Consider the following 115,343-nt stretch of genomic DNA (forward strand, 5'->3'; position numbering starts at 1 on the left):
GCGCCAACAGTACGGCCGCCTTCACGGATTGCGAAACGCAGACCGTCGTCCATCGCGATCGGGTGGATCAGGGTAACAACCATTTTGATGTTGTCGCCCGGCATTACCATCTCTACGCCTTCCGGCAGTTCGATGGTGCCAGTCACGTCAGTTGTACGGAAGTAGAACTGCGGACGGTAGCCTTTGAAGAACGGAGTATGACGGCCGCCTTCATCTTTGGACAGAATGTACACTTCAGATTCGAACTTGGTGTGCGGCTTGATGGAACCCGGCTTAGCCAGTACCTGACCACGTTCGATTTCTTCACGTTTGATACCACGCAGCAGAACACCTACGTTCTCACCAGCACGGCCTTCGTCCAGCAGTTTGCGGAACATTTCAACGCCAGTACAGGTAGACTTCGCAGTCTCTTTGATACCAACGATTTCAACTTCTTCGCCCACTTTGATGATACCGCGCTCTACACGACCGGTAACAACGGTACCACGACCGGAGATGGAGAATACGTCTTCGATCGGCAGCAGGAAAGGCTTGTCAATCGCACGCTCTGGTTCCGGGATGTAAGAATCCAGGTAGCCAGCCAGTTCGATGATTTTCGCTTCCCACTCTGCGTCGCCTTCCAGCGCCTTCAGAGCAGAACCACGAACGATCGGCGTGTCGTCGCCCGGGAAATCGTACTGAGACAGCAGTTCACGCACTTCCATCTCAACCAGTTCCAGCAGCTCTTCGTCATCAACCATGTCGCATTTGTTCAGGAACACGATGATGTACGGAACGCCTACCTGACGACCCAGCAGGATGTGCTCACGGGTCTGCGGCATCGGGCCGTCAGTCGCAGCAACAACCAGGATCGCGCCGTCCATCTGCGCAGCACCGGTGATCATGTTTTTAACATAGTCGGCGTGGCCCGGGCAGTCTACGTGCGCGTAGTGGCGAGTCGGGGTGTCGTATTCAACGTGAGAAGTGTTGATGGTGATACCACGAGCTTTTTCTTCCGGCGCGTTATCGATCTGGTCGAATGCACGAGCAGCACCGCCGTAGGTTTTAGCCAGTACGGTAGTGATTGCAGCAGTCAGAGTAGTTTTACCATGGTCAACGTGGCCGATGGTGCCGACGTTAACGTGCGGTTTTGTACGTTCAAATTTTTCTTTAGACACGGCTATATTCCTTACTATAGTGCTCTCCCCTTCAGGAGAGAGCACGGGACTTAGGTTTTAATCCTGTGGATTATTTACCACGGGCTTCAATAACGGCCTGAGCAACGTTGCTCGGTGCATCATCATACTTCAGGAATTCCATAGTGTATGATGCGCGACCTTTGGTCAGAGAACGCAGCTGAGTTGCATATCCGAACATTTCAGACAGCGGTACTTCAGCGTGGATCTTAACGCCAGTAACTTCGGATTCCTGACCGCGCAGCATACCGCGACGACGGCTCAAGTCACCAATTACGTCACCGGTGTTCTCTTCCGGCGTTTCTACCTCAACCTTCATGATCGGCTCAAGCAGAACAGGTTTCGCTTTCTTAAAGCCTTCTTTAAAGGCAATAGACGCAGCCAGTTTAAACGCCAGTTCAGAGGAGTCAACGTCATGGTAAGAACCGAAGTGCAGACGGATACCGATGTCAACAACCGGATAGCCAGCCAGCGGGCCTGCTTTCAGCTGCTCCTGGATACCTTTATCAACGGCCGGGATGTATTCGCCAGGGATTACACCACCCTTGATGTCGTTGATGAACTCGTAGCCTTTCGGGTTGGAACCCGGCTCCAGCGGGTACATGTCGATAACAACATGACCGTACTGACCGCGACCACCAGACTGCTTGGCGTGTTTACCTTCGATATCGGTAACTTTCGAGCGAATCGCTTCGCGGTAAGCAACCTGAGGTTTACCGACGTTCGCTTCAACGTTGAATTCACGCTTCATACGGTCAACGATGATGTCGAGGTGCAGCTCACCCATACCGGCGATAATGGTCTGGTTAGATTCTTCGTCAGTCCATACGCGGAAAGACGGGTCTTCTTTAGCCAGACGGCCCAGAGCCAGACCCATTTTTTCCTGGTCAGCTTTGGTTTTCGGTTCTACTGCGATGGAGATTACCGGCTCAGGGAATTCCATACGTTCCAGAATGATCGGCGCGTCCGGGTCACACAGGGTGTCACCCGTAGTTACGTCTTTCAGACCGATAGCAGCAGCGATGTCGCCCGCGCGAACTTCTTTGATCTCTTCACGTTTGTTAGCGTGCATCTGAACGATACGACCGAAACGCTCACGTGCGGATTTCACGGAGTTCAGTACGGTATCACCAGAGTTAACCACACCAGAGTACACACGGAAGAAGGTCAGGTTACCCACGAACGGGTCGGTAGCGATTTTGAATGCCAGTGCAGAGAAAGGCTCATCATCGCTAGCATGACGCTCAGCCGGAGTATCTTTACCGTCGTCCAGGATACCGTTGATCGCAGGTACGTCAACCGGGGATGGCAGGTAATCAATTACCGCATCCAGCATCGCCTGAACACCTTTGTTCTTAAATGCAGAACCACAGGTTACCAGGATGATTTCGTTGCTCAGAACACGCTGACGCAGAGCTTTTTTGATCTCTTCTTCAGTCAGTTCTTCGCCACCCAGGTATTTTTCCATCAGCTCTTCAGAAGCTTCCGCAGCGGACTCGATCAGGTTCTGGTGCCATTCTTCAGCCAGTTCCTGCATGTCAGCCGGGATATCTTCGTAAGTGAAGGTAACGCCTGCATCTGCTTCGTTCCAGTTGATGGCTTTCATTTTCACCAGGTCAACAACACCGGTGAACGCTTCTTCAGCGCCAATCGCCAGTTGCAGCGGAACAGGGTTCGCGCCCAGACGGCTTTTGATCTGACCAACAACTTTCAGGAAGTTCGCACCCATACGGTCCATTTTGTTAACGAACGCAATGCGCGGAACTTTATATTTGTTTGCCTGACGCCATACGGTTTCAGACTGCGGCTGAACACCACCAACTGCGCAGTAAACCATTACTGCACCATCAAGAACACGCATGGAACGTTCTACTTCGATAGTGAAGTCAACGTGCCCCGGGGTGTCGATGATGTTTACGCGATGCGGTTCATACTGCTTAGCCATACCAGACCAGAATGCAGTAGTCGCTGCGGAGGTGATGGTAATACCACGCTCCTGCTCCTGCTCCATCCAGTCCATGGTAGCTGCGCCGTCATGAACTTCACCGATTTTATGGTTTACACCGGTGTAGAACAGAATACGTTCGGTAGTAGTGGTTTTACCGGCGTCGATGTGCGCACTGATACCGATGTTACGGTAGCGTGCGATGGGTGTTGTACGAGCCATTTGATTCCTCGTTTTATCTTCTAGGCGTTCAATTTAAGTAGCCCAAAGCGGGCTGCTTGCTGGAAGCGCCCGCCTGGTGACTAAAATTCCGAAGGGATTACCAACGGTAGTGTGCGAACGCCTTGTTGGCTTCTGCCATACGGTGAACGTCTTCACGTTTCTTAACTGCAGTACCTTTGTTGTCTGCAGCATCAGTGAGTTCGTTCGCCAGGCGCAGAGCCATGGATTTATCACCGCGTTTACGAGCAGCTTCAACGATCCAACGCATTGCCAGAGCATTACGACGAACCGGACGGACTTCAACTGGTACCTGATAAGTAGAACCACCAACGCGGCGAGACTTAACTTCGACAGTCGGGCGCACGTTTTCGAGAGCTACTTCGAAAGCTTCCAGTTCAGATTTACCAGAACGCTGAGCCAGGGTCTCCAGCGCGCTGTATACGATAGTTTCGGCAGTAGATTTTTTACCATCTACCATCAGGATATTTACAAATTTAGCCAGCAGTTCTGATCCGAACTTCGGATCCGGAAGAATTTTACGCTGACCAATGACGCGACGACGTGGCATGGAAATACTCCGTTGTTAATTCAGGATTGTCCAAAACTCTACGAGTTTAGTTTGACATTTAAGTTAAAACGTTTGGCCTTACTTAACGGAGAACCATTAAGCCTTAGGACGCTTCACGCCATACTTGGAGCGAGCTTGCTTACGGTCTTTAACGCCGGAGCAGTCAAGCGCACCACGTACGGTGTGGTAACGAACACCCGGGAGGTCTTTTACACGACCGCCACGGATCAGGATCACGGAGTGCTCCTGCAGGTTGTGACCTTCACCACCGATGTAGGAAGTCACTTCAAAACCGTTAGTCAGACGAACACGGCATACTTTACGCAGCGCGGAGTTCGGTTTTTTAGGGGTGGTAGTATATACACGAGTACATACGCCACGTTTTTGCGGGCATGCTTCCAGCGCAGGCACGTTGCTTTTCGCAACTTTGCGAGCACGTGGTTTGCGTACCAGCTGGTTAACTGTTGCCATTAAATAGCTCCTGGTTTTAGCTTTTGCTTCGTAAACACGTAATAAAACGGCCTCACACAATATGAGGACGCCGAATTTTAGGGCGGTGTCGAAAAGGTGTCAAGAAATATACAACGATCCCACAATCACCAGGCCATCTGGCTGGGATGCTTAACCGCAAGTCTGACGAAGTCAGTATAGTCAACCCTGACGACACTGTCTGAAATTTGACCGCTCAAACCGCGAGCATCGATATCTTCTTTCAGTGCGTAAACCGTTATGGGGGCGTTACGCAAACTTTCAAGGAAACGGCTACCTTCGATGGCCGCCGTAACGCCATCCTGTAGCAATAAAAGCGCATCGCCTTCTTTGCACACGCGAAGAAGCGCGGAAACGTCACTGAGCCATGCGGAACGATGTAATGTATGCAGGATAGTCACGTCAGAACCTCAGGATAACATCATAATTGTCCAGTTCACCGCGCAACGCTTCAGGTTCAAGCGGCGTCGCATCCACGATGAAACTCGCCCCCGTCTCCAGACCGCGCTCACGCAACGAGGCGGCACACAGCCAGCATTGCTCGATATCGTACAGCCCCAGCAGTTTGAAGGTGGCGATATAATCCCGCGCCAGCACGACGTCAGGCGTTTGTCCCGAAAGAATCTGAAAAACGCCGTCGCCGATAAAAAAGACGCCAGTCTCTTCCGTCAGCGCCGACGTCGCCAGTAACGCATCCAGTCCTTCGCGGCCCGACGCGCTGCCGTGCGGCGTGGTGGAAAATACAAAAGCAATACGTTTCATCAAAACTGCACCACGCGATCGCAGGTCAGGGAGGCTTCCGCCAGTGCGCCAAGCCCGCTCAACGAAAACCCTGGCTGTAAGTTGGCTGATGCCAGCGCCAGCCTTTTTGCTTCGGTCTCATCCACAATGCCGCGACGCAGCGCCGCCGCAACGCAGATATTCAACGCGACGCCATGCTGCGCGCCCAACTGCTGCCATGCGCGCACCAGGTCGAATTCATCGCTGGCCGGAGAGGTCAACTGGTTGGCGTTATACACGCCTTCCCGGTAGAAAAAGACGCTGCTCAACTCATGCCCTTCGTTAACTAAGGCATGTGCAAACTGCAACGCGCTACTCGCTTGCTGCGTTCCGTACGCTGGCCCCGTCACCACAATGGCAAAACGCATTACTTATCTTGCCCCTGGAAGTCGCCGCTTTTGAACTGACGAATATAGAGGTAGACCGTATGTTTGGAGATGTTCAGGCGGTCAGCCACCTGGTTAATCGCATCTTTAATATCGAAGATCCCCTTCTCATACAGATTCAGCACAATCTGACGATTCTTCGCGTTATTCGAGACATTGCGATCGGCATTCACCTCTTCAATGGTGAATTCCAGCGTCTGAGTGACCAGATCCTCCACCGAGGAGGCAAAGTTCACGGCGGAACCCACTTCCGGCGTTTCCGGCGGAATAAAGGTATTCATAATCTGCGAGAACGGCACATCAAGGTTCATGTTGATGCACAGCAGACCAATTACGCGATGCTCGCGGTTGCGAATGGCAATCGTCACTGACTTCATCAGGACACCGCTTTTCGCGCGTGTGAAGTAACACTTCGATACGCTGCTATCCGCACCCGTCATATCATGCAGCATGCGCAATGCAAGGTCAGTGATCGGCGAGCCAATTTTGCGCCCCGTGTGTTCACCGTTGGCAATGCGAATGGCTGAGCATTTCAAATCCTGCAAAGAGTGCAATACGATTTCACAATGGGAACCAATGAGCATCGCTAACCCGTCCACCACCGCTTCGTAGGATTTCAGAATATCAAAGTCGGTTTGATCGAAAGGACGTTGATCCAGTAAGTCAAGCTCACTGGTTTCGTTGGTTAAAAGCGACCTGGTCATGAAAAAAAACACTCCTTTTCAGGAGCCTGTCGTTATGTTTTCAGGGCAGGCTCATTATTTACGCGGATGATTAAATTAATACAGCGGGGGTTCCGCTTTCCAGTATTAATTATATCCGGCCTGCAATAAAAAAACCGCCGCCATGACAGGCGGCGGTTCTCAGTTTTTATTTTTTAGCAGCATCTGCCGATTTGGCATCGGCCGCTGCGTCTGGTTTCGCATCGGCTTTCGGCGCCGGTTTGATGTCCAGCAGCTCTACATCGAATACCAGCGTGGAGTTAGCCGGAATACCCGGAACGCCCGTTTTACCGTAGGCCAGATCCGGTGGGATAACCATCTGGATCTTACCGCCTTTCTTAATGTTCTTCAGGCCTTCAGTCCAGCCCGGGATCACGCCGTCCAGACGGAAAGAGAGCGGTTCGCCACGGGTGTAGGAGTTATCGAACTCTTTACCGTCGATCAGCGTACCTTTGTAGTTAACCACAACGGTGTCGCTGTCTTTTGGCGCTTCGCCAGTACCGGCTTTCTCTACTTTATAAACCAGACCTGTTGAAGAGGTTTTCGCCCCTTTCTCTTTAGCAAATTTCTCGCGGAACGCTTTACCTTTCGCTTCGTTGTCAGCGGCGTCTTTTTCCATCTTCGCCTGAGCGGAGGTCTTCACGCGCGCTTCAAATGCCTGCAAAGTCTGCTCGATTTCCTGGTCAGACAGTTTGCTCTTGTCTGCAAATGCATCCTGGACACCCGCGATCAGCTGATCTTTATCCAGTTTGATCCCCAGTTTTTCTTGTTCCTTCAGGGAGTTTTCCATGTAACGACCCAGCGAAGCGCCCAGCGCATAAGCAGATTTCTGGTCGTCATTCTTGAACGCGGCTTTGCTGTCAGCAGTTGCAGCTGGTTTCGCGGCGTCCGCAGCGAAAGTGAGCGGTGCATGCAGAGCAACGGCCATCGTGGTCGCCAGCAGCGTTACTTTAAACAGTGATTTCATCCATATCTCCAGGGCCGGGGCATCTCACCCCAAGGTTAACTTACATGAGAAGCGTACTATAAAACGTTGTAGAACAAATCAACATACGGACACGCCCTATTATCACCCCTTTTCAGACTCTTTTTGTTTAAATTAGTTTCGTAGAGGGCGAATGAGTGCTGTGTAATCCGATAAAGTTCAGTAGAATCCGCCGCGACCCAAGAAGTGCCGGAGACAACAAGAGAGGTGAATCATGCAAGATATAACGATGGAAGCTCGCCTGGCTGAACTGGAGAGCCGTCTGGCGTTTCAGGAGATCACCATTGAAGAACTCAACGTAACGGTGACCGCGCACGAGATGGAGATGGCGAAACTACGCGATCATCTGCGCCTGCTGACGGAGAAGCTTAAAGCCAGCCAACCGTCGAATATCGCCTCGCAGGCCGAAGAGACGCCGCCACCGCATTATTGAGACGTAAAAAAAGCGGGATATTCCCGCTTTTTTGTGCCAGATGGCGGCGTAAACGCCTTATCCGGTCTACTGTAGCCCTGATAAGCGCAGCGCCATCAGGCATTACAGACGATTAATGGCAACCACAGCCGCCGTTACCGCCACAACCACCTTTGCCATGCTCATGACCGTGGTCATGATCGTGGCCGTGGCCGCCGCAGCAACCGTCGTGACCGTGGTCGTGGTCGTGACCGTGCGCGCCGTGAACGTGGCCATGAGCCAGTTCTTCTTCGGTCGCTTCGCGGATCGCCACAACTTCCACGTTAAATTTCAGGTTCTGGCCAGCCAGCATGTGGTTACCGTCAACCACAACGTGGTCGTCTTCCACTTCGGTAATTTCTACCGGTACCGGGCCCTGGTCAGTTTCCGCCAGGAAACGCATGCCAACCTGCAACTCGTCAACGCCCATGAAGACGTCTTTAGGCACGCGCTGCACCAGGTTTTCGTCATACTGACCGTAAGCGTCGTTCGCGCCAACAGCCACATCGAATTTATCGCCAACGTCGTGACCTTCCAGCGCTGTTTCCAGGCCAGAGATCAGGGAACCGTGACCATGCAGGTAGTCCAGCGGCGCACTCACCGGAGACTCATCAACCAACACACCGTCTTCTGTACGTACCTGATAGGCCAGGCTAACCACCAGGTCTTTTGCTACTTTCATGATATCTCCTGAGCATGGGAAGAATAGTGGCGCAGATTGTAGCGGAATTCTGCACCCGTGTACCCACTAGCTTAAAAAAACCTGCGGCATATCGCTAGTCTGGATGAAAAATCCCGATCACTTGCTCTTCTTTGCGAACGTGCTCGCGAGCCGCTTTATCGGCTTCACGCATCTGATGACCGCACTTAACACACTCAACAATATCGACATTATTTTCGCGCCACATCGCCATTGAATCCTGCGCCTGGCAGGCCGGACACGTCGCCCCTGCAATAAAACGTTTACGAATCGCCATACCTACCCTCTACTCAAACTCATCCCAGCCATCCAACTGGCGCCGCTCTTGCTGCATCTCTCGCTGGAAAATCTCCTCCAGTTCGCGTCTGGCCTCTCTGGCACGAGAAATTTGCACCATGTCGGTATGCATCGGAATAAGCTCCCTTAGCATACGCATATCCAGCCGACGGAAATGCAGTTGCGCACGCTGCGCCTGGTGTGGGTGCATCCCTAACGACACCAGCGTCTTACGCCCCAGTTCCAGCGCGCTGGAAAACGTCTCGCGGGAAAACTGCGTGACACCCGCCTGTAATAACTCATGCGCTTCCACACGTCCGCGCGCTCGCGCAAGAATATGCAAATGCGGGAAATGCTGCCGGCATATCTCCACCAGCTTCATGGTGTCTTCCGGCTCATTACAGGTAATGACGATAGACTCCGCCGCTTCCGCTCCCGCCGAACGCAGTAGCTCCACCTGAGTCGCATCGCCGTAATACACTTTGTAGCCGTATTTTCGCATCAGGTTAACGGCGCTGATATCGCGCTCCAGTACGGTGATGCGCATTTTATTCGCCATCAACAAACGGCCAATTACCTGACCAAAACGCCCGAATCCCACGACAATCACCTGCGGTTTATCATCATCCACCCAGGGCTTTTCCTCTTCCTCTTCCGGGCCGTTAAGCTGTCTGGAGAGCCATTTATCGACGAGCTTCATCAGCAGCGGCGTGGTCATCATCGACAGCGTTACGGTGACCAGCAGCAGCGACATCTGGTCGCCCTGAAACAGCCGCTGGGACGAGGCGGTGGAAAAGAGCACAAACGCGAACTCGCCCCCCTGACTCAGCACGCCCGCAAACTGCATCCGCTCCGAACTCCGAATCCCGTACAGACGCGCCAGCAGATAAAGCACCAACGTTTTCACCGCCACCAGCACGATGACGCTCACCGCCACCCACAGCAGGTGGGTATAGAGCACGCCAAGGTTTAACGACATCCCTACGGAGATAAAGAACAACCCCAGCAGCAGCCCTTTGAACGGATCGATGGCCGTTTCCAGCTCATGACGGTATTCGCTTTCCGCCAGCAGTACGCCTGCGATAAACGTGCCGAGCGCCATCGACAGCCCCAGCGCATCCATAAATAAAGCAGACCCCAGCACCAGCAACAGCGTGGCGGCGGTAAACACCTCGCGCACGCCGGAATCGGCGATAAAGCGGAACACCGGGCGCAGCAAATAGCGACCGCCAATCAGCATCCCGGCAAAGGCCAGCACCTTCATGCCGACTTTAATCCAGTCAAAATGTTCATCTGCCGAGCCAGCCAGCAGCGGCACCAGCGCCAGCGCGGGGATCACCGCCAGATCCTGGAACAGCAGCACCGAAAAACCCAACTGGCCGGATTCGCTGCGGTTCATCCCCTTTTCCCGCATCAGTTGCAGCGCCATCGCGGTCGATGACATCGCCAGACCAATCCCGCCGATCACCGCCGCCTGCCACGAGAAATCGGTAAGCATCAGCAGCCCGGCCAGCACAACAGCGCTCAGCATCACCTGGGCCGCCCCGACGCCAAAGATAGAGCGACGCAGTTGCCAGAGTTTGGAAGGGTTGAGTTCCAGGCCGATGATAAACATCAGAAAGACAACGCCCAGCTCAGAAAAGTGGAGGATTTCATCAACGTCGCTGATAAATCCCAGCCCCCAGGGGCCAATCGCAATCCCTGCCAGCAAATATCCCAGTACCGCACCAATACCCAGCCGCGATGCCAGTGGCACCGCAGCGACCGCCGCGAAGAGGAACATCACCCCCGCTGTCAATAAATCGGAACCTTCCATTAGCGACCTCCCGCCAGAACAGGGTTTGCCAGCCATTCGCCGTAGGCTTTCGCGTGGCTGGCCAGTTCCTGCTCACTTTGTCGCCTGGCCCAGTAGATAATAATCGGACTCATCCAGTGCATCCGGCACATCGCCGCCGTCAGCTCAAACGGCCGCAGCACATCGGTCATCGGATAGCGGTTCAGCGCATCGTAACGATACGCGCTTTCCGGCTCGCCGGTGGTAATCACGCTCCGCCAGTACTTTCCCGCCAGTTGGTTCCCCCCTGGGCCACTGGCGAAACCACGGCTGAGCACGCGGTCTAACCACTCTTTAAGCAGCGCCGGACAGCTATAGGTATACAGCGGATGCTGGAAAACAATCACGTCATGTTCACGCAATAGCGCCTGCTCATACGCGATATCGATAAAAAAATCAGGGTAGTGCGCGTAGAGATCGTGCACCGTCACATTACTGAGTTGCATGGCCGGTTTAAGCAGCACCCGGTTCGCGACCGAGTCCTGAGATTCTGGATGGGCATACAGCAGCAGTACCTTTGCTGGCTGGGACATCATCCCCCTCCCGGTTATTTTGTGTATCGTTATTGTTTTGGGCTACCATTGCGCTCCGGCGCGGCAGAATGCCCGCATATTACATTATCATAATGATAAATTAACATAGTCTGAACATACGGCGCCTTATGATTGTTTTCTCCTCGTTACAAATTCGTCGCGGCGTGCGCGTCTTGCTGGACAATGCCACCGCCACCATCAACCCAGGACAGAAGGTCGGCCTGGTGGGTAAGAATGGCTGCGGTAAATCTACCCTGCTGGCATTGCTGAAAAATGAAATCAGCGCCGATGCAGGCGGCGTGACCTTTCCCGGTAACTGGCAGCTGGCGTGGGTGAATCAGGAAACACCCGCGCTTGCACAACCTGCGCTGGAGTACGTGATTGATGGCGACCGCGAATACCGCCAGCTGGAAGCGCAGTTGCACGACGCCAACGAACGTAACGACGGGCACGCCATCGCCACCGTACACGGCAAGCTCGACGCCATCGACGCCTGGACCGTGCGCTCACGCGCCGCCAGCCTGCTCCACGGCCTCGGTTTTAGCAACGAACAGCTTGAACGTCCGGTCAGCGACTTCTCCGGTGGCTGGCGCATGCGCCTTAACTTGGCCCAGGCGCTGATTTGCCGTTCTGACCTGCTGCTGCTCGATGAACCGACCAACCACCTCGATCTTGATGCCGTTATCTGGCTGGAAAAATGGCTGAAGAGCTATCAGGGCACTCTGATTCTGATTTCGCACGACCGCGACTTCCTCGATCCGGTGGTAGACAAAATCATTCATATCGAACAGCAAACCCTGTTCGAATACACCGGCAACTACAGCGCATTTGAAGTGCAGCGCGCGACCCGGCTGGCCCAGCAGCAGGCGATGTACGAGAGCCAGCAGGAGCGTGTGGCGCATTTGCAAAGTTATATCGACCGTTTCCGCGCCAAAGCGACAAAAGCGAAGCAGGCGCAGAGCCGTATCAAAATGCTGGAGCGTATGGAGCTTATCGCCCCCGCGCATGTCGATAACCCGTTCCACTTCAGCTTCCGCGCGCCGGAAAGCCTGCCCAACCCGCTGCTGAAAATGGAGAAAGTGAGCGCCGGGTATGGCGATCGCATCATTCTGGACTCCATTAAGCTGAATCTGGTGCCCGGTTCACGCATCGGGTTGCTGGGGCGCAACGGCGCCGGTAAATCAACGCTTATCAAGCTGCTGGCGGGCGAGCTTGCGCCTGCCAGCGGTGAAATCGGTCTGGCGAAGGGCATTAAACTCGGTTACTTCGCTCAGCATCAGTTGGAGTATTTGCGAGCGGATGAATCGCCGCTGCAACATCTGGCGCGGCTGGCGCCGCAGGAACTGGAGCAGAAGCTGCGCGATTACCTCGGCGGGTTTGGCTTCCAGGGCGATAAGGTCAGCGAAGAGACCCGTCGCTTCTCCGGTGGTGAAAAAGCGCGTCTGGTGCTGGCATTGATCGTCTGGCAGCGCCCTAATCTGCTGCTGCTTGATGAACCAACCAACCACCTTGACCTCGATATGCGTCAGGCGCTGACCGAAGCGCTCATCGAATTTGAAGGCGCGCTGGTGGTCGTCTCGCACGACCGTCACCTGCTACGCTCCACCACCGACGATCTCTATCTGGTTCACGACCATAAAGTCGAGCCGTTCGATGGCGATCTGGAAGACTATCAGCAGTGGCTGAGCGACGTGCAGAAACAGGAAAGCCAGCCTGATGACGCCCCGAAAGAGAACGCCAACAGCGCCCAGGCGCGTAAGGATCAGAAGCGTCGCGAAGCCGAACTGCGTGCCCAGACCCAGCCGCTGCGTAAAGAGATCGCCCGTCTGGAAAAAGAGATGGAGAAGCTGAACGCGAAACTGGCGCAAGCGGAAGAAAAACTGGGCGACAGCGAACTGTACGACCAGAGCCGCAAAGCGGAACTGACGGAATGCCTGCAACAGCAGGCCAGCGCCAAATCCGGGCTGGAAGAGTGCGAGATGGCCTGGCTGGAAGCCCAGGAACAGCTTGAGCAGATGCTGGCCGACTAACTTCGGGAATATGACGATGAATCCGCTGATAACCAACGATATCACCTTTCGCAAGTTAAGCATCTTCATGACGTTTATGGAGAAAGGCAATATTTCCCGGACGGCGGAGGCGCTGGATATCAGCGGGGTCAGCGTTCATCGCGCGCTGCATACGCTGGAAGAGAATGTTCGCTGTCCGCTGTTTGTGCATAAAGGACGTAATCTGATCCCGCAACCGGCGGCGTGGACGCTGCTGGAGTATTGCCAGGAGGTCAGCCAGTTGATGGCGCGCGGGCTGGAAGAGGCGCGCAAAACGGCAGGGATCGGCCAGGGGCGTCTGCGCGTGGGTACGCTCTACTCTCTGACGCTGGAAACCGTCCCGCATCTGATCATGGGGATGAAACTGCGCCGACCGGACCTCGAACTGGATCTGACAATGGGCTCCAACGAAGCGCTGCTGAGAATGCTGGAAGACGGGATGCTGGATGCGATCCTGATCTCCATTTCGGAAAGCGCTATCGATCGCAACAGTCTGGAAGTGCTGCCGCTGTTTCATGACGATATTTATCTCGCCGCACCGGCGACGGCGACGCTTGACACCTCCTCGCCCGCCGATCTGCGTGATTACCGGGATCAGAAGTTTGTCTCACTGGCGGAAGGCTTTGCCACCTATGCGGGCTTCCAGGAAGCCTTTCATATTGCCGGGTTTGAACCAGAGATTGTCACCCGTGTGAACGACATCTTTTCGATGCTCAGTCTGGTGCAGGCAGGCGTCGGTTTCACTCTGATGCCGGGACGCATGAAGAAGATGTACGAGAATTCCGTACAGTTACTGAAGCTGTCGCAGCCGTACCAGATGCAGCAGCTCATCGCCATTGTCTTCGCCCGCAACCGCGAGCGCGACCCTAATCTGCTGGCGCTGGCCGCCGAAGGGCGCATGTACGCGCGTAGCCTTAATCCGGGCGCCTGATCGCCGGATGGCGACGCTGCGCGCCTTATCCGGCCTACGGGGTTGCGTGTTGACCGGGATCGCCGGATGGCGACGCTACGCGCCTTATCCGGCCTACAACGGGTGCGAGCCGTAGGCCCGATAAGCGCAGCGCCATCGGGCAACCGCACTAGCCTCTAAGCCGTTTTGCCAGATGCACCGCGACATCCACCCCGCTGCGCTCCAGCGAAACAGACTCACCTTCCCACTCCGCCTGTCGCGTTAAGCAGGTCAACACGCCGCCGGGCGGCATTTCAATCGCCAGCCGCGCCTCGCGCTCGTTGGCGGAGATCGCCGCGTCCTGCCAGCGCACCGTCCGCGCCATGTTCATCGCCAGATCGTCAGCAATACGTTCCGGCTGCCACAGCACGCGCCCGGTACTACCGCTGAGGTATGCACAGCGCGGACGGGAGAGCGTCACATGACGGAACGCCTCCACCAGCCGCTGCGCCGGTTCCGCCAGCAGAGCGCAGTGCGACGGCACGCTCACCGCCAGACGGTGGGCTTTACTCGCGCCTTTATCCAGCGCCCGCTTCGCAACATCCGCCATCGCCTCATCGCTACCGGCAATCACAATCTGGGTTTCCGCATTCAGGTTAGCGATAAAGGTTCCACTGCCTGCAACCAGCGACTCCACCTGCGGCAAGGTCAGCCCCATAATCGCCGTCAGGCCGTAACCGTGCGGATACGCCTGCTCCATCAAATCACCGCGCAGGGCCACCAGCGTCAGCGCGTCGGTAAACTCCAGCGCTCCGGCGATCACCGCCGCTGGATACGCGCCGATGGACAGGCCGCTGACAATATCCGCCGCGACGCCGCGACGTTCCAGCTCGCGCGCCCACGCCACCCCGGCAATCAGCAGAGCAAGCTGTACCGCCCGGGTGTGTTGCAGCGCGTCCGGGGTATCAAGCGTATTCGCCTCCGCCCCCAGCACCTCACGCGCCAGCGCTAACTCCGTTCCCGGAAGGTTTTGCAGCATACCTGCATGCTGCGTCCCCTGTCCCGGAAAGGTAAACAGGATTTTCATTTACTCCTCCCTGCGCCACGGGTCGCTGACCAGCCGCGGCCCCTGCGGCGTTTTTAACAGCGCTTTGCCATCGCGCAGCCATTCGTTCAGCGCAAACGCGCCGTACGGCGTTTCCACCTGGGTATCCGCACGGCAAAGCCCGCCCGTCAGTTGCTGCCGCCATTTCTCCAGCAGCTCGCGAGAGAGCGGCTGCCGGGCGCGAATCAGCAAATCCAGATCGCTTGCGGCGTGGATCACCGGGAGCCCGGTCGCCAGCGCGTAACCGGTACTGCCGGTAATCCCCCACGTCCACGGCCATGCCTGTTGCGTCAGTAATAAAGCCACCTGAACCGGTGGCTGCGAGATAAAGGGCGAGCGCAGCAGCGTCTGTGGGTCAACCAGCGATTCCGGCGTACAGACGCGGGTAATGGCGTCCGGTTGAGCCCAGCCCGCCGCGCGCTGGTCGCGCTTTATGCCGCGAACGCCGACGGGAATGCGCCCCTGCGCATCAACATCACGCCGTACCACCACCGGCAGGCGGGTATGCCAGACGTCATCCACCCAGGATTCCGTGACACCTTCCAGCGCGTTCCGCGCGTTAAGCCAGATAAGATCGTGGGGGCGTAATGTTGTGTTCATGCTTTAGAGTCCTGAAGTCAACGAGATAAACAACGGCAGCGACAGGATACACAGGACCGAGCTTAACAGCAGCACGGCTTCTGCATCCGGCGACTGCACGCCGAAGCGGTTACCGAACACCACGCCGAAGAAACCGGCAGACAGCGCAATCATCAGGATAGCGGTGATCGCCACCGAGCCATGCAGGCCGAAAATCAGCACGATCCCCCAGGCAATCGCTGGTTGAATCAGCAGCTTGGCAATGGTGGAGGTAATAACCATCGTGTTGATCTGCAACTTACGCGCAGAAAGAATCACCCCGGTCAGGAACAGCGCCGCCGCAGTGGCGGACAGGCCCAGCGGTTTGATCGCCGCCAGCACCAGCTCCGGCATCTTGATACCGACAGCGGAGAGAATAACCCCCAGCAGCGGCCCCATCACGATCGGTTTCTTGATTGAACGCCACATCAGCACCGGCAGCATCGACAGGGTAGAACCCGAGTTGCCGCCTTCCGCACGCGCTTTCTCACGCTCCAGAATCAGCAGGCAGAACGGCGTCATCAGCACGGAACCGCAGGCGATGGAAACCGCGACGGAGAGCGACGTTGACGGCCCTTCGCCCAGCACGCTACCGAGAATCGGCAGGCCAAGCGCGGCATAGTTTGGCAGAGCGACGGTCAGGGTCAGCACGGCCGCATCCTGCGGTGATTTTTTAAATACCTTCGTTGCCAGAAAATAGATAGCGGCGTAGGTGATCCACATCGCCAGCGTCAGCACCAGAATCAGCGGCGACTGCGCGACAATACCCGTCCAGGGCGTTTGTACCGTGGCGCTAAACAGCGCAGCGGGGAGTGCAAAATCCATGACGAAAATGTTGAGCAGGGAAACATTCTTGTTATCAACCATTTTGGCCTTCCCGGCCCAGAACCCCAGCAACATGATGACAAAAATCGGTGCAAGAGCATGAACAATCACGTAAGTCATAAATCACCTGTAATGAATAAAAGAGTTAGCACGGACGCGATGATTATTATTTTCAGGATGCAGGTCGCCTCACGGACGCAACGGGCGCGCCCGTGGGGTTATGCATCTGGCAGGTCTCTTTTACTTACCAGCTCGCCCGCATGCGTTCGCGTACAAGAGCAGAACTACGACGATTGTCAGCACCCAGACGGTTTTTCAGCGTCGGCTCCTGACGAGCATCGCTGATGGCCTGTTGCAGAGTGGCCGTCACCAACGTCAGATCGTTTGCCGAAGGGGCATCTGGATTACTGATATCCAGCAGACTGGAGAGCAGTCCCAGCGTGGCGTAGTTACTGATGTCGTACGCCATCGGCGGAATAGTGGCCGCCAGTTTTTCCAGCGACTCGACGGTACGCAGGGTGATACGTGCCGCAGACTCTTTGCCCATCGCGTGGATCAGCACGCCTTTGTCGTTGAAGGCAATCAGACGGTTGGCCTGATAACCGTGCGCCAGAAACGCGCCGGACATCGCTTTGCCGACAATAAGGCCAATCACCGGATGTCCTGCCAGACGCGCATTGGCATACGCCGCTGCCGCACCGGCCAGCGCCTGGTGAATACCAAAGCCTTCTTCACGGCGACCGTAGGCCTGGCTGGGCACATCAATCACCGCCACGATCGGGCGCTTAACAGCGTTGTCAGCATCGGCAGCCACGGTTTCGCTGACTACTTTTGCAAGCGTCCAGCCTTCCAGCAGACCAACCTCGCCTTTTGCGGCGCGTGGGTAATGGTTGTTAGCATCCGGCACTACCGCGATAAAGCGCGCCGTTTCACCGTTCAGTTCACCGTCTGCGGCCTGCACGGAGGGGCACAGCCCTTCGAGCCGTCTGGCGTTCGGTACGAGGGCTTGCAGCCATAACTCGCCACGGCTTATTACGTTACTCATCATTTCACCTCCCGGGCAAAGAGCGCGTTAATCTGTTCTGAATCGGCCTGTTTGCGGGTGTCGAAATGGCTCAGACGGTTCAGATAATCGTCGTAGTTATCGGTGCGGTGTTTTGCCGGAACGCCTTTCGCCAGCGCATCGTTCATCGCCGCTTTCACCGCGTTGACGCCATCGCCAACCAGCGCATCCACCAGCCCGCTTTGATAGCGCACTTCGCCACCGGTCATGCTCCAGATAAACGGGCGGTCACGGGAGTCATACTCTTCAATCCCGGCTTCCTGTTCGATAACCTGCGGGCCGTTCAGACCCAGACGCGCTTCGCGGGTGACAATCAGATAGCTACACAGCGCAGCGGCGATAGACATCCCGCCGAAGCAGCCGACAGTCCCGGCCACAATGCCGACCACCGGGGTGTAACGACGCAGGTCAACAATCGCCGCGTGGATGTCGGCAATCGCCGCCAGGCCGAGGTTGGCTTCCTGCAAACGCACGCCGCCGGTTTCCAGGCTCAACACCGCCTGCGTCGGAATGCCGTTACGGTTATCTTCCGCCGCCAGCTCCAGCGCCGCCGCCATTTTAGCGCCGGACACTTCGCCCATGCTGCCGCCCTGGAATGCGCCCTCAATCGCCACAACCACCGCCGGTTTGCCGTTAATAGTGCCTTTCGCCACGACCATGCCGTCATCGGCCTGCGGCACGATGCCCTGCGCGCCCAGCCACGGCGACATCACGCCTTCAAACGGGTCGAGCAGTTCGCGGTAGCTGCCTTCATCCAGCAGCGCATGGGCGCGCTGACGCGCTTTTAATTCGATAAAACTGCGGTCATCACGCATAGCTCACCTCTTCAAATACCTGTTCGATACGAATGCGCGCTACGCCCGGCGTCGCGCCGAAGTCGTGGATGGTCAGTTTGCCTGCCGGCAGGCTGCTGACCGTTTGCAGACGGGTAAACAGCGCTTCCCAGCGGCTGCGGCTGTTATCGACGGAAGTGGTGATATCAATGGTTAACGTCTGGCCCTGGTCGGCGGTGAATAACACCTCCATATCCCCGGAGCCGACAACCCCTGCCAGCGCCCTGCCGCGTAACGCGCGGCTGGCTGGCACGGTCAATGTGATTTTTTCCATAACATCCTCTTAATGCTTTGAATAAGACGTTTCGACGCGATCGAGAAACAGGGTGGCGGCGAGCAAGTCCGCCGCGCCGCCCGGCGAGGCGTTCAGCGCCAGCATCTGACGGTCTAAACGGGCCAGCGCCTGCGCCCCTGCCGGGTGCGCGCTGCCGCCCGCATGGAGAACGGCGCGCGCGCCATGCTGCATGGCATCCAGCCCCTCCATCCCGGCGCGAGAAAGTACGCAGGTGTCGGTCAGTGAGGTCATGATGGCCATCAGCGCATCCAGCCGGGCGTGCATTTCGCTGCTGCCGTTCTGTCGGCTTAGCCGAAGCTGCGGCAGCGCACGCTGCATAATGTGTGGAAACGCCTGCTGTGCCTCTTCTCTGGCGCCCGGTACGCGATAACGATGGGTGGCGCGCAGCCCTTTACTGAAGACTTTCGGCGCGGCGTCATCCGGCAGTTTTGCCAGTTCGGCGGCGGTTGCCGTCACCTGCTGCGCCCTGCCCGCGCCGCCATGCATCGCCACGGCGCTCACCAACAGCCCCAGCGCCCAAATCGCGCCACGGTGGGTGTTCACGCCGCCCGTTGCCGCCATCATCTGCTGCTCGCCTTCGCGACCAAGTCGCCCTATGGTTTGTCTGAGCGCAATATCAGCCGGACGCCGCCAGCTTTGTTGCGCCAGCGCCTGAAACGTGGAGGTCAGGCTGTGCGCCGAGCGCTCCATCAGCGCAAGCGATAAATCGTGGTGCGCGCCGTTCCCCCGACTGTCCACCAGACCGGGCTTCGGGCTTAATCGTGCTTCGTCGATCAGACACTGCGTGGCGGTTCGCGCCAGCCATTCGGCACCGCCTTCAACCTGAATCCGGGGCAGAAGTTTCATTACCAGCTCCGAAATTTCGCAGGTGGGTTGTAGAGACCCCCGGACCATTCCACCAGGTCGGCAACGCTGCCGGCCGCCAGCAGAGAACGGGTGGCGTCGGTACGTCGAATGCCCATATCTTCCGGGTAAACCACCTTGCCGCTCTGACGCAGTTCGGCGACGCGCCGGGCGTCTACGCCCAGACCGATGTCGGTGATACCAGCCACCGCCGCAACCATCGCGCGGCGCTCTTCCAGACTTTCCGCCCGGTAGAGATAAGCGATACCTTCTTCGGTCAGAACGTGGGTCACGTCGTCGCCGTAGATCATCACCGGCGCCAGTGGCATACCGGAGGCTTTCGCCACGTCAACCGCATCCAGTTTTTCCACGAAGGTCGGTTTCACGCCCGCCTGGAAAGTTTCCACCATTTGCACCACCAGCTTTTTACCGCGCTGCATAGGGTCAGGTTCGGTGATCATGTTCAGCCAGGCCGGGGTAGCATGACGGCGACCGTGCGGGTCGTGGCCCATGTTTGGCGCACCGCCGAAGCCGGACAGACGACCACGAGTCACCGTTGAGGAGTTAGCCAGGCCATCAACCTGCAACGTGGAGCCGATAAACATATCGACCGCGTACTGACCCGCCAGCTGACAGAAGGCGCGGTTAGAACGCATGGAGCCGTCGGCGCCGGTAAAGAACACGTCAGGACGGGCGCGGATGTACTCCTCCATCCCCAGCTCGCCGCCGAAGCAGTGCACGCTTTCCACCCAGCCGCTTTCAATCGCCGGGATCAGCGTCGGATGCGGGTTCAGCGTCCAGTGTTTACAGATTTTGCCGCGCAGACCGAGTTGCTCGCCCCAGGTCGGCAGCAGCAGTTCAATAGCGGCGGTGTTGAAGCCGATACCGTGGTTCAGCGACTGCACCTGGTGCTCTGCGTAGATGCCTTTAATGGCCATCATCGCCATCAGGATATGTTCCTGTTTGATCAAGCGTGGGTCGCGAGTGAACAGCGGTTCGATAAAGAACGGTTTGTCGGCAACCACCACGTAGTCGATCCACGAGCCCGGAATATCGACGCGCGGCAAGTCGCACTCGTCGTCCACCAGTTCATTCACCTGTGCGATAACGATGCCATCGTGGAATGCGGCGGCTTCCACCAGCGCCGGGGTATCTTCGGTACTCGGCCCGGTGTAGAGGTTGCCTTTGCGGTCAGCTTTGTAACCGGCAATCAGCGCCACGTTTGGCGCCAGGTCGACGTAAAGACGGGAATAAAGCTCAATGTAGGTGTGGATGGCGCCAATTTCCAGCAGGCCATCTTCCAGCAGTTGCGAGATGCGCAGGCTTTGGGTGCCGGAAAAAGAGAAGTCCAGCTTGCGGGCGATACCCTTTTCGAAGATATCGAGATGCTCGCTGCGCCCAACGCTTGGCATGATCATATGCAGGTCATGCACTATCTGCGGGTTGACCTCCGCCAGCATGCGGGACAGGAAATCTGCCTGCTTCTGGTTATTCCCTTCTAATACCACGCGGTCACCCGGCGCGATCAGTTTTTCCAGCATTGCGGTCAGGTCTGCGGTTGGCAGCACCTTGCCCTGTACCGGAACGGAAGCCAGACGCCGCTGCTTCTCGGTGCGGCGCGTGTTCCAGACTCGTGCTGGCGTTTGCCCAGATAACATTATTAACCTCCTGATTCAGCTAATCATTTTGATTGCTTAACACTGGAAAGAGTGTGCGCCCTGGTGAGAAAGTCATCAATTAAGCGTAGAGAGGAATCATTAGCCTGAGAGTAATAATTTGAGTAATGAATTGTGATTAAGATCAGCGTCAGGAAGGTGTAAATCCGCTCCCCTTGCCTCATTTTCATAAACACCGGGGGAAAGTGACGGTATAGTAGGCGGCAGATTTAAAAAAACATCGCATAATTTATGACTCAAATAACCTCCCCCGACCTTGATATCACCGGTCACGATAGTGCGGAGTTCGTGCCAATGCGCGGTATCCGCAACCGTCACCTGCAAACCATGCTGCCGCGACTCATCCGCCGCAAGGTGAAGTTCGATGCGCACTGGCAACGTCTGGAATTACCGGACGGCGATTTTATCGATCTGGCCTGGAGTGAAGATCCACAGCACGCGAAGCACAAACCGCGTCTGGTGGTTTTTCACGGCCTGGAAGGCAGCCTGAACAGCCCGTACGCTCACGGGCTGATTGAAGCGGCGCAAAAGCGTGGCTGGCTGGGCGTGGTCATGCACTTTCGCGGCTGTAGCGGCGAACCGAACCGGCTGAACCGCATTTATCACTCCGGCGAAACGGAAGACGGCACCTGGTTTTTACACTGGCTACAGCGCGAGTTTGGCGCCGTCCCCACCGCCGCCGTCGGCTATTCGCTCGGCGGAAATATGCTGGCGTGTCTGCTGGCGAAAGAAGGCCGCGAGATCCCGATTGACGCGGCGGTCATCGTTTCCGCCCCCTTCGTGCTGGAAGCGTGCAGCTATCATATGGAAAAAGGGTTTTCCCGCGTTTATCAGCGCTATCTGCTCAATCTGCTGAAGGCCAACGCCGCGCGCAAGCTGGCGGCATACCCCGGCACACTGCCGATTAATCTGGCGCAACTCAAATCCGTGCGCCGGCTCCGTGAATTTGACGATCTGATCACCGCGAAAATTCACGGCTTTGCCGACGCGATAGACTATTATCGTCAATGTAGCGCCATGCCGATGCTCAACCAGATCGCCAAACCGACGCTCATCATCCACGCGAAAGACGATCCGTTTATGGATCATCATGTGATCCCGAAACCGGAAAATCTGCCGCCGCTGGTGGAGTATCAGCTCACCGAGCATGGCGGGCATGTTGGATTTATCGGCGGGACGCTGCGTCGCCCGGAAATGTGGCTGGAGTCGCGGATTCCCGACTGGCTGACAACGTATCTGGAGGCGTCATCATGATGATCCCCTGGCAAGAGCTGTCTTCTGAGACGCTGGACAATTTGATCGAAAGCTTTGTGTTGCGTGAAGGCACCGATTATGGTGAACATGAACGTTCGCTTGAGCAAAAGGTCGCCGACGTCAAACGACAGCTACAGTGCGGAGAGGCTGTTCTGGTGTGGTCTGAACTGCACGAGACGGTCAATATTATGCCGCGTGGACAGTTTCGCGAATAATCCGCCGCTGACGGCCGACTATACTAAAACTTTTGTTGATTCATGGAGTTGTTATGTCTGCCAAACATCCGGTGATTGCGGTAACAGGGTCCAGCGGCGCGGGAACCACGACCACCAGCCTCGCGTTTCGAAAAATTTTCGCGCAGTTAAATCTGCGCGCAGCCGAGGTGGAAGGCGACAGTTTTCATCGTTACACACGCCCCGAAATGGACATGGCGATCCGCAAAGCGCGCGACGCCGGGCGGCATATCAGCTATTTCGGCCCTGAAGCCAACGACTTCAGCCTGCTGGAACAAACCTTTATTGAATACGGACAGACGGGCAAAGGCCAGGCGCGTAAGTATCTTCATACCTACGATGAGGCCGTGCCGTGGAATCAGGTGCCAGGGACGTTTACCCCGTGGCAGCCGCTGCCGGAACCCACCGATGTGCTGTTTTACGAAGGGCTGCACGGCGGCGTGGTAACACCGCAGCATGATGTCGCGCGTCATGTCGATCTGCTGGTCGGCGTGGTGCCGATCGTCAACCTGGAGTGGATTCAAAAACTGATTCGCGATACCAGCGAGCGCGGCCACTCCCGCGAGGCGGTGATGGATTCCGTTGTCCGCTCAATGGATGACTACATTAATTTCATTACGCCGCAGTTTTCCCGCACCCACATTAACTTCCAGCGCGTGCCCACCGTTGACACTTCCAATCCCTTCGCCGCGAAAGGCATTCCTTCGCTGGACGAAAGTTTTGTGGTCATTCATTTCAGAAATCTGGAAGGGATTGATTTCCCGTGGCTGCTGGCGATGTTGCAGGGGTCGTTTATTTCCCATATCAATACGCTCGTGGTGCCGGGCGGCAAAATGGGGCTGGCGATGGAGCTGATCATGTTGCCGCTGGTTCAGCGACTGATGGAAGGGAAGAAAATCGAATAATCTGTTCGCTGTTTGCCGGATGGCGGCTGGCGCCTTATCCGGCCTACAGAGTGCGAATTCGTAGGCCTGATAAACGTAGCGCCATCAGGCAACCGGCATCACGCCGCAATCACTTCATACGAATGGGTAATATTCACCGCTTTTTCCAGCATCAGCGCCACTGAGCAATATTTCTCAGCCGAAAGATCGACCGCCCGCGCAACCGCCGCGTCTTTCAGGTCATTGCCGGTCACAATGAAATGCAGATTGATATGCGTAAACAGGCGCGGCGCTTCTTCACGACGTTCGGACGTCAGCTTCACTTCGCAATTCGTCACATCCTGACGCCCTTTCTGCAAAATAGAAACCACGTCGATTGCGCTACAACCGCCTGCGGCCATCAGCACCATTTCCATCGGGCTTGGCGCTTTATCACCGGAGTTGCCATCCATTAAAACCTGGTGGCCGGAGGCAGACTCTCCCAGAAAGGTTAACCCTTCAACCCACTTTACACGCGCTTGCATATTCGGAACTCCAATGTGTCAATTTTCCTGACAGATTACGCGCACATAACAAATCTCGCAACGGAAGGCGACCTGCGTCATGCTGAAGCGAGACACCAGGAGACACACGGCGAAAGCTATGCTAAAACAGTCGGGATGCTACAGTAATACATTGACGTACTGCATGTATGCAGAGGACATCACATTCAGGCTGCAGTACATTTTCGACAGCCCCCTTCCCAGGAATTCGGGAAACCTATTTTTGCAAACCCAGAGGCAGTGTCGTGTTCTGGCTCTGGAGACAGCTTATAACAGAGGATAACCGCGCATGGTGCTTGGCAAACCGCAAACAGACCCGACTCTCGAATGGTTCTTGTCTCATTGCCACATTCATAAGTACCCATCGAAGAGCACGCTGATTCACCAGGGTGAAAAAGCGGAAACGTTGTACTACATCGTTAAAGGCTCAGTGGCAGTGTTGATCAAAGATGAAGAAGGGAAAGAAATGATCCTTTCTTATCTGAATCAGGGCGATTTTATTGGCGAACTGGGCCTGTTTGAAGAAGGTCAGGAACGCAGTGCCTGGGTACGTGCCAAAACGGCCTGTGAAGTCGCTGAAATTTCTTACAAGAAATTCCGTCAGTTGATCCAGGTAAACCCGGATATTCTGATGCGCCTGTCTTCCCAGATGGCTCGCCGTCTGCAAGTGACATCTGAGAAAGTCGGTAACCTCGCCTTCCTCGACGTAACGGGCCGTATCGCTCAGACCCTGCTGAACCTGGCGAAACAACCTGACGCGATGACTCACCCGGATGGCATGCAGATCAAAATCACCCGTCAGGAGATCGGCCAGATCGTTGGCTGCTCCCGTGAAACCGTGGGGCGTATTCTGAAAATGCTCGAAGATCAGAATCTGATCTCCGCTCACGGTAAGACCATCGTCGTCTACGGCACACGTTAATCCCGTCGGAATGGCGCATTACCGGGTAATGCGCCATTTTTGTTTGCACCGATGTGGCGAAGACTGATTTACCATCCTGAGATCAACTACGCACTACGGCAAACGCTGGTGCTGTGCCTGCCTGTGGCTATCGGCCTGATCATCGGCCAGTTGCACCTGGGACTGCTGTTCTCGCTCGTTCCCGCCTGCTGCAACATTGCCGGTCTTGATACCCCGCATAAACGCTTTTTCAAACGCTTAATCATCGGCGGATCGCTGTTTGCCGGATGCAGCCTGATTACACAACTGCTGCTGGCGCGCGACATCCCCCTGCCGCTGATCCTCACTGGGCTGACGCTGCTGCTCGGCGTCACGGCAGAAATCAGCCCGCTGCATGCAAGGCTGCTGCCCGCTTCACTGATTGCCGCCATTTTCACGCTAAGCCTGGCGGGGAACATGCCGGTCTGGGAGCCGCTGCTCATCTACGCGCTCGGCACGCTATGGTATGGGCTGTTTAACTGGTTCTGGTTCTGGCTGTGGCGCGAACAGCCGCTGCGCGAGTCGCTCAGCCTGCTGTATCGCGAGCTGGCCGACTACTGCGAGGCCAAATACAGCCTGCTCACGCAGCATATCGATCCAGAAAAAGCGCTGCCGCCTCTGCTGGTGCGCCAGCAGAAAGCGGTAGATCTCATTACCCAGTGTTACCAGCAGATGCACATGCTGTCGGCCCAGCACAATAATGACTACAAGCGCCTGCTGCGCGCCTTCCAGGAAGCGCTGGACTTACAGGAGCATATCTCCGTCAGTTTGCATCAGCCGGAGGAGGTTCAGAAGCTGGTGGAGCGCAGTCACGCAGAACAGGTTATTCGCTGGAATGCGCAAACCGTCGCCGCCCGCCTGCGCATCATCGCGGATGACATCCTGTATCACCGTCTGCCCAGCCGTTTTTCGATGGAGAAGCAGACTGGCGCGCTGGAAAAAATCGCCAATCAGCACCCGGAAAACCCTGTCGGGCAGTTTTGCTACTGGCACTTTAGCCGTATTGCCCGCGTATTACGCACTCAGCGTCCGCTGTACGCACGCGACCTGATGGCCGATAAACAGCGTCGCCTGCCGCTGCTGCCCGCGCTGAAAAGCTATTTATCGTTTAAATCGCCCGCGCTGCGCAACGCCGGGCGAATCAGCGTCATGTTAAGTATCGCCAGTCTGATGGGCAGCGCCTTACATCTGCCCAAGCCGTACTGGATTCTGATGACCATCCTGTTCGTCACGCAAAACGGCTACGGCGCGACGCGCGTACGCATTCTGCACCGTTCGGCGGGTACGCTGGCCGGTCTGGTGGTGGCGGGCGTCACGTTGCACTTTCGCATTCCTGAAGGCTACACGCTGGCATTAATGCTGATCATTACGCTGGTGAGCTATCTGACCATTCGCAAAAACTACGGCTGGGCGACGGTTGGCTTTACGGTGACGGCGGTCTATACCCTGCAACTGCTGACGCTCAACGGCGAACAGTTCATCGTGCCGCGATTTATTGATACGGTCATTGGTTGCCTGATTGCTTTTGGCGGGATGGTCTGGCTCTGGCCGCAGTGGCAAAGCGGCCTTTTGCGTAAGAATGCCCACGACGCGCTGGAAGCGGACCAGGAGGCCATTCGGCTGATCCTCAGCAACGACCCGCAGCCAACGCCGCTGGCGTACCAGCGAATGCGGGTGAACCAGGCGCACAATACGCTGTTTAACTCGCTGAATCAGGCGATGCAGGAACCGGGGTTTAACACGCACTATCTGGAAGATATGAAACTGTGGGTAACGCACAGTCAGTTTATCGTTGAGCACGTCAACGCCATGACCACGCTGGCGCGCGAGCATACGATGCTGACGCCGGATCTGGCGCAGCGCTACCTGGAATCCTGCGAAATTGCGCTCCAGCGCTGTCAGCAGCGGCTGGAGTATGACGCGCCGGGCGGTTCCGGGGATGTGAATATTCTGGAGTCATCGGAGATGCTCTCCCACGGGCCACTCAGCACGCTGGAACAGCATCTGCAACGCGTGCTGGGGCACCTGAATACCATGCACACCATTTCGTCAGTGGCATGGCGCCAGCGCCCGCATCATGGCATCTGGCTTAGTCGCCGGTTACGGGATATGAAGGGTTGACGTTGTTTGCTGTTTGTTGTTTGTTGTTTGCCGGATGGCGCTACGCTTATCCGGCCTACAAATCGCATTTTCTCCGTAGGCCGGATAAGGCGCTTGCGCCGCCATCCGGCAATCAGCCAACCACTTTCGCCACCGCCTGCGCAAAACGCTGCATCCCTTCGTCAATATCCGCCTCTTCCACCACCAGCGACGGGGCAAAGCGCATGACATCCGGCCCGGCATTCAGCACCATAACGCCTTCATGCGCGCCAGCATAAAGGAAATCCCGCGCCCGGCCTTTGTACTGCGGCTTCAGTTCCGCGCCAATCAACAGCCCCATGCCGCGAATATCGCTGAAAATGTCATACTGCTCGTCAATCTTCTGCAAATGCTGAACAAACCGCTCGCGTTTAGTCTGAACGCCGCTCAGCACGTCAGACGTATTGATGATATCGAACGCGGCTCCGGCAACGGCGCAGGCCAACGGGTTGCCGCCGTAGGTGGAACCGTGCGACCCAACGTGGAACGCGGACGCAATCTCCTGCGTGGTCAGCATAGCGCTGACCGGGAAGCCGCCGCCCAGCGCTTTCGCACTGGTAAGAATATCCGGCGTCACGCCGTAGTGCATATAGGCGAACAGATCGCCGGTGCGCCCCATACCGCACTGAACTTCATCAAACACCAGCAGCGCCTGATGCCGATCGCACAGCTCGCGCAGGCCTTGCAGAAACGCTGGCGTTGCGGCGGTGACGCCGCCTTCTCCCTGGATCGGCTCCACCACCACCGCGCAGGTATGGTCATCCATCACCGCTTTCACCGCGTGCAGATCGTTGAAAGGAACATGGATGATATCCGCCGGTTTAGGGCCAAATCCGTCGGAATACTTCGGCTGACCACCAACGGAAACGGTAAACAGCGAGCGGCCATGAAAGGCGTTATGGAAGGCGATGATTTTGGTTTTAAACGGGCTATGACGCACGCAGGCATAGTGGCGCGCCAGTTTGAAGGCGGTTTCGTTGGCTTCGGTGCCGGAGTTCATAAACAGCACGCGCTCGGCGAAGGTCGCGTCGATAAGCTTACGCCCCAGACGCAGCGCAGGTTCGTTAGTAAAAACGTTGCTGGTGTGCCACAGCGTTTCACCCTGCGTTTTCAGCGCGTCCACCAGCGCCGGATGGCAATGCCCTAAGGCGGTAACTGCAATCCCACCCGCGAAATCAACGTACTCTTTACCCTGCTGATCCCAGACCCGGCTGCCCTTGCCTTTTACCGGAATAAACTCTGCCGGTGCATAAATCGGCAGGATAACTTCATCGAAAGTCGCGCGCGTAATTGCAGTTTGTTCAGTTGCCATCTTATGCCCATCCAGCTAAATGAAATTTCAGTCATAAAATATGCATAAAAAATCACTGGATAGCAACCACAAATCAGCGCGACAGGAAATTAGCCAGCAGTTGATGTCCCTGCTCGCTCAGAATACTTTCCGGGTGGAACTGCACCCCTTCCAGATCCCACTCCCGGTGGCGAATCCCCATAATTTCCTGCGTGTCGCTCCAGGCCGTAACGTCAAAGCAGGCGGGAAGCGTTTCAGGATCGATCACCAGCGAGTGATAGCGCGTGACGGTGAGCGGGTTCGATAGCCCCTGAAAAACGCCCTGGCCGTTATGGGTGACGGGAGAGGTTTTACCGTGCATCACTTTAGCCGCCCGCACGATCGTCGCACCAAAGGCCTGCGCCATCGCCTGGTGTCCAAGACAGACGCCGAGCATGGGAAGGCGCCCGGCATAATGGCGGATTACCGCCAGGGAGATACCCGCGTCATCCGGCGTACAGGGCCCCGGCGAGATCACGATTTTTTGCGGATTCAGCGCGTCAATTTGCGCCAGCGTCAACGCGTCATTTCGCCTGACCAGGACATCAGCGCCCAGTTCGCAGAAATACTGATAAAGGTTCCAGGTAAACGAATCATAGTTGTCGATCAGCAGAATCATGGCGGCTCCGGTACGTAAGAACCGCGCTATTCTACTCAGTTTCCTGGGCTTCGCTTACCCCTTTACGAAATATTGCCTGTAATCCCGACAGGTCGCCCATCGCGCCGCTCTGGTTCGCCTGGCTCCATTCGGCCACCTGAATGCCGCTCCAGCTCAGGATATAACCGGCGTGGAGCGCCAGTTGCTCAAAGAAGATGCGCTGCGCCAGTCCGCTGCCGATACGAAAAGGATGCAGCACGTTAATTTCACAGTAGTAGTGCGCCAGACGATCGGCGAATTTCTCTTTCGTCAGCCCGACCAGATACCCCTCTTCTTCCAGATCCTGCATCAGGGCGTTGCCCTCTTTTTCGATGTAGGCAAAATGGCAAAAACGGGTATCTCCCTGATATATATCGACCTCGCGCAGTTGTCCGGCCCAGTCAAAAACATCCTGATACAGCTGACGATGAATGGCGCGCAGGTGAGGCAGTCCGCGCACCAGGGGGCCAGGTTCAATCGTCGCGGCACGCAGTGCGGTCAGTTCATACGCCGCCTGCTCCAGACGCTGAACCTGCCGGATGCCTAAGCGGTTACGCATGATGTTCAGTCCGGGATACAGATAGGGGTCGCGTCCATCACCAAACTTATCGCTCATAGTGCCTCCTTAATTCTGCCAGGCGCACCAGTGCTTCTTCGGCGGTCAGGGTAACTAACGGGATGTCCACCCCTTCCAGACGTCGACTCTCCTGGAAATTGATATTTCGTCGTTGTTCCCAGAGGCGAGACTTTTGTTTATCGGTGAGTTTTTTCACGAGACCTCCCTGAATGTGCCTGCACTTGCCACAAGTATAAGCAGCAAATTCAGGTTACGCAGAGGTCAGGAATCGCGCGGGCATTACTGGCCCGCGCAGAATGCCATTACGGCAGGACTTTGGCGGAAAGGATAACTATCGGTTTTGAAGGAACATTTTGGTAAGGGCCGACATCGTGCGTCTGCACCTGGGAGATTTTGTCAGCGACATCCATCCCTTTCACAACTTTACCAAATACGGCGTAGCCAAAATCGCGCTGGCCGTGATCCAGGAAGGCGTTGTCGGCAACGTTGATAAAGAACTGGCTGGTTGCGCTGTCTTTATCTGCGGTACGCGCCATCGCAATGGTGCCACGGGTGTTGCGCAGCCCGTTGTCCGCTTCGTTCTTGATCGGCGGGTTAGGTTTCTTTTGCTGCATCTGCTCGTTAAAACCGCCGCCCTGCACCATAAAGCCGGGGATCACACGGTGGAACGTGGTGTTGTTATAGAAACCGCTGTTGACATAATCGACAAAGTTTTGCACTGAAACTGGCGCTTTCTGGCTATTCAGTTCCAGTTCAATATTTCCGGCGGAGGTCGTCAGCAGAACATGTGGGTCACCTTTCGCTGCCAACGCTACAGGAGAGAGAGCAGAAAGAGCGAGAACAGCTGCAACAGCCGCCAGAGTCGATTTGAGCATGAGATTTCCTTAACGAGAGCAGTAACAAAAGCAAGTAGATTGATTCTAAAGAGCCTTCAAGGAGCAGGCCAGCCCTTTACCTAATTTTACGTATCTGAAACAAATGTAACCTTACGATTTTGTTGTGCTTTTCGGTATATTAATGTGATCAATGTCACGTTAAAAAATGTAACGCTTACAGTAATTGCTAATAAACATTTAAATACATCACTAAAACGCCTAAAATCTGCCCGCTCACGGCGCTGTCAACGCGCTTTACACCTCTATACACAGGCCAGTCATGACTAACAGCAATCGCATCAAGCTCACATGGATTAGCTTTCTCTCCTACGCCCTGACAGGCGCGTTGGTAATTGTCACCGGGATGGTGATGGGAAACATTGCAGAGTATTTCAACCTGCCCGTTTCCAGTATGAGTAACACATTCACCTTTCTTAACGCCGGTATCCTGATCTCTATTTTCCTGAATGCCTGGCTGATGGAAATTATCCCGCTGAAAACGCAGCTGCGTTTTGGCTTTGTGTTGATGGTGCTGGCCGTGGCGGGGCTGATGCTCAGCCATAGCCTGGCGCTTTTCTCTGCGGCAATGTTTGTACTGGGTCTGGTGAGCGGTATCACCATGTCGATCGGTACTTTCCTGATCACCCAGATGTATGAAGGCCGTCAACGTGGTTCTCGCCTGCTGTTCACCGACTCCTTCTTCAGTATGGCCGGGATGATCTTCCCGATGGTCGCCGCTTACCTGCTGGCGCGCAGCATTGAGTGGTACTGGGTATACGCCTGCATCGGTCTGGTCTACGTGGCGATTTTCATCCTGACCTTCGGCTGCGAATTTCCGGCGCTGGGTAAACACGCGCAGAAAACGGAAACGCCGGTGGTAAAAGAGAAATGGGGCATTGGCGTTCTGTTCCTGTCCATCGCCGCGCTGTGCTACATCCTCGGTCAGTTAGGTTTCATCTCCTGGGTGCCGGAATACGCCAAAGGTCTGGGCATGAGCCTGAACGACGCCGGTACGCTGGTCAGCGATTTCTGGATGTCGTACATGTTCGGCATGTGGGCCTTCAGTTTCATTCTGCGCTTCTTTGATCTGCAACGTATCCTGACGGTACTGGCGGGTCTGGCGGCGGTGCTGATGTACCTGTTCATTAAGGCCCAGCCGGAGCATATGGCGTGGTTTATTCTGACTCTCGGCTTCTTCTCCAGCGCCATTTACACCTCAATCATTACGCTGGGTTCGCAGCAAACCAAAGTGCCGTCGCCGAAGCTGGTTAACTTTGTGCTGACCTGCGGCACCATTGGCACCATGCTGACCTTCGTGGTGACAGGCCCAATCGTGGCGCACAGCGGCCCACAGGCCGCGTTGCTCACCGCAAACGGCCTGTATGCCGTGGTGTTTGTGATGTGCTTTATCCTCGGGTTTGTTACCCGTCATCGCCAGCATAACGTGCCAGCAGCGCACTGATGATGATTGCCGGATAAGGCTGGTGATTTGCCCGGTGGCGCAAGCTTACCGGGCCTACGCATGACTTGTAGGCCGGATAAGGCGTCAGCCGCCATCCGGCTTTTTAACCCTGCTTTTTCGCGCAATTTCCCCCTCCTCCTGACGGCGTAGACCTCGCATTCTTTAGAGGTAGACCTTCTTACGCTAATAACCCCTCATTTTGTACGTTATTTGCACAACAACGAAATGTCTGACAATTCCGTGACTTATAAAAATGCTGACAAATCAGCAATATACCTCTTAAGGAGTATATAAGGCCGAATTTGATTTACATCAATAAGCGGGGTTGCTGAATCGTTAAGGTAGGCAGTAATAGAAAAGAAATCGAGGCAAAAATGAGCAAAGTCAGACTCGCTATTATCGGTAATGGTATGGTCGGCCATCGCTTTATTGAGGACCTTCTTGATAAATCCGACGCTGCCAATTTTGACATTACCGTGTTCTGTGAAGAACCCCGCAAAGCATACGACCGTGTCCACCTGTCTTCCTACTTCTCCCACCACACCGCTGAAGAGCTGTCTCTGGTGCGTGAAGGCTTTTATGAGAAGCACGGCGTTAACGTTCTGGTCGGCGAACGCGCCATTACGATCAACCGTCAGGAGAAGGTCATCCACTCCAGCGCGGGTCGTACGGTCTATTACGATAAACTGATCATGGCGACCGGCTCCTACCCGTGGATCCCGCCAATTAAAGGTTCCGAAACCCAGGACTGCTTTGTTTACCGTACCATTGAAGATCTCAACGCCATTGAAGCCTGCGCCCGTCGCAGCAAACGCGGCGCGGTGGTCGGCGGCGGCCTGCTGGGTCTGGAAGCCGCTGGCGCGCTGAAAAACTTAGGCGTCGAAACCCACGTTATCGAATTTGCCCCCATGCTGATGGCAGAACAGCTGGATCAGATGGGCGGCGAGCAGCTACGCCGTAAAATCGAAAGCATGGGCGTACGCGTACACACCAGCAAAAACACCAAAGAGATCGTTCAGGAAGGCACCGAAGCGCGTAAAACCATGCGTTTTGCCGACGGTAGCGAGCTGGAAGTCGATTTCATCGTTTTCTCTACCGGTATCCGCCCGCGTGACAAACTGGCCACCCAGTGCGGCCTGGACGTCGCTCAGCGCGGCGGTATCGTGATTAACGACGCCTGCCAGACGTCTGACCCGGATATCTACGCGATTGGCGAATGCGCCAGCTGGAACAACCGCGTGTACGGTCTGGTTGCGCCTGGCTACAAAATGGCGCAGGTTGCCGTTGACCACATCCTCGAAACCGAAAACGTGTTTGAAGGCGCAGACCTCAGCGCCAAGCTGAAGCTGCTGGGCGTGGACGTCGGCGGCATTGGCGATGCGCATGGCCGCACGCCGGGCGCGCGTAGCTACGTTTACCTCGACGAAAGCAAAGAGGTCTACAAACGCCTCATCGTCAGCGAAGACAACAAAACCCTGCTCGGCGCGGTGCTGGTGGGCGATACCAGCGATTACGGCAACCTGCTGCAACTGGTGCTGAACGCGATTGAACTGCCGGAAAACCCGGACTCGCTGATCCTGCCGGCACATTCTGGCAGCGGTAAGCCTTCCATTGGCGTTGATAAACTGCCGGACAGCGCGCAAATCTGTTCCTGCTTTGACGTCACCAAAGGGATGCTGGTCGCCGCCATCAACAAAGGCTGCCACACCGTTGCGGCGCTGAAAGCGGAAACCAAAGCCGGTACTGGCTGCGGCGGCTGTATTCCGCTGGTTACTCAGGTTCTGAACGCCGAACTGGCGAAACAGGGTATTGAAGTGAACAACAACCTGTGTGAGCACTTTGCGTACTCGCGTCAGGAACTGTTCCACCTCATCCGCGTGGAAGGCATTAAAACCTTTGAAGAACTGCTGGCGAAACACGGTAAAGGCTACGGCTGCGAAGTGTGTAAACCGACCGTCGGTTCTCTGCTGGCCTCCTGCTGGAACGAATACATTCTGAAGCCACAGCACACCCCGCTACAGGATACCAACGACAACTTCCTGGCGAACATCCAGAAAGACGGCACCTACTCCGTGATCCCGCGTTCTGCGGGCGGCGAAATCACGCCGGAAGGTCTGGTGGCCGTAGGTCGCATCGCGCGTGAGTTTAACCTGTACACCAAAATTACCGGTTCTCAGCGTATCGGTCTGTTCGGCGCACAGAAAGACGATCTGCCGGAAATCTGGCGTCAGCTGATTGAAGCGGGCTTCGAAACCGGTCACGCGTATGCCAAAGCGCTGCGTATGGCGAAAACCTGCGTGGGCAGCACCTGGTGCCGCTACGGCGTGGGCGATAGCGTCGGCTTCGGCGTCGAGCTGGAAAACCGCTACAAAGGCATCCGTACCCCGCACAAAATGAAATTTGGCGTCTCCGGCTGTACCCGTGAATGTGCGGAAGCCCAGGGTAAAGACGTGGGGATTATCGCCACGGAAAAAGGCTGGAACCTGTATGTCTGCGGCAACGGCGGGATGAAACCGCGTCATGCGGACCTGCTGGCGGCGGATATCGACCGCGAAACGCTGGTTAAATACCTCGACCGCTTCATGATGTTCTACATCCGTACCGCCGACAAACTGACCCGTACCGCACCGTGGTTAGATAACCTGGAAGGCGGCATCGACTACCTGAAGTCGGTCATCATCGACGACAAACTGGGCCTGAACGCGCATCTGGAAGAAGAGATGACCCGCCTGCGTGAAGCGGTGGTGTGCGAGTGGACGGAGACCGTGAATACACCGTCTGCGCAGGTTCGTTTCAGACACTTTATCAACAGCGATAAGCGCGACCCGAATGTTCAGGTGGTTCCTGAGCGTGAACAGCATCGTCCGGCAACGCCGTACGAACGCATTCCGGTAACTCTGGTGGAGGAAAACGCATGAGCCAGTGGAAAAACATCTGCAAAATCGATGACATTCTGCCGGAAACCGGCGTCTGCGCGCTGTTAGGCGAAAAGCAGGTCGCCATTTTCCGTCCATATCACAGCGACCAGGTGTTCGCGATCAGCAACATCGACCCGTTTTTTGAGTCCAGCGTGCTGTCGCGCGGGTTGATTGCCGAGCATCAGGGCGAACTGTGGGTTGCCAGCCCGCTGAAAAAACAGCGTTTCCGTCTGAGCGACGGTCTGTGCATGGAAGATGAAAGCCATTCCGTTGCGCACTACGAAGCTCGCGTGAAAGACGGCGTGGTGCAACTGCGCGGTTGATGAATTTGGGGAGGCGCAACGCCTCCCTTTTTGACGTCTTTGTAGGCCTGATTTTGTAGGCCTGATAAGCGCAGCGCCATCAGGCAAACATACCGCCGGATGGCGGCATAAATGCCTTATCCGGCCTACGGTTTTACGATTTTTATTGTTTTTACTTCAAGGACAATCAAATGGTTACAGGCCCGATTTTGTAGGCCTGATAAGCGTAGCGCCATCAGGCAAAAACACCGCCGGATGGCGGCATAAATGCCTTATCCGGCCTACGGTTTTACGATTTCTTTTTTAATTTTATTGTTTTTACTTCAAGGATAATCAAATGTTTACAGACACTATTAACAAGTGTGCGGCTAACGCTGCGCGCATTGCACGCCTGTCGGCAAATAATCCGCTCGGTTTCTGGGTGAGTTCCGCAATGGCCGGTGCCTACGTCGGTCTCGGCATCATTCTTATTTTTACCCTCGGCAACCTGCTTGACCCTTCCGTTCGCCCACTGGTGATGGGCGCTACCTTCGGCATCGCCTTAACGCTGGTGATCATCGCCGGTTCTGAACTCTTTACCGGCCACACCATGTTCCTGACGCTCGGCGTAAAAGCGGGCACCATCAGCCACGGTCAGATGTGGGCGATTCTGCCGCAAACCTGGCTGGGCAACCTGGTGGGCTCCGTGTTCGTCGCGCTGCTGTATAGCTGGGGCGGCGGCAGTCTGCTGCCGGTCGATACCAGCATCGTTCACACGGTTGCGCTGGCGAAAACCACCGCGCCCGCCACGGTACTGTTCTTTAAAGGCGCGCTGTGCAACTGGCTGGTTTGCCTGGCGATCTGGATGGCGATTCGTACTGAAGGCGCGGCGAAATTCCTCGCTATCTGGTGGTGTCTGCTGGCGTTCATCGCGTCCGGCTACGAGCACTCCGTCGCCAACATGACGCTGTTCGCCCTCTCCTGGTTCGGCCATCACGGCGACGCCTACACGCTGGCGGGAATTGGTCATAACCTGCTGTGGGTGACTCTCGGCAATACTTTGTCCGGTGTCGTATTCATGGGATTAGGTTATTGGTATGCTACGCCAAAAGCGGAGCGTCCGGCTCCGGCAAAAATCAATCAAACTGAAGCTACTGCCAATAATTAAGAGGTAATGTCGTGGACCATTTGCCTATATTTTGTCAATTACGCAATCGTGACTGTCTGCTCGTCGGCGGTGGCGATGTCGCAGAACGCAAAGCGCGGTTACTGCTGGAAGCAGGCGCTCGATTAACGGTCAACGCGCTGGCGTTTATTCCGCAGTTCACCGTGTGGGCAAATGAAGGCATGTTGACGTTAGTTGAAGGGGCATTCGAAGAATCCCTGCTCGACGGATGCTGGCTGGCGATCGCCGCGACCGATGATGACGCCGTGAACCAGCAGGTGAGCGAAGCCGCTGAATCACGCCGCATTTTCTGCAACGTGGTCGATGCGCCAAAAGCCGCCAGTTTCATCATGCCCTCCATTATCGACCGCTCGCCGCTGATGGTGGCGGTCTCCTCCGGCGGCACCTCGCCCGTTCTCGCACGCTTGCTGCGCGAGAAACTGGAGTCCTTGCTGCCCCAGCACCTCGGCCAGGTCGCGCATTACGCCGGCCAGCTCCGCGCGCGGGTGAAAAAGCAGTTCGCCACAATGGGCGAGCGCCGTCGCTTCTGGGAAAAACTGTTCATCAACGACAGGCTCGCGCAGTCGCTGGCGAATGCCGATGCGAAAGCGGTGTCGGAGATCACCGAGCAGATGCTTAGCGAACCGCTGGATCACCGTGGTGAAGTGGTGCTGGTGGGCGCGGGCCCTGGCGACGCCGGGCTGCTGACGCTGAAAGGGTTACAACAGATCCAACAGGCGGATGTGGTGGTGTATGACCGCCTGGTCTCCGACGACATTATGAATCTGGTACGCCGCGACGCTGACCGCGTGTTCGTTGGCAAACGCGCGGGCTATCACTGTGTTCCCCAGGAAGAGATTAACCAGATCCTGCTGCGAGAAGCGCAGAAAGGCAAACGCGTGGTGCGTCTGAAAGGCGGCGATCCGTTTATCTTCGGTCGCGGCGGCGAAGAGCTGGAAACGCTGTGCCACGCCGGCATTCCGTTCTCGGTTGTTCCCGGTATTACCGCGGCCTCCGGGTGCTCGGCTTATTCCGGCGTTCCGCTGACTCACCGCGACTACGCGCAAAGCGTGCGTCTGGTCACCGGGCACCTGAAAACGGGCGGCGAGCTGGACTGGGAAAACCTGGCGGCGGAGAAACAAACGCTGGTGTTCTATATGGGGCTGAATCAGGCGGCGACCATTCAGGAGAAGCTGATCGCGTTTGGTATGCAGGCCGATATGCCTGTGGCGCTGGTTGAAAACGGTACGGCCGTCAAGCAGCGCGTGGTCAGCGGCATTCTTGCGCAATTAGGCGAGCTGGCGAAGCAGGTCGAAAGCCCGGCGCTGATTATTGTCGGTCGGGTGGTCGCGTTACGCGATAAGCTAAACTGGTTCTCAAACCATTAATAAATATAGATGCCCTATATCAGGGCATCTTTTTTTTAACACTTTAACGATCATTCATTCTTACATTACACTTTAAATAAGCTAAATCCATTCATTGCGTAAATATAAAAAAGAATAACGCAATAAAATACCGCACAAAACAGCCATTATCTCTTTTTTATTCGCTAAATAAATTCACCACACAAATATCAGCAGAATAAAGGCTGGATTGACGCCCCCTGGGTAGTCAGTGGCAAAATAGCGCCATTCATTAATTTTGCAAATAAAGGTTGTCTGTCAGGGCCGCCTTATATTTCTTATTTTATTTACAGGATGGCAACTATGTTTATGCAAAGGAAAAAACTCCTTGCAGTGGGTATTGCGATTGCACTGCAAACATATTACTGCCCGGCAATTGCGGCAGAGAATACAGAAGATGAGAAAGAATGTCCGGTAAATATTTCGTCGTTATCTCAGGCGGAACGCAATAAGTTACCGGCGAAATGTCTGACGGCAGAAGCCGGGCAGGATAACCATTGGGCATGGGTCGCCAGCGGCGTAGCGGCTCTGGCGGCGGGCATCGCCATTGGCAATCACAGCGACGGCGACTCTCACCACCATTCAACAACGCCAGTTCCGCCAGACGACGGGGGCGACGTTCCCCCAACGCCGCCGGATGACGGCGGAGATGTCACCCCAACGCCTCCCGATGATGGCGGCGACGTCACACCGCCTGATGATGGCGGTGATACGCCAGTACCGCCTGACGACACGTCCGTGACGACCTTCAGCAATCAGGTGACGCTGGATAAAGGCACAGACACCCTGCACTTCGACGACATCAAACTGGATAACGGCGAGCACCTCGGCGAAGCCACGCTCAGTTATTCCGAACAAGACGCGCAGTGGCAGTTAACCACCCAGGACGGCAAAACGCTGGCGATTTCCGGCTGGAACGTTACCGACAGCAACGCGGCCGTGATTGAAGGCGCTCAGGCCAACGGCTTTTACTGGAAGTACGACAGCCGGGGCTATCTGATCCTCGCGGATAACAATACCCAGGTTGTCACCGGAGACGGCAATACGCACACCACCGATCGCGAACTGGATATCGGCGGGAAAAATCGTACCGGCGTCATTATCTCGGGCGATAACACCCGTAATACGCTGAACGGGGATTCCATCGTGACCAATGGCGCAGTTGGCCTGGTCATTAGCGGCGACGGCACCACTAACGCTATCTCAGGCAAAAGTACGGTAGATGGCGCTACCGGGGCGTTAATTTCCGGCAATGGCACCTCGACCTCGCTCTCCGGCGATATCACCATCAGCGGCGGCGGTACGGGCATCGTTATCGATGGTGATAACACCCTCATTGATAATGCGGGGACTTCCAGCATTAGCGGCGCAGGTTCTACCGGTTCCATCATTAACGGCAATAACATTCGCCTCATCAACAAGGGGGAATTAAACGTTTCTGACGGCGGCACCGGGGCAAAAATCACCGGCGACAATGCTATTGTCGATAACAAAGGCCATTCGACAACCCGCGGTACCGGCTCTACGGGGCTATATATTGAGGGCGATCATGCGCTGGTGATTAATGAAGGTAATCAGCTCATCGCCGATGGCGCGACGGGCGTGCGCATTGATGGCGACAACGCCCGCGTACTCAATACCGGCAATATGGCTGTCGACGGCGCTGGCTCAACAATCGCCACCATTACGGGCAATAACGCTGACATGACGCAGAATGGCGATCTGTTGGTTATGAATGGCGCGACGGGCCTGACCATCAACGGCGAAGAAAGCGAACTCACAAACAGCGGCAACACCACCGTACGTAACGACGGCTCTGTCGGCTTCGTTGTGGCTGGTACACAAAACGCCTTCAACAACAAAGGTGATATCAACGCCAGCCTTAACGGTACAGGAACGCTGATCAGCGGTACTGAATCGCAGGTCAGTCTGACGGGCGATATTAACGTTGTCTCAGTGCAGGACAGCAGCGGCGTATTTCGTGGGGCAACCGGTCTTAACGTTTCTGGCGACACGAATACGACAACCATTCTGGGTAATGTGAACATCGAGGGCAGTTACGCGCAAGACGCTCAAATTAAAAGCTATGAGCAGTTACAAGGCATTACCGTCAACGGCAATCAAAATACGGTCAATCTGGATGGCGCGATGAATATCCATCTTGACAGTTCTGATATCAGCTCTGGGTATGCGAGCGTTGTCGGCCTCGATATCAGCGGCAGCGGTAACACCGTGAATGTCGCCGGTGGTATAAACATCGACTTTTCCCAAAACGAAGCGGCTGCTGGCTCTGAAGCTATCGGTATCAACATTGATGGTGACAACACGTTAACGCTAAGCGGTAAATCTACCGTGGATATGACCACTATCTCAGGTGGCCAGGCCACGCTGGCAAACGTTAATAATGGCGGCTCCCTGCTCGTTACCGATGACGCCACAATTGAAGTGAACGCCGACTATCTGTACTCATATTACTCCGTCGGAAATAAAGCCCTGCTGTCAGCTCATGGCCAGGGCTCGACGATTGAAAATCAGGGCGATATTACCACCCACGGAACGGCCAACGTTCTCCTTGCCGATCAGGGAGCGGAAGCGAGCAACAGCGGCAATATTCTCGTCTACGGAAGCAGTGACGATACGGGAGATGACCGTTCTGCCATCACCCGTGCAAATCGCGAAGATGCGGTCGTACACAACAAAGCGGGGGCCGATATCACCCTCTTTTCTAACCAAACGCCAGAGTACATTGACGGCATCAATCTCTACCCGGAAAGATGGTATACCCACACGCTTTACGCCATGCTGGCGTCCCAGGGCGGCAGCGTCGTTAATGATAAAGGAGCGACCGTCCATTTACAGGGCGCGGGAGCATATGGCGTCAGTGCCAGTGTAGGGACGGCGTTAAACGAAGGCGATATTTATCTGGACGGTTTTATCCCGACGCTGGACGATGAAAACAATATCATCAGCACAGGCTACTGGCAGCCGACACACCTCTATTTGACCAGCTCGGCAATGGTTGCTGGTTCCACCGACATCGGCTACGGTGACGCCACGGCCATCAACACCGGCACCATCACCGTCAACAACGCCGGGTTCGGTATGATGGCGCTCAGCGGCGGCACGGCCGTTAACCAGGGTACTATTACGCTGACCGCTGATGAAGGTGTGACCGGCGAGGAAAACCAACTGGTAGGGATGGCCGCATTAAACGGCGGCACCGTCGTGAACGACACCACCGGCACCATCAATATTGATGCCGACTACGGCCAGGCGTTCCTTAGCGACAGCAGCAGCTACATCATCAATAACGGCGCCATCAACCTGAACGGCAGCCCGATGGACGAAAACGACCCGCATATGGGTTCCACGCCAACCGATAAAATCTGGATACGGTCGCTGCCCGGCAGCGGCGACAGCGATAGCCAAACTTCAGAAGCGGGCTTTTTCACCACCGGAGCGCTGGCGAATTACGGCAATGAAACGCTGAACGGCGATATCGATGTTAACGGCTGGCTGTACAACGAAGCAGGCGCCACGCTGACCATCAACGGCGATATGGCGATGAATGCCGGAGGCGATCTGGAAAACCACGGGACGATGCATGCCGATACGATCAGTACGTATCACAGCCTGTTCAACCGCGCAGACGGCAGCCTGACCACTGACCTCCTGACGCTTAATGGCGATATCACCCTGTTCAACGAGGGCAGCTTTACCGGCTCAATTACAGGAACCTCTTACGCCCAGGAAGTCGTCAATACCGGCAATATGACGGTGGCGGAAGATGGCAAATCGCTCATCAACGGCAGCTTTGCGTTTTATAACCAGGAAGGCGCAACGCTCACCAACAGCGGCAGCGCGGTAGAAGGCGGCGAAAACACCATCATCAACATGACGCGAACCGACAGTTCCATCGCTCAGGTGAACAGCGGCACCATTACCGCCACCAACGGTTACAGCGCCATCACCACCGCGAATGCCAGCAACACCCCGATGTGGATCTGGAACACGGAAACCGGCGTGATTAATGGTATTAACCCGGACGCCCCCCTGATCAACCTCAGCCGTGGCTATAGCTTTGGCAACGAAGGGACCATTAACGTCCAGGGCGACAATGCCGTGGCGATCAGCGGCGGCACCAGCAGTTATATCATCGACCTGGTCAACAGCGGCACCATCAACGTCGGCACCGAACAGGGGCAAATAGACGGAACCAACGGCACCGGACTTATCGGCATCAAAGGCAACAGCAACGCCACCACCATCAACAACACCGCCGATGGCGTGATCAACGTGTACGCGAATGACTCTTACGCGTTTGGCGGCCAGAGCAAAACCATCATCAATAATGGCGAAGTGAATCTGCTGTGCGACACCGGCTGCGGCATCTACGCCCCTGGCACTACGGGTACGCAGGACGATCACAACGGTACGGCGGATATCGTGATCCCGGATGCGATTGTCGCGCCGACGCAGGGTGATATTCCAGCGCCTCCGGCCGATCCGAACGCGCCGCAGATGTTAAGCAACTACATTGTGGGCACCAATGCCGACGGCAGTTCCGGTACGCTGAAAGCGAATAACCTGGTGATTGGCGACGACGTGAAGGTGAATACCGGCTTTACCGCAGGTACGGCAGAGACCACCGTCGTGGTCGATAACGCCTTTACCGGCAGTAATATCCAGGGCGCGGACAATATCACCTCCACCAGCGTGGTGTGGAACGCCCAGGGCAGCACCGACGGCGACGGCAACGTTGACATCACCATGACCAAAAACGCCTATGCGGATGTGGCGACGGAGAGTTCCGTCAGCGACGTCGCACAGGCGCTGGACGCCGGGTATACCAACAATGAGCTGTACAACAGCCTGAACGTTGGCACGACCGCAGAGCTGAACAACGCCCTGAAACAGGTCAGCGGCAGCCAGGCGAACACCGTCTTCCGCGAAGCCCGCGTACTCAGCAATCGCTTTACGATGCTGGCGGACGCCGCGCCGCAGGTGAAAGACGGTCTGGCGTTCAACGTGATGGCGAAAGGCGATCCGCGTGCCGAACTGGGTAACGACACCCAGTACGACATGCTGGCGCTGCGCCAGACGCTGGATCTGACCGCCAGCCAGAACCTGACGCTGGAATACGGTATTGCGCGTCTGGACGGCGACGGTTCGCAGAAAGCGGGCGACAACGGAGTGACCGGCGGCTACAGCCAGTTCTTCGGCCTGAAGCACAGCATGACCTTTAATGAGGGTCTGGCCTGGAACAACAGCCTGCGTTATGACGTGCATAACCTCGACAGCAGCCGCTCTGTCGCCTATGGCGATGTCAATAAAGTGGCGGATTCTGACGCCCGTCAGCAGTACATGGAGTTCCGCAGCGAAGGGGCAAAAACCTTTAACCTGATGGACGATGCGCTGAAAATCACGCCGTATGCGGGCGTTAAGCTGCGTCACACAATGGAAGAAGGTTACAAAGAGCGCAGCGCCGGGGACTTCAACCTGTCGATGAACAGCGGCAGCGAAACGGCCGTAGATTCCGTGCTTGGCCTGAAAATGGACTACGCCGGGGAAAACGGCTGGAGCGCAAGCGCCACGCTGGAAGGCGGCCCGAACCTGAGCTACACGAAAAGCCAGCGTAGCGCCACGCTGGCGGGTGCAAGCGACCAGCGCTTTAGCGTTGACGACGGCCAGAAAGGCGGCGGTCTGAACGGTCTGGCAACGATGGGCGTGAAGTACAGCGCCCAGGACAGCAGCCTGCATCTCGACGCTTATCAGTGGAAAGAAGATGGCATCAGCGATAAAGGCTTTATGCTGAACTTTAAGAAAACATTCCGTTAATTAAATAAACGCCACGGCCTGGAGAATATACATCATCTCCAGGCCGTTTTTTATTATGCTGAATCTACGCAAAGCATATTATCCGCAGAATAAGAAGTCCTTATCTGGACTACCTCGCTCCCTTATTAATTGATATGGTAACGTCCGCAAAATGGATTTTTCCATTTATCTCATACAATTAAAATTGTTTTATTTACAAGGATTTTGTCATGTTTAAAATTGCAAAGATTGCCGTTGTGGCAGGGATGCTGGCTACGCTCACCGCGTGTACGGGTCATATCGAAAACAAAAAGAATGATTGCAGTTACGATTATTTACTTCACCCGGCAATCTCTATTTCAAAAATTATTGGTGGTTGCGGCCCGGCCGCGGATCAATAATCGAAACCGTTGTCGCACGATACAAAAAAACCGGGGATTCCCCGGTTTTTTCATGTGTGTTTGCCATCACGATGCCGAACCGTTGTAGGCCTGATAAGCGCAGCGCCATCAGGCTTTCGCACACACATACACACGCCGGATGGCGGCGCAAACGCCTTATCCGGCCTACGGTGCTGTGCCATCAGGCACACAGGCTTTCCCGCAAAATACGTAACACCGTTTCTTCGCCGCTGCGGTTGGGATTAATACGAATCGCATAACGCGCCAGACCCGGACGAGCCGCACGAAACGTACCGGAAAGGCGATAAAACAATGGCGGGATTTCATATTTGGACTCCGCGCCCACCGGGTAAGGCAACGCCCCGCGCTTTTGCGCCTCCTCCAGCACCTTTTCGGCAACGGGCTGGTGAAACTCCACAATCAACACTTTCGATTGCGCATTCGCAATCACCGCCTGCTTCACTTCCGGCACGGTTCCACTGTTTAACAAGGCGAGTAAACGTTCCGTCACCCCAGCCTGCACAGCGTGCATCACTGGCGCGAAAACCAGGCCACGAAGCACCGCCAGCGCCTGCGCGCCCTGAATCTGGCTGCCGCCGGAATACATCGTCGCACGTATTCTGGCGATGGCTTCCGCCTCCCCCACCACCGCGCCGGTGCCTTCAGGCCCGAAGAGTTTAAAACAGGAAAACGTGGACAGCGTGGCCCCACATTCACAACCAATACGCGCCACTTTCATCACCGCATAATTATCGTCGGTCAGCGTGGGGACGCCGCATCGCGCAAGCTCCGCCAGCACCCCGGCCAGAGAATAGCAATCCTGCGGTTGCTGACGCGTATGTTGCACCAGCGCCGCATGGGGATGATGCTCTGCGATAACCTGCGTTATCGTCGCCAGATCGTTGAAATCCGCTCTGACAAGCACAATCCCCATCTGCTCGACGATCCCCTGCGTTGTGGGATAAACCGGCGCATCATGCACCAGAAGGCGTTGCCCCGGTTTCAGCAGCGCAGCCAGCCCGGCCCGAATCGCGCCGGTTCCCGCGCCCTGCACCAGCACCGCGTCCTCAGCATGAAACGCCTCCGCCAGCACCTTTTCCACTTGCCGGGTGGTTCCCGGCTGGTTAAGCCCCGGACTTAACCCCAGATCGCCACCCTTTAAAAAATCCGCGCCCGGAAAATAACGACACACCGTGTCCACCAGCGCAAACTGCTTCTGCTGCGCCTCTGCGAGCGTCAGGCTTTGCAGGGGGAAGGTTTTCATTTAGACGCCTCCTCAGGCCGGAATAAACAGACCGAACCAGTAGAGAATATTCAACAAGATACCGGTAATCATTACGGCCACGACCGGCGCGGCCATCTTCTGCACCGGACGCCCCAGCGACTCGTTGAGGAAGTAGATAGCAATCGCAATCGAGAAGCCGGTATAACCCGCCATCTTGATCGCCGCAAAAATAGAGCCGATCAGTAGCGCGGTTTCCATCAGCATATTCATCGCGTTACGGATATTGTCCGACGCATTGCGCACCGACGGGTAGCGTCCAAGCCACTTCCCAATCGAGCGCAACAGCAGCACTTCCGCAGAAATCACGACCGCCCCCAGGATGGCGGCAATCCACGGATTCGGCGCCAGATAGCCCACGGAATACACAAAGGTAAAACCGGCCACCGCATACACGCCCGTCGCCAGCGCCGTTGTGGCGATCATCGGCACGAAGCCAAGCCCGCGCATGAACTCCGCCAGCGCCGCCTGATGAAGCAAGGTCTGCGACTCTTCAGGCGTAACGCCAGCGGAATAAGCTTTCTCAAGGGTAAAGATCGACACCTCGCTGCCGGCAAAAATATTCATACTGGCGACCGCCGCAATCAACGCGCCGACGATCGCGATATACGGTAAGTTTTTAATAATGCGGGAGGTGCGCTCCTCAAAGACGGATAACCCACTGGTATCCATCTCCTCATCACCACGGTGGCGCAGGTCGTGCGTAATCGCAATCGCCAGCAGCATCACCATGCCGATAAAAATCTCAATCGATTCCGGGTTCAGGTGCGGGAAGTAGCGCACCACCAGGACACGCGCCATCAGCACCACAACCGCAGCGATAAGACTGTGTTTCCAGCCGAATTGATAAAAAATCGCCACCAGCGGGAACAGCGCAAAACCGGCGACAACCGGGGAACTCAGCTCGCCAAGGCTCCCCAGCACATCAACCGGCAAGGCGGTAAGCAGATGGTTCACCGGCAGCAGACAGGTCAGAATCAGCACGCCCCAGGCAGCGCCAAGCCCAAACGCCAACAGGCTATTGATCGCCAGTACGCCAAGAATATCGGTAGGTAAAAACAGCAGCCAGGCGTTAAGCAGCCCCGTTTTGAGGGTAAATGAGATCCCCACCGACGCCACAAAACCGATACTCAAACCAAACGCGATACTCCCCGCCTCCCGGCGGTTCATATAGCCTTCGATCAGCTGCGGTAAGATCGGGCGAATTCCGTCATGGAAAACGGCGGCTGAGCGATGCGCCAGTAGCGACGTCATCCCCGTCAGGCAGGCCACCACCAGAATCTGAATATACAGCTCCATAAGCATGCCTTTTATTTCAAGTGGTTAACCAGCATGGGAATCGCATGCTCAACATGTTCGACAGAGAGGCCAAACGCCACTTTCCCTTCCGCGACCATCTTTGCGATATGCTCGTCTTTCGCTTTGATACCCGGCTTAGCGATGGTGCAGCTTTTGTTGTAGCCAATCACCGCAATCGCTATCGACAACGCCGCGCCAGCGCCGGTATTACACGCGCCGATGTAATAATCCAGTTGCCCGGACTTCACTTTCATCGCCGCTTCCATATCGTTGTGAATAGACACGTCAAAGCAGCCGGGCGCCACGGTCTCGATAGTTTTTTTAATCTGCTCACGCTGTAAGCCAGCAACACCAATCTTTTTCATCTTTCTGTCCTTATTGGAAAAATTGTGAGGGGTTATCACGCAACATCGTGTCCACATCGGCCTGACTGAATCCTGACTGGCGCAGCTGTGGGATAAAGGTGGTTAACAGGTAGTCGTAGCCATTGCCGCCATTGGCTTTTAGATGGGAGCGGCGGGTAATATCCATCGAAAGCATCACGCGGTTGAGCAAACCACGCTGGCGCAGCGCATTCAGCATGTCGATGCGCTTTTCATCCGGGTAGTAGTTGTTTTTGCCGATGGTGTCGAACTGCACGTACGCGCCGAGATCGATCATCTGCAAAATGCCGTTGAGGTTATCTTTCAGATCGCAATGACCAATCACCACGCGGGAGAGATCGACGCCCTGCGCCTGCAACAAGGCCAGTTGCTCCAGCCCCATCGTACTGAACGAGGTATGGGTAGAGATGGGGCGTCCGGTTTCATTGTGGGCGCGCGCAGCGGCGATAAACACCTTCTCTTCCAGCGGCGTAATCACCCCTTCACTGGAGCCGATTTCCGCAATAATTCCGGCTTTCAGCGTCGTGTTATCAATACCGATGACAATTTCATCGATCATCTCCTGCGCAAGCTGCTCCACGCTGCGGGTCGCGACATGCTCAGGGAAAAATGCGTCCTGGTAGTAACCCGTACAGGCCACCACGTTTATCCCGCTATCCCGCATCAAATCGAGCATGAATTGCGGGTTGCGCCCCATATAGCGGTTGGTCATTTCAATGATGTTGCGCACGCCCAACGCCCGCAGATCTTTCATCTCCTGACAAATGAGATCGTACTGATCTAACCGGCAGTCGAGGTTATTTTTGAACCCGGAGAGATCGATGTGCAGATGCTCATGGGCCCAGGTGTAGCCTGACGTATCAAAATTCATACGGCGTCTCCTGTGAGCTGTAATGACGAAAAGAAAGAGGTGCCGTTTTGTGGCGCGGGCGCGCCAAAGAACTCACAGACCGTCGCGCCCACATCCGACAGCGTGGTGCGAAGGCCTAACTGAACAGGCTTCAGCCCCTGCCGGTAGACCAGAATCGGCACTCTTTCACGGGTATGGTGACTGTGACCTATCGTCGGATCGTTGCCGTGGTCGGCCATCACCAGCAGACAATCATCGGGTGTCATCTCGCTTGTCAGCCGCGCAAGATTACGGTCAACCACCTGCAAACGTTCCGCATAACGTGCGACATCCTGGGCGTGTCCCGCCAGATCGGTTTCCTGGATGTTGGTGCAGATAAACGCGTGCCGGGCGGCACTGAATTCATCGCGCGTGATATCCATGATGCGCTGGCTGTCCACCAGGTTTTGCCAGCTACGTCCGTGAGGGTTCGCCACGATATCCGCCACTTTGCCGATCAGCACGGTCGGCACGCCAACCTCATGCAGTTTTTGCGGTGCCTGAACCCGCTCATCCACGCCATAGCCCATATGAACAACCTGAAAACCGCTCTCATATGCGCCAGATCGCGGCGCATTGATGCCAATAAAACGCCCTTCTTTCGTTTCTGCGGCGTCCAGAATCCGCTGGCTGTCGTGAAGCGTGCCGCCGAATGCAATGACGCGCCCCACCTGCGCGTGTTCACGCACAATGCGGCCAATCTTCAGCACCTCGTCAAAGGCGATGACGGAAAGGTTGGCGGTAATGTTGTAAACCTGCCCTAAATCCGCTTCGAGGTTATCGCCTATCGCCACTGATTCATTGACCCACAGAAACGCCAGTTCGCCGCCACGTCGCTCTACCTGCCAGCCCGCCGCCTTCAGCGCCAGCTCAACGCGATCAATCACCTCGCTAAACGGCATACGCAGCGGCGCCTGCGGACGCGTGCCTAAAATCTCCTGATGCCCCATGAAGGTATCCCCGCCTTCATGCTGCAATTCCGCGATCCCCCACACTGCCGATGCCGAGGGAGCCATAACGCCTGGCGCATAGCCCAGCGCGTTAATCAGCCCCAGTTTCTCCAGCGTCGGCAGATGTAGCTGCGGGAGCTGACGCAGAATATGTCCACAGGTATTCGCCCCGACATCCTGCGGGCGAACCTCCGCCACATCCTTCATTGCGCCGACGCCGAAGCTATCAATCACCAGCACCACAAAACGAGCCATTACGCCTCCAGTACGTTTCCGAGACTGTCATAACGGGCGACGATTTCCGCCGCGCCGCGCTGAATGCCAGACACCAGCACCACATCACTGCGCGTCACAAAGATTTGGGTACGAAAACAGAGCACCACGGCGCTGCTCACCGGAAACGTCCCTGCAAGCGGCAGGTAGTAGTCGATACTGCTGTCATCGACGGGTTCCAGCGTCGTCTTCGCGGGAACGTCGTTTTCCGGCGTAAAAACGAGCGCGTTGCGCGCATGTCCCCGGCGGTAATAGCCGCCGCCATAGCAGTAGCTGTTGCCACGAAAATGGTGCGAAATTTCACTCAGCCAGAGCATCGCAATGCGTTCAGGCTGATCGCCTTGCTGATTCGACGGAATGGTGCCGGTCAGCGCATGGCCCGGTTCGGCATGGGTGACGCCATACCGCGCCAACAGCGGCAAAGACGCGCAGCTGGTTGCAGAGGGCGCATTAAGCTGCTCAATAGCAATCTCCCGCTCTTCCAGTTGCTGCCTCGCCTTGACCAGGGAATGCAGATTGGGCGTCGGCCTGGTCTCGCCTGATGCGTCATCCCACAGCAGGCAGGGGAAATGCGTTAACCCCGTGACATGGAGCCCCGGCAGACGGCGAATGTCATTCACCGCGTCATCAAGGCGCGCCAGCGGGAAGCCGCTCTCCTGCCCCGGATAAAGAAAATCCTGCTCGCCGTAAATCTTCAGCATTACCGCCTGCACGCGCCCGGCCTTCACCGCCGCCGCCGACACTTCACGCGCCTTCTCCAGCGAAAAGAGCGTAATAATGTCCGTCCCTTGCTCCACCGCTTCGTCAATCTGCCGGGAGGGGATCTGCACTAAATGCCCCTGATGCGCCACCGGCAATCCGGCGCGGCGCATGACCCTGGCCTCTTTGTAATCCACCGTGACAATTCCGGCATATCCCAGCGCCAGCAGCTTTTCCGCCAGCCAGGGATTACGCCCAAGCTGTTTTGTCATCAGATACAGCGTGATGCCGTATTGATGAGCCGTATCAACCAGGCGCTTCCCGTTTTCCAGCACCTGATCAACATCAATCACCCAGCTGTCCGGGACGATCCTTCCCTGCTGCCAGAGTCGGATCGCGGCGGTAATCAGCGCCGGATTCTGGCGTTTCAATGCGTGTATAAACATCTTTGTGCCTCGGTTTCTAATCCCTGAATTAAATATTCATTTTTTTGAATATTTAAGGTGTGGTACGTTGATGTACGGTATTCCTCACGACGCTTCGTGCGCCGCCATCCACAGCCCATATAGATTTGCCAACAAATAGCCTTCCTCATTGGCATGAAGCGAAACCGCAAACTCCGCCAGCAGCGCCTGGTGCGCCAACAAAATCGCGGGCCAGTGGGGAGATTGCGTCAGTTCCGCCAGCAGCTCGCGATCCAGCGCGTCAATCACCTCTCCCCGACGACTGCGCATTAACGCGCTGGCCATGTGGGTTATCGCCATCGTTCCCTGCTCGGTATGCACCGGCAGCTTCCACTCCTCGTCCAGTCGTCTGACGACCTGCAACATGCCGCGGCAAATATCTTCGTCGATAACCCCTGCGTCACACAGCAGGCTGAGTCTGTTTTCCATTTACAATGCCTTTGATTAACTTAGTAACTGGGTTCCTGTTCACCGCTGACCACACGTTGCTGATGGGCGAGCAGCGCCTGTTTGTCCACCACGGCGCGCAGCAGTTGCTGCATCGGGTAATCGTCCGACCGGGTCAGCACCACGGCTTCGGTGGCCTGCAAGAATCGGGGATCGCGGGTGAGCGGCGTCGCTTCTAACCCCAGCAATGCCAGCTCCGCTTCCGCCACCACATTCCAGATCACCGCATCCACATCGCCTTTTACAATGCGCTGAAGGCTTTCGTGATAAGAGAGGTCTATCAGCTCCACATCACTTTTGCCGAAACAGGCTTCAGTCATGATTTTCTGATCTGCCGAACGGTTATCCAGCCCCACTCGTTTCACCCGGTCGGATTCGCCTTTACGGCAGATCAACTGGTGCTCGCCGACATAGGTGTGGGGCCCCAGTTCCAGCGCGATGCGCAACCCGTTTTGCGCCAGGTAGCTCTCTGCGGCCAGACGCGACACCACGGCCATGTCGTAGACGCCATTCAGCAGGCACTCAACCCGGATGTCCGCCCCACGCATGTGCGCGTAATAAAATGGAATCCCTTCAAACTGCGCTTTCAGCCCGCTCGCCAGCCCTTCATACAGACGGGTGTACGGCAGCGGCATCGCGCAAACAACGTTGCTGATGTCCACATGCGACAGCAACGTTTTGTTATCCATCTCCACCAGGAAGCTGCCGTTGCGCCCACGACGCTCAATACGGATCGCCCCGGAGGACTCCAGCGTTTTTAATGCGGCCTGCGTTAACCCCACCGATGAGTGGCATTCATTAGCCAGTTCATCTATCGTTTTCAAACGGTTACCGCATTTCTCACCAAGCAGGTAGCGGGCCAGGGTCGTCAGCACGACCCCCTCTTTTTTGATAAATGTTCGACGCATCATAAATTTTCAGTAAAGTGAATATTTATATATTCATTAAAATGAAGATATCGCGCAATGACGATGTGCGTAAACGGCGAGACGCCTCACAGTTTTTCGTCACGGGTACGCAGAGAGACAAAAAAACCGGGAAATCCCCGGTTTTTTAATGTGTAGTGTCGCATCACTGTAGACCCTCGCCGTGTTTACGCCGGGTGGCGGCGTAAACGCCTTATCCGGCCTACGGCGCGGTGCGCATTACGGCTTGGCGACAAAGCCGATCGCTTCGTAGACCGCTTTCAGCGTTTCGGAAGCACGGGCGCTGGCTTTTTCCGCCCCTTCTTTCATCACTTTCTGCAAGAAGGCTTCGTCGCTGCGGAAGCGATGATAACGCTCCTGCAACTCGGTCAGCATACCGGAAACGGCTTCAGCCACTTCACCTTTCAGATGACCATACATCTTGCCTTCGAAATGCTGCTCCAGCTCAGGGATGCTCTGGCCGGTTACGGCGGAGAGGATATCCAGCAGGTTAGACACCCCCGCTTTATTCTGGATGTCGTAGCGCACTACCGGCGGCTCGTCGGAATCCGTCACCGCACGTTTGATTTTTTTCACCACCGATTTCGGGTCTTCCAGCAGGCCGATGACGTTGTTACGGTTATCGTCCGACTTGGACATCTTTTTGGTCGGTTCCAGCAGTGACATCACGCGCGCGCCGGATTTTGGAATAAACGGCTCAGGAACGTTAAAGATATCGCCATACAGCGCGTTAAAACGCTGCGCGATGTCGCGGCTCAATTCCAGATGCTGTTTCTGATCTTCACCCACCGGCACCTGATTCGTTTGATACAGCAAAATGTCTGCCGCCATCAGAACCGGGTAATCAAACAGACCGGCGTTGATGTTCTCGGCATAGCGCGCGGATTTGTCTTTGAACTGGGTCATCCGGCTCAGTTCGCCGAAATAGGTGTAGCAGTTCAGCGCCCAGCCCAGCTGCGCGTGCTCCGGCACATGGGACTGAACAAAGATGGTGCTTTTCTCAGGATCGATACCACACGCCAGGTAGAGCGCCAGCGTATCCAGCGTCGCCTTACGCAACTGCTGTGCATCCTGACGCACGGTGATCGCATGCTGGTCAACGATGCAGTAAATGCAATGATAGTCATCCTGCATGTTCACCCACTGACGCAGCGCACCCATATAGTTGCCAATGGTCAATTCACCTGAGGGCTGTGCGCCACTAAAAACGATGGGCTTAGTCATTTTTCGATTCCTGATTTTCGCTATGCGGAAGCCCGAGAGCGGGCAGAAGGTCATTAATAGTGTCGTAAATCACATCCGGCTGGCTAAGAGCGATTGATTCGCCATAGTTGTAGCCGTACGTGAGGCCGACCGACGGGCAGCCAGCCGCTTTTGCAGCCTGAATGTCGTTACGCGAATCGCCCACGAAGAGCATCTGTTCAGGCGCGACGCCCATCCGCTTTGCCACCAGCAGCAGCGGATCGGGATGCGGCTTTTTGTTCTGCACATCGTCGCCGCCAATAACCACGCTAAAGTATTTGGCGATATCCAGCGCTTCAAGCAGCGGCGCCACAAACGGCGTCGGCTTATTGGTCACCAGTCCAAGCGGCAGCCCTTTGGCATGCAGCGCGCCCAGCGTATCGGCTACGTGCGGGAACAGGAACGTCCCTTCTTCCGCCACATCGCCATAGTAGCGGTCGAACAGCTTACGCAAAATACGCACCTGCTCCTCGGCGGGGATCTCATCATCAACAGGCGGTTTGCCCATTGTTTTACGTAACGTAGCGCGTTCCTGGCGAGCCCAGGCGAGCGCACGCTCCATCAATACATCCGCGCCGTTACCAATCCAGGTAATTACGCGATCTTCGCCAGCGGTAGGCAGTTCCAGCGCGTATAACGCCATATCTACCGCAGCGGCTAATCCCGGCGCGCTGTCGACCAGCGTGCCGTCGAGGTCAAAGGCGACACCCCGAATATCCTGCAATTTATCCATGACTTACCTTTGCCAGTTCACTGCGCATTTCATCAATGACTTTTTTGTAGTCTGGTTGGTCGAAAATCGCGGAGCCTGCCACAAACATGTCTGCGCCCGCCGCGGCGATTTCGCCGATGTTGTTCACCTTGACGCCGCCGTCCACTTCCAGGCGAATGTCATAACCTGACTCATCAATACGACGGCGCACTTCACGCAGCTTCTCCAGCGTGTGCGGAATAAAAGACTGGCCGCCAAAACCCGGGTTGACGGACATCAGCAGGATCACATCCAGCTTATCCATCACGTAATCCAGATAACTCAGCGGCGTGGCCGGGTTAAACACCAGACCCGCTTTACAGCCGTTTTCTTTAATCAGCTGCAAGGTACGATCGACATGCTCGGAGGCTTCGGGATGAAACGTAATGATGCTGGCGCCCGCTGCGGCGAAATCCGGCACGATGCGGTCAACCGGCTTCACCATCAAATGCACGTCGATGGGGGCGGTAATACCGTATTTGCGCAGGGATTTCAGCACCATCGGGCCGATGGTCAGGTTCGGCACATAGTGGTTGTCCATGACGTCAAAATGCACGACATCCGCACCAGCAGCCAGCACTTTCGCGGTGTCCTCACCCAGGCGGGCAAAATCAGCCGACAGAATTGAGGGGGCAATCAAATACTGTTTCATCCGCTTCTCCTTGAGAATTATTTTTTCGCAGGCGTTACGACTCCTGGTTGGTACAGAGCCAGCAGTTCGTCCACCTTTTTACGTGTGCCGCCATTGCTGCTTATACTGCGACGCACTTTGACCTGAAAATGTTTCGCCGCTTTGTACCACTCGCGGGTATCGGGCGTGTCATGGTTCGAAATTAACACCGGGATCCGCTTGCTGACCAGCTTTTCTGCCATCTCCGCCAGGCGCGCCTGCTCTTTTGGGCTGAAGCTATTGGTATGATAAGCGGTGAAATTCGCCGTCGCAGAAAGCGGTGCGTAAGGCGGATCGCAATAGACCACAGAATTGCTATCAGCACGATCCATACACTCTTCATACGAAAGGCAATGAAACTCTGCATTCTGCGCTTTTTTGGCAAAATGGTACAACTCCGTTTCCGGGAAGTAGGGCTTTTTGTAACGGCCAAACGGCACGTTAAACTCCCCACGCAAGTTATAGCGGCACAGGCCGTTGTAACCATAGCGGTTCAGGTATAAGAACAGGACCGCGCGACGGAACGGCTCCCGGCTCGTATTGAACTCTTCACGGAGTTGATAGTAAACCTCGGCCTGATTCGTCTCAGGCGTAAACAGCTCGCGGGAAGCCCGCACATACTCTTCAGTACGCGACTTCACGATGTTATAGAGGCTGATAAGGTCACTATTAATATCGGCAAGAATATAACGAGAAAAGTCGGTGTTAAGAAACACCGACCCGGCACCCACAAAGGGTTCAACCAGACATTCACCTTTCGGTAAATGCCGTTTGATGTCATCAAGCAGGGGGTATTTCCCCCCTGCCCACTTCAGAAAAGCGCGATTCTTTTTCATGCTGACTAACTAATTACACCTTCTCCGGCTGTGGAGAAAGCTCCGACAGCATCCTGCGCTTTAACATGACTATTACTTCAGATCGGCCTGCACCTGATGCAACGGTTTTGCCCACGGGTTTTTCGCCTGCACATCGGCTGGCAACGTAGACACCGCACGTTTGGCATCATCTTTAGACGCATACACACCCGTTACCAGAACATACCACGGCTGACCGTTACGCGTCGTCTGATACACCACATAGTTTTTCAGGTTTTCTTTCTTCGCCCAACCGTTCAGGTTGTCGTAGTTAGAAGAACTGCTGAGTTGCAGGGTGTAATGGCTGGAAGGCGCAGACTTCAGCGAACCCACGTTACCTGTGCTTTTCGTACCAGCCGCACTGCCGGCTGCCGCTGTGGCTTGCGCTGGCGCTGCGGTTTGTGCAGGCGCAGTGCTGGCGGTGGCTTTCGGCGCGGCAGGTTCGCTACGTTTCGGCTGCGTGGTCGGCTTCGGTTCCGCTGGCGTCGCTTTCGCGGTGGTCTGCGGTTTCTTCGGCTCAATCACAACCTGCTTACGTTCCGGGCGCGTAGTGGTCTGACGCTCGCCCGATTGCGTCGTCGCCGTCTGACGCGGCGCGTTGCCGTTGCGGATTGGCGCAACGGTGGCAGGTTCCGTCGGCAGCGTGGAGTTCGCCACCACATTGTTAACCTGTTCCTGGCCCTGCGGCTGAGTCAGCGCATTGTTCAGATCGCCCTGAACTTCCACACGCTGTTGGCCTTCGGTCGCGGCAGGCGCCTGACCCTGCGTTGGCGTTGAGGCGATCGGCGGCAGAGAAACATCCTGCTGCGTGTTTCCGGCGGTCTGTTCAGCGTCTGGCGCAGGCTGCGTGGCGCTCGCCTGATCGGTCGCGTTATTGCCGGAAAGATCGATGTTCTTCTCGGCAGACGCCGTTTGATCGCTGGAAGAGGAGGGTGAAGGAGCTTTCAGCGCGGAGCCAATACCGATGATCAACAGCAGCAACACCAGAACGCCGACACCCATCATGATGTATTGACGGGAAGCGGGTTTGCTGGCGGCTTTCTTACGTTTGCGGGGACGACGCTCTACGCGTTCTTCATCCACTGCATCATCGGATTCATAATCGTCTTCGCTGTACTGCTCTTCCTCACGCGCCTTTCGCGCACGCCCTGGACGACGATCGTCCGTATCCAGGTCGACGTCATCGAAATTGATCTGTGGATCATTATCGCGTTCAGAAGATTGACGAGTACGACCAGTACGACGATCGCTGGGATCGGGTTTCAGCTCGTCTTCTGGTTTGAATTCATCCATTTAACACCCCACTCAAAGGTTAATGCTTACGACGTTGCAGTTAACCTGAATTTAAATGACCAATACCGTGCAGTATCAGTCCGACCTTTCTTGTTGTTACGCCTGCTGACAGTCAGCAATAGCGCTGAGAACGATTTCGTGCGGCACTCCGCCGCGTACTTCACTTTTCCCTATCGCCAGCGGGAGCACTAAGCGCATCTCGCCCGCCAGAACTTTCTTATCGCGCAGCATGTGTGGCAAATACGCCTGAGCAGACATCTCACGCGGCCCGTGTACAGGCAGACCTGCGCGCTGGAGCAGCGTAATAATGCGTTGCGTATCCGCAGCGCTAAACTGACCGAGACGCTCTGACGTGCGCGCCGCCATCACCATACCAGCAGCGACGGCTTCACCGTGTAACCAATTGCCATAACCCATTTCAGCTTCAATGGCATGACCAAAGGTATGTCCCAGATTCAGTAAAGCACGTAAGCCCGTTTCGCGCTCGTCTGCTGCGACAACTTCGGCTTTCAGCTCACAACAACGGCGGATACAGTACGCCATTGCCGGACCTTCCAGACGTAATAACGCGTCCAGATTGTCCTCAAGCCAGGTGAAAAATTCACCGTCAAGAATGATGCCGTATTTGATCACTTCCGCCAGACCCGATGCCAGCTCACGCGCAGGAAGCGTTTTCAGACAGTCGAGATCCACCACCACAGAAGCAGGCTGGTAGAACGCGCCGATCATGTTCTTGCCGAGGGGATGGTTTACAGCGGTTTTCCCGCCTACGGAGGAGTCGACCTGCGACAGCAATGTCGTCGGGACCTGGATAAAGCGCACGCCACGCTGATAGCTGGCGGCGGCGAAACCGGTAAGGTCGCCAATCACGCCGCCGCCGAGGGCAACCAGCGTGGTATCGCGACCGTGCGGTTTTTGCAGTAACGCGGTGAAAACCGTATCAAGTACCGTCAGGCTTTTATACTTTTCGCCATCGGGCAGGGTAACGCTATCTACGTTAACCCCCGCCTGTTCAAGTACGCTACGGATCTTATCAAGGTAAAGGGGAGCCAGGGTTTCGTTGGTCACCAACATAACCTGATCGCCCGATTTCAGCGGTAAGAATGAAGCTGGTTCGTTAAACAAACCAGCCGCGATGGTGATAGGGTAACTACGTTCCCCGAGAGTAACTGTAATCCTCTCCATGACGCGACATCCACCTTAGTTACTTGTACCCGCTTACCGAGTATGTATTAAGCCAGAATCAGTTGCTTTCCAGCATATGAATAATCTGGTTTGCCACGACCTTAGCGCTCTGATCGTCGGTACGAATGGTCACGTCGGCAATCTCTTCATACAGAGGATTGCGTTCGTTGGCCAACGCTTCCAGAACTTCACGAGGCGGAGCTTCTACCTGCAACAGCGGGCGTTTCTTGTCGCGCTGCGTACGCGCAAGTTGTTTTTCGATTGTCGTTTCAAGATACACCACGACGCCACGCGCGGAGAGACGGTTACGCGTTTCACGTGATTTTACAGAGCCACCGCCGGTTGCCAGCACAATACCCTGTTTTTCCGTCAACTCGTTGATGACTTTTTCTTCGCGATCACGGAAGCCGTCTTCACCTTCTACATCGAAGACCCAGCCCACATCAGCTCCGGTTCGTTTCTCAATCTCTTGATCAGAATCGTAAAATTCCATATTGAGTTGTTGAGCTAACTGGCGCCCAATAGTGCTTTTTCCGGCACCCATAGGCCCAACCAGAAAGATATTGCGTTTCTCTGCCATTTTTTCGGTACTACTAAGACAATTCGTTAATGATAAACCCGCGTCGCAGACACCTTGCGCAGCAGGACATGAACTGAAACCTCATAAGATATTGCGAGAGTCAGACTGAAAATTATCTCAATACTCCAACGGGTTTGGCAACTGAATAAATTACCAAGACATATTGTAGACAACCCCGGAGGCAGCGTCGCTGGATAGCGACGAGAAGAACCAACTCTCAAATCGGTACTCCTTGTATGCTAAATACACCCCCACGTCAAATCCCTGAAACGTGTTCAGTGCAAAAACAGCGCGATTTCAGGCATAAATTATTCTGCCGCAACCAGTCTGGGGGTAATGAACACCACCAGTTCGCGCCGCTCGTTCTCTTTTCCATCATGGCTGAAAAGGGAACCAAGCCAGGGGATATCGCCTAACAGCGGGACGCTATCTTTAGCGGATTTGTTCTTGCGCGAAAAGATGCCGCCCAGCGCCAGCGTTTCGCCGCTTTTAACCTCGACCTGCGTGTCGATCTCCTGCTTATCGATCGCCAGCACTTCGCCATCCGCCTGCTGTAGCACCTGGCCGGGAACGTTCTGGCTGATGTGAAGTTTCAAGCGAATGCGCCCCTTCGGCAAAACGGTGGGCGTCACCTCCATCCCCAGCACCGCTTCTTTAAACTCCACGGACGTCGCCCCACTCTCGCCGCTGGAGACCTGATACGGGATTTCGCTCCCCTGCTTAATACTGGCGGGTTGCAGATGCGAAGCCAGCAGTCGTGGACTGGCGATAATATCAAGTTGCTGCTTCTGCTCCAGGGCGGAAAGCTCAAGATCCAACAAGCGACCGTTGATGCGCCCGATGTTAAACCCGACGCGAGACGTGGCGGCCGCGACGGACAGATCGCTGGCAAGCGACGTCACCTGCCCTGGCGACCCGGCCTGTTGCGCGTCCGCCAGCGTCCACTTTACCCCCAGCTCACGCAGGCTTTTTTCATTTATGGTGACGATATGCGCCGCCAGTTCAACCTGCTCAATGGGGAGATCCATTTGCGCCGCCCACTTTTCCAGCGCCGCCAGCGCGGCGTTGTTATCCCGAAGCAATAACCGGTTGGTGCGCTTATCTACCGTCATACTGCCTTTGGCGCTCAGCAGTTTTTCTCCCGCTTTTGCCAGTTCGGAGGCATCGGCATATTGCAGAGAAATACTGCGATCCTCCAGCGGTAAGTTAGCCCGAAGCCTTGCCTGCTCGGCCTCCTGCCGCGCGGCGTTTTCGTTTTGCCAGTGAACCGAGTGAACATGCAGAATATTCCCCTCCTGGCGCAGCACCAGCCCGGCGCTTTTTATGACCGTCTGCACCGCCTGCTTCCACGGCACATCCGTCAGACTCAGCGACAGCGAACCGCTGACGTCAGGCGAGACCACCAGATTCTTCTTCTCCTGCGCGGCAAGCGCCTGCAATACCTGAACAACAGGAACATCATCCACCACCAGCGTCACGTTTTGCGCTTTCCCCGCCTGTACGGCGGGCATCACGGCGATCAACGCTGCGGCTATCCATCGCTTCATTCACTTCTCCTTGTCGTTGCCACCGCCACTGTGACGGTTCACAGCCTTTACCGGTCTCAAGCGTTATGCTGTCTGCCGTCAGTCGGGAAATCGTCCAGCCGTTCTCCAGCACCTGATATTGTTCGACGCGCCGCCACTTCTGCTGGCTGTCTTTGAGAATGCCAGTCAGGCGCTCTCCCTGACTCACCACGCCCTGGTAACGCCACATCGGCAGTTCAGCGATCCGGCATCGGTCCTCCGGCGGTTTGAAGGGGTCGCGCATTCCGGTCAGCATCAGCAGGCAGCTACAGACCAACAGCCAGCGCTTAGTCATCAGTCAGCCGCTCCAGCTGTAGCGTCAACAGCAGCTCCGTCTCCTGCGGAACAAGCGAAAAGCGGTTGATGCGCATGCCACGCTCCGCCAGCCGACTGAACAGTTGCGGAACCGCCTCCCAGGTGGATGACAGCGCCAGCTCGCCTCCCTGCGCGGAAGGCTGCCAGTGAAGAAGGCGTACCGGAGAGCGCTGAAAATCCAGAGGGGAAAAAGGCACGCGCTTGCTGGCCGACGCTAAACGAGACATATCCATTGATGCGGCGATCTGACGCAGGCTTCGCCACTGCCGGTCGATAGCCGCCCGCTGTTGCGCCAGCGCCGTTCGTTGCTGCTCCTGTTGCTGCGCGCCCGAAGAAAACGTGCATAAACACGCCAGTAATCCCAGCCCCAGGCTCCAGCCTAACCAGCAGAAGAGGCGGGTTCGCGGCAATAACCCGCACCAGAGGTCAAAAAGCGCGGCCATCTGCGAGGCTCCTTTTTAACGGGTAATGAAATTGCCAACGTCCCTGCGCATCCTGCTGCGTTGCCCCACTCCCGGCTAACGGGAAATCAGGATGACGACGCAGCGCGGTTTCCAGCGTGTTTAACGCGAGAAATGTCGTCGCGTATCCCTCAAGTTCCAGCGTTCCCTACTGCCAGGATAACCGGGTTAGCCACGCCTGCTCGGGCAACAGCGCCGCCATCCCTTCCAGCACGCTCTGCCAGCGCCGCGTCTGCTCATATTCCGTTTGCCGCTGCAACGCTTGCTGCCACGCGGTCTGCCGCTGCTGTAAGCGGGGTTGGATCGCCAGCAGCGCGGCCGCGCGCTCTTTCTCTGCGATCGGCCACTGCGCATCCGCCCGCTTTTGCGCCGTGAGCGTAACCTCATGGATGCACGCCAGCGCAATGGCCAGCAGCAGTGAACCGCTGAACATAACGCTCCAGAATCGCAGACATTCGCGCCGCCGGGACTGGCGCCAGGGCAAAAAGTTGACCGGATGACTCATCAGCACGGCGCCCCCATTGCTAATCCCAGTGCGATGGCAAAGGTATGGCCTTCCGGCGGAACGGGAGGCTGGCGAATGGCAACCGCGCACCAGGGTTCGAAGCCGCCCGCGCCGCACACCGTCAGACTTTCCGGCGCAATGGACAACGTCGCGGCAAGACTGTCGGCGCAGGCCGCCTCTTGTAGCGGTTTTCGTCCCCACGCATAGCGCGTCGCCCACAGCCACTGTTCTTCGTCACGCCAGGCCAGACACTGCTGGTGCGCCAGCAGATAAGGAATAAGGCGCTGTAATGCGCAGGCATCCGGCGTAATCGCCGTCACCTGCATTTTCAGTTTTTGCGCCAGCGTTAATAAGGTCGCTACCTCCTTGCTTTGGGCGGCGGTCACGTTAAATGCCGGAGTCAGGGTATCTTCGCGATAGTCAAAGCACAGGGCGTCGGGGGGCATATCCAGCTCACGCGCCATCGCGCCGGTCAGCCACGCCGTTTGTTCACGTTCGCGCAGCGCCATTTCCGGGCGCGGAAAATGCTTTTGCAGCGTCCGGCTGGCAGGGAAAGAGAGATAAATATGATGCCGGTGAGGAAGCGAACGACGCCACGGAAGCAGCGCATTGACGAGCTGTTCAGGCTCGCGAAGATGCCCGTCAACGAAGGTACATTCCGCCAGCGGCACCCGCCACCAGCGTTGTAAAGACCAGCCTGACGCGCCGCGAACCACGGCGACAGCCAGCGCCTCATGCTGCTGAATATGAAGGCCAATTTGCCAGAACCTGAAAGCCATTGCTTATGATCTCCTTATCAATGGTCGCTCTTACGGGTATATCAATGCGTCTGGCTTGCCTTTATACTACCGCGCGTTTGTTTATAAACTGCCCAAATGACACTAAATGGGAAATCTCCAGTGAAGTTCGTAAAGTATTTATTGATCCTTGCAGTATGTTGCATCCTGCTGGGAGCAGGCTCGATTTATGGCCTCTACCGCTATATCGAGCCGCAACTACCTGACGTCGCGACCTTAAAAGACGTGCGTTTGCAGATTCCGATGCAGGTTTACAGCGCGGATGGCGAGCTGATCGCGCAGTATGGCGAAAAACGTCGTATCCCGGTCACGCTTGACCAGATGCCGCCGGAAATGGTTAAAGCCTTTATCGCTACGGAAGACAGCCGCTTTTACGAGCATCATGGCGTCGATCCGGTAGGGATCTTCCGTGCGGCCAGCGTCGCGCTGTTCTCAGGCCATGCCTCACAGGGGGCAAGTACCATCACCCAGCAGCTGGCGAGAAACTTCTTCCTGAGCCCGGAACGCACGCTGATGCGTAAAATTAAGGAAGCGTTCCTGGCAATCCGCATTGAGCAGATGCTGAGCAAAGATGAGATCCTCGAACTTTACCTGAACAAGATCTACCTCGGCTACCGTGCCTACGGCGTCGGCGCGGCGGCGCAGGTCTATTTCGGTAAGACGGTCGATCAGCTCACCCTGAGCGAAATGGCGGTGATTGCCGGTCTGCCGAAAGCCCCTTCCACATTTAACCCGCTCTACTCGATGGATCGGGCGACGGCGCGTCGTAACGTGGTGCTGTCTCGTATGTTGAGCGAAGGCTACATCACCCAGGCGCAGTACGATCAGGCGCGCGGCGAAGCGATTGACGCCAATTACCATGCGCCGGAAATCGCGTTCTCAGCGCCGTATCTGTCGGAAATGGTGCGCCAGGAAATGTACAGCCGTTATGGCGAAAGCGCCTATGAAGACGGGTATCGCATTTACACCACAATCACCCGCAAAGTACAGCAGGCGGCGCAGCAAGCCGTGCGTAACAACGTGCTGGACTACGACATGCGCCACGGCTATCGCGGCCCGTCGAACGTGCTGTGGAAAGTAGGCGAAACCGCCTGGGACAACAAAAAAATCACCGACACGCTGAAAGCCCTGCCAACCTACGGGCCGTTGCTGCCCGCCGTCATTACCGGCGCGAATCCGCAGGAAGCCACCGCGATGCTCGCTGATGGCACCTCCGTGTCGCTGCGGATGGAAGGCGTTCGCTGGGCGCGCCCTTACCGTTCGGATACCCAACAGGGCCCGACGCCGCGTAAAGTGACCGACGCCGTACAGACAGGCCAACAAATCTGGGTTCGCCAGATGGGTGATGCCTGGTGGCTGGCGCAAGTCCCGGATGTGAACTCGGCGCTGGTTTCCATCAACCCGCAAAACGGCGCGGTTCTGGCGCTGGTCGGCGGTTTTGACTTTAACCAGAGTAAATTCAACCGCGCCACGCAGGCGCTGCGTCAGGTCGGGTCGAACATCAAACCGTTCCTCTATACCGCCGCGATGGATAAAGGTCTGACGCTGGCGAGTATGCTGAACGACGTGCCGATTTCCCGCTGGGATGCTGGCGCCGGTTCCGACTGGCGGCCGAAAAACTCCCCGCCGCAGTATGCCGGGCCAATCCGCTTACGTCAGGGTCTGGGTCAGTCGAAAAACGTGGTGATGGTGCGGGCGATGCGCGCGATGGGCGTGGATTACGCCGCAGAGTATCTGCAACGCTTCGGTTTCCCGGCGCAGAACATCGTGCATACCGAATCGCTGGCGCTGGGCTCCGCGTCCTTCACCCCGATGCAGGTGGCGCGCGGTTATGCGGTAATGTCTAACGGCGGCTTCCTGGTAGACCCGTATTTCATCAGCAAGATAGAGACCGACCAAGGCGGCGTGATCTTCGAAGCGAAGCCGAAAATCGCCTGCCCGGATTGCGATATCCCGGTCATTTACGGTGATACCCAGAAATCCAACGTGCTGGAAAACAATAACGTTGAAGATGTCGCCATCTCTCAGGAGCAGCAAAACGCCACCGTGCCAATGCCAAAACTGGAGCAGGCTAACCAGGCGTTAGTGGCGCAAAGCGGAATGCAGGAATATGCTCCGCATGTGATTAACACGCCGCTGGCCTTCCTGATTAAGAGCGCGCTGAACAGCAACATCTTCGGCGAACCCGGATGGATGGGCACCGGCTGGCGCGCGGGTCGCGACCTGCAACGTCATGATATCGGCGGAAAAACCGGAACCACCAACAGCTCGAAAGATGCCTGGTTCTCCGGTTACGGCCCGGGCGTGGTGACTTCCGTGTGGATCGGCTTTGACGATCACCGTCGCGATCTGGGGCGCACTACCGCGTCCGGGGCGATCAAAGACCAGATTTCTGGTTATGAAGGCGGCGCGAAAAGTGCGCAACCCGCATGGGATGCTTACATGAAAGCCGTGCTGGAAGGGGTTCCTGAAGAGCCGCTGACGCCGCCTCCGGGCATTGTGACGATCAATATCGACAGAAGCACCGGGCAACTGGCAAACGGCGGTAACAGCCGCGCGGAATACTTTATCGAAGGCACTCAGCCAACGCAGCAGGCGGTGCATGAGGTGGGCACCACCATTATCGATAACGGTGAGACACACGAACTGTTTTGATCTTTTGCCGGATGGCGACGCCTGAGACGTCTTATCCGGCCTACGTTTTGTTGTAGGCCAGGTAAAACGTCAGCCGCCATCCGGCAATATAAATTACAACCGCCCCTGCCCCTTCAGCCACTCACGGACCAGGAACAGCGCGCTGACGTTTCGCGCTTCACTGAAATCCGGTTCTTCCAGCAGATCCATTAAATGCGTCAGCGGCCAGCGCACCTGCGGCAGCGGTTCCGGCTCGTCGCCTTCCAGTGATTCAGGATAGAGGTCTTCCGCTATCACAATGTTCATTTTGCTGGAAAAATAGGACGGCGCCATGCTGAGCTTTTTGAGGAACGTCAGATCGTTCGCGCCAAACCCAACTTCTTCTTTCAGTTCCCGGTTCGCCGCTTCAAAAACGGTTTCGCCAGGGTCGATCAACCCTTTGGAGAACCCCAGCTCATAAGACTCCGTGCCCACGGCATATTCACGGATCAGAATCAGGTGATCATCTACGATCGGCACAATCATTACCGCTTCACGAGTGGACGGACGCATACGCTCATAGACGCGGCGCACGCCGTTGCTGAATTCGAGATCCACACTTTCGACGTTAAACAGCCGGGATTTCGCGACAGTTTCAACTTTCAAAATGGTGGGTTTTTGTAATGATTTGCTCATCGTGAGAATCTATGCAGTGAAATCTGGTGTCATTGTGCGATATACAGCACGGTTTCGGCAATGTGAATTGCCGTTTATTTACATTTATGTAACGTAGCAAAAATTAATTCCCATTTAAAATTAAAAGTCAATAGGTTGAAATAACTCCAGGAATTTGCTGATATTCCGCTTTTGGTGGGTTTGCTATGATCCGCGTTCACTGGGATGCGCGTAAAAATGCTCAAGTTCAACTCCACGCTTGCCGATAGCCAACCACAGCATCACATTTATTCGACAGGGTGCGACTGACCACGCCTGACAGACTTAGTAAGATGGGGAAAGCATGAGCACCATTTTGATTTTCTTAGCTGCTTTGCTGGCCTGCTCTCTACTGGCAGGATGGCTACTCAGAGTAAGAGCCAGGCGGCAGAATCTGCCTTGGATCAGCGCCTTTTCAGACGCCGCGACGCGCAAGCTAACGCCGGAAGAGCGCAGTGCGGTTGAAAACTATCTCGACAACCTCAGCCAGATTCAGCAGGTGCCGGGGCCGACAGGCGCCAGCACCGCTCCCGTGTCGTTAACGCTGAATGCCCAGAGTAATAACGTCATTATTCTGACCCATTCCATTACGCGTTACGGCATTACGACCGACGATCCCAATAAATGGCGATATTACCTTGATTCCGTTGAGGTTCATTTGCCGCCGTTCTGGGAACAGTACATCAATGACGAAAATAACGTTGAGCTGATCCATACCGATACGCTTCCTTTAGTCATCTCGCTTAACGGCCACACGTTGCAGGAGTACATGCAGGAGACGCGCGGCTATGCGCTACAGCATACCTCCTCCACCCAGGCGTCGATTCGTGGCGAAGAGAGCGAGCAAATTGAACTACTGAACATTCGTCAGGAAACTCACGAAGAGTATGCGCTCAGCCGCCCCGCGGGGCTGCGCGAAGCATCGCTGATTGTGGCCTCATTCCTGCTGTTCTTCTGTTGCTTAATTACGCCGGATGTCTTCGTGCCGTGGATTGCGGGCGGCGCAATTCTGCTGCTCGCCGCAGGTCTCTGGGGGCTGTTCGCTCCGCCATCTAAAACCTCGCTGCGGGAGATTCACTGCCTGCGGGGAACCCCGCGTCGCTGGGGGCTGTTTGGCGAAAACGATCAGGAGCAGATCAACAATATTTCGCTGGGGATTATTGACCTGATTTACCCTGCCCACTGGCAACCCTATATCGCACAGGATCTCGGGCAGCAAACGGATATTGATATCTATCTGGATCGCCACGTCGCGCGGCAAGGGCGTTTTCTCTCCCTGCATGACGAGGTGAAAAATTTCCCGTTGCAACACTGGCTGCGTAGCGCCGTTATTGCGGGCGGATCGCTGCTGGTGCTGTTTATGCTGCTCTTTTGGATCCCGCTGGATATGCCGATCAAATTCACTTTGTCGTGGATGAAAGGCGCGCAAACCATTGAGGCCACCAGCGTTAAACAGCTCCACGACGCCGGAGTTCGCGTGGGCGATACGCTGCATCTGAGCGGCAAAGGCATGTGTAATATCCATCAGTCTGGTAGCTGGACTGCGCAGCCGAACTCCCCTTTTATGCCGTTTGATTGCTCGCAAATCATCTGGAATGACGCGCGGACGCTGCCGCTGCCCGAGTCCGATCTCGTCAACAAAGCCACAGCGCTGACCCAGGCCATCAACCGCCAGCTGCACCCGAAGCCGGAAGATGACTCCCGCGTTAGCGCGTCGCTACGTTCGGCGATTCAAAAGTCCGGGATGGTATTGCTGGATGATTTCGGCGACATCGTATTAAAGACCGCCGATCTGTGCGCCGCCGAAGACGAATGCGTGCGCCTGAAAAACGCGCTGGTGAACCTCGGCAACAGCAAAAACTGGGCCGCGCTGGTCAAACGCGCGAATGCGGGCAAACTTGACGGCGTGAACGTTCTGCTGCGCCCTGTCAGCGCGGAGTCGCTCGATAACCTGGTGACGACCTCAACCGCGCCGTTTATCTCCCGTGAAACCGCGCGCGCCGCACAGGCGCTTAACAGCCCCGCGCCGGGCGGCTTCCTGATTATCAGCGATGAAGGCAGCGATCTGGTTGATCAGCCGTGGCCGTCGATGTCCCTGTACGATTACCCCGCGCAGGAACAGTGGGGCGCATTCCAGCGCCTGGCGCAGATGTTAATGCAAACACCGTTTAGCGCCGAAGGGATCGTCACCCGTGTCTACACCGACGCCAACGGCACGCAGTACATCGGCCTGCACCGCATCCCGGATCGTTCCGGTTTATGGCGCTACCTTGGCACGACGTTGCTGATGCTCACCATGCTGGGCTGCGCCGCTTACAACGGCATTCAGGCGTTCAGACGTTATCAGCGTAACCGCACCCGTATGGCGGAAATTCAGGAATATTATGAAAACTGCCTGAATCCAAAGCTGATCGCCTCCCCGGAAAGCCTCATCTGACAGCTCACGATATGCTACCCTGTAGCGCATATCCGGCAAAAGCCGCCAGGATTTGGCGGCAATCTCATCTGGAGAATTCCCATGCATATTGATATTGCCTGGCAGGACGTCGATACCGTTTTGCTGGACATGGACGGCACGCTGCTCGATCTGGCATTCGATAACTATTTCTGGCAGAAACTGGTGCCGGAAACCTATGGCGCACAGCAGGGAATCACTGCACAGGAAGCCCAGGACTATATTCGCCAGCAGTATCATGCCGTGCAGCATACGCTAAACTGGTACTGTCTTGATTACTGGAGCGAGCGGCTGGGTCTGGACATTTGCGCCATGACGACGGCACAGGGGCCGCGCGCCGTGCTGCGCGAAGATACCGTGCCGTTTCTGGATGCGTTAAAAGCCCGCGGTAAACGCCGCATTCTGCTGACCAACGCGCACCCGCATAACCTGGCGGTGAAGCTGGAACATACCGGTCTGGCATCACACCTTGATTTATTACTTTCCACCCACACATTTGGTTATCCCAAAGAGGATCAGCGGTTATGGCACGCAGTGGCTGAAGAAACGGGAATAAGCGCAGAGAAAACGCTGTTTATCGACGACAGCGAACCGATTCTCGACGCCGCCGCCCAATTCGGCATTCGTTACTGCCTCGGCGTGACCAATCCCGACTCCGGCATTGCGGAAAAGCAGTATGCACGCCATCCGTCGTTGAATGATTACCGCCGACTGATCCCCTCACTGATGTGAAGGAGACGCCATGAAAGAAAAGCCCTCTGTTGAGGTCCGACTGGATAAATGGCTGTGGGCCGCACGCTTTTATAAAACCCGTGCATTGGCCCGCGAAATGGTTGAAGGCGGTAAGGTGCACTATAACGGGCAGCGCAGCAAGCCGGGCAAGATTGTCGAGCTGAATGCGACGCTGACCCTGCGCCAGGGCAACGACGAGCGGACGGTAATCATTAAAGGCATTACCGAGCAACGCCGTCCGGCAAGCGAAGCCGTTACGCTGTATGAAGAAACAGCGGAGAGCGTGGAAAAACGCGAAAAAATGGCGCAGGCACGCAAACTTAACGCATTAACCATGCCGCACCCGGACAGGCGACCGGATAAAAAAGAGCGCCGCGACCTGTTACGATTTAAACACGGCGACAGTGAGTGACTGTCACCCGCAAGAGAGATGATTATGCCGCAACATGACCAATTACATCGTTATCTGTTTGAAAACTTTGCCGTGCGCGGCGAACTGGTGACCGTATCGGAAACCCTGCAACAGATCCTCGAAAACCACGCCTATCCGCAGCCGGTAAAAACCGTGCTGGCCGAGCTGCTGGTCGCCACCAGCCTGCTGACCGCCACGCTGAAATTTGCCGGTGACATTACCGTGCAGCTACAGGGCGACGGCCCGCTGAGCCTGGCGGTGATCAACGGCAATAACAACCAGCAGATGCGCGGCGTCGCTCGCGTACAGGGCGAAGTGCCGGAAAACGCGGATCTGAAAACGCTGGTGGGCAACGGCTATCTGGTGATCACCATTACGCCGGAAGAAGGCGAGCGTTATCAGGGCGTGGTCGGTCTGGAAGGCGACACGCTGGCGGCGTGCCTGGAAGATTACTTCCTGCGTTCCGAACAGCTGCCGACACGCCTGTTCATCCGCACTGGCGAGGTGGAAGGCAAACCGGCGGCGGGCGGAATGCTGCTACAGGTAATGCCCGCGCAGAACGCGCAGGCGGACGACTTCGATCACCTGGCGACGCTGACCGGAACCATCAAAACCGAAGAGTTGCTGACCCTTCCGGCTAACGATGTGTTGTGGCGTTTGTACCATGAAGAAGAGGTCACGCTCTACGACCCGCAGGATGTTGAGTTCAAGTGTACCTGTTCTCGTGAACGCTGTGCGGGCGCGCTGAAAACGCTACCGGATGAAGAAGTGGACAGCATCCTGGCGGAAGAAGGCGAGATCGATATGCACTGCGATTACTGCGGCAGCCACTATCTGTTCAACGCGATGGACATTGCGGAAATCCGCAACAATGCCTCCCCTGCCGACCCGCAGGTGCATTAATCACCGGTAAAAAGCCTGATGGCGAATCGCTCATCAGGCTTACTCATTTACAGGTCGGATAAGACGCATCCGCGTCGTCATCCGGCCTGCTCCGCAAAATTCCGCACTTTTTGTTCATTTTTTCCTTCGTGGTGAATCGATATTTTATATGTAAGGGTTTCGTAAATTTCTTACATGAATGCGATTACACTCACAACATTCCCGCAGAATACACTCATTTTTAACGTTTTAAGAACATTTTCCACAACAAAAAAGGGTTCTCTGCCATAATAAGCGCCGCTTCGTGACAGGAGTCACAGCGTTTTCGGTCAATCGTGATTTTGTCCAGATACGTAAATCTATGAGCCTCGTCGCGGTTAACAAACCCTAAAAAACCCTACAATTTCAGGTAATACATATTGGCTAAGGAGTAGTGACATGCGCGTTAACAGCTTAACCCCGCAAGATCTCAAGGCTTATGGTATCAATGACGTTCAGGATATCGTTTACAACCCCAGCTACGACCTGCTGTACCAGGAGGAACTCGATCCTACTCTGGAAGGTTACGAGCGCGGCGTATTAACGAATCTGGGCGCCGTTGCCGTTGATACTGGTATCTTTACCGGACGTTCGCCGAAGGATAAATACATTGTCCGTGACGACACCACGCGTGACACGCTCTGGTGGTCCGACAAAGGCAAAGGCAAGAACGACAACAAACCGCTGTCCCAGGAAACCTGGCAGCACCTGAAAGGGCTGGTAACTCAGCAACTCTCCGGCAAACGCCTGTTCATCGTTGACGCCTTCTGCGGCGCTAACGCGGATACCCGTCTCTCCGTTCGCTTCATCACGGAAGTCGCCTGGCAGGCGCATTTTGTCAAAAACATGTTCATCCGTCCTGCGGACGAAGAACTGGTGGATTTCAAACCAGATTTTATCGTGATGAACGGCGCGAAATGCACCAACCCGCAGTGGAAGGAACAGGGGCTGAACTCTGAAAACTTCGTGGCCTTCAACCTGACTGAACGCATTCAGTTAATTGGCGGCACCTGGTACGGCGGCGAAATGAAAAAAGGGATGTTCTCCGTCATGAACTACCTGCTGCCGCTGAAAGGCATTGCTTCCATGCACTGCTCCGCCAACGTGGGTGAGAAAGGCGACGTCGCGGTCTTCTTCGGGCTTTCCGGCACCGGGAAAACCACCCTCTCCACCGACCCGAAACGCCGTCTGATCGGCGATGACGAACACGGCTGGGATGACGACGGTGTGTTTAACTTTGAAGGCGGCTGCTACGCGAAAACCATCAAGCTGTCTAAAGAAGCCGAACCGGAAATCTACAACGCTATCCGTCGCGATGCGCTGCTGGAAAACGTCACCGTTCGCGAAGATGGCTCCATCGATTTCGACGATGGTTCCAAAACCGAGAACACCCGCGTCTCCTACCCGATTTATCACATCGATAACATCGTTAAGCCAGTATCAAAAGCGGGTCATGCAACCAAAGTCATCTTCCTGACTGCCGACGCTTTCGGCGTGCTGCCGCCGGTTTCTCGCCTGACGGCTGACCAGACGCAGTACCACTTCCTGTCTGGCTTTACCGCTAAACTGGCCGGTACTGAGCGCGGCGTTACCGAACCGACGCCAACCTTCTCTGCCTGCTTCGGCGCGGCGTTCCTGTCGCTGCACCCGACGCAGTACGCTGAAGTGCTGGTCAAACGCATGCAGGCATCCGGCGCGCAGGCGTATCTGGTAAACACCGGCTGGAACGGCACGGGCAAACGTATCTCCATCAAAGATACGCGCGCGATTATCGACGCCATCCTGAACGGCTCTCTGGATAATGCGGAAACCTTTAATCTGCCGATGTTTGACCTGGCGATCCCGACCGAGCTGCCGGGCGTAGAGACTCGTATTCTTGACCCGCGTAACACCTACGCGTCACCGGAACAGTGGCAGGAAAAAGCCACCGCGCTGGCGAAACTGTTTGTCGAGAATTTCGAGAAATACACCGATACCCCAGCCGGTGAAGCGCTGGTCAGCGCCGGGCCGAAGCTGTAAAAAAACACGCCGGATGGCGGCTGCGCCTTATCCGGCCTACAGAGCACACGCTGTTGTAGGCCCGGTAAGCGTAGCGCCACCGGGCGCAATGCCGGATGGCGGCTGCGCCTTATCCGGCCTACGGAGCATACGTTATTGTAGGCCCGGTAAGCGTAGCGCCACCGGGCGCTGAGAAACAAAAAGGGAGGCATTTCGCCTCCCTTTTCTTATACGTCTTTCGTCGAACCCGGTACGCGAGCGACCGGAATCGGCAGCCAGGCGCGAATAGAAAGCCCACCGCGCTCACTGGAGCCAATCTCCAGCATACCGTTATGGTTATCCACAATACGCTGCACAATCGCCAGACCCAACCCGGTGCCGCTGGTGCTGCGCGCGCTGTCGCCACGCACAAACGGCTGGAACAGGTGCTTACGCTGTTCCGGCTTAATGCCCGGCCCATCGTCCTCAACCTGGAACCAGGCGCGATGCGGTTCCGTACCGCTGCTGACCTTGATCCAGCCATTGCCATAACGGGCGGCATTGACCACCATATTGGCGATCGCGCGTTTAATCGACAACGGATGCATTTTCACCTGAATACTGCCCGGTTGCAGCGCGGTATCAATTTCCCGCTCGTAGCCGCTTTCCGCCGCAATAACCTCACCCAACACGGCATTCAGATCGGCCATCTCCATTGGCATTTCCTGACCGGTACGCAGGTAATCGATGAATTGTTCGATAATGGCGTTGCACTCTTCTATGTCCTTATTAATGGACTCCGCGAGATAGCCGTCCTCTTCACCCATCATTTCGGTAGCCAGGCGGATACGCGTCAACGGTGTGCGCAAATCGTGGCTCACGCCCGCCATCAGCAAGGTACGGTCATCAGCCAGTTGCTTCACGCCCGCCGCCATATGGTTGAAGGCGCGGGTTACAGAGCGCACCTCCGACGCGCCATACTCGCGCAGCGGCGGTGGAATCATGCCTTTCCCCACCTGCAACGCGGCATGTTCAAGATCGACCAGCGGTCGGTTCTGGATACGAATAAACAACCATGCGCCGCCTATCGCCAGCAGCATAATCGCCAGCGTATAGCGGAACAGCGGGGAGAAATCGCCCTGATGGATTTCCGTCAGCGGCACGCGCACCCAGATATTGGGCGACAGCCAGGTTTTCAGCCAGACCACCGGCGAGCTTTTGTTGACCTCAACGCGTACTTCCGTCGGGCCGCCCAGCTGCTGCGCCATCTGATGGCTTAAGAATTCATAGTGTTGCGCCCAACGCAGCCCGGCCTCTTCGGCAGCCTCGTTGGAATAGAGAGAAATTCCCAGCTCACGATAGATTTCCCGGCGGAACGCAGGCGGCACCACCAGTTGCGTGCCGTCCTCCAGTTGCAGCTTGTCGGTCATCAGCATACGAACTTCGTAGGCCAGAACCTTATTAAACTGCTGGAGGCTCGGCAGAATCGCAAAGTTCAGCACCACCAGATAAGTCGTCACCAGGCTGACGAACAGCAAGGTGACGATGAGCAGTAGCGTGCGGGCAAATGAACTTCGCGGTGAGAAGCGCATTCGCCTCATGCTTTAGAACCGTCCGGTACAAAGACGTAGCCCAGGCCCCAGACGGTCTGAATGTAACGCGGATGCGCCGGATCTTCTTCCACCATGCGGCGTAGACGGGAGATCTGCACGTCGATGGAGCGTTCCATCGCAGAGTATTCACGACCGCGCGCCAGGTTCATCAGCTTATCGCGGGAGAGCGGTTCGCGCGGGTGGCTGACCAGCGCTTTCAGTACCGCAAATTCACCGCTGGTGAGCGGCATCGGTTCGTCTTCGCGGAACATTTCGCGGGTGCCGAGGTTCAGCTTGAACTTACCGAAAGCGATTACCGCTTCTTCCTGCGAAGGCGCGCCCGGCAGTTCGTTCGCCTGACGGCGCAGCACAGCGCGAATACGCGCCAGCAGTTCACGCGGGTTGAACGGCTTCGGAATGTAGTCGTCAGCACCGATCTCCAGACCCACAATGCGGTCCACTTCTTCGCCCTTCGCCGTCACCATGATGATCGGCATAGGGTTGCTCTGGCTGCGCAGACGGCGGCAAATTGACAGGCCATCTTCGCCAGGCAGCATGAGGTCCAGTACCATAAGATGGAAGGACTCACGGGTCAGCAGACGATCCATTTGCTCGGCGTTTGCCACGCTTCGAACCTGGAAGCCCTGCTCGGTCAGATAACGTTCCAGTAGCGCGCGCAGGCGCATATCGTCATCCACCACCAGAATCTTATAATTCTCTTGCATTGTTTTACTCCCAAAGGTTCGCAACAATTGAATGTGTGTATTCTTAAAAAAGCTTACGTTCGTCACCAGCGAATTCTGGTATAAATTCCAGGCTAAATTGTTACAAAGCATATTTAACAGCAGCTTAAGTATACAATTAATCTTGCGACACATTATTTATTCTGCTGCGGCGATCACGTAATACGTATTGTGCGCATCGCCAAATAGTCAAAGGTAAATCAACGAGATGAAAACGCCCCTGATTACCCGGGAAGGGTACGAAAAACTCAAACACGAGCTGAATTATCTCTGGCGGGAAGAGCGCCCGGAAGTCACCAAAAAAGTGACCTGGGCTGCGAGTCTTGGGGACCGCAGCGAAAATGCCGACTATCAGTATAATAAAAAGCGCCTGCGTGAGATCGACCGTCGTGTTCGTTATCTGACCAAATGCATGGAAAACCTGAAAATCGTCGATTATTCCCCGCAGCAGGAAGGCAAAGTGTTCTTCGGCGCGTGGGTGGAGATCGAAAACGATGAGGGCGATATCCGCCGCTTTCGCATCGTCGGCTACGATGAAATTTTCGGTCGTAAGGATTACATCTCCATCGACTCGCCTATGGCGCGGGCGTTGCTGAAAAAAGAAGTGGGCGATCTCGCGGTAGTACACACGCCCGCCGGCGAGGCCAGCTGGTACGTTAATGAGATCGAATACGTAAAATAGCGCCGGAACAATCCGAAGCCCCCGCTGATGACTGGCAATTTTGCCAGTCAATCCGTATAACTATCCCCTGATTTTTTACTCAGATGAAACTAAATCCATGATGAATGATTCTTTCTGCCGCATTATCGCGGGTGAAATTCAGGCACGCGCCGAACAGGTAGACGCTGCCGTTCGCCTGCTTGACGAAGGGAACACCGTGCCGTTTATCGCACGTTATCGTAAGGAGATCACCGGCGGGCTGGATGACACGCAGTTGCGTAATCTGGAGACCCGTCTGGGATATCTGCGTGAACTGGAAGACAGACGTCAGGCCATTCTCAAGTCCATTTCCGAGCAAGGCAAGCTGACCGATGAGCTGGCTAACGCCATCAACGGCACGTTAAGTAAGACCGAACTCGAAGACCTCTACCTGCCCTACAAACCCAAGCGTCGCACGCGCGGGCAAATCGCCATCGAAGCCGGACTTGAACCGCTGGCTGATCTGCTGTGGACAGACCCTTCCCACCCCCCGGAAACGGAAGCGGCAAAATACATCGACGCTGACAACGGCGTGGCGGATGCCAAAGCAGCCCTTGATGGCGCGCGCTATATCCTGATGGAGCGTTTTGCCGAAGACGCGGCGCTGCTGGCGAAAGTGCGCGATTATCTGTGGAAGAACGCCCATCTGGTCGCGACCGTCGTAAGCGGCAAAGAGGAGGAAGGGGCGAAATTCCGTGACTATTTCGATCATCACGAACCGATCGCCAGCGTCCCTTCACACCGTGCGCTGGCGATGTTCCGTGGCCGCAACGAAGGCGTGCTGCAACTGTCGCTGAATGCCGACCCGCAATTCGATGAGCCGCCCAAAGAGAGCCACTGCGAGCAGATCATCCAGGATCACCTCGGCCTGCGTCTGAACAACGCTCCGGCGGATAGCTGGCGCAAAGGCGTGGTGAGCTGGACATGGCGTATAAAAGTCCTGATGCATCTCGAAACCGAACTGATGGGCACCGTGCGTGAACGCGCGGAAGATGAAGCCATTAACGTCTTTGCCCGCAACCTCCACGATCTGCTGATGGCGGCGCCTGCTGGCCTGCGCGCGACTATGGGTCTCGATCCGGGTCTGCGTACCGGCGTGAAGGTTGCCGTAGTGGACGGCACCGGTAAACTGGTCGCCACCGACACCATTTATCCACATACCGGTCAGGCGGCTAAAGCTGCGGTGGCGGTTGCCGCGCTGTGCGAAAAACACAACGTTGAGCTGGTGGCGATTGGTAACGGCACGGCGTCGCGCGAAACCGAGCGCTTCTTCCTCGACGTGCAGAAACAGTTCCCGAAAGTGACGGCGCAGAAAGTGATCGTCAGCGAAGCCGGAGCATCGGTGTATTCCGCTTCCGAGCTGGCGGCGCTGGAGTTCCCGGATCTGGACGTTTCGCTGCGCGGCGCAGTCTCTATCGCCCGTCGTCTGCAAGACCCGCTGGCGGAGCTGGTGAAAATCGATCCGAAATCCATCGGCGTCGGCCAGTATCAGCACGACGTCAGCCAGACCCAGCTTGCCCGTAAGCTGGATGCCGTTGTGGAAGACTGCGTAAACGCCGTCGGCGTCGATCTCAATACCGCGTCCGTACCGTTGCTGACCCGCGTGGCAGGCTTAACGCGCATGATGGCGCAGAATATCGTCGCCTGGCGTGATGAAAACGGTCAGTTCCAGAACCGCCAGCAGTTGCTGAAAGTGAGCCGTCTGGGGCCGAAAGCCTTTGAACAGTGCGCGGGCTTCCTGCGCATCAACCACGGCGATAACCCGCTGGATGCCTCTACCGTTCACCCGGAAGCCTACCCGGTGGTCGAGCGTATTCTTGCCGCCACCCAACAGGCGCTGAAAGCGCTGATGGGCAACAGCAGCGAGCTACGCAATTTGAAAGCGGTGGATTTCACCGACGACAAATTCGGCGTGCCAACCGTTACCGACATCATCAAAGAGCTGGAAAAACCGGGCCGCGACCCGCGTCCAGAGTTCAAAACCGCGCAGTTTGCTGATGGCGTAGAAACCATGAACGATCTGCAACCGGGCATGATTCTGGAAGGCGCCGTAACCAACGTCACCAACTTTGGCGCGTTTGTGGATATTGGCGTACATCAGGACGGTCTGGTGCACATCTCTTCCCTGTCGAATAAGTTCGTCGAAGATCCACACACCGTGGTGAAAGCGGGCGACATCGTGAAGGTGAAAGTGCTGGAGGTTGACCTGCAACGTAAGCGCATCGCGCTGACCATGCGTCTGGACGAGCAGCCGGGTGAAACCAACGCCCGTCGCGGCGGCGGCAACGATCGCGCCCAGGGCAACCGCCCGGCGGCAAAAGCGGCGAAGCCGCGTGGTCGTGACGCGCAACCTGCGGGCAACAGCGCCATGATGGACGCGCTGGCGGCCGCAATGGGTAAAAAACGCTAATCAAGCCTTATGCTTGTAGGCCGGATGAGGTATCTATACCGCCATCCGGCCGTTATATTTGAAATTAACAATTAAATCTTACGAATTAAATTGCTTAATTCATTACCCGCCTGTTGCCAGCACTGGTAATTATCAATTCATTAACAGATGAAACCTTAATTAAACATTAGCAACGCTGAATAATGTTTAAATCAACACGTTCTTTTTAAGACGAATAAATGTTGAGCCATGTCAAAACTGACTCAATTTATTATCCATTTCTACATTCCGTCACATTTTAATCATTGATGATAAAAACCATTCTCATTATCATTGTCTTGTTGATTATTTAATCTTTCTTTCGTTGGCTAATCATCTGGTCTTATGCTGCCTTCTGAGCGCGCATGAGGTATACGTCCAGTTAGCGAGAAACAAGTAGGCCCCCTATGCAATTCATTCCAGACACGGCGTGGAAAATTACCGGCTTTTCCCATGAAATCAGCCCGGCATACCGTCAGAAGCTGCTTTCACTCGGCATGTTGCCAGGTTCTTCATTTAACGTAGTGCGCGTCGCCCCATTAGGCGATCCTATTCATATCGAAACTCGCCGCGTGAGCCTGGTATTACGTAAGAAAGATCTGGCGTTATTAGAAGTGGAAGCGGTTTCCTGTTAATTCGGTGAGTCTATAAAAATGAAAAAATTAACCATTGGTTTAATTGGTAATCCAAATTCCGGCAAGACAACATTATTTAACCAGCTCACCGGCGCGCGTCAGCGTGTGGGGAACTGGGCGGGTGTTACCGTTGAACGCAAAGAAGGTCAGTTCGCAACAACCGACCATCAGGTCACGCTGGTCGATTTACCCGGCACCTATTCACTGACCACCATTTCGTCACAAACTTCCCTCGATGAACAAATCGCCTGCCATTACATTCTGAGCGGCGACGCAGACCTGCTGATCAACGTGGTGGATGCCTCTAACCTTGAGCGCAACCTCTACCTGACGCTGCAACTGCTTGAGCTGGGCATTCCTTGCATTGTGGCGCTCAACATGCTCGACATCGCGGAGAAACAGCAGGTTCGCATTGATATCGACGCGCTGTCCGCACGCCTTGGTTGCCCGGTTGTGCCGTTGGTTTCCACACGCGGCCGTGGGATTGAAGCACTGAAACTGGCTATCGATCGCTATAAAGAAAACGAAAACGTTGAGCTGGTACATTATGCCCGGCCGTTGCTGCGCGAGGCCGAATCGCTGGCCGATGTCATGGCGGCGGATATGCCAGCGCAACAGCGCCGCTGGCTAGGCTTGCAGATGCTGGAAGGCGATATCTACAGCCGCGTTTACGCCGGTAATGCCGCGCAAAACCTTGAGGCGTCGCTCACTCGCCTGAGCAAAGAGATGGATGACCCGGCGCTGCACATCGCCGATGCGCGTTATCAGTGCATCGCCGCGATTTGCGACGTGGTCAGCAACACCCTGACGGCGAAACCCAGCCGTTTCACCGCAGCGGTAGATAAGGTCATCCTGAACCGTTTCCTCGGGTTGCCGATTTTCCTGTTCGTCATGTACCTGATGTTCCTGCTCGCCATTAACATTGGCGGCGCGCTGCAACCGCTGTTCGACGTGGGTTCCGTGGCGCTCTTTATTCACGGCATTCAGTGGATCGGCTACACGCTGCACTTCCCGGACTGGCTCACCATTTTCCTCGCGCAAGGGCTGGGCGGCGGTATCAATACCGTTCTGCCGCTGGTGCCGCAGATCGGCATGATGTACCTGTTTCTCTCTTTCCTAGAGGACTCCGGCTACATGGCGCGCGCGGCGTTCGTTATGGACCGTCTGATGCAGGCACTAGGGCTGCCGGGTAAATCGTTCGTGCCGCTGATTGTCGGCTTTGGCTGTAACGTCCCGTCCGTGATGGGCGCCCGTACCCTGGACGCGCCGCGTGAACGCCTGATGACTATTATGATGGCGCCGTTTATGTCCTGCGGCGCACGTCTGGCGATTTTCGCCGTGTTTGCCGCCGCGTTCTTTGGGCAAAACGGCGCGCTGGCGGTTTTCTCGCTGTATGTACTGGGTATCGTGATGGCGGTACTGACCGGCCTGATGCTTAAACACACGATTATGCGCGGCGAAGCCTCTCCGTTCGTGATGGAACTGCCGGTCTACCATGTGCCGCACATCAAAAGCCTGGTGATCCAGACCTGGCAACGCCTGAAAGGCTTTGTGCTGCGTGCCGGTAAGGTCATCATCATCGTCAGTATTTTCCTCAGCGCGTTTAACAGCTTCTCCCTGAGCGGAAAAATCGTCGATAACATCAACGACTCTGCGCTCGCGTCCATCAGCCGCGTGATTACGCCTGTCTTTAAACCGATTGGCGTTCATGAAGATAACTGGCAGGCGACCGTTGGCCTGTTCACCGGCGCAATGGCGAAAGAGGTGGTGGTAGGGACGCTGAACACCCTCTATACCGCTGAAAATATTCAGGAAGAAGAGTTTAACCCGGCTGACTTCCATCTCGGCGACGAGCTGCTGGGCGCGGTCGATGAAACCTGGCAAAGCCTGAAAGACACCTTCAGCCTTAGCGTACTGGCTAACCCAATCGAAGCCAGCAAAGGCGACGGTGAAATGGCGACCGGGGCGATGGGCGTGATGGACGCGAAGTTTGGCAGCGCCGCTGCCGCATACAGCTATCTGATTTTCGTTCTGCTGTATGTACCGTGCATCTCGGTGATGGGGGCTATCGCGCGTGAATCCAGCCGCGGCTGGATGAGCTTCTCGATTCTGTGGGGGCTGAATATCGCCTACTCGCTGTCTACCCTGTTCTATCAGGTTGCAAGCTTTAGCCAGCATCCGACCTATAGCCTGGTCTGCATTCTGGCGGTCATCCTGTTTAACATCGTGGTGCTGGGGCTGTTACGGCGCGCTCGCAGCCGGGTGGATATCGAACTGCTGGCGACGCGTAAAACGGCCAGCGCCTGCTGCGCAAGCCCTGCCGGTAACTGTCACTAAGGTTGAGAACAATGGCGTCACTTATTCAGGTTCGTGATTTACTGGCTTTGCAGGGGCGTATGGAGGCAATGCAGATCAGCCGCACGCTGCATACGCCGCAGCCGATGATCGACGCGATGCTGAATCAGCTGGAGAATATGGGCAGGGCCGTGCGGATTCAGGAAGATCCCGACGGCTGTCTGTCCGGTAGCTGCAAAAGCTGCCCGGAAGGAAAAGCCTGTCTCCGGGAGTGGTGGACGTTGCGTTAACGTTCTGCCGGATGGCGAACGGTAGCTAACCTGTAGGCCGGATAAGGCGTTTACGCCGCTATCCGGCACTGCATAGACAATAATTATATCTTCTGCTTTAACGCCATCAACGCCTGACAAAATTCGCCGGGATGCGAAATAAACGGCGCATGGGCGGCCTTTGCAAACACCTGCGATTCACTCTCCGGCCATGCGGCATCCAGCATCGGCACGACTTTGCGCGGCACCAGACCATCCAGATAACCATACAGACGCAGGAACGGCATGGTCAGCGATTTAAGCGGCTCGCGCAGGTCGGCCGTTTTCAATATCTCCAGCCCACCGTTCAGTACCGCAACCTCCGGCATCGGCAACGCCAGCACGGCACTTTTCAGCGTGCGGGCATCCTGACGCGCGGTTTCGGTGCCTAACGTTTGCAGCGCCAGAAAACGTTCCACCGTACGCTGGAAATCTTCACTGAGCTGCTGTTGAAATCCCGCCAGGATATCCGGCTTAATACCCGGCCACGCTTCGCGAGCGCTAAAACAGGGCGATGATGCGACGGTCACCAGCGCCTGAACGCGTTCAGGATGGGTTAACGCCACCTGGCTCGCCACCAGCCCTCCCAGACTCCAGCCAAGCCAGACGGCTTTATCAGGCGCCTGTTTCAGCACATGCTCCGCCATCTGCTCCAGCGACATCGCGCCAAAACCCTGGCTGCGGCCAAATCCGGGTAAATCGACAAGATGCAGCGTGAAATGCGCGCTGAGTTCCTCACGAATGCAATTCCACACTTCCGCATTCAGTCCCCATCCGTGCAGCAGCACAAGATGGCAATTTCCCTGACCTTCAGTCTGCCACCAGATGTCATTCATCAGTTACTGTTCTCTTTTGGCTAACAAGGATGAACATATGCTAACAGTACCGGGATTATGCTGGCTATGCCGAATGCCGCTGGCGTTGAGTCACTGGGGGATTTGTTCGGTTTGCACGAGAGCGGCGCGTCGCCGCGTCAGTCTGTGCCCGCAGTGTGGATTACCCGCTGCGCACGCCGCCATTCCCTGCGGGCGTTGTCTGCAAAAACCCCCGCCGTGGCAGCGTCTGGTGACGGTCAGCGACTACGTACCGCCGCTGAGTTTACTTATCCACCAGCTAAAATTCTCTCGCCGCAGCGACGTCGCCGCCGCCCTTTCACGCCTGCTGTTGCTGGAAGTCTTACACGCGCACCGCGCATCGACGCTTCCACTACCGGATCGCTTAGTCAGCGTGCCGCTCTGGCAGCGCCGTCACTGGCGCAGGGGATTTAACCAAAGCGATCTGCTGTGTCGCCCCCTGGCGCGCTGGCTGGGCTGCGGCTGGGACAGCCGAAGCGTCACGCGCCTTCGCGCCACCGCCACTCAGCACCATCTCAGTGCCCGATTGCGCAAACATAACCTGAAAAATGCGTTTCGCCTTGAATTGCCGGTACAGGGACTCCATATGGTCATTGTGGATGATGTCGTCACTACCGGAAGTACCGTCGCGGAGATCGCGCAGCTGCTTTTGCGCAACGGCGCGGCGACTGTCCAGGTATGGTGCCTGTGTCGAACCTTGTAGAGCCTCGATGATGGGCGTATTATAACCAAGTAAAATAGTCAACTATTAGGCCATTACTATGATCCATATTTCCGATGCTGCACAAGCGCACTTTGCCAAACTGCTGGCAAATCAGGAAGAAGGGACACAAATCCGCGTATTTGTGATCAATCCCGGTACGCCTAACGCTGAATGCGGCGTTTCTTATTGTCCGCCGGACGCCGTGGAAGCAAGCGACACTGCCCTGAAATTTGACCTGCTGACCGCTTATGTTGATGAACTGAGCGCGCCGTATCTGGAAGATGCCGAGATCGATTTCGTCACCGATCAGCTGGGTTCTCAGTTGACGCTGAAAGCGCCAAACGCCAAAATGCGTAAGGTTGCTGATGATGCGCCGCTGATGGAACGTGTGGAGTACATGCTGCAATCGCAGATCAACCCGCAGCTTGCCGGTCACGGCGGTCGCGTCTCTCTGATGGAGATCACCGACGAAGGCTACGCCATTTTGCAGTTTGGCGGCGGCTGTAACGGTTGCTCGATGGTCGATGTGACCCTGAAAGAAGGGATCGAGAAGCAGCTACTGAATGAATTCCCTGAGCTGAAAGGCGTTCGCGATCTGACCGAACACCAGCGCGGCGAGCATTCTTACTACTAAGATTCTGCCCGGTGGCGCGTCGCTTACCGGGCCTACAATGTATATCCCGTAGGCCGGATAAGGCGTTTACGCCGCCATCCGGCGTTTTGCCCGGTGGCGCGTCGCTTACCGGGCCTACAATGCATATCCCGTAGGCCGGATAAGGCATTTACGCCGCCATCCGGCGTTTTGCCCGGTGGCGCGTCGCTTACCGGGCCTGCAATGTATATCCCGTAGGCCGGATAAGGCGTTTACGCCGTCATCCGGCGTGATGATATCTTCCGCTTTTCCCCTCCGATAACATGACCTGCCTCTCATAATTTAAATTTTGCCTGCCAGGGTGATTCTCAATCGCTATATGTTACCCGTATCATTCATATGGGCACCAAACATCCCCATAACAGCTGACTAAACCAGATAGTGTTAAAGTCAATCAGTGTTGGTGCCGTTACGCTTCTGTTCCCGGTTGGGGCAAGCGCAATTTTTCGTCGACACACCGACGTTACCCATAACAAATGAAAGGCCAGGTAAATCATGCCATTAGTCATCGTCGCTATCGGTGTAATTTTGTTATTACTCCTGATGATCCGCTTCAAAATGAACGGTTTCATCGCTCTCGTCCTGGTGGCACTTGCTGTTGGATTGATGCAAGGAATGCCGCTGGATAAAGTCATTGGCTCTATTAAAGCTGGTGTTGGTGGTACTCTTGGTAGCCTCGCCCTGATTATGGGTTTCGGCGCCATGCTGGGCAAAATGCTGGCAGACTGCGGCGGCGCACAGCGCATCGCGACCACGCTGATTGCCAAATTTGGTAAAAAACACATCCAGTGGGCAGTGGTATTAACCGGCTTTACGGTAGGTTTCGCACTGTTCTATGAAGTGGGCTTCGTGCTGATGCTGCCGCTGGTATTCACCATCGCAGCGGCGGCCAGCATTCCTTTGCTGTATGTCGGCGTACCGATGGCGGCAGCGCTGTCCGTTACCCACGGCTTCCTGCCTCCGCACCCGGGCCCGACCGCTATCGCCACGATCTTCCACGCCGATATGGGTAAAACCCTGCTGTTCGGTACGATTCTGGCTATCCCGACCGTAATTCTCGCAGGCCCGGTATTTGCCCGCTTCCTGAAAGGCATCGATAAGCCGATCCCGGAAGGTCTGTACAGCGCAAAAAACTTTACTGAAGAAGAGATGCCTGGCTTTGGCGTCAGCGTCTGGACTTCTCTGGTGCCGGTTATTTTAATGGCCATGCGCGCCGTTGCAGAAATGGTGCTGCCAAAAGGTCATGCCTTCCTGCCGGTTGCTGAGTTCTTTGGCGACCCGGTAATGGCAACGCTGATTGCGGTACTGATTGCGATGTTTACGTTCGGTCTGAACCGTGGCCGCTCAATGGATCAGATTAACGACACGCTGGGTTCCTCAATCAAAATCATCGCGATGATGCTGCTGATCATCGGCGGCGGCGGCGCATTCAAGCAGGTACTGGTTGATAGCGGCGTAGACAAATACATCGCGTCCATGATGAACGAAACCAACGTTTCTCCGCTGTTCATGGCGTGGTCCATCGCAGCCGTACTGCGTATCGCGCTCGGTTCTGCCACCGTGGCCGCAATTACCGCGGGTGGTATCGTGGCGCCGCTGATTGCGACGACGGGCGTAAGCCCTGAGCTGATGGTTATCGCCGTCGGTTCCGGTAGCGTCATTTTCTCTCACGTAAACGATCCAGGCTTCTGGCTGTTCAAAGAGTATTTCAACCTGACCATCGGCGAAACCATCAAGTCCTGGTCAATGCTGGAAACCATTATCTCCGTCTGCGGCCTGATTGGGTGTCTGCTGCTGGGAATGGTGGTGTAACCGAGACGATTTGTAGGCCGGATAAGGCAAAGCCGCCATCCGGCAATGTGCGCCAGAATCGCCTGATGGCGCAGCGCTTATCGGGCCTACGTGTTGTCACCATAAAAAAGCCGGGAATTTCCCGGCTTTTTTTACTTCTTCTTCGCGGCCGCTTTTCGCCGCTTGTCCAAATCCTTAAGCAGTTTATTCACCTTGTCATCGGCAAACATCTTCTCAAGCGTCGTGGACAGCTTGCGCCGCCAGTTCTTGTACTGGTCGCTGGTGCCTGGAATATTGACCGGCTCCGCCATGTCCAGCCAGTCTTCCGGCTGCAACCCCAGCAATGCGCTATGGCTGTCCGCAATGTAACGCTGCATTCCACGGTTGAGGATCGGCGTCATCGACATCAGCGACGCCTTATGTCCGGCGCGTTTCGGCAGGCAGCCGTATTTGTGCAGCGCGTCCAGCAGACCCTGCTTCGCCAGCTCACGATCCTGATACAGCCCACGCAATATCACTTCATCCGGGTAAAGCCCCAGCGTTTTGCCGAGCGTCAGGTCGCCGCTGTCCCAGTAGCCACGCAGCGTAGGAAGGTCATGCGTCGTCGCGACTGCCATTGATTGTTCCGGGTACGCTTTCGGCGCGCGGAAGTTCTTCTCATGATCATTCTCGAAATAGAGCACTTTATACGAGTAAACGCCGCTGTCGCGCAGTTTACCCACGATTTCCACCGGCACCGTCCCCAGATCTTCGCCAATCACCATGCAGCGATGACGTTTACTTTCCAGCGCCAGAATAGAGAGCAGGGCGTCCACCGGGTAATGCACATACGCCCCGTGATCCGCCGTTTCACCGTAAGGAATCCACCACAGACGCAGCATCGACATAACATGATCGATACGCAAAGCGCCACAGTTCTGCATATTGGCGCGCAGCAGTTCAATAAACGGCTCATAGGCGCGGGCGGCGATGATATGCGGGTCCATCGGCGGCAGTCCCCAGTTCTGCCCCAGCGGGCCGAGGATATCCGGCGGCGCGCCCACCGATGCTTTCAGGCAATACAGCTCACGGTCGCACCAGGTTTCCGCCCCGCCCTCCGCAACCCCTACCGCCAGATCGCGATACAGGCCAATCGGCATATCATAACCCTGGCATACCGCCCAACAGGCGGCAAACTGGGTATACGCCAGCCACTGTAACCAGAGGTAAAAGTCCACCTCATCGCGGTGATCTTCACAGAACTGTTTCACTTCCGGCGAGTTCACTGACTGATACGCTTCCGGCCAGACCGGCCAGCCCCAGCGCAACTCATCTTCCTTCACCTGATGCGCGTGCAGCGCGTCAAATGCCGCCTGCCAGTACAGGCTGTCGCCTTCCTGGGCGACAAAGTGGCGAAACGCCGCCATCTGTTCATCATCACGAAGCGCAAAACCTTTCCATGCCATCCGCAGGGCGGTCATTTTCAGCGCGGTAACAGCAGAATAATCAACCCATTCGGCGTCCCGTGCGCGCTGCAATGTCTGCTGCGTCGCCGGCGTGTTCCACCAGGCCTGCGCCTCTTTGCTCAACCGGAAATCGTCAACGGCATTCACGTCGATATAAATGACATTCAGCCAACGGCGGGATGAGGGGCTGTACGGGCTGGCGCTCTCCGGGTTTGCCGGGTAGAGGGCGTGAATCGGGTTCAGGCCAATAAATGCGCCGCCGCGTTTCGCAACATCCGTCAGCATCGACTGGAGATCGCCAAAGTCGCCAATCCCCCAGTTTTTTTCCGAACGCAGGGTATAAAGCTGAACGCACGCCCCCCATAGCTTCTGTCCGGTCAGCAGCGCCTGCGGCTCATAGCAGCGTTTCGGCGCCACGATGATCCGGCAGTGCGTGCGCTGTTCGCCCTGAGTCAGGGTCAGCGTGTGATACCCCTCCGGCAGCTTTGCCGGAAGGGTAAAGGCTTTGCCGCCGGTGGCGTGCCCCTTGTGCTGTACGCCCTCCTCGGTGGTCAGCAGCCAGCTAAAATCGCCGCTGCCTTCTACCGCCAGCGGCATCTTCTTGCCTGCGGTATACACCATCACATTCGGCACTGGCGTCACCGCCACCTTCGTGGCGGCGGTGGCGCGGTGCATCGCATCAAGCAAACGCCGTTTGGTTTCGGCGCCAATCGACTGCGGTTTACCGTGGGCATTGATGTAATTGGGGCTGATCCCCGCCGCCAGCGCGGCATTATCCAGACGTTTGCGTTCCATGGCGCTTCCTTAGCGTTTTGCCTGCCAGATACGAGCCTGATAATCGCGGATGGAGCGATCCGAGCTGAACATCCCGCAACGCGCGGTGTTCAGGATCGTCGCCCGGGTCCAGGCATCCTGGTCGCGATACAGCACGTCCACCTGCTTTTGTGCCGCAACGTAGGCGGCAAAGTCCGCCATCACCAGGTACGGATCGCCCCCCTGTTTGCCAATGCTGTGCAGCATCTGATCAAAAGCGTGCTTGTCGCCGTTGCTGTATTTGCCGCTTTCCAGCTCCTTCAGCACCGCGTCCAGCACTTTGTCTTTCTTACGCCATTTCACCGGGTCGTAGCCCTTGGCCTTCAGCCGTTTCACCTCTTCCACGGTATGACCGAAGATAAAGATATTCTCGTCCCCGACCTGTTCGGCGATCTCAACGTTCGCCCCATCCAGCGTACCGACCGTCAGCGCGCCGTTCAACGCCAGCTTCATATTGCCGGTGCCGGAGGCTTCTTTACCGGCAGTAGAGATCTGCTCAGAGACGTCCGCCGCCGGGATCAGCATTTCCGCCGCCGAAACGCAGTAGTCCGGCAGGAAGACCACTTTCAGCTTATCGCCGACTTTCGGGTCGTTGTTGATGGTTTCCGCCACCTTGTTAATGGCGAAGATGATGTTTTTCGCCAGATAGTAGCCCGGCGCCGCTTTTGCGCCAAACAGGAACACGCGCGGCACGCGGTCTGCTTTCGGATTTTCGCGGATCTCTTTGTACAGCGCCAGAATATGCAGCAGGTTCAGGTGCTGGCGCTTATATTCGTGCAGGCGCTTAATCTGGATATCGAAAATCGCCTGCGGGTTGATTTCAATCCCGGTGCGCATTTTCACAAATTCGGCCAGGCGGACTTTATTCGCCTGTTTAATCTCACGATACGTTTTGCGGAACGCCGCGTCGTCGGCGAATTTCTCCAGGTTGATCAGCTGATCGAGGTCGTTAGCCCACTCTTTCTTCAACGACTTATCCAGCAGCGCCGCAAGTGCCGGGTTGCACTGTTTGATCCAGCGACGCGGCGTAATGCCGTTGGTCACGTTGTGGAATTTGTTCGGCCACAGCTGGTGATATTCCGGGAACAGATCCTTCACCACCAGATCGGAGTGCAGCGCCGCAACGCCGTTGACCGCAAAGCCGCTGACCACGCACATATTGGCCATCCGCACCTGCTTGTCGTGCACTACCGCCAGCTTCGCCCACACCTGCTTATCGCCCGGCCAGGTTTTATCAACCTGTTTCTTAAAGCGGTCATTAATCTCTTTGATGATCTGCATATGGCGCGGCAGCAGCGCTTTCACCAGTTTCTCATCCCAGCACTCCAGCGCTTCCGGCATCAGCGTATGGTTGGTGTAGGCGAACGTTTTACTGGTGATGGCCCAGGCGTCGTCCCAGCTTAGCTGGTGCTCATCGAGCAGCACGCGCAGCAATTCAGGGATAGCGATGGTCGGGTGAGTATCGTTGAGTTGAATGACCTCATACTCCGCCAGCTCATGCAGTTTGCGCCCCGCCAGGTGGTGACGACGCAGAATATCCGCTACCGAGCAGGCGCACTGGAAATACTGCTGCATCAGGCGCAGCTTTTTGCCTGCGGTGTGGTTGTCGTTCGGATAGAGGACTTTCGTCAGTTTTTCCGCGTCGATCCCCTGCTGCTCCGCGCGCAGGAAATCGCCGTCGTTGAATTTGGTCAGGTTAAACGGATGCGCATGCGCGGCCTGCCACAAACGCAGCGGCTGTGCGACGCCGTTCCGGTAGCCGAGCACCGGCAAGTCCCACGCCTGCCCGGTGATCACAAAACCCGGTTCCCAACGCCCGTCCTTCGTCACTTTACCGCCAATACCGACCTGAACATCAAGCTGTTCATTGTGACGGAACCACGGGTAGCTACCGCGATGCCAGTCATCCGGCGCTTCCATCTGTTGCCCATCGACAAAAGACTGACGGAACAGCCCATACTGGTAGTTCAGGCCATAGCCCGTTGCGGACTGGCCTACCGTCGCCATAGAGTCCAGGAAACATGCCGCCAGACGCCCTAAACCACCGTTGCCCAGCGCAGGATCAACCTCTTCCTCCAGCAGGTCGGTCAGGTTGACGTCGTGCGTTTTCAGCACATCGCTCACCGCCTGATACCAGCCCAGATTCAACAGGTTGTTCCCGGTCAGGCGGCCAATCAGGAATTCCATCGAGATGTAGTTAACATGACGCTGGTTTTTAGCCGGTTTCGCCGCAGGTTGCGCGCTGAGCAATTCAGCCAGTGCGCCGCTAACGGCCTGCCACCACTGGCGAGATGTCATCTCATGAGCCGACAGTAAACCGAAACGCTGCCACTGACGCATCAGGGCAGCCTGAAAGTGATCTTTGTTGAAGGTAGGCTGTGACATAGAAATTCCGAATCCTCAGGTAATAAAACAACGTTATCGTTAGTTTGCCTGGCTCGATGTTGACCTTCCTCATCCCACCCGGGATTAGGCAGGGAGGAGTAGTGGGGATGAGCATAAAAGTGTGATCGCCGCCACTTAAAGGTAGTGGATTGCCGGTGAATACGTCGAATTACCGCACAGCATACCTGCGACTGCACGCCGTTTTACGCACGATGACACAAATAATTAAATCGCGGAGGTTTATTGAAAGTGAATATGTAAATGCGGAAATAGTTTCTAACCTGAAATATCAAACCCATTCAGTTATTTCCGTTCCTGAATAATTCCCTGAGTTCATTACTTCCTGACTTTCATTAAAAAGCACAGTAACCACACAGAGGAAATGGCATTATTTGGGGCAGGCAGGATCGGGCACTATCCCAGTCTCCACGCACACTCAGACCGTGCTAAACCGTTTCTTGCAATGGATATTTAGAATTGTGACAGAGTGCAAATTCAGACACACAAAAAACTTGCATAGCTTGCATTAAACCGGTTTCTGTCCGACCTTATATCTATTAATTACGAAGCGCAAAAAAAATCGCATTTCCCCATTTCCTCACAGTGAAGTGATTACTATGTTGATTCCGTCTAAATTAAGTCGTCCGGTTCGACTCGACCATACGGTGGTTCGTGAGCGCCTGTTGGCTAAACTTTCCGGCGCGAACAATTTCAGGCTGGCCCTGGTAACAAGCCCTGCGGGCTATGGGAAAACCACGCTTGTTTCACAGTGGGCAGCCGGGAAAAACGAGTTAGGCTGGTTCTCGCTGGATGAAGGCGACAACCAGCAGGAGCGATTCGCCAGTTATTTAATTGCCGCGCTTCAGCAGGCAACGGGCGGGCATTGCTCCACCAGTGAAGTCATGGTGCAAAAACGCCAGTACGTCAGCCTGACCTCCCTTTTCGCGCAACTCTTTATTGAGTTGGCTGAGTGGCATCGCCCGCTTTATCTGGTCATTGATGATTACCATCTGATCACAAACCCGGTGATCCACGACGCGATGCGCTTTTTCCTGCGCCATCAGCCCGAAAATCTCACGCTGGTCGTGCTGTCGCGTAATTTACCGCAGCTCGGCATCGCTAATCTGCGCGTTCGCGATCAGCTGCTGGAAATCGGCAGCCAGCAATTAGCCTTTAACCATCAGGAAGCAAAACAGTTCTTTGACCGCCGTCTGTCCTCGCCTATCGAAGCCGCCGAGAGCAGCCGGATGTGCGACGACGTCGCCGGTTGGGCAACCGCGCTACAGCTTATCGCCCTTTCCGCCCGCCAGAACAATAACTCCGCGCACCAGTCTGCGAGACGCCTGGCGGGAATCAACGCCAGCCATCTGTCTGATTACCTGGTCGATGAAGTGCTGGACAACGTGGACGTGAGTACCCGGCATTTTCTGCTGAAAAGCGCCATCCTGCGTTCGATGAACGATGCGCTGATCGTGCGCGTGACGGGCGAAGAGAACGGGCAGATGCGTCTGGAGGAGATTGAGCGTCAGGGGCTGTTCCTGCAACGCATGGACGATACGGGCGAATGGTTCAGCTATCACCCGCTGTTTGGCAGTTTCCTGCGTCAGCGTTGCCAGTGGGAACTGGCGACCGAGCTGCCGGATATCCACCGCGCTGCCGCCGAAAGCTGGATGGCGCAAGGTTTCCCCAGCGAAGCCATTCACCATGCCCTGGCGGCGGGCGATGCGCATATGCTGCGCGATATCCTGCTGAATCATGCGTGGGGGCTGTTTAACCACAGTAAGCTGGCGCTGCTGGAAGAGTCATTAAAGGCCCTGCCGTGGGAAAGTTTGCTGGAAAACCCGCGGCTGGTTCTGTTGCAGGCATGGCTGATGCAAAGCCAGCACCGCTACAGCGAAGTGAATACCCTGCTGGCGCGCGCTGAGCAAGAAATTCAGGGCATGATGGACGGTACGCTGCATGCGGAATTCAACGCCCTGCGCGCTCAGGTCGCGATTAACGACGGCAACCCGGATGAAGCGGAACGGCTGGCAAAACTGGCGCTGGATGAGCTGCCGATCGCCTGGTTTTACAGCCGTATTGTCGCCACCTCCGTACACGGCGAAGTGCTGCACTGTAAAGGCGATCTCTCCCGTTCACTGTCGCTGATGCAGCAAACTGAGCAAATGTCGCGTCATCATGACGTCTGGCATTACGCCCTCTGGAGCCTGCTCCAACAAAGTGAAATTCTCTTCGCCCAGGGCTTTTTGCAGGCCGCCTGGGAAACCCAGGAGAAAGCGTTCCAGCTGATTAAAGAGCAACATCTCGAACAGTTGCCGATGCACGAGTTCCTGATGCGCATTCGCGCGCAGCTTCTGTGGGCATGGGCGCGTCTTGACGAAGCGGAAGCCTCCGCCCGCAGCGGTATTGATGTGCTTTCCGCATTCCAGCCGCAGCAGCAATTGCAATGTCTGGCGCTGCTGGTGCAGTGCTCGCTGGCGCGCGGCGATCTGGATAATGCCCGCACGCAGTTGAACCGTCTGGAGAACCTGCTGGGCAACGGCCAGTATCACAGCGACTGGATTTCCAATGCCGATAAGGTTCGCGTGATTTACTGGCAGATGACGGGCGATAAGAAGTCCGCCGCCAACTGGCTGCGTCATACGCCGAAACCAGAATTTGCCAACAACCACTTCCTGCAAGGCCAGTGGCGTAATATCGCCAGGGCGCAGATCCTGCTGGGTGAGTTTGAATCCGCAGAGATTGTGCTGGAAGAGCTAAACGAAAATGCCCGTAGCCTGCGTTTAATGAGCGATCTTAACCGTAACCTGCTGTTGCTTAATCAGCTGTACTGGCAGGCCGGACGTAAAAACGACGCCCAGCGGGTGTTGCTTGATGCGCTGCAACTGGCGAACCGTACCGGTTTCATCAGCCACTTTGTGATTGAAGGCGAAGCGATGGCGCAGCAACTGCGTCAGTTGATTCAGTTGAATACGCTGCCGGAGCTTGAACAACATCGCGCACAGCGCATCCTGCGGGAAATTAACCAGCACCATCGACATAAGTTCGCCCATTTTGACGAAGGCTTTGTGGAGCGGCTGTTAAATCACCCGGACGTACCGGAGCTGATCCGCACCAGCCCGCTAACGCAGCGTGAGTGGCAGGTTCTGGGACTGATCTATTCCGGCTACAGCAACGAGCAAATCGCTGGCGAGCTGGCGGTTGCGGCCACGACCATCAAAACGCACATTCGCAATTTATATCAGAAGCTCGGCGTCGCGCATCGTCAGGACGCCGTACAACATGCGCAGAGGCTTTTGAAAATGATGGGGTACGGGGTGTGATGATTGCCCGGTGGCGCTTACGCTTACCGGGCCTACAATCACGATGATCAGCACAACTCTAACTGAATATGGTGGTCGGTAAGCACCTGCAATACCCCTGCTGGCGGCGTCATATCGGTATAGACGGCATCCACCAGGCTAATGCTGCCCATATTCACCATCGCATTACGACCAAACTTAGAGTGATCCACAACCAGCATCACATGGCGTGAATTTTCAATAATCGCGCGTTTCGTGCGTACTTCGTGATAATCAAATTCCAGCAGCGACCCATCGCTGTCGATACCGCTGATCCCCAGAATGCCAAAATCCAGGCGGAATTGAGAGATGAAATCGAGCGTCGCTTCGCCAATAATGCCGCCGTCACGGCTGCGAAGCTCACCGCCAGCGAGAATAATGCGAAAATCCTCTTTCACCATCAGCGTGTTCGCCACGTTGAGATTGTTGGTCACAATGCGCAGGTTACTGTGATCCAACAAGGCATGCGCCACCGCTTCCGGCGTCGTGCCGATATCGATAAACAGCGTTGAACCGTTGGGGATTTGCGTGGCGACTTTCCGCGCAATACGTTCCTTCTCCGCCGTTTGCGTCGCTTTACGATCGTGCCACGGCGTGTTTACCGAGCTGGAAGGCAACGCCGCGCCGCCGTGGTGGCGCAGGATCATATTCTGCTCCGCCAGGTCGTTGAGATCCCGACGGATGGTTTGTGGGCTGACGGAGAAATGTTCCACCAGTTCTTCAGTGCTGACGTATCCCTGCTTTTTTACCAGTTCGATGATAGCGTCATGACGTTGTGTCTGTTTCATTGTTATTCCCTGGAATTTTGCCGGATGGCGACGCATGGCGTTTTATCCGGCCTACCGACCGTGCATTTTTAGTAGGCCGGATAAGGCGTTTCGCCGCCATCCGGCGCAACCCCAATCATGTTCGTTTTCGCGCATTCACCGTGTCAGCAAATGCCATCGCCAGCCCCACGGCCAGCCCGGCGATGTGCGCACCGTTCGCCATCGACATGCCAAACACATCAAACCACCCGGCAACAATCCAGATCAACGCAAAAGCAATAAGCCCACGCTGTAGATATATGCCGCTTTGCGGATCGCGTTCACCACGTAGCCAGGCGTAGCCCATCAGCGCGTAAACCACGCCGGAAAGCCCACCAAACCACGGGCCGCTGAACTTCTGCTGTACATAACCGCTCAGCAATGCGCTGATGACGGTAATAACGATCAGTTTTCCGCTGCCCAGACGCTTTTCCACCGCCCCGCCGATATACCACCACCACAACAGGTTGAAGAGGATATGCATTAACGAGAAATGCATAAACGCATGGGTGAAATAGCGCCAGAACTCAAATTTCAGTGACGGATCAAACGGCCACGCCAGCCACACCATGACGCTCTGCGCGCCGACGATGCTCATCACAACGAACACCAGGATACAGGCGATCATAATAAGCCAGGTGACCGGGCCCGCCCTCTCGCGCAATGTGGCGATAAACGGGAAACGGCGATAGTGCAGCCCGCTGCCGGTATGACCGGACTGCCAGCTTGCCGCCAGATAACGCGGATCGGCGGGATTTTCCAGAAAGCGCGCCAGCTCCGCCCGCACGCGCTCGGCCTGAGATTCGTCCGCCAGCCAGACATCGCTTTGATGATGTTGTTGAATCGTCAGGATAACGCCCTGCGTCGCCATGTAATCAACAAATGCCTGCGCCACGCGGGGGTTAGCAAAAGAGGTAATCATCAACATTGTTGCTGTCGCTTAGTCCACACAAAAGAGGACAGTATATAGGCCCTTCCGGCTTCAGGCTGCATCTTTGTGGGCTTATGCGCCAAATGCCACCTCTGAGGGGAAATGGCGGTGCCAGGCATCAAACCCGCCATCAATACTGTAAACCGCGTCATAACCCTGTTGTAGCAGGTACTGTGCCGCGCCTTTGCTGCTATTGCCGTGATAGCACATCACCATCACCACGGTATCGAAATCATGGTCGCGCATAAACGCGCCCAGCGTATCGTTGGTCAGATGGAACGCCTGCGGCGTGTGGCCCATCGCATAGCTTTGCGGATCGCGGATATCCACCAGCACCGCCGTTCCCTGGTGCAGCTTCTGGTGAGCTTCTTCGACATTAATACATTCAAACTGATCCATGAGTCTCTCTTTCTTTTATATGCAGGCTTTATATGCAGATGGCTATTTTACCGTTCAGTGTACGTCGCCGGGGTAAGTAAACGCCATAATGTTATATGTATCACTCTAAAATGTTTTTTCGATGTTACCACCAGCTCGTTTTTTTGCTATTATGCTCGATAACGAACATTTTTGAGCTTTAACGAAAGTGCAAGAGGGTAGCATGGAAACCAAAGATCTGATTGTGATAGGCGGGGGCATTAACGGTGCGGGTATCGCGGCAGACGCCGCCGGACGTGGTTTATCCGTGCTCATGCTGGAAGCGCAGGATTTGGCCTGTGCAACCTCTTCCGCCAGCTCTAAATTAATTCACGGTGGCTTGCGCTACCTTGAACACTACGAATTCCGCCTGGTCAGCGAAGCGCTGGCCGAACGTGAAGTGCTGCTGAAAATGGCGCCGCACATCGCCTTCCCGATGCGCTTCCGCCTGCCTCACCGCCCGCACCTGCGCCCGGCATGGATGATCCGAATTGGTCTGTTTATGTACGATCATCTGGGCAAACGCACCAGTCTGCCCGGTTCAACCGGTTTGCGTTTTGGCACAGATTCGGTGCTGAAACCGGAGATCGTGCGCGGTTTCGAATATTCTGACTGCTGGGTAGACGATGCGCGTCTGGTTCTGGCAAACGCCCAAATGGTGGTGCGTAAAGGCGGGGAAGTGTTAACCCGTACCCGAGCGACCTCTGCCTGTCGTGAAAACGGTCTGTGGATCGTAGAAGCGGAAGATATCGATACCGGTAAAAAGCACACCTGGCAGGCGCGTGGTCTGGTCAACGCCACGGGGCCGTGGGTAAAACAGTTCTTCGACGACGGTATGCACCTGCCTTCACCCTACGGCATTCGTCTGATCAAAGGCAGCCACATTGTGGTGCCGCGCGTGCATACGCAGAAACAGGCTTATATCCTGCAAAACGAAGATAAGCGTATCGTATTTGTGATTCCGTGGATGGATGAGTTCTCAATCATCGGCACCACTGACGTTGAGTACAAAGGCGATCCGAAAGCAGTGAAAATTGATGAAAGCGAAATCAATTACCTGCTGAAAGTCTATAACGCGCACTTCAAGAAACAACTGGGTCGCGACGATATCGTCTGGACCTACTCCGGCGTGCGTCCGCTGTGCGACGACGAGTCCGATTCTCCGCAGGCGATCACCCGTGACTACACGCTGGATATCCACGATGAAAACGGCAAAGCGCCGCTGTTGTCGGTATTCGGCGGTAAGCTGACCACTTATCGTAAGCTGGCCGAACACGCGATGGAAAAACTGTCGTCCTATTACCAGGGCATTGGCCCGGCCTGGACTAAAGAGTGCGTGCTTCCTGGCGGGGATATCGGCGGCGATCGTGAAGATTACGCGGCCAAACTGCGCCGCCGCTATCCGTTCTTGACGGAGTCGCTGGCGCGTCATTATTCCCGCACCTACGGCAGCAATACCGAGTGGATCCTCGGTGAAGCCACCTCCGTTGCTGAGTTAGGTGAAGATTTCGGTCACGAACTTTACGAAGCGGAGCTGAAGTATCTGGTGGATCACGAATGGGTACGTCGTGCGGACGACGCGTTGTGGCGCCGCACCAAAGAAGGGATGTGGCTCAACGCCGAGCAGCAGTCCCGCGTGAGCCAGTGGCTGGCGGAATATATTGGCAAACGTCAGTTGTCGCTGGCGTCGTAATGACAATGCCGGATGGCGGCTACGCCTTATCCGGCCTACAAAACAGTCCACAGGCCCGGTAAGCGTCAGCACCACCGGGCCTTTTGCCGGATGGCGGCTAACGCTTTATCCGGCCTACAGCTAGTCCTGTCCCTTGTTACAGCCTTACCGAATCAATGTGCCAGATATTTTCGGCATACTCCTTGATCGTCCTGTCGGAGGAGAAATACCCCATATTGGCGATATTGAGCATCGCTTTCGCGGTCCACTCTTCGGGATGACGATACAATTCATCCACCTTATCCTGGCAATCAACATAGCTACGATAATCCGCCAGCACCTGATAGTGGTCGCCAAAGTTAATCAACGAATCCACCAGATCACGGTAGCGCCCCGGCTCTTCCGGGCTGAACACGCCGCTGCCGATCTGCGTCAGCACCTGGTGTAGCTCCGCATCTTTTTCGTAATACTCGCGCGGTTTATAGCCCTGCTTGCGCAGTTCTTCCACCTCTTCCGCCGTATTGCCAAAGATAAAGATATTCTCCGCCCCCACATGCTCCAGCATCTCGACGTTTGCGCCGTCCAGCGTACCGATGGTCAGCGCGCCGTTGAGCGCAAACTTCATGTTACTGGTGCCGGACGCCTCCGTACCCGCCAGCGAAATCTGCTCAGACAGGTCGGCGGCAGGAATAATGACCTGTGCCAAGCTCACGCTGTAGTTCGGGATAAACACCACTTTCAGCTTATCGCCAATCTGCGGATCGTTGTTGATCACCTTAGCAACGTCATTGATCAAGTGAATAATGTGCTTCGCCATGTAATAGGCCGAAGCCGCCTTACCGGCAAAGATATTCACGCGTGGCACCCATTCCGCCTCAGGATCTTCCTTGATGCGGTTATAACGCGTAATCACATGCAGCACATTCATCAACTGACGTTTGTACTCGTGAATACGTTTAATCTGCACATCAAACAACGCCTTCGGATTGACCACCACGTTCAACTGCTGAGCGATGAGTATTGCCAGCCGTTTTTTGTTTTCCAGCTTCGCCTGGCGCACCGCGTGATTCACCAGCGGGAAATCGCAATGCTGCTGTAGTTCGCTTAGCTGGCTGAGATCCGTACGCCAGGTGCGCCCGATATTTTCGTCCAGCACCTCAGAAAGCGACGGGTTCGCCAGCGCCAGCCAGCGGCGCGGCGTCACGCCGTTGGTCACGTTGCAGAAGCGGGTCGGGAAGATACTCGCAAAATCAGCAAACAGCGACTGCACCATCAGGTTAGAGTGCAGCTCCGATACGCCATTCACTTTATGGCTCACCACCACCGCCAGCCACGCCATACGGACGCGGCGACCGTTGGACTCATCGATAATCGACGCCCGCCCCAGCAGAGCGGTATCGTTGGGATACTGCTCCTGCAACGTTTTCAGGAAGTAGTCGTTAATCTCAAAGATGATCTGCAAATGACGCGGCAGGATTTTACCCAGCATATCCACCGGCCAGGTTTCCAGCGCTTCGCTCATCAGCGTGTGGTTGGTGTAGGAGAAGACCTGGCAGCACACCTCAAACGCATCGTCCCAGCTGAATTTGTGCTCATCAATCAACAAGCGCATCAGTTCCGGGATCGACAGCACCGGGTGAGTATCATTGAGGTGAATGGCGATTTTATCCGCCAGGTTGTCATAGGTTTTATGCAGCTGGTAGTGGCGGCTCAGAATGTCCTGTACCGTTGAGGAAACCAGGAAGTACTCCTGGCGCAGGCGCAGCTCGCGCCCCGAATAGGTGGAGTCATCCGGGTAAAGCACGCGGGATACGTTTTCAGAGTGGTTTTTATCCTCTACCGCCGCGAAGTAGTCGCCCTGGTTAAATTTACCAAGGTTGATTTCGCTACTGGCCTGAGCGCTCCACAGGCGCAGCGTGTTGGTGGCGTCGGTATCATAACCCGGGATAATCTGGTCATAGGCCACCGCCAGAATCTCTTCGGTTTCAATCCAGCGGGCTTTCTTGCCTTCCTGCTGAATTCGCCCGCCGAAACGCACTTTGTAGCGCGTATTATGGCGTTTAAACTCCCACGGATTGCCGTATTCCAGCCAATAGTCCGGGGACTCTTTCTGCCGCCCCTCGACAATGTTCTGCTTGAACATGCCGTAGTCGTAGCGAATTCCATAGCCGCGCCCCGGCAGGCCCAGGGTCGCCAGCGAATCAAGGAAGCACGCCGCCAGACGGCCAAGACCGCCGTTGCCAAGACCGGGGTCGTTCTCTTCATCAATCAGTTCTTCGAGATCCAGCCCCATCGCTTCCAGCGCCCCTTTAACATCGTCGTAAATACCCAACGATAACAAGGCATTGGAGAGGGTTCGGCCAATCAAAAATTCCATCGACAGGTAATAGACCTGACGGGTTTCCTGCGACAGTTGAGCACGGTTAGAACGCAGCCAGCGTTCCACGAGGCGATCGCGCACCGCGAACAGCGTGGCGTTCAGCCATTCATGTTTATTGGCAATGACCGGATCTTTACCAATCGTGAACATCAGTTTGTAGGCAATAGAATGCTTAAGCGCTTCTACGCTAAGAGTGGGCGATGCATAAGTAAATGGAGCATTCATATAGGTGATTCCTGGATAACTATTTCAAGCGATAGTAAAGCTCGCGGTAAGACTTCGCCGCGACTTGCCAGCTAAAATCCATGGCCATAGCCTGCCGTTGCACAAACCGCCAGAGCGAAGGTCGGGACCACAACACGAAAGCACGCCGGATCGCCCGTAACAGAGACCAGGCATTACTATCTTCAAATACAAACCCACTGGCGATGCCGTCCGCCAGGTTTTCCAGCGAACTGTCCGACACCGTATCAGCAAGCCCACCGGTACGCCGCACCAGCGGCAGCGTGCCGTACTTCAGTCCGTATAACTGCGTTAAGCCGCACGGCTCAAAGCGGCTGGGCACCAGAATGACATCCGCCCCGCCCATGATGCGGTGAGAGAAGGCTTCGTGATAGCCGATCTGCACGCCCACCTGACCAGGGTGTTCCGCCGCCGCCGCTAAAAATCCTTCCTGCAATACCGGATCGCCCGCGCCCAGCAGCGCCAGTTGCCCGCCCTGCTCCAGCAATCCCGGCAACGCCTCCAGCACCAGATCCAGCCCTTTCTGGCTGGTCAGACGGCTGACCACGGCGAACAGCGGCGCTTTGTCATCCACTTTCAGCCCCATCGCAATCTGTAGCTGGCGCTTGTTCTCCGCTTTCTCCTCCAGCGAGTCACGCGTATAGCGCGCCGCCAGCAGCAGATCCGTTTCCGGGCTCCAGATTTTCTCATCCACGCCATTCAGCACGCCGGACAGACGCCCTTCCTGATGACGCTGACGCAGCAGGCCTTCCATCCCGTACGCGAACTGCGGCTCGGTAATTTCACGCGCATAGGTCGGGCTCACAGCCGTAATATGGTCGGCGTAATACAACCCCGCCTTCAGGAATGAAATCTGCCCGTTAAACTCCAGACCATGCATGTTATAGAACGACCATGGCAGTTGGATGTCATCCATGTGATGTGCATAAAACATGCCTTGATAGGCCAGGTTGTGTACGGTAAACACCGATTTCGCCGGACGCCCGCGCGCAGCCAGATACGCAGGCGCCAGGCCTGCATGCCAGTCGTGCGCATGCACCACATCCGGGCGCCAGAATGGATCAAGCCCGCAGGCCATTTCACATCCCACCCATCCCAACAGCGCAAACCGCAGGACGTTATCGGTATAGGCGAATAAATTCGTATCGTGATAAGGGCTTCCTGGACGGTCATACAGATGCGGCGCATCAATCAGGTAGATTCCCACGCCGTTATAATGCCCGAACAGGAGTGTAATTCTTCCCGCAAAGGTATCGCGCCGGGTCACTACCTGCGCATCCGGGATGCCCCGACGAATATCAGGAAATGCAGGAAGCAGCACACGAGCATCCACACCATCCGCAATCTGTGCCGCAGGCAACGCGCCAATCACATCCGCCAGACCACCTGTTTTGAGCAGGGGGAACATCTCTGAACATACATGTAAAACCTGCATTATCGCTCCTGTTTGACCTGCAATTTGCGCAGCATTTCACGCGTGACCAGCACAATGCCTTCCTCTGAACGGTAGAAACGACGGGCATCTTCTTCCGCGTTTTCGCCAATCACCATACCTTCCGGGATTACGCAGGCGCGATCGATGATGCAACGACGCAAGCGACATGAGCGTCCAACCCAGACCTCTGGCAGCAGGACTGCCGAATCGATGTTACAGAATGAGTTCACCCTCACGCGCGGGAACAGGACGGACTGCACCACCACCGAACCGGATATAATGCACCCGCCGGAGACCAGCGAGTTGAGCGTCATGCCGTGGCTGCCGGAGCGATCCTGAACAAATTTCGCAGGCGGCAGAGACTCCATGTGCGTGCGGATCGGCCAGTCCTGATCATACATGTCGAGTTCCGGCGTCACCGAGGCCAGGTCGAGGTTGGCTTTCCAGTAGGCTTCCAGCGTACCCACATCGCGCCAGTAAGGTTCAGATTCGGGATCGGACTGCACGCAGGACAGCGGGAATGGATGCGCATATGCCATACCAGCTTTGGTGATTTTTGGGATGATATCTTTACCGAAATCGTGGCTGGAGGTGTCGTCTTTGTCGTCCTCCTCCAGCAACTCATACAGATAATCGGCGTTGAAAATGTAGATCCCCATGCTGGCGAGAGATTTCGTCGCGTCGCCAGGCATGGCTGGCGGATTCGCCGGTTTTTCAACAAACTCGATGATCTTGTCGCTCTCGTCCACCGCCATCACGCCAAACGCGGTGGCCTCTTCAATCGGCACCGGCATACACGCCACGGTGCAGCGCGCTCCTTTTTCGAAGTGGTCGATCAGCATGCGCGAGTAGTCCTGCTTGTAGATATGATCGCCCGCGAGGATCACCACATATTCCGCTTTATAGCGACGAATGATGTCCAGGTTCTGGGTCACGGCATCCGCCGTTCCACGATACCAGTTTTCGCCCTGCATCCTTTGCTGGGCGGGAAGCAGGTCGACGAATTCGTTCATCTCTTCGCTGAAGAATGACCAGCCGCGCTGAATATGCTGTACCAGAGTATGAGACTGGTATTGCGTAATCACGCCAATGCGGCGGATCCCGGAGTTAATACAGTTGGATAAGGCAAAATCGATGATGCGGAACTTACCGCCAAAGTGCACGGCAGGTTTGGCACGTTTGTTGGTTAAATCTTTCAGGCGTGTACCACGGCCACCGGCCAGGATCAGGGCAACAGATTTTAATGGCAGCTGGCGCGCCAACATTACACGATCGTTCTTCTCTAAACTCACCATGACTAACTCCTTTTTTATCATCTCTGGAACACACACAGTCCGTGCGCAGGTCCCTGCCAGACAGCCGTAATCACCGGATTATCCTCTCCAGCGAATGGGGGAATAGCGTGCCACTCCCCTTCAGGTAAAACGATATCTGTCACCTCAAGCGTGGCGTTTATCGCGATAAGGAAGCGGTCTGAAAGCAGGATCTGCATCTGTTTCGGCCCGTTTTCCCACTCGCCCGCGCTTAAGGGCTCTGCATTTTTATTCAGCCAACGAACATTGCCGTCATTTTCTTCCCACCAGCGATTTCCCACTAATGCCGGTATCTGCTGGCGAAGATGAATCAATGCAGCGGTAAAGGTGGTTAGCCCACTGTTTGCCTGCTGCCAGTCCAGCCAGGTTAATGCGTTATCCTGGCAGTAAGCGTTATTGTTGCCGTGCTGGCTATGGCCGTGTTCATCGCCCGCCAGCAGCATCGGCGTTCCCTGAGAGAGCAACAACGTGGTCAGCAGGGCGTGAATGCTGTCGCGCCGCCGTTCAATCAGATCCAGTGTGCCGCCTAATCCCTCTTTACCATGATTATCACTGTAATTGTTGTTGGTGCCGTCCCGATTTTCCTCACCGTTCGCCTCATTGTGTTTCTGATTGAAACAAACACAGTCGCGCAGCGTAAAACCGTCATGCGCGGTGATCAGATTGACGGACGCATTGGGCAGGCGATCGTGGCGTTTAAACACATCGCTGGAACCGGCGAAACGTCCGGCAAACTCACCGAGGGGCAGATTGCGTTGCAACCAGAAGCGGCGGGCCGCGTCACGGAAATGGTCGTTCCACTCGGCAAACGGCGGCGGGAAATTCCCTACCTGATAGCCGCCTTCGCCGATATCCCAGGGCTCAGCAATGAGCTTCACGCTCGACAATACCGGGCAATTGTTGATGGCGGTAAACAGCGGCGCATCCTGACGGAACGCCGGGGTGCGCCCCATCACGGAGGCCAGATCAAAACGAAAACCGTCCACATGGCATGTTTCAACCCAGTAGCGCAGGCACTCGCACGCAAACTCCACCACGCCGGGATGGCTCAGATTGAGGGTGTTGCCGCAGCCGGTCCAGTTGTGATAGTCGCCATCCTCCTTGATCCAATAATAGCTACGGTTGTCGATTCCGCGCAGGGAGAAGAGCGGCCCGTCGAGATCCAGCTCCGCGCTATGGTTCAGCACAATATCAAGAATGACTTCAATACCGGCTTTATGCAGCGCTTTGATGGCATCGCGAAACTCATCCAGCGCCGTTTCCGGGGAGCAGGCATAAGCCGGATGCAGCGCGAACATCGCCACCGGGTTATAGCCCCAGTAATTCGACAGCCCCAGGCGCTGTAAGCGCGGTTCACTGGCAAAATGCGCCACCGGCAACAGTTCCAGCGCGGTAATGCCCAACTGCTTGAAATACGCGATCATCACCGGATGGCCCAGCGCCTTCCAGGTGCCGCGAATCTCTGACGGGATCGCCGGATGCAGGTACGTCAGCCCCTTCACATGCGCTTCGTAGATGACCGTGTTGCCCCACGGCGTGCGCGGCGGGGCGTCATCTTCCCAGTCATAGCGGTCGGCGGTGACAACGCACTTCAGGGCAACGGCGGCATTATCACGATGATCCGGCTCGTCGTACCCGCCGTGCAGCAGCGGGTTATCCTTCAGCTCTCCTTCAACGCGGCGAGCGCAGGGATCGATAAGCAGTTTTGCCGGGTTAAAGCGGTGCCCTTGCGCGGGTTGCCACGGGCCGTGTACGCGATACCCGTAGCGCAGGCCGGGTCTGGCATCGGCAAGGTAGCCGTGCCAGACATCGCCGCTGCGCCCCGGCAGGTCATACCGCTGCTCATTGCCGAGCGCATCAAACACGCACAGTTCAACGCGCTCCGCATGCGCCGAAAAAAGCGTGAAGTTGACGCCATGACCGTCATACGTCGCGCCATGCGGTGTCGCTTTGCCGGTTGCCAGTTGCGTCATTCACCCTCCCGCACAAGCCAGATGGTGGCCAGCGGCGGCAGCGTCAGACTCAATGAGTGCTGGCGGCCGTGGCTGGCGATCTCGTCGCTGTGCACCACCCCGCCGTTGCCGGTATTGCTGCCGTGGTAGTGCATGGAGTCGGTATTCACAATCTCCCGCCATTTCCCTGGCTGATTGATGCCAAAACGATAGTCATGGCGCGGCACCGGGGTAAAGTTGCTGGCGACGATGATTTCATTGCCGACTTTATCGCGGCGGACAAAAATCAGCACCGAACGTTCGTTATCATCCACCACCAGCCATTCAAAACCGTAAGCATCAAAATCAAGTTCATGCAGCGCTTTATGGTGGCGATAGGTATGGTTGAGATCGCGCACCAGCCGCTGTACGCCGTGGTGCCAGTTGTCGCCGCCTTCCAGCAGATGCCAGTCAAGGCTGGCGTCGTGGTTCCACTCGCGCCCCTGGGCGAACTCGTTGCCCATAAACAGCAGTTTTTTACCGGGGAACGCCCACATCCAGCCGTAATAGGCGCGCAGGTTGGCGAATTTCTGCCAGGCGTCGCCAGGCATACGGTCGAGAATCGATTTTTTGCCATGCACCACTTCGTCATGCGACAGCGGCAGGACAAAGTTTTCGGTGTAGTTGTAGAGCATGCCGAAGGTCAGCTTATCGTGATGATACTGGCGATGAACCGGGTCCAGCTTCATGTAGTCCAGCGTGTCATGCATCCAGCCCAGGTTCCATTTGTACCAGAAACCCAGTCCGCCCATATCCTGTGGTCGGGACACGCCAGCGAAGTCAGTGGACTCCTCGGCCATACTCACCGCGCCAGACACCTGCTCGCCCAGAATACGGTTGGTATTGCGTAAGAACTCAATAGCTTCCAGATTCTCACGCCCGCCGAACTCGTTGGGGATCCACTCGCCTTCTTTGCGGCTGTAGTCGCGGTAAATCATCGACGCCACGGCGTCTACACGCAGCGCATCAATGCCGAAACGCTCAATCCAGTAAAGCGCGTTCCCGACCAGATAGTTGCTGACTTCACGGCGCCCGTAGTTATAGATAAGCGTGTTCCAGTCCTGGTGATACCCTTCGCGCGGGTCGCTGTGCTCATACAGTTTGGTGCCGTCGAAATCCGCCAGACCAAAATCATCCGACGGGAAGTGGCCCGGCACCCAGTCAAGAATGACGTTCAGACCCGCCTGATGAGCGGCATTGATGAAATAGCGGAAGTCATCGCGCGTGCCGAAACGGCGGGTCGGCGCATACAGCCCGGTCGGCTGGTAGCCCCAGCTGCCATCAAAGGGATGTTCATTAACAGGAAGCAGTTCGAGGTGGGTAAAGCCCATCCATTTTACGTATGGAATAAGCTGATCCGCCAGTTCGCGGTAGCTCAGCCAGAAATTGTTATCGGTATGACGACGCCACGAGCCCAGATGCACTTCATAGATGGAGACTGGCGCATCGAACCGGTTGGCTTGTTTGCGCTCTTCCGTCTGCACCACTTTTTCCGGTAGACCGCAGATCAGCGAGGCCGTTTCCGGGCGCATTTGCGCTTCAAACGCATACGGGTCGGCTTTGATTCTCAGCTTGCCATGCGCATCGATCATCTCGAACTTGTACAACTGACCGTGTTGCGCGCCGGGAATAAACAGCTCCCAGATACCGCTCTCTTTGCGCAGGCGCATCGGGTGGCGGCGACCATCCCAGTAGTTGAATTGCCCAACGACGGAGACGCGCTGGGCATTCGGCGCCCAGACGGAAAAACGGGTTCCAGTAACGCCGTCCATTGTGTCGGCATGTGCGCCCAGCGTTTCATACGGGCGTAAATGCGTGCCTTCAGACAGCAACCAGGCATCCATTTCCTGGATCAGCGGGCCAAAACGGTAAGGATCGTCAATCAGATTCTGCTGTCCATGCCAGACAACTGCGAGCTGATAGCGAAAGAAATTTTTGCGTCGGGGGAGCACACCGCTAAAAAAACCGCGTGAGTCGATACATTCCAGTTTGCCGACTTTACGTCCGGTTTTCGGTTCAATCACCCACACTTCGGTGGCATCAGGCAATAGGGCGCGGACTTCCAGTCCCGCGGTGGTTTGGTGCATACCAAGTACGGAAAAAGGGTCCGCAAAATGGCCCGCAATTAGCGCATTAATCACGTCTCTATCGATACGATCGGACATGGCTGTCTTCCTGTTTTATGGTGTCACCCCTTCCAACTGATCTTCGACATCAGGTTGTGACACTTCTTTGACCTGAACGGCGCAGCACCAATGTGCATCCTCTCTGCCCCGTCCCACCTTCAGGCTAAGGCTTAATACCTCCGGTATTAAGACACCCTTAAAGAATAGCCAATGCTTTATCTTACTCCTGGTAAATATTGGAACATCTGCGCTTACTCCTGTATTACGCAAAAAAAAGGGTGACTCAGCACCCAACATTTAAACTCTGTTTTGTTTGCCGGATGGCGGCGATGCGTTATCCGGCCTGATGATTCACGTTATTGGTGGGTCTGATAAGCGTCGCGCCACCAGGCCATCCACAATTACGCCAGCTGACGCAACATACGGCGCAGCGGTTCTGCCGCGCCCCAAAGCAGCTGGTCGCCAACGGTAAAGGCGGAGAGGAACTCCGGCCCCATGTTCAGCTTACGCAGGCGGCCAACCGGCGTAGTGAGCGTGCCGGTAACGGCAGCCGGGGTTAACTCACGCAGGGTAATGTCACGATCGTTGGGCACCACTTTCGCCCACGGGTTGTGCGCGGCCAGCAGTTCTTCTACGGTCGGAACAGACACGTCTTTTTTCAGTTTAACGGTGAACGCCTGGCTGTGGCAGCGCAGCGCGCCGACGCGCACGCACAGACCATCCACCGGGATCACGGAAGAGGTGTTGAGAATTTTGTTGGTTTCCGCCTGGCCTTTCCACTCTTCGCGGCTCTGGCCGTTATCGAGCTGTTTGTCGATCCACGGAATCAGGCTGCCCGCCAGCGGTACGCCAAAGTTATCAACCGGCAGGTCGCCGCTGCGGGTCAGGGTCGTCACTTTGCGCTCAATGTCGAGGATCGCGGAAGAAGGCGTCGCCAGCTCATCGGCTACGTGACCGTACAAGTGGCCCATCTGCGCCAGCAGTTCGCGCATATGACGCGCGCCGCCGCCGGACGCCGCCTGGTAAGTCGCGACAGAAACCCAGTCCACCAGGTCATTAGCAAACAGACCGCCCAGCGACATCAGCATCAGGCTGACGGTACAGTTACCGCCGACGAAGGTTTTAATGCCGTTGTTCAGGCCGTCGGTAATGACATCCTGGTTAACCGGATCAAGAATAATGATGGCGTCGTCTTTCATGCGCAGCGAGGATGCCGCGTCAATCCAGTAGCCCTGCCAGCCGCTTTCACGGAGCTTTGGATAGATTTCGTTGGTATAATCGCCGCCCTGACAGGTCACAATGATATCAAGCGCCTTCAGCGCGTCGAGATCAAAGGCATCCTGAAGTGTGCCGCCGGGCGTACCGCCGAACGTCGGCGCTGCCTGCCCAAGCTGGGAAGTAGAAAAGAAAACAGGGCGAATGGCATCGAAGTCGCGCTCTTCAACCATGCGTTGCATGAGTACAGAGCCGACCATACCGCGCCAGCCGATAAAACCAACATTTTTCATAGCGTTTTTTTCCTGCAAAGATGTGTGCTGTGTATGCAAACCAGTGTCCTACTGGTTCTTCCTTCACCATACAAAAAGCAGCCAAAGTCGCAAGTGAAATTAATCAATGATAGCGAAGCCATCAGTAATGCGACTTATCCCGCTTCCTAAGCAAGCAGAAAGTCCGCAGTAATTATCAGGGAATTTGAGTTATGAATGAAATCATTTCAGCGGCAGTTTTATTGATCCTGATTATGGATCCACTCGGAAACCTGCCCATTTTCATGTCCGTACTGAAACATACCGAACCAAAGCGCCGCCGGGCGATTATGGTTCGCGAGCTGTTTATTGCGCTTTTACTGATGCTCATTTTCCTGTTTGCGGGCGAGAAAATTTTGGCCTTTCTCAACCTGCGGGCGGAAACCGTGTCGATCTCCGGGGGGATTATTCTGTTCCTGATCGCCATTAAGATGATTTTCCCCAGCGCATCAGGCAACAGCGCCGGACTCCCGGCGGGCGAAGAACCGTTTATCGTACCGCTGGCTATCCCTCTGGTGGCGGGCCCGACCATCCTGGCGACGCTGATGCTGTTATCGCATCAGTATCCGAACCAGATGGGGCATCTGGTCATCGCTCTGCTGATCGCCTGGGGCGGCACGTTTGTGATTCTGCTGCAATCGTCGCTGTTCCTGCGTCTGCTGGGCGAGAAAGGGGTTAACGCGCTGGAACGTCTGATGGGGTTGATTCTGGTGATGATGGCGACCCAAATGTTCCTGGACGGCATTCGGATGTGGATGAAAGGCTGAGGATGTAAAAAAGCCGGGTGGCGCTTGCGCTTACCCGGCCTACGGTGTGGATATGTGCTCACTTGTAGGCCCGGTAAGCGGCGCGCCACCGGGCAACAAGACTCAGCTCAGAAGCTGGAACGCAATCATACCGACAATCGCGCCGACGGTGCCGAGAATAGTTTCCATCATCGTCCAGGTCTTCAGCGTTTGCGCTTCGGTCGCGCCAGTGAATTTACCGAACAGCCAGAAACCGGCGTCGTTTACGTGGCTGACCACGATAGAACCGCCCGCGATACAGATAGACAATGCCGCCATCTGCGCGCCGGAGAAGTTCAGTTGTTCCACCACCGGCATCACCAGCCCCACCGCCGTTAAGCACGCGACGGTCGCGGAACCCTGAATGATACGCACCGCTGCCGCCAGCACGAAGCAGGTGATGGCAATCGGCAAGCCCATGCCGGTTAACGCTTCGCCCAGCGCCGGGCCAACGCCGGAATCCACCAGAACCTGCTTGAACACGCCGCCTGCGCCAATCACCAACAGAATAATGCCCGCCGGTTGCAGCGCCTGACCGCAGATTGCCATGACTTTATCTTTCGCCATCCCCTGACGCACCGCCAGGCCATAGATTGCCACCAGGCACGCCACCAGAATCGCGGTGAACGGGTGGCCGATAAACTCAAACCATTCGTAAGCGCTGGAACCTTCCGCGACAAAGCGCGCGGCGATCGTTTTCAGCCCTACCAGCACCAGCGGCAGCAGGATCAGCGAGAGGCTGAAGCCAAACGACGGCATTTTACCTTCGCCCAGATGCGGTTCGGTAATGTCGTCCGGGACGTGCAGTTCCACATAGCGGCCAATGAAATTACCAAACAGCGGCCCGGCGATGATCATGCCAGGGATTGCCGCGCACAGACCAATCAGGATCATCCAGCCAAAATCAGCGTGCATTTGGGACGCCAGCAGCATCGGCGCAGGCCCGGGCAGCAGAAACGCCGCAGCCGCCGCCACGCCCGCAAACAGCGGAATGACCAGTTTCACAAGGTTTGTTCCGGTATGGCGCGCCATAGAGAATGCGACGCTGATCAGCAGCACAATGGCGACTTCAAAGAACAGCGGCAGCGCGCAAATCAGCCCCGCCAGACCAATCGCGTAATGCGCGCGGCTGTGGCCGAAAGATTTGAGCATTTTGACGGCAATCTGATCGACTGCGCCCGTCTCATGCAAAATTTTGCCGAACATGGCGCCCAGTGCGACGACAATCGCCAGGAAGCCAAGCGTACCGCCCATCCCTTTTTCCATCGTCGCCGCGATTTTATCGAGCGGCATACCGGAAAAAAGACCTGCGCCAATAGACACCACCATCAAAGCAACGAAGGCGTGCATACGCGCCTTCATCACTAAAAACAGCAGCAGTAAAACAGAACCTACTGCTGTTAAAACAAGCGTTAATGTACTCACTACTTACTGCCTTTGTTAATGACCTCAATGGTGCTTGCCACGACACCTTCCAGCGGCTGATCGATATTCACCACCAGTACATCGCTCTCGTCAGCGCCCGGCTCTTCCAGCGTGTCAAACTGAGTTACCAGCATCTGCGTTTTAAAGAAGTGGCCTTTACGTGCCTTCAGGCGGCTTTCGATAACGTCAAAATCCCCTTTCAGGTAGATGAAAGACAGGTTTGGGTTACCGTCGCGCAGCAGGTCGCGATAGTGTTTTTTCAGTGCGGAACAGACAATCAGCGATACCTTATTGGTTCGCTGCATCGCAAACGCCGCATCGTTCAGCGCCTGTAACCACGGCTTGCGGTCGTCGTCATTCAACGGCTCGCCGGAGGCCATTTTCATGATGTTGCAACGCGGATGGAGAAAATCGCCATCAAGAAACGCGGCATGCAGCTGATGCGCCACTTCGCTGGCGACAGCGGATTTGCCACTGCCTGATACGCCCATCAGAACGTAAATGTGGTGATCATGGTTAGTCGTGCTCAAAGTGGTGCCCCCACAGTACAAGGATCAGGAATTGTTACGGGTAACTGTTATCGGTAACATTGTCCGGCCGGACCAGAATAGAAGCAATATCCATTCGTGGCAGAAGTGAATAAGTGTGAGCTACTTCAAATTTGTTGGACTAAATAGATCCACCCGGTGACAAGGTGAAACCTAAATCTAACATTTTAGGCGTCACCGCTTCACCGCGTATGCGCGCCAGCAGGCGCTCTGCGCCGATACTGCCCATCCGCTCACGCGGCGTGAGTACGCTGGCCAGACGCGGTTCCATCACCTGACCAATGTCGTGGCCGTGGAAACCGGCAATCGCCATATCATCAGGAATTTTGAGCCCTAAACGCTGGCATTCGAACGCCGCCCCGACGGCAAGGTCATCGTTGGTACAGAAAATACCGTCCAGCTGCGGGTATTCGCGTCTTGCCTGGCGGATCAGCTCAATCCCGGAAGAGTAAGACGACGATTGCTCCACCATCACGCTGTAGGGCACCAGCCCGGCGTCCAGCATGGCCTGTTCATAGCCCTTCTGTTTGATGATAGTACGTTCGTCGAGGCGCGCCCCCAGATAGGCGATATGACGATGGCCGCGCGCGATAATCGCGGCAGTCATCTGACGAGCGGCTTCAAAGTTGTCAAAACCGACGGCGATATCGAGGCATGGCGATTTGCTGTCCATCAGCTCCACCACCGGAATGCCCGCGACTTCAATCATTTTGAGCGTGCGCGGCGTATGGGTACGTTCAGTGAGGATTAGCCCGTCAATGTTCCATGACAGCATCGACTCCAGACGTTCCTGTTCCATTTCCGGCTTATAGCCGTAGTGCGCCAGCATCGTCTGATAGCCGTGGGCATCGGTGACGGTCTCAATTCCGCGTAACACCTCGGCGAAAACCTGGTTGGTTAACGACGGCAGCAGAACGCCCACCGCACGGCTGGTCGCGTTAGAAAGAATATCGGGAGCACGATTGGGAATGTAACCCAGTTCATCAAGTGCAGCAGCGATCTTGCCCCGCAGCGCGACGGAGACCTGCTCCGGGTTACGCAGAAAACGGCTGACCGTCATTTTGGTCACGCCTACGCGGTCAGCCACATCCTGAAGTACGGGTCTTTTCTTTTTCATCGTCCTGAAAGGCATAAAAGGGATAGATTTCCCCAGTTTACCACGGACGTGCATGAACCTTCGCAGAGAAAACTAAGGTTGTTTTTGTATTGTGAGAAATACACTAAATCATTCGAGTTGCATCAAGGCGGCGACGCAGTGACAAATTCGTCAGGAACGAATTTGAACAACCGAAGGTTGCCTCTGGTGAGGGACAAGGATGTCCCTCATTAAATCCCCGGAAGCGTACATCAAGTACGCGACCGGGGTAAGCCAGGAAGCCAACAAAGATGCGGCTTGAAGGATGACGTGTATTTTTAAACTGGCGGCAGGTCGAACAACAACACTTCGCTATCGCTGTCGGCATGGATGGAGATCGCCTGCTCATCCCAAATCGCCAGACCATCGCTGGTAGACGCTTTGGTGCCGTTAATGGTGACGTTACCTTTCACCACCTGAATCCAGATGCGGCGTTCGGCGGAGATCTGGTGTACCGACTGTTCGTCTTTCAGCAGCGCCCAACGGTACAGTTCCATGTCCTGATTCACTTTCAGCGAACCGTCGCGCGCATCCGGCGACAGCACCAGCTGTTTGCCCTGTACGGCGTCAAAACGACGCTGCTCGTAACGCGGCGTAATCCCGTTTTCCTGCGGCATGATCCAGATCTGATACAAACGCAGGCGGTCGGTATTGCTCGGGTTGTATTCCGAGTGACGAATGCCCGTCCCGGCGCTCATTATCTGGAACTCACCGGCAGGAACCTGCTCTTTGTTACCCATGCTGTCCTGGTGTTCCACTGCGCCTTCCAGCACATAGGTCAGGATTTCCATGTCTTTATGCGGGTGCGTCCCAAAGCCCTGGCCTGCTTCAATAACGTCATCGTTAATCACGCGCAGTGCCGAAAAGCCCATAAAGTTAGGGTCATAGTAGTTTGCAAAAGAGAAAGTATGCCAGGAATCCAGCCAGCCATGATTCGCATGACCACGGTCGTTTGCTTTGCGTAAGTAGATCATTGTATTCACCCCCCAGATGTTTTCGATGGAGTAAGTGTGAACCCAATCCAGACGGGATCATAGAGGGTGAAAATTGACTCCTCTGTTCAAAAATTATGAACAAGCCCAGAGGCGTTGATTTTGTTTATTTTGCAAGGGTTACTGTGGCCGGAGACGCCTGTTCAAACGCCCGCTCAAGGATCTCAAGGTTGGTGAGAACGTCAGATTCCTTGACGTAATTCGGCACGCCATGCGTAATGGTCTCGAACAGGGCGTCATAAACGCGGCCATAGTCGCCGACCTCCGGTTTCATCTCTTCTTTCACCGTCACGCCTTCGTCATTAACGTATTCCAGCAGGCCGACAGAATCATCCGCCGCAAACCCCGGTTCGCCGGGCATGATATTGGCCTTCAGGCTGGTTTCCTGCTGGTCGATGCCGTACTTCACAAACGAGCCTCTGGTGCCGTGAACGATAAATTTCGGGTAATCGATCTTCACTAAATGGCTGGTTTTAACGATGGCTTTCAGATCGCCGTAAAACAGCTGCGCTTCGAACGTATCATCCGGGTTGGCTTTATTGCGCAGGCTGCGGATGTCATAGGCCACATGGTCCGGGCGTCCGAACAGCGAAATAATTTGATCCATCGTATGCACGCCGAGGCCGTAAAACGCGCCGTCCTGCGGCAGGCCAGGTTTGGTTTCCGCAACCGGTCGGTAGTAATCAAAGTGGCTTTCAACTTCAACAATCTCGCCCAGTTTGCCGCTCTCAATCGCTTTTTTGGCGGTCAGGAAACAGGAGTCAAAGCGGCGGTTCTGGTACGGCGTGACGGTCAGCCCTTTGCTCCGCGCCAGTTCGAACAACACTTTCGCCTCGGCAAGCGTTGGCGTAAACGGTTTTTCCACCAGCACGTTTTTTCCCGCCTCCAGCGCGCGCCGGGCGTAGTCAAAATGGCTGTCCGCATGGGTACAGACGATCACCAGTTTTACCTGCGGATCGTTCAGCACTTCATCAAGATCGCTGGTGAAGTGAATATGCGAGTAGATCGGCGCCTGCTCTTCCGGCTTCGCGTGACGGCGGAAGATATGCGCAACATGCCAGCTGCCTTTACGGTTAAGAACATACGGCAGATGGTAGCGGGTGGTGCTTTTACCAAAGCCAATAAATGCGCAGTGTAAGGTCATGGGAGTGTCCTTTTTGAAAGGTGATTGCATACACCATAGCGCAAACAACATGTGGGAAATAGCGGTGAAACGATCGTAGGCTGGATAAGCATAAGCGCCATCCGGCGTCACAAGAGCCATTGCCGGATGACGGCTTTGCCTTATCCGGCCTACAAAAGAAGAAGCCTCAAGATCGGTCGTCGGCGTCGCGGTCAGTTTGTTCACGGCAAGCGCGCAGGGCCCGGAGCGTACTAAATGTACGTGAGGAGCACGAGCACTTCCCGGGGACAAAATGACAAGTAAGCCAGGCCGAACACCCAGCTCAAAAAAAAAGCCAGCACCCGGCTGGCTAAAGTAATACTGGAAGCAATGTGAGCAATGTCGTGCTTTCAGGTTCTCCGCAAGGGTCTCCCTGAACGCAGAGCAATAATAATCATTCTCATTCGCACTTGTCCAATACTTTTTGCAAAAAAATGCAGTTGACTCCGTTTTTAAAGTCAATGATGTTTAAAAGGACTTTTAACCTGCTAAGGACACAGAAATGAGCGAGATAGTGATACGCCACGCGGAACCAAAAGATTACGACGCAATTCGTCAGATCCATGCCCAGCCGGAGGTGTATCACAACACGCTACAGGTTCCTCATCCTTCCAGTGCGATGTGGCAGGAGCGGTTAGCCGACCAGCCCGGCATCAAACAGCTGGTCGCCTGTATTGACGATACTGTCGTTGGGCATCTCACCATTGCGGTCATCCAGCGTCCGCGCCGCAGCCATGTCGCCGATTTTGGCATCAGTGTTGATGCGCGGTGGCAAAATCGTGGGGTCGCCAGCGCGCTGCTCCGTACCATGATCGACATGTGTGATAACTGGCTGCGTGTGGAGCGTATCGAGCTAACGGTATTTGTCGATAATGAACCCGCCGTGGCGGTCTACAAGAAGCATGGTTTTGAGATTGAAGGCACCGGCAAGAAGTACGCACTGCGTAACGGTGAGTATGTCGACGCATACTTTATGGCGCGGATGAAGTAATTTTCGCCTCCCCTCTATCCAGGAGAGGGGAATATCCCGTAATTAAAAGTAGTCCGGCCCAATTCAGAATATCCTCAATAATATTTGGCTAAAGTGAAAACATTTATTAACTCTGTATACGAATCTGAGAATAGAGCGTAAACAGATAATAAAGAAAGGATTCACGGCTAATACATTTAGCATGCCGTTATTAAAGGATAATGTAATAATGGGGAATATTGTCTACCTGACAATTGCAGGGGAGTTGCAAGGTGCTATTTCCGATGGATGTGGAACGATAGCCTCAGTGGGCAACCGCTGGCAAACCGGACACGAGGATGAAATTTTCGTATTTTCACTCTCGAATAGCATAACCAGTACTGGTAAAGGTTCTCATTTACACGGATTGCGATTTTGTAAACTGATCGATAAAAGTACACCGTTGTTTGTTAATGCTATTAACAACAACGAGCAGTTGTATATGGATTTTTATTTCTACCGCATCAATAGATTCGGTAGATGGGAGAAGTATTATTATATTCAACTGCGGGGAGCATTTCTATCAGGTATTCAACACCAATTCAGCGAAAATAATTTAGATACAGAAACAATAACCATCAGCTATGAATATATCCTCTGCAAACACCTTATTGCCAACACTGAGTTTAGCTACCTGGCCTTGCCCGAGAACTACAACCGTCTGTTTATCCCCCGTCCAAAAACACCCGCAGATAACAGCCTCAAAACGTTAAACAGCAAAGGGGTTGGCAGATTGCTTGCCGCCGGAGGTATCTACAACGGGAATATCGAAGGTTTCAGGGAAACGGCAGAAAAGTTGGGAGGAGATGCGATTAAGGGATATGATCACGTCCTGAATGATCAAACGAAAGGAACCATAATAGCCTTAGCATCAATCGCTTCTGTCTTTGGTATGGGGCGGTTAGGATTAGCTTCGGAGGTGGAAAAGTTCGGACAGGCAAAAGTCTGGAAGACACTATCAGTTCCAGATAGCATTGACACCATTA

Annotated in this window: 100 protein-coding genes and 1 pseudogene (1 of these 101 running past the window's edge); 34 read left to right on the plus strand and 67 right to left on the minus strand. The window is 55.6% G+C overall.

Annotated elements, in window-relative coordinates; translation table 11 throughout:
• From tuf to fkpA, 9 genes are all read right to left on the minus strand, one after another.
• The coding region (tuf, locus tag OGV50_RS18905) for an elongation factor Tu (protein ID WP_286458992.1) at window positions 1–1,157 on the minus strand (1,157 nt) is incomplete at its 3' end.
• A 70-nt stretch (window positions 1,158–1,227) separates the two neighbouring features.
• Window positions 1,228–3,342, minus strand: coding sequence for an elongation factor G (gene fusA, locus OGV50_RS18910; RefSeq protein WP_012135435.1), 2,115 nt, complete (start codon window positions 3,340–3,342; stop codon window positions 1,228–1,230).
• A 97-nt stretch (window positions 3,343–3,439) separates the two neighbouring features.
• Window positions 3,440–3,910 carry a 30S ribosomal protein S7 gene (gene rpsG, locus OGV50_RS18915; protein ID WP_002920113.1) on the minus strand — a complete coding sequence of 157 codons (471 nt, stop codon included), beginning with the start codon at window positions 3,908–3,910 and terminating at the stop codon, window positions 3,440–3,442.
• A gap of 96 nt (window positions 3,911–4,006) precedes the next feature.
• Complete coding sequence (gene rpsL / locus OGV50_RS18920) at window positions 4,007–4,381, minus strand: 30S ribosomal protein S12 (RefSeq protein ID WP_000246815.1); 375 nt, start codon at window positions 4,379–4,381, stop codon at window positions 4,007–4,009.
• A 125-nt stretch (window positions 4,382–4,506) separates the two neighbouring features.
• Window positions 4,507–4,794 carry a sulfurtransferase complex subunit TusB gene (gene tusB / locus OGV50_RS18925; protein WP_024131005.1) on the minus strand — a complete coding sequence of 96 codons (288 nt, stop codon included), beginning with the start codon at window positions 4,792–4,794 and terminating at the stop codon, window positions 4,507–4,509.
• 7 nt (window positions 4,795–4,801) lie between these two features.
• Window positions 4,802–5,161 carry a sulfurtransferase complex subunit TusC gene (gene tusC, locus OGV50_RS18930; protein ID WP_012135437.1) on the minus strand — a complete coding sequence of 120 codons (360 nt, stop codon included), beginning with the start codon at window positions 5,159–5,161 and terminating at the stop codon, window positions 4,802–4,804.
• Window positions 5,161–5,547, minus strand: coding sequence for a sulfurtransferase complex subunit TusD (gene tusD, locus OGV50_RS18935; RefSeq protein ID WP_012135438.1), 387 nt, complete (start codon window positions 5,545–5,547; stop codon window positions 5,161–5,163). Before tusD ends, tusC begins: the two co-directional genes overlap by 1 nt.
• The gene (locus OGV50_RS18940) at window positions 5,547–6,269 is read right to left on the minus strand and encodes a helix-turn-helix transcriptional regulator (protein WP_012135439.1); all 723 of its coding nucleotides are present in this window, start codon (window positions 6,267–6,269) and stop codon (window positions 5,547–5,549) included. Before OGV50_RS18940 ends, tusD begins: the two co-directional genes overlap by 1 nt.
• 166 nt (window positions 6,270–6,435) lie before the next feature.
• A complete protein-coding gene (gene fkpA / locus OGV50_RS18945) occupies window positions 6,436–7,254 on the minus strand; it encodes an FKBP-type peptidyl-prolyl cis-trans isomerase (protein WP_047460812.1) in 819 nt (272 codons plus the stop codon).
• A gap of 232 nt (window positions 7,255–7,486) precedes the next feature.
• On the opposite strand from fkpA, the gene OGV50_RS18950 reads away from it, so the two are divergent.
• On the plus strand, window positions 7,487–7,705 hold the full coding sequence (locus OGV50_RS18950) for a protein SlyX (RefSeq protein ID WP_012135441.1): 219 nt from the start codon (window positions 7,487–7,489) through the stop codon (window positions 7,703–7,705).
• Window positions 7,706–7,817: 112 nt separating this feature from the next.
• Here the strand turns inward: OGV50_RS18950 and slyD are convergent, their stop codons facing one another.
• From slyD to kefG, 4 genes are all read right to left on the minus strand, one after another.
• Entirely contained in the window at window positions 7,818–8,405 is a 588-nt protein-coding gene (slyD, locus tag OGV50_RS18955) for a peptidylprolyl isomerase (protein WP_012135442.1), read from the minus strand.
• 94 nt (window positions 8,406–8,499) lie between these two features.
• Entirely contained in the window at window positions 8,500–8,700 is a 201-nt protein-coding gene (locus OGV50_RS18960) for a YheV family putative zinc ribbon protein (RefSeq protein ID WP_047460809.1), read from the minus strand.
• 9 nt (window positions 8,701–8,709) lie between these two features.
• Window positions 8,710–10,515: a glutathione-regulated potassium-efflux system protein KefB gene (gene kefB / locus OGV50_RS18965; RefSeq protein ID WP_286488711.1), complete on the minus strand. Its 1,806-nt coding sequence runs from the start codon at window positions 10,513–10,515 to the stop codon at window positions 8,710–8,712.
• Window positions 10,515–11,066 (minus strand): glutathione-regulated potassium-efflux system ancillary protein KefG, encoded by a 552-nt coding sequence (kefG, locus tag OGV50_RS18970; RefSeq protein WP_047463882.1) that lies wholly within the window; start codon window positions 11,064–11,066, stop codon window positions 10,515–10,517. Before kefG ends, kefB begins: the two co-directional genes overlap by 1 nt.
• Before the next feature lie 128 nt (window positions 11,067–11,194).
• On the opposite strand from kefG, the gene OGV50_RS18975 reads away from it, so the two are divergent.
• Window positions 11,195–13,096 carry an ABC transporter ATP-binding protein gene (locus OGV50_RS18975; protein WP_104868112.1) on the plus strand — a complete coding sequence of 634 codons (1,902 nt, stop codon included), beginning with the start codon at window positions 11,195–11,197 and terminating at the stop codon, window positions 13,094–13,096.
• A 16-nt stretch (window positions 13,097–13,112) separates the two neighbouring features.
• A complete protein-coding gene (locus OGV50_RS18980) occupies window positions 13,113–14,045 on the plus strand; it encodes a LysR family transcriptional regulator (protein ID WP_200093188.1) in 933 nt (310 codons plus the stop codon).
• A gap of 148 nt (window positions 14,046–14,193) precedes the next feature.
• Here the strand turns inward: OGV50_RS18980 and mdcH are convergent, their stop codons facing one another.
• The 8 genes from mdcH to mdcA all read right to left on the minus strand — a co-directional run bounded on the left by mdcH (window position 14,194) and on the right by mdcA (window position 21,243).
• Complete coding sequence (gene mdcH / locus OGV50_RS18985) at window positions 14,194–15,090, minus strand: malonate decarboxylase subunit epsilon (protein ID WP_200093187.1); 897 nt, start codon at window positions 15,088–15,090, stop codon at window positions 14,194–14,196.
• A complete protein-coding gene (locus OGV50_RS18990) occupies window positions 15,091–15,708 on the minus strand; it encodes a malonate decarboxylase holo-ACP synthase (RefSeq protein ID WP_200093186.1) in 618 nt (205 codons plus the stop codon).
• A gap of 3 nt (window positions 15,709–15,711) precedes the next feature.
• Window positions 15,712–16,671 carry an AEC family transporter gene (locus OGV50_RS18995; RefSeq protein WP_130028724.1) on the minus strand — a complete coding sequence of 320 codons (960 nt, stop codon included), beginning with the start codon at window positions 16,669–16,671 and terminating at the stop codon, window positions 15,712–15,714.
• Between the two features lie 124 nt (window positions 16,672–16,795).
• Window positions 16,796–17,596, minus strand: a complete 801-nt coding sequence (gene mdcE / locus OGV50_RS19000; protein WP_200028910.1) for a biotin-independent malonate decarboxylase subunit gamma — start codon at window positions 17,594–17,596, stop codon at window positions 16,796–16,798.
• Window positions 17,596–18,429 carry a biotin-independent malonate decarboxylase subunit beta gene (locus OGV50_RS19005; RefSeq protein WP_012135453.1) on the minus strand — a complete coding sequence of 278 codons (834 nt, stop codon included), beginning with the start codon at window positions 18,427–18,429 and terminating at the stop codon, window positions 17,596–17,598. The genes mdcE and OGV50_RS19005 overlap by 1 nt, the downstream gene beginning before the upstream one ends.
• Complete coding sequence (gene mdcC / locus OGV50_RS19010; RefSeq protein ID WP_047460783.1) at window positions 18,422–18,721, minus strand: malonate decarboxylase acyl carrier protein; 300 nt, start codon at window positions 18,719–18,721, stop codon at window positions 18,422–18,424. The genes OGV50_RS19005 and mdcC overlap by 8 nt, the downstream gene beginning before the upstream one ends.
• Window positions 18,722–18,730: 9 nt before the next feature.
• The gene (locus OGV50_RS19015) at window positions 18,731–19,588 is read right to left on the minus strand and encodes a triphosphoribosyl-dephospho-CoA synthase (RefSeq protein ID WP_110493732.1); all 858 of its coding nucleotides are present in this window, start codon (window positions 19,586–19,588) and stop codon (window positions 18,731–18,733) included.
• Window positions 19,588–21,243 (minus strand): malonate decarboxylase subunit alpha, encoded by a 1,656-nt coding sequence (gene mdcA / locus OGV50_RS19020; protein ID WP_047460778.1) that lies wholly within the window; start codon window positions 21,241–21,243, stop codon window positions 19,588–19,590. The genes OGV50_RS19015 and mdcA overlap by 1 nt, the downstream gene beginning before the upstream one ends.
• Window positions 21,244–21,492: 249 nt before the next feature.
• On the opposite strand from mdcA, the gene OGV50_RS19025 reads away from it, so the two are divergent.
• The 3 genes from OGV50_RS19025 to OGV50_RS19035 are packed head-to-tail and all read left to right on the plus strand — an operon-like array spanning window position 21,493 to window position 23,653.
• Window positions 21,493–22,515, plus strand: coding sequence for a hydrolase (locus tag OGV50_RS19025; RefSeq protein WP_012135458.1), 1,023 nt, complete (start codon window positions 21,493–21,495; stop codon window positions 22,513–22,515).
• Window positions 22,512–22,730 carry a YheU family protein gene (locus tag OGV50_RS19030; protein ID WP_047460774.1) on the plus strand — a complete coding sequence of 73 codons (219 nt, stop codon included), beginning with the start codon at window positions 22,512–22,514 and terminating at the stop codon, window positions 22,728–22,730. The genes OGV50_RS19025 and OGV50_RS19030 overlap by 4 nt, the downstream gene beginning before the upstream one ends.
• Before the next feature lie 53 nt (window positions 22,731–22,783).
• On the plus strand, window positions 22,784–23,653 hold the full coding sequence (locus tag OGV50_RS19035) for a phosphoribulokinase (protein ID WP_012135460.1): 870 nt from the start codon (window positions 22,784–22,786) through the stop codon (window positions 23,651–23,653).
• A 98-nt stretch (window positions 23,654–23,751) separates the two neighbouring features.
• On the opposite strand, the gene OGV50_RS19040 is transcribed toward OGV50_RS19035, so the two are convergent.
• Window positions 23,752–24,156, minus strand: a complete 405-nt coding sequence (locus OGV50_RS19040) for an OsmC family protein (RefSeq protein ID WP_012135462.1) — start codon at window positions 24,154–24,156, stop codon at window positions 23,752–23,754.
• 307 nt (window positions 24,157–24,463) lie between these two features.
• Between OGV50_RS19040 and crp the strand changes: the two genes are divergently transcribed.
• The gene (gene crp / locus OGV50_RS19045) at window positions 24,464–25,096 is read left to right on the plus strand and encodes a cAMP-activated global transcriptional regulator CRP (RefSeq protein WP_000242758.1); all 633 of its coding nucleotides are present in this window, start codon (window positions 24,464–24,466) and stop codon (window positions 25,094–25,096) included.
• Window positions 25,097–25,147: 51 nt separating this feature from the next.
• The gene (locus tag OGV50_RS19050; protein ID WP_012135464.1) at window positions 25,148–27,235 is read left to right on the plus strand and encodes a YccS/YhfK family putative transporter; all 2,088 of its coding nucleotides are present in this window, start codon (window positions 25,148–25,150) and stop codon (window positions 27,233–27,235) included.
• Window positions 27,236–27,347: 112 nt separating this feature from the next.
• On the opposite strand, the gene argD is transcribed toward OGV50_RS19050, so the two are convergent.
• The 5 genes from argD to ppiA form a co-directional block, all read right to left on the minus strand.
• Entirely contained in the window at window positions 27,348–28,565 is a 1,218-nt protein-coding gene (gene argD / locus OGV50_RS19055; protein WP_049008673.1) for a bifunctional acetylornithine/succinyldiaminopimelate transaminase, read from the minus strand.
• A gap of 73 nt (window positions 28,566–28,638) precedes the next feature.
• On the minus strand, window positions 28,639–29,202 hold the full coding sequence (gene pabA / locus OGV50_RS19060; RefSeq protein WP_153257915.1) for an aminodeoxychorismate synthase component 2: 564 nt from the start codon (window positions 29,200–29,202) through the stop codon (window positions 28,639–28,641).
• Window positions 29,203–29,233: 31 nt separating this feature from the next.
• A complete protein-coding gene (locus OGV50_RS19065) occupies window positions 29,234–29,836 on the minus strand; it encodes a putative adenosine monophosphate-protein transferase Fic (RefSeq protein ID WP_012135469.1) in 603 nt (200 codons plus the stop codon).
• The gene (gene ficA, locus OGV50_RS19070; RefSeq protein WP_012135470.1) at window positions 29,826–29,993 is read right to left on the minus strand and encodes a FicA/YhfG family antitoxin; all 168 of its coding nucleotides are present in this window, start codon (window positions 29,991–29,993) and stop codon (window positions 29,826–29,828) included. The genes OGV50_RS19065 and ficA overlap by 11 nt, the downstream gene beginning before the upstream one ends.
• Before the next feature lie 106 nt (window positions 29,994–30,099).
• Window positions 30,100–30,672 carry a peptidylprolyl isomerase A gene (ppiA, locus tag OGV50_RS19075; RefSeq protein ID WP_012135471.1) on the minus strand — a complete coding sequence of 191 codons (573 nt, stop codon included), beginning with the start codon at window positions 30,670–30,672 and terminating at the stop codon, window positions 30,100–30,102.
• A gap of 280 nt (window positions 30,673–30,952) precedes the next feature.
• On the opposite strand from ppiA, the gene tsgA reads away from it, so the two are divergent.
• The 7 genes from tsgA (at window position 30,953) to OGV50_RS19110 (ending at window position 44,122) form a co-directional block, all read left to right on the plus strand.
• A complete protein-coding gene (gene tsgA, locus OGV50_RS19080) occupies window positions 30,953–32,134 on the plus strand; it encodes an MFS transporter TsgA (protein ID WP_101744209.1) in 1,182 nt (393 codons plus the stop codon).
• 374 nt (window positions 32,135–32,508) lie between these two features.
• The gene (nirB, locus tag OGV50_RS19085) at window positions 32,509–35,052 is read left to right on the plus strand and encodes an NADPH-nitrite reductase large subunit (protein WP_058668184.1); all 2,544 of its coding nucleotides are present in this window, start codon (window positions 32,509–32,511) and stop codon (window positions 35,050–35,052) included.
• On the plus strand, window positions 35,049–35,375 hold the full coding sequence (nirD, locus tag OGV50_RS19090; RefSeq protein WP_012135476.1) for a nitrite reductase small subunit NirD: 327 nt from the start codon (window positions 35,049–35,051) through the stop codon (window positions 35,373–35,375). Before nirB ends, nirD begins: the two co-directional genes overlap by 4 nt.
• A gap of 316 nt (window positions 35,376–35,691) precedes the next feature.
• Window positions 35,692–36,501 carry a nitrite transporter NirC gene (gene nirC, locus OGV50_RS19095; RefSeq protein WP_012135477.1) on the plus strand — a complete coding sequence of 270 codons (810 nt, stop codon included), beginning with the start codon at window positions 35,692–35,694 and terminating at the stop codon, window positions 36,499–36,501.
• 11 nt (window positions 36,502–36,512) lie between these two features.
• The gene (gene cysG / locus OGV50_RS19100; protein WP_286450959.1) at window positions 36,513–37,886 is read left to right on the plus strand and encodes a siroheme synthase CysG; all 1,374 of its coding nucleotides are present in this window, start codon (window positions 36,513–36,515) and stop codon (window positions 37,884–37,886) included.
• 327 nt (window positions 37,887–38,213) lie between these two features.
• Entirely contained in the window at window positions 38,214–43,742 is a 5,529-nt protein-coding gene (locus OGV50_RS19105) for a pectate lyase-fold domain-containing protein (protein WP_286488740.1), read from the plus strand.
• A 209-nt stretch (window positions 43,743–43,951) separates the two neighbouring features.
• Window positions 43,952–44,122 carry a YhfL family protein gene (locus OGV50_RS19110; RefSeq protein WP_012135480.1) on the plus strand — a complete coding sequence of 57 codons (171 nt, stop codon included), beginning with the start codon at window positions 43,952–43,954 and terminating at the stop codon, window positions 44,120–44,122.
• Between the two features lie 181 nt (window positions 44,123–44,303).
• Here OGV50_RS19110 and OGV50_RS19115 read toward each other — a convergent pair whose 3' ends face one another.
• The 20 genes and pseudogenes from OGV50_RS19115 to OGV50_RS19210 all read right to left on the minus strand — a co-directional run bounded on the left by OGV50_RS19115 (window position 44,304) and on the right by OGV50_RS19210 (window position 61,934).
• Entirely contained in the window at window positions 44,304–45,386 is a 1,083-nt protein-coding gene (locus OGV50_RS19115) for an aminotransferase class I/II-fold pyridoxal phosphate-dependent enzyme (protein ID WP_200093184.1), read from the minus strand.
• Between the two features lie 12 nt (window positions 45,387–45,398).
• The gene (locus OGV50_RS19120; protein WP_024131010.1) at window positions 45,399–46,703 is read right to left on the minus strand and encodes a YhfT family protein; all 1,305 of its coding nucleotides are present in this window, start codon (window positions 46,701–46,703) and stop codon (window positions 45,399–45,401) included.
• An 11-nt stretch (window positions 46,704–46,714) separates the two neighbouring features.
• On the minus strand, window positions 46,715–47,068 hold the full coding sequence (locus tag OGV50_RS19125) for a DUF2620 domain-containing protein (RefSeq protein ID WP_012135484.1): 354 nt from the start codon (window positions 47,066–47,068) through the stop codon (window positions 46,715–46,717).
• A gap of 10 nt (window positions 47,069–47,078) precedes the next feature.
• Complete coding sequence (locus OGV50_RS19130) at window positions 47,079–47,957, minus strand: phosphotriesterase-related protein (RefSeq protein ID WP_134768988.1); 879 nt, start codon at window positions 47,955–47,957, stop codon at window positions 47,079–47,081.
• Window positions 47,954–49,180: a phosphopentomutase gene (locus tag OGV50_RS19135; RefSeq protein WP_200093177.1), complete on the minus strand. Its 1,227-nt coding sequence runs from the start codon at window positions 49,178–49,180 to the stop codon at window positions 47,954–47,956. Before OGV50_RS19135 ends, OGV50_RS19130 begins: the two co-directional genes overlap by 4 nt.
• Window positions 49,180–50,343 carry a YhfX family PLP-dependent enzyme gene (locus OGV50_RS19140; protein ID WP_200093175.1) on the minus strand — a complete coding sequence of 388 codons (1,164 nt, stop codon included), beginning with the start codon at window positions 50,341–50,343 and terminating at the stop codon, window positions 49,180–49,182. Before OGV50_RS19140 ends, OGV50_RS19135 begins: the two co-directional genes overlap by 1 nt.
• Before the next feature lie 84 nt (window positions 50,344–50,427).
• On the minus strand, window positions 50,428–50,790 hold the full coding sequence (locus OGV50_RS19145; protein ID WP_047460724.1) for a hypothetical protein: 363 nt from the start codon (window positions 50,788–50,790) through the stop codon (window positions 50,428–50,430).
• A 20-nt stretch (window positions 50,791–50,810) separates the two neighbouring features.
• Complete coding sequence (gene yhfZ, locus OGV50_RS19150; protein WP_024131011.1) at window positions 50,811–51,716, minus strand: GntR family transcriptional regulator YhfZ; 906 nt, start codon at window positions 51,714–51,716, stop codon at window positions 50,811–50,813.
• 237 nt (window positions 51,717–51,953) lie between these two features.
• Window positions 51,954–52,958 carry a tryptophan--tRNA ligase gene (gene trpS / locus OGV50_RS19155; protein ID WP_012135491.1) on the minus strand — a complete coding sequence of 335 codons (1,005 nt, stop codon included), beginning with the start codon at window positions 52,956–52,958 and terminating at the stop codon, window positions 51,954–51,956.
• Window positions 52,951–53,709: a phosphoglycolate phosphatase gene (gph, locus tag OGV50_RS19160; protein ID WP_012135492.1), complete on the minus strand. Its 759-nt coding sequence runs from the start codon at window positions 53,707–53,709 to the stop codon at window positions 52,951–52,953. Before gph ends, trpS begins: the two co-directional genes overlap by 8 nt.
• Window positions 53,702–54,379, minus strand: a complete 678-nt coding sequence (gene rpe, locus OGV50_RS19165; protein ID WP_012135493.1) for a ribulose-phosphate 3-epimerase — start codon at window positions 54,377–54,379, stop codon at window positions 53,702–53,704. Before rpe ends, gph begins: the two co-directional genes overlap by 8 nt.
• A gap of 17 nt (window positions 54,380–54,396) precedes the next feature.
• Entirely contained in the window at window positions 54,397–55,233 is an 837-nt protein-coding gene (dam, locus tag OGV50_RS19170) for an adenine-specific DNA-methyltransferase (RefSeq protein ID WP_012135494.1), read from the minus strand.
• A gap of 72 nt (window positions 55,234–55,305) precedes the next feature.
• Window positions 55,306–56,544: a cell division protein DamX gene (gene damX / locus OGV50_RS19175; RefSeq protein WP_200093173.1), complete on the minus strand. Its 1,239-nt coding sequence runs from the start codon at window positions 56,542–56,544 to the stop codon at window positions 55,306–55,308.
• 96 nt (window positions 56,545–56,640) lie between these two features.
• Window positions 56,641–57,729 (minus strand): 3-dehydroquinate synthase, encoded by a 1,089-nt coding sequence (aroB, locus tag OGV50_RS19180; protein WP_012135497.1) that lies wholly within the window; start codon window positions 57,727–57,729, stop codon window positions 56,641–56,643.
• A gap of 58 nt (window positions 57,730–57,787) precedes the next feature.
• Window positions 57,788–58,309: a shikimate kinase AroK gene (gene aroK / locus OGV50_RS19185; protein ID WP_012135498.1), complete on the minus strand. Its 522-nt coding sequence runs from the start codon at window positions 58,307–58,309 to the stop codon at window positions 57,788–57,790.
• Between the two features lie 308 nt (window positions 58,310–58,617).
• Entirely contained in the window at window positions 58,618–59,856 is a 1,239-nt protein-coding gene (hofQ, locus tag OGV50_RS19190) for a DNA uptake porin HofQ (RefSeq protein WP_286488712.1), read from the minus strand.
• The gene (locus OGV50_RS19195; RefSeq protein ID WP_012135501.1) at window positions 59,768–60,169 is read right to left on the minus strand and encodes a DUF2531 family protein; all 402 of its coding nucleotides are present in this window, start codon (window positions 60,167–60,169) and stop codon (window positions 59,768–59,770) included. The genes hofQ and OGV50_RS19195 overlap by 89 nt, the downstream gene beginning before the upstream one ends.
• Window positions 60,162–60,632 (minus strand): HofO family protein, encoded by a 471-nt coding sequence (locus tag OGV50_RS19200; protein ID WP_134768983.1) that lies wholly within the window; start codon window positions 60,630–60,632, stop codon window positions 60,162–60,164. The genes OGV50_RS19195 and OGV50_RS19200 overlap by 8 nt, the downstream gene beginning before the upstream one ends.
• A pseudogene (locus OGV50_RS19205) lies at window positions 60,616–61,155 on the minus strand (PilN domain-containing protein). The gene OGV50_RS19200 and the pseudogene OGV50_RS19205 overlap by 17 nt, the downstream one beginning before the upstream one ends.
• Complete coding sequence (locus tag OGV50_RS19210; protein ID WP_200093169.1) at window positions 61,155–61,934, minus strand: type IV pilus biogenesis protein PilM; 780 nt, start codon at window positions 61,932–61,934, stop codon at window positions 61,155–61,157. Before OGV50_RS19210 ends, OGV50_RS19205 begins: the two are co-directional and overlap by 1 nt.
• A gap of 120 nt (window positions 61,935–62,054) precedes the next feature.
• On the opposite strand from OGV50_RS19210, the gene mrcA reads away from it, so the two are divergent.
• On the plus strand, window positions 62,055–64,607 hold the full coding sequence (gene mrcA / locus OGV50_RS19215) for a peptidoglycan glycosyltransferase/peptidoglycan DD-transpeptidase MrcA (RefSeq protein WP_047460696.1): 2,553 nt from the start codon (window positions 62,055–62,057) through the stop codon (window positions 64,605–64,607).
• A 93-nt stretch (window positions 64,608–64,700) separates the two neighbouring features.
• On the opposite strand, the gene nudE is transcribed toward mrcA, so the two are convergent.
• Complete coding sequence (nudE, locus tag OGV50_RS19220; protein ID WP_012135506.1) at window positions 64,701–65,261, minus strand: ADP compounds hydrolase NudE; 561 nt, start codon at window positions 65,259–65,261, stop codon at window positions 64,701–64,703.
• Between the two features lie 322 nt (window positions 65,262–65,583).
• On the opposite strand from nudE, the gene igaA reads away from it, so the two are divergent.
• From igaA to pckA, 5 genes are all read left to right on the plus strand, one after another.
• Window positions 65,584–67,716, plus strand: coding sequence for an intracellular growth attenuator protein IgaA (gene igaA, locus OGV50_RS19225; RefSeq protein WP_286488713.1), 2,133 nt, complete (start codon window positions 65,584–65,586; stop codon window positions 67,714–67,716).
• Between the two features lie 81 nt (window positions 67,717–67,797).
• Window positions 67,798–68,466, plus strand: coding sequence for a GMP/IMP nucleotidase (gene yrfG, locus OGV50_RS19230; RefSeq protein WP_012135508.1), 669 nt, complete (start codon window positions 67,798–67,800; stop codon window positions 68,464–68,466).
• A 10-nt stretch (window positions 68,467–68,476) separates the two neighbouring features.
• A complete protein-coding gene (gene hslR / locus OGV50_RS19235; protein ID WP_049012025.1) occupies window positions 68,477–68,878 on the plus strand; it encodes a ribosome-associated heat shock protein Hsp15 in 402 nt (133 codons plus the stop codon).
• 24 nt (window positions 68,879–68,902) lie between these two features.
• Window positions 68,903–69,781 (plus strand): Hsp33 family molecular chaperone HslO, encoded by an 879-nt coding sequence (gene hslO / locus OGV50_RS19240; protein ID WP_024131015.1) that lies wholly within the window; start codon window positions 68,903–68,905, stop codon window positions 69,779–69,781.
• Between the two features lie 417 nt (window positions 69,782–70,198).
• Entirely contained in the window at window positions 70,199–71,818 is a 1,620-nt protein-coding gene (gene pckA / locus OGV50_RS19245; protein WP_012135511.1) for a phosphoenolpyruvate carboxykinase (ATP), read from the plus strand.
• A gap of 206 nt (window positions 71,819–72,024) precedes the next feature.
• On the opposite strand, the gene envZ is transcribed toward pckA, so the two are convergent.
• Window positions 72,025–73,377 (minus strand): two-component system sensor histidine kinase EnvZ, encoded by a 1,353-nt coding sequence (gene envZ, locus OGV50_RS19250; protein ID WP_200093167.1) that lies wholly within the window; start codon window positions 73,375–73,377, stop codon window positions 72,025–72,027.
• Window positions 73,374–74,093, minus strand: coding sequence for an osmolarity response regulator transcription factor OmpR (gene ompR, locus OGV50_RS19255; RefSeq protein WP_001157751.1), 720 nt, complete (start codon window positions 74,091–74,093; stop codon window positions 73,374–73,376). Before ompR ends, envZ begins: the two co-directional genes overlap by 4 nt.
• Window positions 74,094–74,319: 226 nt before the next feature.
• Here ompR and greB point away from each other — a divergent pair, with 226 nt between their 5' ends.
• From greB to feoC, 5 genes are all read left to right on the plus strand, one after another.
• Window positions 74,320–74,793, plus strand: coding sequence for a transcription elongation factor GreB (gene greB / locus OGV50_RS19260; RefSeq protein ID WP_012135514.1), 474 nt, complete (start codon window positions 74,320–74,322; stop codon window positions 74,791–74,793).
• Between the two features lie 97 nt (window positions 74,794–74,890).
• Window positions 74,891–77,221, plus strand: a complete 2,331-nt coding sequence (locus tag OGV50_RS19265; RefSeq protein WP_200093165.1) for a Tex family protein — start codon at window positions 74,891–74,893, stop codon at window positions 77,219–77,221.
• Between the two features lie 425 nt (window positions 77,222–77,646).
• Window positions 77,647–77,874, plus strand: a complete 228-nt coding sequence (gene feoA / locus OGV50_RS19270; protein WP_012135516.1) for a ferrous iron transporter A — start codon at window positions 77,647–77,649, stop codon at window positions 77,872–77,874.
• Between the two features lie 18 nt (window positions 77,875–77,892).
• Window positions 77,893–80,211, plus strand: coding sequence for a Fe(2+) transporter permease subunit FeoB (gene feoB, locus OGV50_RS19275; RefSeq protein WP_286488714.1), 2,319 nt, complete (start codon window positions 77,893–77,895; stop codon window positions 80,209–80,211).
• An 11-nt stretch (window positions 80,212–80,222) separates the two neighbouring features.
• A complete protein-coding gene (feoC, locus tag OGV50_RS19280; RefSeq protein ID WP_012135518.1) occupies window positions 80,223–80,459 on the plus strand; it encodes a [Fe-S]-dependent transcriptional repressor FeoC in 237 nt (78 codons plus the stop codon).
• Between the two features lie 83 nt (window positions 80,460–80,542).
• Here feoC and bioH read toward each other — a convergent pair whose 3' ends face one another.
• Window positions 80,543–81,313 carry a pimeloyl-ACP methyl ester esterase BioH gene (gene bioH / locus OGV50_RS19285; RefSeq protein WP_047460677.1) on the minus strand — a complete coding sequence of 257 codons (771 nt, stop codon included), beginning with the start codon at window positions 81,311–81,313 and terminating at the stop codon, window positions 80,543–80,545.
• Between the two features lie 37 nt (window positions 81,314–81,350).
• Between bioH and gntX the strand changes: the two genes are divergently transcribed.
• The 3 genes from gntX to gntT all read left to right on the plus strand — a co-directional run bounded on the left by gntX (window position 81,351) and on the right by gntT (window position 84,498).
• Complete coding sequence (gntX, locus tag OGV50_RS19290) at window positions 81,351–82,034, plus strand: DNA utilization protein GntX (protein WP_024131016.1); 684 nt, start codon at window positions 81,351–81,353, stop codon at window positions 82,032–82,034.
• 58 nt (window positions 82,035–82,092) lie between these two features.
• Entirely contained in the window at window positions 82,093–82,668 is a 576-nt protein-coding gene (nfuA, locus tag OGV50_RS19295) for a Fe-S biogenesis protein NfuA (RefSeq protein ID WP_012135521.1), read from the plus strand.
• A gap of 513 nt (window positions 82,669–83,181) precedes the next feature.
• Window positions 83,182–84,498, plus strand: a complete 1,317-nt coding sequence (gene gntT / locus OGV50_RS19300) for a gluconate transporter (RefSeq protein ID WP_012135522.1) — start codon at window positions 83,182–83,184, stop codon at window positions 84,496–84,498.
• Window positions 84,499–84,629: 131 nt separating this feature from the next.
• Here gntT and malQ read toward each other — a convergent pair whose 3' ends face one another.
• Both malQ and malP read right to left on the minus strand, forming a co-directional pair.
• Window positions 84,630–86,717, minus strand: coding sequence for a 4-alpha-glucanotransferase (gene malQ, locus OGV50_RS19305; RefSeq protein WP_200093163.1), 2,088 nt, complete (start codon window positions 86,715–86,717; stop codon window positions 84,630–84,632).
• A gap of 9 nt (window positions 86,718–86,726) precedes the next feature.
• Complete coding sequence (malP, locus tag OGV50_RS19310; protein WP_058668199.1) at window positions 86,727–89,120, minus strand: maltodextrin phosphorylase; 2,394 nt, start codon at window positions 89,118–89,120, stop codon at window positions 86,727–86,729.
• A 617-nt stretch (window positions 89,121–89,737) separates the two neighbouring features.
• Between malP and malT the strand changes: the two genes are divergently transcribed.
• Window positions 89,738–92,443 carry an HTH-type transcriptional regulator MalT gene (gene malT / locus OGV50_RS19315; protein ID WP_286488715.1) on the plus strand — a complete coding sequence of 902 codons (2,706 nt, stop codon included), beginning with the start codon at window positions 89,738–89,740 and terminating at the stop codon, window positions 92,441–92,443.
• Window positions 92,444–92,490: 47 nt separating this feature from the next.
• On the opposite strand, the gene OGV50_RS19320 is transcribed toward malT, so the two are convergent.
• From OGV50_RS19320 to glpE, 3 genes are all read right to left on the minus strand, one after another.
• Entirely contained in the window at window positions 92,491–93,249 is a 759-nt protein-coding gene (locus tag OGV50_RS19320) for a DeoR/GlpR family transcriptional regulator (RefSeq protein ID WP_012135527.1), read from the minus strand.
• Between the two features lie 115 nt (window positions 93,250–93,364).
• Window positions 93,365–94,195 carry a rhomboid family intramembrane serine protease GlpG gene (gene glpG, locus OGV50_RS19325; protein ID WP_012135528.1) on the minus strand — a complete coding sequence of 277 codons (831 nt, stop codon included), beginning with the start codon at window positions 94,193–94,195 and terminating at the stop codon, window positions 93,365–93,367.
• A gap of 75 nt (window positions 94,196–94,270) precedes the next feature.
• Complete coding sequence (gene glpE / locus OGV50_RS19330) at window positions 94,271–94,597, minus strand: thiosulfate sulfurtransferase GlpE (RefSeq protein WP_012135529.1); 327 nt, start codon at window positions 94,595–94,597, stop codon at window positions 94,271–94,273.
• Between the two features lie 202 nt (window positions 94,598–94,799).
• On the opposite strand from glpE, the gene glpD reads away from it, so the two are divergent.
• Complete coding sequence (gene glpD / locus OGV50_RS19335) at window positions 94,800–96,308, plus strand: glycerol-3-phosphate dehydrogenase (protein ID WP_200093162.1); 1,509 nt, start codon at window positions 94,800–94,802, stop codon at window positions 96,306–96,308.
• Between the two features lie 136 nt (window positions 96,309–96,444).
• Here the strand turns inward: glpD and glgP are convergent, their stop codons facing one another.
• From glgP to asd, 6 genes are all read right to left on the minus strand, one after another.
• The gene (gene glgP, locus OGV50_RS19340) at window positions 96,445–98,892 is read right to left on the minus strand and encodes a glycogen phosphorylase (RefSeq protein ID WP_049012094.1); all 2,448 of its coding nucleotides are present in this window, start codon (window positions 98,890–98,892) and stop codon (window positions 96,445–96,447) included.
• Window positions 98,893–98,911: 19 nt separating this feature from the next.
• Window positions 98,912–100,345, minus strand: coding sequence for a glycogen synthase GlgA (gene glgA, locus OGV50_RS19345; protein WP_012135534.1), 1,434 nt, complete (start codon window positions 100,343–100,345; stop codon window positions 98,912–98,914).
• A complete protein-coding gene (gene glgC, locus OGV50_RS19350; RefSeq protein WP_024131017.1) occupies window positions 100,345–101,640 on the minus strand; it encodes a glucose-1-phosphate adenylyltransferase in 1,296 nt (431 codons plus the stop codon). Before glgC ends, glgA begins: the two co-directional genes overlap by 1 nt.
• A 17-nt stretch (window positions 101,641–101,657) precedes the next feature.
• Window positions 101,658–103,631 (minus strand): glycogen debranching protein GlgX, encoded by a 1,974-nt coding sequence (glgX, locus tag OGV50_RS19355; RefSeq protein ID WP_047460642.1) that lies wholly within the window; start codon window positions 103,629–103,631, stop codon window positions 101,658–101,660.
• Window positions 103,628–105,814, minus strand: a complete 2,187-nt coding sequence (glgB, locus tag OGV50_RS19360; RefSeq protein WP_012135537.1) for a 1,4-alpha-glucan branching enzyme — start codon at window positions 105,812–105,814, stop codon at window positions 103,628–103,630. The genes glgX and glgB overlap by 4 nt, the downstream gene beginning before the upstream one ends.
• A 362-nt stretch (window positions 105,815–106,176) precedes the next feature.
• A complete protein-coding gene (asd, locus tag OGV50_RS19365; RefSeq protein WP_200093160.1) occupies window positions 106,177–107,283 on the minus strand; it encodes an aspartate-semialdehyde dehydrogenase in 1,107 nt (368 codons plus the stop codon).
• A 191-nt stretch (window positions 107,284–107,474) separates the two neighbouring features.
• Between asd and yhgN the strand changes: the two genes are divergently transcribed.
• Window positions 107,475–108,068 (plus strand): NAAT family transporter YhgN, encoded by a 594-nt coding sequence (gene yhgN, locus OGV50_RS19370; protein ID WP_012135540.1) that lies wholly within the window; start codon window positions 107,475–107,477, stop codon window positions 108,066–108,068.
• A gap of 102 nt (window positions 108,069–108,170) precedes the next feature.
• On the opposite strand, the gene gntU is transcribed toward yhgN, so the two are convergent.
• The 5 genes from gntU to OGV50_RS19395 all read right to left on the minus strand — a co-directional run bounded on the left by gntU (window position 108,171) and on the right by OGV50_RS19395 (window position 113,330).
• Entirely contained in the window at window positions 108,171–109,511 is a 1,341-nt protein-coding gene (gene gntU, locus OGV50_RS19375; protein ID WP_047460635.1) for a gluconate transporter, read from the minus strand.
• On the minus strand, window positions 109,511–110,041 hold the full coding sequence (gntK, locus tag OGV50_RS19380; RefSeq protein ID WP_024131019.1) for a gluconokinase: 531 nt from the start codon (window positions 110,039–110,041) through the stop codon (window positions 109,511–109,513). Before gntK ends, gntU begins: the two co-directional genes overlap by 1 nt.
• A 139-nt stretch (window positions 110,042–110,180) precedes the next feature.
• On the minus strand, window positions 110,181–111,176 hold the full coding sequence (gene gntR, locus OGV50_RS19385) for a gluconate operon transcriptional repressor GntR (RefSeq protein ID WP_024131020.1): 996 nt from the start codon (window positions 111,174–111,176) through the stop codon (window positions 110,181–110,183).
• Window positions 111,177–111,472: 296 nt separating this feature from the next.
• The gene (gene yhhW, locus OGV50_RS19390) at window positions 111,473–112,168 is read right to left on the minus strand and encodes a quercetin 2,3-dioxygenase (RefSeq protein WP_012135544.1); all 696 of its coding nucleotides are present in this window, start codon (window positions 112,166–112,168) and stop codon (window positions 111,473–111,475) included.
• Window positions 112,169–112,292: 124 nt separating this feature from the next.
• Window positions 112,293–113,330, minus strand: coding sequence for an oxidoreductase (locus tag OGV50_RS19395; protein ID WP_049012101.1), 1,038 nt, complete (start codon window positions 113,328–113,330; stop codon window positions 112,293–112,295).
• Between the two features lie 520 nt (window positions 113,331–113,850).
• Between OGV50_RS19395 and yhhY the strand changes: the two genes are divergently transcribed.
• Together yhhY and tssD are read left to right on the plus strand one after the other, a co-directional pair.
• Entirely contained in the window at window positions 113,851–114,339 is a 489-nt protein-coding gene (gene yhhY / locus OGV50_RS19400; RefSeq protein WP_200093159.1) for an N-acetyltransferase, read from the plus strand.
• 208 nt (window positions 114,340–114,547) lie between these two features.
• Window positions 114,548–115,343 carry the 5' portion of a type VI secretion system tube protein TssD gene (gene tssD / locus OGV50_RS19405; RefSeq protein WP_112001445.1) on the plus strand. 458 nt of this gene lie beyond the right edge of the window, so 796 of the gene's 1,254 nt are visible here — the first part of the coding sequence; the start codon lies at window positions 114,548–114,550; the stop codon falls past the right edge of the window.

Origin of the sequence: Citrobacter sp. CK180, assembly GCF_030333655.1 — a bacterium.
In the GTDB taxonomy this organism is placed as follows: Bacteria; Pseudomonadota; Gammaproteobacteria; order Enterobacterales; family Enterobacteriaceae; genus Citrobacter_B; species Citrobacter_B koseri.

Excerpts from the sequence above, each read along its gene's own strand:
- fusA (WP_012135435.1), bottom strand. The coding sequence starts at position 3,342 with ATGGCTCGTACAACACCCATCGCACGCTACCGTAACATCGGTATCAGT.
- rpsG (WP_002920113.1), bottom strand. The coding sequence starts at position 3,910 with ATGCCACGTCGTCGCGTCATTGGTCAGCGTAAAATTCTTCCGGATCCG.
- rpsL (WP_000246815.1), bottom strand. The coding sequence starts at position 4,381 with ATGGCAACAGTTAACCAGCTGGTACGCAAACCACGTGCTCGCAAAGTT.
- tusC (WP_012135437.1), bottom strand. The coding sequence starts at position 5,161 with ATGAAACGTATTGCTTTTGTATTTTCCACCACGCCGCACGGCAGCGCG.
- tusD (WP_012135438.1), bottom strand. The coding sequence starts at position 5,547 with ATGCGTTTTGCCATTGTGGTGACGGGGCCAGCGTACGGAACGCAGCAA.
- OGV50_RS18940 (WP_012135439.1), bottom strand. The coding sequence starts at position 6,269 with ATGACCAGGTCGCTTTTAACCAACGAAACCAGTGAGCTTGACTTACTG.
- fkpA (WP_047460812.1), bottom strand. The coding sequence starts at position 7,254 with ATGAAATCACTGTTTAAAGTAACGCTGCTGGCGACCACGATGGCCGTT.
- OGV50_RS18950 (WP_012135441.1), top strand. The coding sequence starts at position 7,487 with ATGCAAGATATAACGATGGAAGCTCGCCTGGCTGAACTGGAGAGCCGT.
- slyD (WP_012135442.1), bottom strand. The coding sequence starts at position 8,405 with ATGAAAGTAGCAAAAGACCTGGTGGTTAGCCTGGCCTATCAGGTACGT.
- OGV50_RS18960 (WP_047460809.1), bottom strand. The coding sequence starts at position 8,700 with ATGGCGATTCGTAAACGTTTTATTGCAGGGGCGACGTGTCCGGCCTGC.
- kefB (WP_286488711.1), bottom strand. The coding sequence starts at position 10,515 with ATGGAAGGTTCCGATTTATTGACAGCGGGGGTGATGTTCCTCTTCGCG.
- kefG (WP_047463882.1), bottom strand. The coding sequence starts at position 11,066 with ATGTCCCAGCCAGCAAAGGTACTGCTGCTGTATGCCCATCCAGAATCT.
- OGV50_RS18975 (WP_104868112.1), top strand. The coding sequence starts at position 11,195 with ATGATTGTTTTCTCCTCGTTACAAATTCGTCGCGGCGTGCGCGTCTTG.
- OGV50_RS18980 (WP_200093188.1), top strand. The coding sequence starts at position 13,113 with ATGAATCCGCTGATAACCAACGATATCACCTTTCGCAAGTTAAGCATC.
- mdcH (WP_200093187.1), bottom strand. The coding sequence starts at position 15,090 with ATGAAAATCCTGTTTACCTTTCCGGGACAGGGGACGCAGCATGCAGGT.
- OGV50_RS18990 (WP_200093186.1), bottom strand. The coding sequence starts at position 15,708 with ATGAACACAACATTACGCCCCCACGATCTTATCTGGCTTAACGCGCGG.
- OGV50_RS18995 (WP_130028724.1), bottom strand. The coding sequence starts at position 16,671 with ATGACTTACGTGATTGTTCATGCTCTTGCACCGATTTTTGTCATCATG.
- mdcE (WP_200028910.1), bottom strand. The coding sequence starts at position 17,596 with ATGAGTAACGTAATAAGCCGTGGCGAGTTATGGCTGCAAGCCCTCGTA.
- OGV50_RS19005 (WP_012135453.1), bottom strand. The coding sequence starts at position 18,429 with ATGCGTGATGACCGCAGTTTTATCGAATTAAAAGCGCGTCAGCGCGCC.
- mdcC (WP_047460783.1), bottom strand. The coding sequence starts at position 18,721 with ATGGAAAAAATCACATTGACCGTGCCAGCCAGCCGCGCGTTACGCGGC.
- OGV50_RS19015 (WP_110493732.1), bottom strand. The coding sequence starts at position 19,588 with ATGAAACTTCTGCCCCGGATTCAGGTTGAAGGCGGTGCCGAATGGCTG.
- mdcA (WP_047460778.1), bottom strand. The coding sequence starts at position 21,243 with ATGTTATCTGGGCAAACGCCAGCACGAGTCTGGAACACGCGCCGCACC.
- OGV50_RS19025 (WP_012135458.1), top strand. The coding sequence starts at position 21,493 with ATGACTCAAATAACCTCCCCCGACCTTGATATCACCGGTCACGATAGT.
- OGV50_RS19030 (WP_047460774.1), top strand. The coding sequence starts at position 22,512 with ATGATGATCCCCTGGCAAGAGCTGTCTTCTGAGACGCTGGACAATTTG.
- OGV50_RS19035 (WP_012135460.1), top strand. The coding sequence starts at position 22,784 with ATGTCTGCCAAACATCCGGTGATTGCGGTAACAGGGTCCAGCGGCGCG.
- OGV50_RS19040 (WP_012135462.1), bottom strand. The coding sequence starts at position 24,156 with ATGCAAGCGCGTGTAAAGTGGGTTGAAGGGTTAACCTTTCTGGGAGAG.
- crp (WP_000242758.1), top strand. The coding sequence starts at position 24,464 with ATGGTGCTTGGCAAACCGCAAACAGACCCGACTCTCGAATGGTTCTTG.
- OGV50_RS19050 (WP_012135464.1), top strand. The coding sequence starts at position 25,148 with ATGTGGCGAAGACTGATTTACCATCCTGAGATCAACTACGCACTACGG.
- argD (WP_049008673.1), bottom strand. The coding sequence starts at position 28,565 with ATGGCAACTGAACAAACTGCAATTACGCGCGCGACTTTCGATGAAGTT.
- pabA (WP_153257915.1), bottom strand. The coding sequence starts at position 29,202 with ATGATTCTGCTGATCGACAACTATGATTCGTTTACCTGGAACCTTTAT.
- OGV50_RS19065 (WP_012135469.1), bottom strand. The coding sequence starts at position 29,836 with ATGAGCGATAAGTTTGGTGATGGACGCGACCCCTATCTGTATCCCGGA.
- ppiA (WP_012135471.1), bottom strand. The coding sequence starts at position 30,672 with ATGCTCAAATCGACTCTGGCGGCTGTTGCAGCTGTTCTCGCTCTTTCT.
- tsgA (WP_101744209.1), top strand. The coding sequence starts at position 30,953 with ATGACTAACAGCAATCGCATCAAGCTCACATGGATTAGCTTTCTCTCC.
- nirB (WP_058668184.1), top strand. The coding sequence starts at position 32,509 with ATGAGCAAAGTCAGACTCGCTATTATCGGTAATGGTATGGTCGGCCAT.
- nirD (WP_012135476.1), top strand. The coding sequence starts at position 35,049 with ATGAGCCAGTGGAAAAACATCTGCAAAATCGATGACATTCTGCCGGAA.
- nirC (WP_012135477.1), top strand. The coding sequence starts at position 35,692 with ATGTTTACAGACACTATTAACAAGTGTGCGGCTAACGCTGCGCGCATT.
- OGV50_RS19105 (WP_286488740.1), top strand. The coding sequence starts at position 38,214 with ATGCAAAGGAAAAAACTCCTTGCAGTGGGTATTGCGATTGCACTGCAA.
- OGV50_RS19110 (WP_012135480.1), top strand. The coding sequence starts at position 43,952 with ATGTTTAAAATTGCAAAGATTGCCGTTGTGGCAGGGATGCTGGCTACG.
- OGV50_RS19115 (WP_200093184.1), bottom strand. The coding sequence starts at position 45,386 with ATGAAAACCTTCCCCCTGCAAAGCCTGACGCTCGCAGAGGCGCAGCAG.
- OGV50_RS19120 (WP_024131010.1), bottom strand. The coding sequence starts at position 46,703 with ATGGAGCTGTATATTCAGATTCTGGTGGTGGCCTGCCTGACGGGGATG.
- OGV50_RS19125 (WP_012135484.1), bottom strand. The coding sequence starts at position 47,068 with ATGAAAAAGATTGGTGTTGCTGGCTTACAGCGTGAGCAGATTAAAAAA.
- OGV50_RS19130 (WP_134768988.1), bottom strand. The coding sequence starts at position 47,957 with ATGAATTTTGATACGTCAGGCTACACCTGGGCCCATGAGCATCTGCAC.
- OGV50_RS19135 (WP_200093177.1), bottom strand. The coding sequence starts at position 49,180 with ATGGCTCGTTTTGTGGTGCTGGTGATTGATAGCTTCGGCGTCGGCGCA.
- OGV50_RS19140 (WP_200093175.1), bottom strand. The coding sequence starts at position 50,343 with ATGTTTATACACGCATTGAAACGCCAGAATCCGGCGCTGATTACCGCC.
- OGV50_RS19145 (WP_047460724.1), bottom strand. The coding sequence starts at position 50,790 with ATGGAAAACAGACTCAGCCTGCTGTGTGACGCAGGGGTTATCGACGAA.
- yhfZ (WP_024131011.1), bottom strand. The coding sequence starts at position 51,716 with ATGCGTCGAACATTTATCAAAAAAGAGGGGGTCGTGCTGACGACCCTG.
- trpS (WP_012135491.1), bottom strand. The coding sequence starts at position 52,958 with ATGACTAAGCCCATCGTTTTTAGTGGCGCACAGCCCTCAGGTGAATTG.
- gph (WP_012135492.1), bottom strand. The coding sequence starts at position 53,709 with ATGGATAAATTGCAGGATATTCGGGGTGTCGCCTTTGACCTCGACGGC.
- rpe (WP_012135493.1), bottom strand. The coding sequence starts at position 54,379 with ATGAAACAGTATTTGATTGCCCCCTCAATTCTGTCGGCTGATTTTGCC.
- dam (WP_012135494.1), bottom strand. The coding sequence starts at position 55,233 with ATGAAAAAGAATCGCGCTTTTCTGAAGTGGGCAGGGGGGAAATACCCC.
- damX (WP_200093173.1), bottom strand. The coding sequence starts at position 56,544 with ATGGATGAATTCAAACCAGAAGACGAGCTGAAACCCGATCCCAGCGAT.
- aroB (WP_012135497.1), bottom strand. The coding sequence starts at position 57,729 with ATGGAGAGGATTACAGTTACTCTCGGGGAACGTAGTTACCCTATCACC.
- aroK (WP_012135498.1), bottom strand. The coding sequence starts at position 58,309 with ATGGCAGAGAAACGCAATATCTTTCTGGTTGGGCCTATGGGTGCCGGA.
- hofQ (WP_286488712.1), bottom strand. The coding sequence starts at position 59,856 with ATGAAGCGATGGATAGCCGCAGCGTTGATCGCCGTGATGCCCGCCGTA.
- OGV50_RS19195 (WP_012135501.1), bottom strand. The coding sequence starts at position 60,169 with ATGACTAAGCGCTGGCTGTTGGTCTGTAGCTGCCTGCTGATGCTGACC.
- OGV50_RS19200 (WP_134768983.1), bottom strand. The coding sequence starts at position 60,632 with ATGGCCGCGCTTTTTGACCTCTGGTGCGGGTTATTGCCGCGAACCCGC.
- OGV50_RS19210 (WP_200093169.1), bottom strand. The coding sequence starts at position 61,934 with ATGGCTTTCAGGTTCTGGCAAATTGGCCTTCATATTCAGCAGCATGAG.
- nudE (WP_012135506.1), bottom strand. The coding sequence starts at position 65,261 with ATGAGCAAATCATTACAAAAACCCACCATTTTGAAAGTTGAAACTGTC.
- igaA (WP_286488713.1), top strand. The coding sequence starts at position 65,584 with ATGAGCACCATTTTGATTTTCTTAGCTGCTTTGCTGGCCTGCTCTCTA.
- yrfG (WP_012135508.1), top strand. The coding sequence starts at position 67,798 with ATGCATATTGATATTGCCTGGCAGGACGTCGATACCGTTTTGCTGGAC.
- hslR (WP_049012025.1), top strand. The coding sequence starts at position 68,477 with ATGAAAGAAAAGCCCTCTGTTGAGGTCCGACTGGATAAATGGCTGTGG.
- hslO (WP_024131015.1), top strand. The coding sequence starts at position 68,903 with ATGCCGCAACATGACCAATTACATCGTTATCTGTTTGAAAACTTTGCC.
- pckA (WP_012135511.1), top strand. The coding sequence starts at position 70,199 with ATGCGCGTTAACAGCTTAACCCCGCAAGATCTCAAGGCTTATGGTATC.
- envZ (WP_200093167.1), bottom strand. The coding sequence starts at position 73,377 with ATGAGGCGAATGCGCTTCTCACCGCGAAGTTCATTTGCCCGCACGCTA.
- ompR (WP_001157751.1), bottom strand. The coding sequence starts at position 74,093 with ATGCAAGAGAATTATAAGATTCTGGTGGTGGATGACGATATGCGCCTG.
- greB (WP_012135514.1), top strand. The coding sequence starts at position 74,320 with ATGAAAACGCCCCTGATTACCCGGGAAGGGTACGAAAAACTCAAACAC.
- OGV50_RS19265 (WP_200093165.1), top strand. The coding sequence starts at position 74,891 with ATGATGAATGATTCTTTCTGCCGCATTATCGCGGGTGAAATTCAGGCA.
- feoA (WP_012135516.1), top strand. The coding sequence starts at position 77,647 with ATGCAATTCATTCCAGACACGGCGTGGAAAATTACCGGCTTTTCCCAT.
- feoB (WP_286488714.1), top strand. The coding sequence starts at position 77,893 with ATGAAAAAATTAACCATTGGTTTAATTGGTAATCCAAATTCCGGCAAG.
- feoC (WP_012135518.1), top strand. The coding sequence starts at position 80,223 with ATGGCGTCACTTATTCAGGTTCGTGATTTACTGGCTTTGCAGGGGCGT.
- bioH (WP_047460677.1), bottom strand. The coding sequence starts at position 81,313 with ATGAATGACATCTGGTGGCAGACTGAAGGTCAGGGAAATTGCCATCTT.
- gntX (WP_024131016.1), top strand. The coding sequence starts at position 81,351 with ATGCTAACAGTACCGGGATTATGCTGGCTATGCCGAATGCCGCTGGCG.
- nfuA (WP_012135521.1), top strand. The coding sequence starts at position 82,093 with ATGATCCATATTTCCGATGCTGCACAAGCGCACTTTGCCAAACTGCTG.
- gntT (WP_012135522.1), top strand. The coding sequence starts at position 83,182 with ATGCCATTAGTCATCGTCGCTATCGGTGTAATTTTGTTATTACTCCTG.
- malQ (WP_200093163.1), bottom strand. The coding sequence starts at position 86,717 with ATGGAACGCAAACGTCTGGATAATGCCGCGCTGGCGGCGGGGATCAGC.
- malP (WP_058668199.1), bottom strand. The coding sequence starts at position 89,120 with ATGTCACAGCCTACCTTCAACAAAGATCACTTTCAGGCTGCCCTGATG.
- malT (WP_286488715.1), top strand. The coding sequence starts at position 89,738 with ATGTTGATTCCGTCTAAATTAAGTCGTCCGGTTCGACTCGACCATACG.
- OGV50_RS19320 (WP_012135527.1), bottom strand. The coding sequence starts at position 93,249 with ATGAAACAGACACAACGTCATGACGCTATCATCGAACTGGTAAAAAAG.
- glpG (WP_012135528.1), bottom strand. The coding sequence starts at position 94,195 with ATGTTGATGATTACCTCTTTTGCTAACCCCCGCGTGGCGCAGGCATTT.
- glpE (WP_012135529.1), bottom strand. The coding sequence starts at position 94,597 with ATGGATCAGTTTGAATGTATTAATGTCGAAGAAGCTCACCAGAAGCTG.
- glpD (WP_200093162.1), top strand. The coding sequence starts at position 94,800 with ATGGAAACCAAAGATCTGATTGTGATAGGCGGGGGCATTAACGGTGCG.
- glgP (WP_049012094.1), bottom strand. The coding sequence starts at position 98,892 with ATGAATGCTCCATTTACTTATGCATCGCCCACTCTTAGCGTAGAAGCG.
- glgA (WP_012135534.1), bottom strand. The coding sequence starts at position 100,345 with ATGCAGGTTTTACATGTATGTTCAGAGATGTTCCCCCTGCTCAAAACA.
- glgC (WP_024131017.1), bottom strand. The coding sequence starts at position 101,640 with ATGGTGAGTTTAGAGAAGAACGATCGTGTAATGTTGGCGCGCCAGCTG.
- glgX (WP_047460642.1), bottom strand. The coding sequence starts at position 103,631 with ATGACGCAACTGGCAACCGGCAAAGCGACACCGCATGGCGCGACGTAT.
- glgB (WP_012135537.1), bottom strand. The coding sequence starts at position 105,814 with ATGTCCGATCGTATCGATAGAGACGTGATTAATGCGCTAATTGCGGGC.
- asd (WP_200093160.1), bottom strand. The coding sequence starts at position 107,283 with ATGAAAAATGTTGGTTTTATCGGCTGGCGCGGTATGGTCGGCTCTGTA.
- yhgN (WP_012135540.1), top strand. The coding sequence starts at position 107,475 with ATGAATGAAATCATTTCAGCGGCAGTTTTATTGATCCTGATTATGGAT.
- gntR (WP_024131020.1), bottom strand. The coding sequence starts at position 111,176 with ATGAAAAAGAAAAGACCCGTACTTCAGGATGTGGCTGACCGCGTAGGC.
- yhhW (WP_012135544.1), bottom strand. The coding sequence starts at position 112,168 with ATGATCTACTTACGCAAAGCAAACGACCGTGGTCATGCGAATCATGGC.
- OGV50_RS19395 (WP_049012101.1), bottom strand. The coding sequence starts at position 113,330 with ATGACCTTACACTGCGCATTTATTGGCTTTGGTAAAAGCACCACCCGC.
- yhhY (WP_200093159.1), top strand. The coding sequence starts at position 113,851 with ATGAGCGAGATAGTGATACGCCACGCGGAACCAAAAGATTACGACGCA.